Raw genomic sequence first — 115,343 nt, 5'->3', positions numbered from 1 at the left:
ACTGCTCGCGCGTCGCTGAAATGCCGGGCGTATCGAGTGCGGCAATCACTTCGCGCAGCAGATCAGATACTTCGACGACGCGCGGTGTATCCAGTCCCGCCGGCACGGTACTTTCGGTGATGTAGAGCGTGCGCAGGAATGCGTCTTCGACGGCGACCACTTCGTGCGTCACATGCGGGGGCACCCAGATCGCCCGCGACGGCGGCACCATCCACGTCGTGCCGGTCGTCGCGACCCGCAACACGCCGCGCGAGGCGTACGCCACCTGCGCCCACGCGTGCGTGTGGCGCGCAATGCGCCAGCCGGACGGCATCGGCCGCGAGCGCACGCGGATCGGGTGCGTTGCCGTCGGCTGGAATTCGGGCGGAATGTCGGCGAAGTGGACCTGGCTCGATGGGTCTGAGTCGGCGGTCGAATTCATGGTGAAGATCGATCCAATGAACGGAGCTTAAAAAAGTACGGCGCCCACACGCGTCGAACCCCCAACCGAGCCCGCAAGCGCAGACCCGTATGCGCGGAACGCATCGGCATATGAAAATCCAATCCACTATCGCTACGCTGGTGCTGGGTGCGGCCTACAGGCGCAAAACCCACACGCGCGGAACTCAAAACCACCATGGGCTTCTTATTGTAGGTGTTACGTTGGAGTCGTCGTTGCATAATGTCCCGATTGCACGGATCCCGAGGAGCACCCCATGAGCCTGGCAACCGCTGACCTGTGCGACGCGCACGAGGACCAATTGGCGCTCGGCACGTTGCGCGTGCTCGAGCCGGTCTTTCATCTGTTCAGCCGCGCCGAGTGTTTCAGCGGCGAGGCGGTTACGTTGAAGGTGTTTGAAGACAATGCGCTGGTGCGCGCCACGCTCGAAGAGGAGGGCGCGGGCCGCGTGCTGGTGGTCGACGGCGGCGGCAGTCTGCGTTGCGCGCTGGTGGGCGGCAACCTCGCGCAAATTGCGGAGCAGAATGGCTGGGCGGGTATCGTGTTGAACGGCTGTGTGCGCGATACGCTGGAGCTCAATGAAGTCAATGTCGGCGTGGCAGCGTTGGCAACGTGTCCGCGGCGCGGCCAGAAGCTCGGCACGGGCGAACGCGACGTGCCGGTGCAATTGCCGGGCGCGCTGGTGCGGCCCGGCGAATGGATCTATGCGGATATCGACGGCGTGCTGGTGGCGAGCGCACCGCTGAACTGAATCCTCGGCTACATTGAAGCAGGTTGATCCCATACTTAAGGAGAGCAGACAACGATGCAGACCGTCTTTGTATACGGCACGTTGCGGGCCGGTGAAGTGAACGACATCAGCGAGGCCGCTGCGCGCAACGACATCGCCGCGCCGAATAGGCTCGGCACGGCTACGGTCCGCGGCCATCTGTTCGACTTCGGCTTGTATCCGGGCCTGGTGGTCGACGAAGCGGGCGTGGACGTCACAGGCGACGTCTACGAAATCGACGATGAACTGGTTGCGGTGCTCGACGAGATCGAAGCCGTGTATCCCGGCGTCGAAGATCGTTTCCTCGCGCGCGAAGTGATGGTGAAAGTGGACGGTAGCGTCGTGAACTGCCGTTTCTATCCAGTCGCGCCCAATACGGTGAAGGGCCAGCCGGAAATCAAGTCGGGCGATTGGGTCGAGTACCGCGGCACGCGCTGACTGAACACATCCCCAGCGCACCGCAAGCGCATAAAAAAACGGCCCGGCAGGCATGCGCCTGTCGGGCCGTCCGGTCGGTCAGTCTTGCGACCCAGGCCGCTCTTTCATCATGCGTGGCGGGTGAAAGCGAGCCTGGTACGACGTCGTGGGTTGCTGATGCCTGAGGCCGCTCAGATGCCTCAGATTTCCTCGTACAGCGGCAGCGTCAGGAAGTCGGTGAACTGCTCCGACGTCGACATTTCTTCGAAGATTTGTGCGGCGCGATCGTATGGCTTCGTATCGCCGCCCACTGCCTCCTTCACCTTGTCGAGTTCCTGCGCCGACAGTTCGCGCACCAGCTCGGCCGTGACCTTGCGGCCGTCGTCGAGCTTGCCCTTCGGCGAGCGGATCCATTGCCACACTTGCGAGCGCGAGATTTCCGCGGTGGCGGCGTCTTCCATCAGATTATGAATCGGCACGCAGCCATTGCCCGCGAGCCACGCACCCAGGTAGTGGATGCCGACGTTGATGTTGTTGCGCAGTCCGCCTTCGGTGATCGGCGCTTCGGGACGGAAGTCCATCAGGTCGGTGGCCGTGACGAGCACGTCGTCGCGTTGCTTGCCGATCTGATTCGGCTTGTCGCCGAGTACCTTGACGAATTCTTCCATCGCGATCGGCACGAGGCCCGGATGCGCGACCCAGCCCCCGTCGTAACCGTCGCCGGCATCGCGCGCCTTGTCGGAGCGCACGCCGCCCATCGCCTTGTCGTTTGCCGACGGATCGTTCTTGATCGGGATCAGCGCGCTCATGCCGCCGATGGCCGGAGCATTGCGGCGATGACAGGTCTTCAGCAACAGCAGCGCGTAGGCACGCATGAACGGTGACGTCATCGTGATCTGCGAGCGGTCGGCGAGACAGAAATCGCGGTCGCTCTTGAACTTCTTGATCGCGGAGAAGATGTAGTCCCAACGACCGGCGTTCAGGCCCGAGCTATGTTCGCGCAGCTCATACAGGATCTCGTCCATTTCGAAAGCGGCGACGATCGTTTCGATCAACACGGTCGCGCGAATCGTGCCGCGCGGCACGCCGACCGCTTCCTGCGCGGCGACAAAGATGTCGTTCCACAGGCGCGCTTCCAGATGGCTTTCCATCTTCGGCAGATAGAAGTAGGGGCCGGAGCCGCGCGAGACCAGTTCCTTCGCGTTGTGAACCATGAAGAGCGCAAAGTCGAAGATACCGCCGGACACGCGCTTGCCGTCCACCGTCACATGCTTCTCGTCCAGATGCCAGCCGCGCGGACGCACGATCAGCGTGGCGACCTTGTCGTTCAGCCTGTATGTCTTGCCGTTCTGGTCGAGCGAAATCGTCCGGCGCACCGCGTCCTTCAGATTGATGTGGCCGGTAATCTGGTTATCCCAGCTCGGCGCATTCGAATCTTCGAAGTCGGTCATGTACGAATCCGCGCCCGAATTGAGCGCGTTGATGATCATCTTGCGCTCGACCGGACCGGTGATTTCCACGCGGCGGCATTGCAGATCCTGCGGCAGCGGCGCGATCTTCCAGTCGCTTTCACGCACGCTTTTCGTTTCGGCGAGGAAGTCGGGACGCTCGCCGGCATCGAGCCGCTTCGTGCGCTCCACACGAGCCTGCAACAACTGCTGACGGCGCGGTTCGAACGTGCGATGCAGCGCAGCGACGAGTTCGAGCGCTTCGCGGGTGAGAATCGCTTCATAGCCCGGCTTGATTTCAGCCGTGATTTCCATGCCCTGCGGCAGCGACAACGATGACAGCGGATTCGCCATGGTTTCTCCTTGGTCGGTCAGATTGCAAAGATGCAAATGTTGAAATGCGGTTGGGTTACGTCGCGAGTCCAGTGGGTAGCCGTCATGCGCCAGGGCTGTGGCGCGTGCGGCTGCCGCCGGGGTTGCCGTTGCCGCCGGTACTGCCATGGCGGCCGGGCGACGCGAGGGTCTTCAGAAAAACGAGCAGATCGTTCATGCCTCCGCCCGCGCCATGCGGGGTGACGCCCAGTTCTTCGGCTGGTGCGTTTTGCCGGTTAAGCCAGAAAGTGGTGAAACCAAACCAGCTCGCGCCGGCCACGTCCCAACCGTTCGACGACACGAAGACGATTTCGCGCGGCTCTGCGTCGAAGGCTTGCGTGCCGAGCGCGTAGGCGGCGGGCGAGGGTTTGTAGGCGCGCACGCTGTCGACGGACAGAACAGGGTCGAACAGGCCCGTCATGCCGGCGCTCTTCACGGCGATGTCGAGCATTTGCGGATTGCCGTTCGAGAGGATCGCGAGTCCGGGCCGTGAGCCGGGTTTGCTGAGCGCCGACGCATTCGACGCTAAAGGCGCGTCGCGCAACTGGCGCAGCGCCGGCACGGTATCGGGGAAGGCGGACAGGCACGCATATTCGTCCATCAGACGCTTCTCGGCCGCGCGGCCCAGCGTGAGGTGCAGCTTCTTGGTGGCGAAGCGCAAGGCGTCGAGCGTGATGTCCCAAAACGGACGGTAGTGCGCGCCGGCCGGATCCGCGAGCGTGCGCAGTTGCGTGTATTCGATCTGTTTCTGGCGCCACAGCTGCGAGAGCGCATCGCCGTGGCCGGGGAACATCTGCTCAGCGGCAGCGATTACCGAATGCACGTCGAAAAGCGTGCCGTACGCGTCGAAAATCACTGCTTTAGGGGAGAGTGTCGTTGTGGCCGACATTGCCGTGCACTCCTATCAGAGGTCAGGACGGATTGTATTAGTGATGCTCTACGCTAAAAAAGAGGCTAAACATCACTTGATCTTTTACTTTCATACACCTAATCTGACGCGCACCGACCACTTTCCCGCGCAGTTGCGGCTCCGCTACCCCATGGACCGTTTCAAGCAGATCGAGACCTTTGTAACCGTCGCGGCCAAGGGCAGCCTGTCCGCCGCGGCATCGGCCGAAGGTGTCGCGCCCGCGATCATCGGTCGCCGCATCGATGCACTCGAAGAGCGTCTCGGCGTCAAATTGCTGGTACGCACCACGCGCAAGATCACGCTGACCTTCGAAGGCTCGGCGTTTCTCGAAGACTGTCAGCGCGTCATTCACGACATGCAGAACGCCGAGGCCAGCGTGTCGGCGGGCGGCGTGAAAGCGAGTGGGCATTTGCGGCTGTCGGCGCCGGCCGGTTTTGGGCGCCGGCACGTCGCGCCGTTGGTGCCGGCTTTCACCGTGGCGCATCCGGATGTGTCGATCACGCTCGACTTGTCCGACCGGCTGGTCGACCTGGTCAATGAGGGGTTTGACTGCGCCGTGCGCCTGGGCGAGTTGCCGGATTCCTCGCTGGTGTCGCTCAAGCTCGGCGAAAACCGCCGCGTGTGTGTGGCCTCGCCGTCGTACTTGAGCCGGCGCGGCGCGCCGCACACGCTGGCCGATCTCGCGCATCACAACTGCCTCGCGCTCGGTGCGAGCGCCAACCAGCAGCGCGGCTGGATGTTCCAGCAGGGCGACAAGGTCGTGTCGATCAAGGTGTCCGGCACGATGGAATGCTCGGACGGCGCGGTGCTGCACGAGTGGTGCCTCGAAGGTTACGGGCTCGCGTGGCGCTCGTGGTGGGAGGTCGGCACGGACATCGCCGCCGGGCGGCTGGTCAGCGTGCTCGACGAATTCGCGGCGCCGCCAATCGGCATCCACGCGGTTTTTCCACAGCGCCGGCATTTGCCGCTGCGGGTTCGGCTGTTTCTGGACTTTCTCAAGCATACGTACGGTCATCCCGGTTACTGGGGCTGAGGCCGGCTGAGGTCCGGCGATCTCGCGCAATCCTGATGCAGCGTTGCTTAACCTTCACACCGGCTCGCGCACGGGGTTTCCGATATGCGGACAGACCCGCACGACGGCCTTGACCTCACTTCTTGGAACTACAATCGATTGAAGCGGCTTGCATGCCGAGCCTCGTTGGACGCTGACGCCGCGCTCGCGCAGGCGGCGACGGAGGGCATCATGTTCAGGCACATCCTGGTTCCGACCGACGGTTCCGACCTGTCACGCAAAGCGATGGACGGCGCGATCGATCTTGCGCAGGCCGTCGGCGCACGCGTCACCGCCTACGCCTGTCTCCCGCAATATCCGTACTCGCCGTTCTCCGACGTGGTGATTGAGCCGCCGGCCGAATTCCTGCAGCGCAGCGAGCGCGAAGCGCGTGTGCATCTACGAGAAGTGGAACTGGCCGCGCGCCGTGTCGGTGTCGCGTTCGACAGCCGCACCAGTGTGCACCCGGCGCCGTATCTCGGGATCATCGAAGCGGCCGAACAGGGCGGCTGCGACGTGATTTTCATGGCTTCGCATGGGCGCCGCGGCCTCGGCAGCTTGCTGATCGGCAGCGAGACGCAGCGAGTGCTCACGCATACCAAGATTCCGGTGATCGTGTACCGCTGAGGTGCATGCCTGCGATTCTCGTTTCCTGAAGGGCAAAGAAAAACGCGCCGGCGATCAGGCCGGCGCGTCCTATGCTCGCCGCACGCTTCGTTGTGCTGGCTTTTGTCTCCGCTGCGTCCATCTCGTCCAGATTCCAGCCATCGGGGCAGACCGGCGTACTTCAGCCCCGATGAGCTTTGTTCCTCCCTGACGGCGACCCTCTAGCGGGGCCGCTTTTTCGTCTGCCTTGTCGTCCTTGCGCGTCCTTGCGATCAGACCGCAGGGTAGCGGTAGTGACTTAGGCGACCTTCTTGTCGAAGAACTGTTCGTCTTCCGTCGACCCGTGCAGCGCCGTTGTCGAGGCGTCGCGTTCGACCGTTTGCGTCACGGCGTCGAAGTAGCCGGTGCCGACTTCGCGCTGGTGCTTCACGGCGGTGAAGCCCTTTTCGGCCGCGGCGAATTCAGCCTGCTGCATTTCGACGAAGGCGGTCATCTGATTGCGGGCATAACCGTGCGCCAGATTGAACATCGAGTAGTTCAGCGCATGGAAGCCGGCCAGCGTGATGAACTGGAATTTATAGCCCATTGCGCCGAGTTCGCGCTGGAACTTGGCGATGGTTGCGTCGTCCAGGTTCTTCTTCCAGTTGAACGACGGCGAGCAGTTGTACGACAGCAGCTGGTCCGGAAATTCCTTGTGAATCGCGTCGGCGAATTTCTTCGCGAACTCGAGGTCCGGCTTGCCGGTTTCGCACCAGATCATATCGGCGTACGGCGCGTAGGCGAGACCACGCGAGATCGCCTGTTCCAGACCCGGCTTCGTGCGGTAAAAGCCTTCCACCGTGCGTTCGCCCGTCAGGAACGGCTTGTCGTTGTCATCGACGTCCGACGTGATCAGGTCGGCGGCTTCCGCGTCGGTGCGGGCCAGCAGCACGGTCGGCGTGCCGGAGACGTCGGCGGCGAGACGCGCGGCGGTCAGCTTGGCGATGTTTTCGCGGGTCGGCACGAGCACCTTGCCGCCCATGTGGCCGCACTTCTTGACCGACGCGAGCTGGTCTTCGAAGTGGACGCCCGCAGCGCCGGCTTCGATCATGGCCTTCATCAGTTCGAATGCGTTCAGCACGCCGCCGAAACCGGCTTCCGCGTCGGCGACGATCGGTGCGAAGTAGTCGATATAGCCTTCGTCGCCCGGATTCTTGCCTTCCGACCACTGGATCTGGTCAGCGCGTGTCAGCGTATTGTTGATGCGCTTCACGACGAGCGGCACCGAGTTCGCCGGATACAGCGACTGGTCCGGGTACATTTCACCGGCTACGTTCGCGTCGCCCGCCACTTGCCAACCCGACAGGTAGATCGCCTTCAGACCGGCCTTCACCTGTTGCATCGCCTGGTTGCCGGTCAGCGCGCCGAGTGCGTTGACGAACGGCTCGTTGTGGATCGATTCCCACAGCTTTTCCGCGCCGCGCCTGGCCAGTGTGTGCTCGACCGGCACCGAACCGCGCAGACGCACCACGTCTTCGGCGCTGTACGTGCGCTTGATGCCTTTCCAACGCGGATCGGTTTCCCATTGCTGCTGGAGTTGCTTGGCTTGTTGCTCGCGGGACATGGTGTGCTCCTTGGTTGCCTGTAATGGATGGGTAACTCTGTCTTCGTCGAAACGGCTGGCCCTTTTAGGCGTTTTGTTTCGTGAAGTCTTATATAAGAGTCTAGGCAAATCGACGGTCGCACAATAGCGGTCCAGCAGCGTTTTTTGAATATTTATTGTTGTTAAAAATCAATTGTTTATGATGTTCATTCCGCATTAAGAAACGTCTTTTTCCATCTTGCAATAGGGTTTCTTGTGCCGTGCAGCACGATTTTTTACGACGCAAAAAAATTTTCCACATCGTGAAATATCGGGGATGACCAAAGTCCGGACGAAAAAAAACCGATGCCTGAGCACCGGTTTCTTTCGACTGACGAACAGCGCAGGGCTGTCCGGGTCTTTTCAGGCCGCCTTACGTACTGAACGAGCTACGTAAATGCGATTGCCTGATCTGTCTGGTTGTGGCTTAGCTGCCGCGACGCGCCGTACGCGGGCCGTCGCTGCGGCGTGCGCCGTAGCCGCCGTCACGCGAACCGCCGAAGCCTTCGCGCGAACCGGAACCGCTGCCAGCCGACTTGCCGGCCCAGCCGCCGCCATTGCCGCTACCGCTGCCACTGCGCGAACCGCCGCCGTTACCGGCCGGCTTGCCAGCACCGCTGCCGCTGCCGAAGCGACGGCCAGCGCCGCCATTGCCACCGCCCGGACGGCCACGGCCGCCAAAGCCAGGACGGCCACCGCCGCCCGCCGGAGCCGACTTGCGCGGCTCGAAACCTGCCACGACGTTGACCGCCAGCGGGGTGCGCACGAAGCGCTCGATGCGCTTGAGCGCGCCTTGTTCCGCGTGATGCACGAGGCTCACTGCGATACCCGAGCGGCCAGCACGGCCGGTACGGCCGATACGGTGCACGTAGTCTTCAGCGAACTTCGGCAGATCGTAGTTGAACACGTGCGTGACGCCCGGGATGTCGATACCGCGAGCGGCGACGTCTGTTGCGACCAGCACGCGCACACGGCGCTCGCGCAGGGCGCGGATCGTGCGGTTACGCGCGCCTTGCGGCAGATCGCCGTGCAGGGCAGCCGATTCGAAACCGGCGTCGGCCAGACGGCCGGCCAGTTGGTCTGCTTCCATCTTGGTCGCCGTGAACACGATAGCCTGGTCGAGGCCCGAATCGCGCAGCAGATGGTCGAGCAGACGGTCCTTGTGATCGCGGTCGTCGACGTAGTGGACGGTTTGCGCAATGTTGGTGCGTTGTTCGAGGCGTTGAACGATCTCGATCCGCTCCGGATCCTTCAGCAGACGGCCGGTCAGCGAACCGATCTTGCCGTCGAGCGTGGCCGAGAACAGCATGGTTTGACGCGTGGCTGGCGTAGCGGCAACGATCGTTTCGATGTCTTCGATGAAGCCCATGTCCAGCATGCGGTCGGCTTCGTCGAGCACGAGGATCTGCAGTTGCGACAGATCAATACGGCCGCGTTCCAGGTGGTCGATCAAACGGCCCGGCGTAGCAACCAGGATTTCCGGGTTCTTTGCCAGCAGCATCAGCTGTTGACCGTAAGCGACGCCGCCCAGAATGCTGACGGTGCGCAGGCGCTTCAGGTGCTTGCCGTACGTAGCGGCGGCCGTGGTGACCTGCATCGCGAGTTCGCGGGTCGGCGTCAGAACCAGCATGGTCGGACGGGCAACCGGCTGCGGACGGCGCGTGCGGGCGCCATCAGCCGGACGCGGTTCGCGCGGCTGGTTGGCTTGCGTTTTTTGCAGTTGCGAGAAACGTTCGATGGCGGGCAGCATGAACGCGGCGGTCTTGCCCGAACCGGTCGGGCTCGAGACCATCAGATCGCGGCCGGCGATGGCGGCGGGGATCGCGCGTTGCTGAACCGGAGTCGGAGTTTGGTAGCCAGTGGCGGTCAGCGCGGAGACGACATCCGGGGACAGACCGAGCGACGCGAACGACGGGCCGGCCGGCGCTGCGGCTTCTGCGGCGACAGCTTCCGGAGCGGCAGCGAGTGCTGCGGCTTGCGCGGGTGCAACATTGCTGTCAACGAGACCGAGGGCTTGATCGGCGATGGCGTTCAACGGGCTGCTGGGGGTATTGCTCGAAGTCATGAGAATCCTTGAAACACAGGGAATTAAAACGTCGGCGCCAATCGGCATACCCAAGTCGTCGGATTCAGCGAGCAAAGAAGCAGCGAGCAAATCGAAAAACGGGGGCAGCTCGCAACAATAAAGGCGAGCTTTTCGTTAGAAGCTGTATCGGATGCGACATGCCAATATGGCGTGCCGCCAGCCTGGGACATGATCGCCCGTAGGGGGCTAGGCAGGAGGGGACAGGTTCTAAACTGGATTGGAGCTAAACGCTACGAGGCGCTGCGCCGCAAAGGCCGCTAGTGGAGAGCCGGGCAAAGCAGTGAAGCGCAGGCAGGATTGTATAGGCTTTTGTTGCACTGCGCCACTCTTAGGACGTTTCCTGGCGGAAAACTTTCGCTTGGCTTGCCGTTTGGCCGCAGTTTGGCCGCCAATTTCCGCCAGCGGGGCGGGTTCAGGCCGATGCGCCGCTTTTCAGGGACTCGACGAGGTCGATGTATTGCTGCTTGGCGGCGTCTTGCGCGGTGCCTTTGAGCGCGCCCCACGCGTCGTACTTGTATTTGCCGACGATGTCGGTGAAGCCGGGCTTGTCGCCGTGGACGTCGCCGTCGTTGGCCTGCTTGAAGAGGGCGTAGAGGCGCAGAAGGGTGAGGTTGCCTGGACGCTCCGGCAGTTGCTTTGCGTCTTCCTGGGCCTGAACGAATTGCGCGTTGATGTCTGTCATTGTGGTTTTGCCCGCCGGGCGGGTGGGTTTTGGCTGGCCGATGATCATAACAATTGGCGACTGCCCTGAGGCCGAGGGCTTATTCCAAACATTCAGTGCCCAAGGCGGGCATATCCAAAACCGCATCCGCGCGCGCAGTGCCGATTACAATACGGTCCATGACTCAAACTGTGCTTCTTGCCCTCGATACCTCGACCGAATTCTGCTCGGTAGCGCTTTTGTCCGCTGTCCGCGCCGCGGCGGACCAAGGCCGCGTCGAACCTCTAATCTGGGTGCGTCACGAGCAAACCGGCGCGGTCTCCAGCACGCGCCTGCTACCCGCAATTCGCGAACTGTTCGACGAAGCCGGCCTGAAACTGACTGACTGCAACGCCATTGCCTTCGGCTCCGGCCCGGGCTCATTCACCGGCCTTCGCACCGCAACCGGTGTCGCTCAAGGCCTCGCATTCGGCCTGAACCTGCCGGTCGTGCCGGTCAGCACACTGCTGGCCTGCGCGGAAAGCGCCCGGCTGCGCGATCCGTCGGCGACCCGCGTGCTCGCCGCGCTCGACGCCCGCATGGACGAAATCTATTGGGCCGACTACGCCTGGGACGCAGCGCCTGGCGAATGGCGCACGCTTCAACCGGCTTCGCTCGATGCGCCGGAACGACTCGTTTTGCCCGACGTACCCTTCACGCTGGCAGGCAATGCCGCCGCGGTCTTCGGCGCGCGGCTACCCGCCGTCGCTGCCGCGCGAACCGTCGACGGCGAAGCGCTGCCGCATGCCGTGCCGCTCGCGCACGCGGCGCTGCGCGCGTTTCGTGCCGGCCGTACCGTGCGCGCCGACCAGGCCGCGCCGGAATACATCCGCGATAAGGTTGCCCAGACCACGGCGGAGCGCGTCGCCGAAAAAGCGGCCAAAGCCGAGCAAGCTGCCGCCAGGCTGGCGCATGACACGCATCAAGGTGAGGGCGGGCAATGAGCGGCGTGTTGCTGGCGGACCGCTACATGTCGCCGATGACCGAAGGCGATCTGGACGAAGTCGCCGCCATCGAAAAGATCGCCTACGAATTCCCCTGGAGTCGCGGCAATTTCGGCGACTCGCTGCGCAACGGCTATTTCGGCATCTGTCTGCGTCACGTAACAGGCACGCTGATCGGCTATTGCGTGCTGATGCCAGTCGTCGATGAGATGCATCTGCTCAATTTGTGCGTGACCCCCGCCGCGCAAGGCGCCGGCGCCGGGCTCGCGCTGCTGCGCGAAGCGGTGCGCATCACGCGCGCCGAAAAACTCGAAGGCCTGCTGCTCGAAGTGCGGCCGTCGAATCATCGGGCGATCCGGCTCTACGAACGCTTCGGCTTTGCGTCGATCGGCCGGCGCAAAAACTATTATCCGGCGCGGCATCGCAGCCGGGAGGACGCCATCGTGATGCGTTTCTCGTTTGCCACGGAGGGCGCAGATGGCGCTGCATGAGTCGGTATTGGAAGAGTTCGGACTCGCGCCGCTGTGGGTGCGTCGCGGGATGTCGGTGGCGCAGGAGCCCGCTGCTGAAGCCGCCGTCGAGCAGGGCGCTGCTGCGTTGGCGGATCAGGTAGCGCGGCGTGACGATTCGCGTGTGGGGGCGCCCGGGCCGTTGTCGTCCGCGCTCGCACACGAGGGGACGCGACCTGCGATGCGCACAGGCGAAGCTCAACAAGCCGATTCCGCACAAACGCCAGTCGAAGCGCGGCAGCCGTCGCAGCAGTCTCGTGCGCCTGAGCCGCCTGCGTTCGAAGCGCCTCCCGACGACGATTTCGCGTGGTTCGATGATCAGCCTGTCCAATCAGGCGCCGAAGCGCGCCGCGAGGCGCCCGAGCCGTCGTCGATCCAGACGCTCGACTGGGACGCGTTGAGCGCGCGCGTCGCCGCGTGCGAACGCTGCCGTCTGTGCGAGAAACGCACGAACACGGTGTTCGGCGTCGGCGACCGCAACGCCGACTGGATGCTGATCGGCGAAGCCCCGGGCGAGAACGAAGACCGCCTGGGTGAGCCGTTCGTCGGCCAGGCCGGCAAGTTGCTCGACAACATGCTGCGTGCGCTGACGCTCGCGCGCGACACCAATGTCTATATCGCGAACGTGATCAAGTGCCGCCCGCCGGGCAACCGCAATCCCGAGCCGGACGAAGTCGCGCGTTGCGAGCCTTATCTGCAACGCCAGGTCGCGCTGGTCAAGCCGAAGCTGATCGTCGCGCTCGGCCGCTTCGCCGCGCAAAGTCTGCTGAAAACCGACGCGAGCATTTCGTCGCTGCGCGGGCGCGTGCACGAATACGAAGGGGTGCCGGTCATCGTCACCTATCACCCGGCGTATCTGCTGCGCAGCCTGCCCGACAAGGCGAAGGCCTGGGCGGACCTGTGCCTCGCGCGCGACACGTGGCTCGCGGCGGGCGGCGTGCCGTCCAACGCGGCAAAGTGACAAACGCGAGCAGACCGACGGCACGCCTCGCCGCTGCGCCCGGCACATCCTCGGCCGTCCTCGAGAAGCTGCTCGATACATTGCGCGACCCGGCGGTGCGCGATCTCGCGTGGTTGCTGCTAAGCGCCGATCTGTTGCGCGCGCAACCACCGGTGGGCGTGCTCGCCAGTCCCTTTGACACGCCGCAAGAAGCTCAAGCGATCGTCGACTGGCTATTCACGCTCGACGCCGATCCGGCCGAATTGCAGCGCGACCTCGCGGCGACGCGGATCACGCGTCTGGGCCGGTACGCCGAGCGGCTGCTCGCATGGTTTCTGCAACATGGACCCGCGGCGCGGCTGGTCGCGGCCGGCGTGCCACTGCGGCGCGCGGGCGTCACGCTCGGCGAATGCGATTTTCTGGTGCAGACGCAGCGGGGCGCGCGGCTGCATTGGGAGTTGGCGGTGAAGTGCTATCTGCACGCCGGCGAACGACGCGCGCGGTTGGCGGCGCGTTTAGCCGACTACGTCGGCCCGAACCTGAAAGACCGCTTCGATCTGAAGCTGGCGCATCTGCTGAATCATCAACTGCCGTTGAGCGCGCGCGAAGAGTTTGCATCGGTCGGCTATGCCGGGCCGTGGACGCCGCAGATGTTCATCAAAGGCTGGTTGTTTTATCGTGCTGGTGAGAATGCTGGCGAAACGCCGGTCGATCCTGCCGAGCTCGATCCGTCGCACGGACGCGGCTGGTGGGTGACCCGCAGCGATTGGCCGGACTTTGCCGCGGCACATGCGCAGACATGGCGTGTGCTGCCCAGGTTGGAATGGCTCGCACCGAGGCGGCATGAGGCGGATACGCGGGGCGAAGCGGGGGAAACGGAACGAGCAGAGGGCGCGGTGCCCGCTTTCGTCAATGCGCAAGCGCTCGCCGCGCAAATTTCACAACTGCATGGCCCGACGATGGTCGCGGCGTTCGCGGCCGACGGCGCCGGCCATCTGATCGAACGCTCGCGCGGCTTCATCGTGCCGGACGCGTGGCCAGAGGAGGCACAGGCCTACGCGGGGCGGTAGCAGTGACCGCAAAGCGACGGCGTCGGCGCCCTGTATTTCGTGCCTCACCACCACCGATAAAAATGATGCACCGGTCCGACGCCGCTGCCGACATCGAGCCGATCGCTCGCTTGCAAGGCGCCGGTCAGATACAGCTTGGCGTCGGCAACCGCGCTCGCCAGATCGCCGCGTTGCGGAATCAGCGCAGCAATCGCCGACGACAACGTGCAACCCGTGCCATGCGTATTCTTCACTGGCACACGGGGGCCGCCCAGGCGCAGCGTGCCGCTGTCCTGCACGAGCCAGTCCGGACTATCCGTCGAGCTCAGATGGCCGCCCTTCATCAGCACCGCGTGCGCACCGAGCGCACGCAGCGCGTCGCCCTGCGCGACCATGCCGGCTTCGTCGGTTGCGGCTGCCACGCCTAGCAACGCCGCTGCTTCCGGCAGATTCGGTGTCAGCAGATCGGCGAGCGGCAACAACTCCTCACGCACGGCCGCAACCGCATCCGGCAGCAGCAACGCGTGATTGCTCTTCGAAATCATGACGGTGTCGAGCACGATGTGCTTCGGTTTGTGCCGCCGCAGCGCATCGGCGACCGCACGCGCAATCGGCGCATTCGCAAGCATGCCGATCTTCACCGCATCGATGCGGATGTCGTCGAACACCGCATCGAGTTGCGCGGTGATGAAGGCGGGCTCCGGCGTATGAATCGCCGTGACACCGCGTGTGTTCTGCGCGGTGAGCGCCGTGATCACACTCGCGCCATAGGCGCCGAGCGCGGAGAAAGCCTTCAGGTCGGCCTGAATGCCGGCGCCGCCGCCGGAATCGGAACCGGCGATCGTCAGCACATTGGGAATGGGTTGAGTCATGGCAAAGCGAGGAAAGGAGAAAGGCGCGGGCAGTAAGAGACGTGCTCGCCGCAGGTCAGTGCTTGACTTCGCCGATCAGCGCGACCGAATCGAACGCGCGCTGATTCGCCTGGTGGCGCCGCATCACGAACCACATCATCACGCAGACGAAGCTGCCGAACAGCACGATCACGGCCGAGACCGGTACGTCGAGCCACACCAGCACCGCGTACAGGCACAGCATCACGAGTACCGAGAGATTTTCGTTGAAGTTCTGCACGGCGATGGAGTGACCCGCCGACAGCAGTACGTGACCGCGATGCTGGAGCAGCGCATTCATCGGTACGACGAAGAAGCCCGACAGGCTGCCGACGATCATCAGGAAGATATACGCGACGATCAGGTAGCCCGGCACATGTACGCGGCCGAAATACAGACCCCAATGCGCGGGAAACAGATCGCGGGTGTAGAAGGCCATCAGCATCACGGCGATACCCATCATGATGCCGACCGGCAGCACCGAGAGCGACTTCTTCAAGGGCACCCGCGAGGCTGCGAAAATCGCGCCTGCCGCCACGCCGACGGCCACTACCGCCTGCAGGATCGCCGCTTCCGAGAGCGACATGCTGAGCGACACCTCGGCCCACTTCAGTACGATGAATTGCAGCGTCGCGCCGGCGCCCCAAAAAAGCGTGGTGACGGCGAGTGAGATCTGGCCGAGCTTGTCGCGCCACAGCACGAGAAAACAGTCGGCGAAATCGGTGACGAGCTTGATCGGGCCGCGCTCCTGTTTCGGGTAGCGCGCGCCGGTATCGGGAATGCGCAGATTGAAGAGCGCCGCGATCACATAGATCGCCATGATCACCAGCATCGCCGCTTCAGCGGGCGTGTGGACTGTGGGAATGTGGTATCTGAGGATGGGTGCGGCGATATGCGGACTGATCAGGGCGCCGCCGAGTACCGTGCCCAGGATGATCGACCCGACCGTGGTGCCTTCGATCCAGCCGTTCGCGGCGACCAGCCGGTCGGGCGGCAGCAGTTCGGTGAGAATCCCGTATTTGGCGGGCGAGTAGGCCGCCGCGCCGAAACCCACGATGCCGTAGGCCAGCAACGGGTGCGCGCCGACCAGCATCGTAATGCAGCCGACTACCTTGATGGTATTGGTGACGAACATCACGCGCCCTTTCGGACGGGAGTCGGCGAAGGCGCCCACGAAGGCGGCCAGCACGACGTACGACAGCACAAAGAACAGCTTGAGCAGCGGCGTCATCCAGTTCGGAGCGTGAAGATCTTTCAGCAGTGCGATAGCAGCGATCAGAAGCGCATTGTCGGCCAGCGACGAAAAAAACTGCGCGGCCATGATGGTGTAAAAACCTTTTTTCATCTGATGCGATGCTGTCCTCGCTGCGGTCTGTCCGCCCCGGCCGTGTGCAAAGCGTCCGGGCTTATACCGTTCGAAATGGGTTGTGCGCACGGCTTTATATCACGAAAATAGCTGCATTCGGACTAGCAAAATCCTTGATCGCACCGCCCCGTGGGCTGCCGAGCGTTGAATACGCCCTGTAAGCTCCTGATTCGCAAGCGTCTTTACGAAAATTAACCATGCCGCGCCCTCTCTCAGCCACGATTCATACTGCCGCACTCGCCAATAATCTCGCCGTCGCCCGGCGCTATGCACCCAAGTCCAAGATCTGGGCTGTCGTCAAGGCAAACGCCTACGGGCACGGCCTTGCGCGCGTTTTCCCCGGACTGCGCGCAACTGACGGCTTCGGGTTGCTGGATCTTGAAGAAGCCGTGAAGTTGCGTGAATTGGGCTGGGCCGGCCCGATTCTGTTGCTCGAAGGCTTCTTTCGTCCGACCGATATCGACGTGATCGACCGTTACAGCCTGACCACGGCGCTGCACTCGGACGAACAGTTGCGCATGCTCGAAATGGCGCGCCTGTCCAAGCCCGTCAACATCCAGCTAAAAATGAACACCGGCATGAACCGCCTCGGTTACACGGTGGAAAAATTCCGCGCCGCGTGGGAGCGGGCGCGCGCCTGCCAGGGCGTCGGCCAGATCACGCTGATGACCCATTTCTCGGATGCCGACGGCGAACGCGGTATCGAGCATCAGATGGAAGCGTTCGAGCGCGGCGCGCAAGGTATTGCCGGCGCGCGCAGCCTCTCGAATTCGGCGGCGACGCTGTGGCACCCGGCTGCGCACTTCGACTGGGTGCGCCCGGGCATCATCATGTACGGCGCATCGCCCTCGGGCGTGACGGCCGCGATCCAAGGCACCGGCCTGCAACCGGCCATGACGCTCGCCTCCGAACTGATCGCCGTGCAGACCCTCGCCGAAGGTCACACGGTCGGCTACGGTTCCTCGTTCAAGGCGCGTGGACCGATGCGCATCGGCGTGGTCGCGTGCGGTTACGCGGATGGCTATCCGCGGGTCGCGCCGGAGGGCACGCCGGTGATCGTCGACGGCGTGCGGACGCGGATTGTCGGACGGGTGTCGATGGACATGCTGACCGTCGACCTGACGCCGATCCCAACGGCTAACGTCGGCTCGCGCGTCGAGTTGTGGGGGACCGCGCTGCCGATCGACGACGTCGCGCAAGCGTGTGGCACGATCGGCTACGAGTTGATGTGCGCCGTGGCGCCGCGCGTGCCGGTGCGCGCCGTGTAGGCGCGGCGCGGCACGAACGGACTGGGTGATGGCCTCAGGGTGGTCCTGATGACCCCCTCTGTCACCGCGTTAGTGACCACCGCTTGATGGCGTATCAGTGAGCGCCTCGGCGAGCGAATTCATCCAAATAACAGCAACACAGGCAAGGGCGCGTGGCTAAACAGAAGACGCTGTACATCTGCAGTGAATGCGGCGGGCAATCGCCGAAGTGGGCCGGCCAGTGCCCATCATGCAATGCGTGGAACACGCTGGTGGAATCGGTGGCGGAGGCGCCGTCCACGCATCGCTTCCAGTCGCTGGCGAAGAGCGCGCCGGTACGGCGCCTCGCCGATATCGACGCCTCCGACGTGCCGCGCTTTTCAACCGGCGTCAGCGAGTTCGACCGTGTGCTGGGCGGTGGCCTCGTGCCGGGCGGCGTAGTGCTGATCGGCGGCGATCCGGGCATCGGCAAATCGACGCTGTTGCTGCAGTCGCTCGCGGAAATCGCCGCGGACAAACGCGCGCTTTATATCAGCGGCGAAGAATCGGCCGCGCAGATTGCATTGCGCGCGCAGCGGCTTTCATTGCTGGAGCCCGGCTCGAAGGCCAGTGAGTTGCAACTGCTCGCGGAAATCCAGCTCGAAAAAATTCAGGCGACCATTGCCGACCACCGGCCCGACGTAGCGGTGATCGACTCGATCCAGACGGTCTATTCCGACGCGCTGACCTCCGCGCCCGGTTCGGTCGCGCAGGTGCGCGAATGCGCGGCGCAATTGACGCGCATCGCCAAACAGTCGGGCACCACCATCATCATGGTCGGCCACGTCACCAAGGAAGGCGCACTCGCGGGGCCGCGCGTGCTCGAACACATCGTCGATACCGTGCTGTACTTCGAGGGCGACACGCATTCGTCATATCGTTTGGTGCGCGCGATCAAGAACCGCTTCGGCGCGGTCAACGAGCTGGGCGTGTTCGCGATGACCGAACGGGGTTTGCGCGGCGTCGCCAATCCGTCGGCGCTGTTTTTGTCGCAGCACGAGCAGTCGGTGCCGGGATCGTGCGTGCTGGTCACGCAGGAGGGCACGCGGCCGCTGCTGGTCGAAGTGCAGGCGCTGGTGGATGCGGCCAACGCGCCGAACCCGCGGCGGCTTGCCGTGGGTCTGGAGCAGAACCGGCTGGCGATGCTGCTGGCGGTCCTGCACCGGCATGCAGGCATCGCCTGTTTCGACCAGGACGTATTCCTGAACGCGGTGGGCGGCGTGAAAATCACTGAGCCCGCCGCCGACCTGGCCGTGCTGCTCGCGATCCACTCGTCGATGCGCAACAAACCGCTGCCGAAGGGGCTTGTCGTATTCGGCGAAGTGGGCCTCGCCGGCGAAATCCGGCCGTCGCCGCGTGGTCAGGACCGTCTCAAGGAAGCCGCCAAGCTGGGCTTTTCGGTCGCGGTCATTCCGAAGGCCAATGCACCGAAGCAGCCGATTGACGGCTTACAGGTCGTTGCGGTCGAGCGGATCGAACAGGCCATCGACCGGGTGCGCACGCTCGACTAGACAGGGTTTTGGTGCCTGCGGGCGTCCTCCATCACGTAATGCGCGGTAAATATCTCCATATTGGCTGTAACCAACCCGCCGTTCCTTTTTCCTAAGCTGCGAGGGTACTGCATCCCTTCTGATGCCCGAAAAAGGATCGCGCCTTGAAACAGTCATATGAAACCGCGGCCGAGCGGCCGATGCAGGTGCGCGGCTGCCGCGTCTCCGAGCCTATTCGCCAGCCTTGGGGCGGCGCTTGCCGGATTGTCGAGTGGATCGATACGACGGGACGGATTTCGCGCCGGGTAGTGGCCGAAGATGTCACCGCCGCCGAAGTGCGCGCGACAATCAACCGTCACGTGGAAGGCCGCAAGCATTTCCTGTACGACGACGAAAAAACGCCGCGCCAGGTCTTGCCGCGGCAGACGGCGGCGCGGCGTTGAGGTCCGGGGTGGCGGGGGTATTTACGCCGGGCCGTTGAACAGCGGATGCTGCGCGGCTTCCGCCGGGGTCAGCACCGGCGAGACACAACAGTCGAGCGGCTCCAGCAGCAGCACCCATTCCGCCAGCGGACGCTTGCCGATCAGGTCGGCCAGTTCCTGCGTCAACGCTGCGGCGTCAGGGCCGCCGATCGCCTGCCCCAAGCTCCAGTGGCGCGTCGCCCATTCGGGGCGGTCCAGCGCCATGCACAGCGCTTCCCAGAATTTCAGTTCGAGTGCGCCGACCGCGAGCCAGCGGTTATCGAGCGTCCGATACAGGTTGTAGCAGGGCACGCCGCCGTTCAGCAGACCGGCGCCGGCGGTCTGTGCCGCGCCGTCATTCGCCAGCGCGACTTGCGCGACGACGTTGTGCGCGTGCGTGACATGCGTCATCGACACATCGACGAAGCGGCCAACGCCTCCGCGCGACACATGCCATAACGCGGCGAGGATTTGCGTGACCGCGCTCAAGGCGCCGCCCAGCAGGTCGGCGATCTGGAAATTCGGCAGGATTGGCGTGCCGTCGCGGCTTGTCAGTTGATCGAGCACACCTGCGTAGCCGATGTAGTTCAGATCGTGACCGGCATGGTCGACAAACGGACCGCTTGCACCATAGCCGCTGATCGCGCAGTAGACGAGCCTCGGATTGGCCGCGCGCAGTGTTTCGTAGCCGATGCCGAGGCGCTCCATCACGCCGGGCCGAAAACTCTCGATCAGCACATCCGCTTCGGCCGCGAGCGCGCGCAATACGTTGCGTCCCGCTTCCGATTTGAGGTCGAGTCGCGTCTCGCGCTTGCCGCGATTCACCAGCCGGTAAAACGCACCTGGCCGGCCGGCCACGCGGTCGCTGGACGACTGCATCATCGTGCGGGTCGGGTCGCCCGCGCCGGGCGCTTCGATCTTCAGTACATCGGCGCCGAGTTCGGCCAGCCGCAGGGCGGCCATCGGACCGGGCAGCAAGCGCGTCAGGTCCAGCACGCGCAGGCCTTGCAGCGCGGGCGGCGGTGACGCGGACAATGACTCGGATGACTCGGATGACGCTGCAGATGACAAAGCCAACCTCTCGTCGATGGCGGCGCGGACCGGGAACAGTGTGCCGCTAGCCGATTTGTTCGAGTTCCTCGTGAGTCTCGAGCCATTCGGCTTCGAGCGCTTCAAGGCGCGTGTTCACATCTGCCTGACGGCGGATCGCCTCCGTCAGTTTGTTTTTCTGTTCGGGCTCGTAACTGGCCGGATCGACGACGAACGCATCGAGCGTCGCCTTTTCCGTGTTGAGCGCGTCCATTTCCTTTTCGATCTTGCTGATACGGCTTTGCAGCGGCTTTTTCAGGTGCGCGAGCTTCTGGCGCGTTTCCGCCTCGAGACGGCGCTGTTCCTTGCGGTTGACGCCGTTGTCCGCGCTATCCGCGCCGTTCGATACCGTGCCCGCTTTGAGCGCCGCGCGCTGTTCCGCGGCATGTTGCAGCAGCCAGTCCCGGTAATCGTCCAGATCGCCGTCGAATTCCTGCAGGCGGTGCTTCGCGACGAGCATGAATTGATCGGTGGTGGCGCGCAGCAGATGCCGGTCGTGCGACACGAGAATCAGCGTGCCCTCGAACTGCGCGAGCGCCATGGTCAGCGCATGACGCGTTTCGAGATCCAGGTGGTTGGTCGGCTCGTCGAGCAGCAGCAGATTCGGCTTTTGCCAAATGATCAGCGCCAATGCGAGACGGGCCTTTTCGCCACCCGAGAAGGGCGCGATTTTCGAAGTCGCCATCTCGCCGGAGAAGTTGAAGCTGCCGAGGAAGTCGCGCAATTCCTGTTCGCGTGTATCCGGTGCAAGACGTGCGAGATGCTGCAACGGCGTGTCTTCAGAGCGCAGCGTTTCGAGTTGATGCTGCGCGAAGTAGCCGATGCGCAAGCCCTTGCCTTCGCGCACATGGCCGCCGAGCGCTCCGAGCGTGCCGGCGAGCGTCTTGATCAGCGTCGATTTGCCTTGGCCGTTCGCGCCGAGCAGGCCGATACGCTGGCCGTTCTGGATTGATAGCATTACATGCTCGACGATCGGAATCTCGACGCCTTCCTTGCCTTCACTACGATAGCCGCAGCGCACGTTTTCCATCACCATCATCGGATTCGGCGCGGAATCGGGCGTGCGGAATTCGAACGTGAACGGCGACGACGCATGGGCCGGCGCGATCAATTCCATTTTTTCCAGCGCCTTCACGCGGCTCTGCGCCTGGCGCGCCTTGGTGGCCTGCGCCTTGAAGCGGTTGATGTAGCTCTGCAAATGCTCGACGGTGCGCTGCTGTTTCTCATACGCGCTCTGCTGCAACGCGATCTGCTGCGCGCGCAGGATTTCGAACTGCGAGTAGTTGCCGCCGTAACGCTTGATCTGCTGATGCTCCAGATGCAGCGTGACGTTGCAGACCGAATCGAGAAACTCGCGGTCGTGCGAGATCACGATCAGCGTGCCCGGATAACGGTTCAGCCAGTCTTCGAGCCAGACGATCGCGTCGAGGTCCAGGTGGTTGGTCGGTTCGTCGAGCAGCAGCAGGTCGGAACGGCACATCAGCGCCTGCGCGAGATTGAGCCGCATGCGCCAGCCGCCCGAGAAGCTGCTGACCGGCTCGCGGGTCTGGTCGAGCGTGAAGCCGAGACCGAGCAGCAAGGCTTCGGCGCGGGCGGGCGCGGTGTAGCCGTCGGCGTCGGCGAACGCGGCGTGCGCTTCGCCTTCGGCGGCGCCGTCATGCGCGGCCGAAGCTTCGGCGATGCACGCTTCGATCGCGCGCAGCGCGGCGTCGCCGTCTAGCGTGTAGGCGAGGGCGGTTTTGTCCGCTGCGGGCGTTTCCTGCGCGACGTGGGCGATCTGCCAGTTCGGCGGGATGGAGAAATCGCCGCCGTCGGCGTGCAGTTCGCCGAGCAGCACGGCAAACAGCGTCGACTTGCCCGCGCCGTTCGCCCCCACCAGGCCGGCTTTCTCGCCGGGGTTGAGGGTGAACGTGGTGTGTTCGAAGAGCGGCTTGGTGCCGCGCGCGAGGCTGAACTGGTTAAAGCGGATCACGAAGAGGCCGGTCGGAGAAAAACGCTATTTTAGACTGCCGGGGCTGACACCGGGCGCTCAGCCGGGATCGGCCATTCGGCCGACTGTACCCGCGACGCTTTTGGCATAGACTGACGGCTTTCACGGGGGGAGCACATGACATCTATTTATTCGTTTTCGGCACGCACGCTCGGCGGCGAGGATGTGAGTCTCGAGCGTTATCAAGGCAAGGTCTTGCTGATCGTCAATACGGCGAGCGAATGTGGGTTCACGCCGCAGTACGCGGGTCTGCAAAAGGTCTATGACACTTACGCGGCGCGCGGACTCGCGGTGCTCGGCTTTCCGTGCAACCAGTTCGGCAAGCAGGAGCCGGGCGATGCCACGCAGATCGGCAGCTTCTGCGAAAAGAACTACGGCGTGACCTTCCCGATGTTCGACAAGATCGATGTGAACGGTGCCAATGCGCATCCGCTGTTCCGCTACCTGACGGGCGAGGCGCCGGGCTTGCTGGGGCTCGAGGGAATCAAATGGAACTTCACCAAGTTCCTGATTGGCCGCGATGGCAATGTGGTGAAGCGCTATGCGCCGCTGACCAAGCCCGAGGCGATGACCGAGGATATCGAAAAGCTGTTGTAACGCAGCGCGGAGTCGGAATTGAAGGCGAAGCTGCAGCCGCAGTGCTGCGGCCCGGCAGCCGGGCGCTACAGGATCGGCGAGAACAACCGCGCCACGTGCATCAGCACGCGCCGCAGCGCGCTTGCCTGCCTGTACTCGTTGCGGTCGATTTCGAGCGACTCCGCGAAGTCCTTCAACAGCATCGCTTCGACATCTTTGGCGAAGCCGCGGTCCACCGTCAGCACCATGATTTCGAAGTTCAGGCGGAACGAGCGGTTGTCGAGATTGGCGCTGCCGATTGCCGCGGCCACGCTGTCGATCAGCACGACTTTCTGATGCAGAAAGCCCGGCTGGTAGCGGAAGATCCTGATGCCCGCGCGCAGCGAGTCATACGCATACAGTTTCGAGGCGGCGAACACCACGCGGTGATCGCGTCGGCACGGAATCAGAATGCGGACATCCACGCCCCGTAGCACCGCCAGTCGCAGCGCGGAGAACACGGCTTCGTCGGGGATCAGATAAGGTGTGGTGATCCAGATCCGCTCGCGCGCCGCGTTGATCGCTTCGACGAAGAAAAGCGAGCAGGTCTCCTGCTTGTCGGCCGGACCGCTCGGCACGACGAGGCAGTGCATGCCTTCGTCGCCCGGTTGGGAGGGCGGCATATCGAACTCGGGCAACTGCTGGGTCGCCCAGTGCCAGTCTTCGGTGAATACGAACTGGATACTGGCAACCGCCGGCCCGCGCACTTCGATATGCGTATCGCGCCATGGGGATAAAGGGGGCTTGCTACCGAGATATTCGACGCCGACGTTGTGTCCGCCGACAAACGCGCGTTCGCCGTCCACCGAGACGATTTTGCGGTGATTGCGGAAGTTGAGCTGCAAACGGTTGACGAAGCGGCGATTGGTAGCAAACGGATGCGTCTCCACGCCCGCCGCGCGCAACGCCGCCACATAGCGGTGGGGCAGATCGAAGCTGCCGATGCTGTCGTACAGGAAGTAGACGCGCACGCCTTGCTGCGCCTTGGCGATCAGCGCGTCTTTGAGCATTTCACCGAGCGCGTCGTCGCGCACGATGAAGAACTGCACGATCACATAGTTGCGTGCGCCTTCGATCGCCTCGAAGATCGCCTCGAAAGTCGCCGCGCCATTCACCAGCGTGCGTACGGCATTGCCCGGCAGGAACGGCATGCCGCCTAGGCGTGTGAGCGAATGCACGAGCCTGACGCCAAGCGCCTGGGTGGGCAGCCCCCCGGACGAAGCCCGGGTGTCCCATTCCGGAGGATGCGCACGCGTGCGCAGCAACTCGTTTTCGACGCGGCGAGCGTCCGCGTAGCCTTCGAATTTGCTGCGGCCGAGAAACAGGTACGGCACCAGTGTCAGATACGGCATCGCGACCAGCGACACGGCCCACGCAATCGCGCCTTGCGATGTGCGGGTGTTCAGAATCGCGTGGCATGCCGCAATGCCCCCCAGAATGTGAGCGAGGGCGACCAGCGGGCCGATGTGAAGCAGGTCGAATTGCATAAGCGGAAGAAGGGTTGGCAAAGCGCTGCCGCGGCTGCCTCACGGCGCAGCGAACAGCTGACCGCGCCCATCTTACCGAACGTGAGTGCGTTGGGGGGCGTGACTCACGAGGGACACGCGGGGGACACGCGCGGCAAGCAGTGAATGGCTTGCCGCGCCCGCGTCGAGGATGCAGCGATAAAGCGTCAGACCGGCAGATCCGCGGCCTGAATCAGGAACACGTTGTCGTCGCCGGCGCTGGTCGACAACCAGACCAGATCGAGGCCGCCGAATGCTGCTTCGACGTTCGCGCGCTCGTTGCCGATTTCAACCACCAGCACGCCGTCTTCGGTCAGCCAGTTGCGTGCTTCGCTGATGATCCGGCGCACGATATCCATGCCGTCCGCGCCGCCTGCCAAAGCCATGTCCGGCTCGTGCTTGTATTCGGCGGGCAGCTCCTGCATCGAGGTGGCGTTCACATACGGCGGATTGCTGAGGATCACGTCGTAGCGGCGCTCGGCGAGCGGCGCGTACAGATCGCCTTCGAAGAGGGCGACGCGGTCGTCGAGCTTGTAGTCCGTGACGTTGCGCGTCGCGACTTCCAGAGCGGGTGCGGAGAGATCGACCGCGTCGATATCCGCGTTCGGGAACGCATGCGCCGCGAGGATCGCAAGGCAGCCGGAACCGGTGCACAGTTCGAGTACGGCGCTCACCTGTTCGGGATCTTCAACGTACGGTTGCAGACCGTCCTGCAGCAATTCGCCGATGAAGGAGCGCGGCACGATCACGCGTTCGTCCACGTAGAAGTGGAAGCCGTGCATCCACGCTTCCTGCGTGATGTAGGCCGCCGGCACGCGCTGGCTGGCGCGGCGCTCGATCACGTTCAGCACGGCGTCTATTTCTGCCGCGGAGAGACGCGCGTCGAGAAACGGCTCCAGCAGATCGAGCGGCAGATGCAGCGTGTGCAGTATCAGATAGGCGGCTTCGTCGTAAGCATTGGCCGAGCCGTGGCCGAACGAGAGCTCAGCCTGGTTGAAGCGCGACACCGCGAAACGCAGCAGGTCGCGGACGGTGGAAAACGGGAGCGTCATCGCGGAAATTCCTTGGTCAGGCAATCAGTTGTTCGAGCACGCGGCGATACACGTTCTTCAGCGGCTCGATGTGTGCGACTTCGATATGTTCGTCGATCTTGTGGATGCTGGCGTTCAGCGGGCCGAATTCGACCACCTGCTCGCAGATGCGCGCGATGAAGCGGCCGTCCGAGGTGCCTCCGGTGGTCGACAGTTCGGCCGTGATGCCGGTTTCGTCCTTGATCGCCCTGGCCAGCGCGTTCGACAGGTCGCCGCGCGGCGTGAGGAACGGCAGGCCACTTACGGTCCATTGCAGGTCGTATTCGAGCGTGTGCTTGTCGAGGATCGCATGCACGCGTGCTTGCAAACCCTCCACCGTGCTGGCCGTCGAGAAGCGGAAGTTGAACATCACGTCCGCATGGCCCGGAATCACGTTGGTCGCGCCGGTGCCGCTATGGATATTCGACACTTGCCACGTGGTGGGCGGGAAGTATTCGTTGCCCTCGTCCCAGCGTTCGGCGACCAGTTCGGCCAGCGCGGGCGCGAGCAGATGCACCGGATTCTTCGCCAGATGCGGATAGGCGATATGGCCTTGCACGCCCTTGACGATCAGCTTGCCCGACATCGACCCGCGCCGGCCGTTCTTCACCATGTCGCCGAGTTGCTCACTCGAAGTCGGTTCGCCGACGATGCAGTAGTCCATGCGCTCGCCGCGCGCCTGCAGCGCTTCGACGACCTTGACGGTGCCGTCGGTGGCGGGACCTTCTTCGTCGCTCGTGATCAGGAACGCGATCGAGCCGCGATGCGCGGGGTGCGCCGCGACGAATTCCTCGCTTGCCACCACGAAGCCGGCGATCGACGTCTTCATGTCCGCCGCGCCGCGGCCGTACAGCTTGCCGTCGCGATGGGTCGGCTCGAACGGCGCCGAGTGCCATTGTTCGAGCGGGCCGGTCGGCACGACGTCCGTATGGCCGGCGAACGCGAGCAGCTTGCCGCGCGTGCCGTCGACGCCGCGTTTGACGGCCCACAGGTTGGTCACGCCGTGCGATTCGATCGTCTCGTGCTCGAAGCCGATGGCGGACAGGCGCTCGATCAGGAGGCGCTGGCAATGCTGGTCGTCGGGCGTGACGGACGCGCGCGCGATCAGTTGTTCGGTAAGGGCGAGGGTGCCGGACATGGATTCAGTACAAGCCACTGTGAAATGAAAAAATGCCGGCTGGCGGTTGAACACCGCAGCCGGCAACAGCTTTTAAGCAACGCGGCGAGGCCGCGCTTTACGTCTTGTTGCGTCTTGTTGCGGTCGATCTTCGCGCCCGGTCGTCAGGTTCGACCTTCGCGTCCGATCTTGTGCCTCAGATCAGGCAAACAGCGCTGCGTATTCGTCCACGGAAAAACCGAGCGACTTGACCCGCCCGTTGACCACCAGCACCGGCCGCTTGATGACAGACGGCTTGTGGATCATCAACGCGATCGCGCCCGACTGCGTATCCGCGGCCGCTTTCATGTCGTCGGACAAGCCGCGCCACGTGGTGCCGCGACGGTTCAGCAACGCGTCGAGCTTCACGTCTTTCAGCCAGTCCTGAACCAGCGGCTCGGTCACGCCGTGCTTCTTGAAGTCGTGGAACTCGAACTCGACGCCGTGTTCTTCCAGCCACACCCGCGCCTTCTTCACGGTGTCGCAGTTCGGGATGCCGTAGGCGACGGTCTTGGTGCCGCGTGACATTAGTCGCCTCGCAGCAGCTCGTTCAGGCCGACCTTCGCGCGCGTTTTGGCATCGACCTTCTTGACGATCACGGCGCAGTACAGGCTATGCGAGCCGTCCTTGGACGGCAGATTGCCCGCCACCACCACCGAGCCCGCCGGAATGCGGCCGTACGTGACTTCGCCGGTTTCGCGGTCGTAAATCTTGGTGCTCTGGCCGAGGTACACGCCCATCGAGATCACCGAGTTTTCTTCGACGATCACGCCTTCCACCACTTCCGACCGCGCGCCGATGAAGCAGTTGTCTTCGATGATGACCGGATTGGCCTGCAGCGGCTCCAGCACGCCGCCGATGCCCACGCCACCCGACAGGTGGACGTTCTTGCCGATCTGTGCACACGAGCCGACGGTGGCCCACGTGTCGACCATCGTGCCTTCGTCCACATAAGCGCCGATGTTGGTGTACGACGGCATCAGCACGACGTTCTTCGCGATGAACGAACCGCGGCGCGCGATGGCGGGCGGCACCACGCGGAAGCCGCCGGCGGCGAAATCTTCAGCGGTGTAGTTGGCGAACTTCGACGGCACCTTGTCGTAGAACTGCGAGTAACCGCCGGCCGGCATCGGCGCGTTGTCTTCCAGGCGGAACGACAGCAGCACGGCTTTCTTCAGCCATTGATTGACGATCCAGTCGCCGTCCTTCTTTTCAGCGACGCGCAGCGCGCCCTTGTCCAGTTGCTCGATGGCGTGGGCGACGGCTTCGCGCACGTCGGCCGGCGCGGCCTTCGGCGACAGGTCGGCGCGGTTTTCCCAGGCGGTATCAATGATCTGCTGAAGTTGTTGCGACATATGCGTGCTTTTCTGAAGAGTTGAAGTCTGAAGAAGGGAATGCGGTGCGCGGGGGTGCTGAATACGAAAACTCGCGAAAAACTCAACCCGCGAGCGCGCGGCAAAAATCGACGATCCGTTGTGCGCCTTGCGTGCATTCGTCGACATCGGCGACGAGCGCCATGCGCACGAAATTGCGGCCGGGGTTCACGCCGTGCGCAGTGCGCGCGAGGAACGAGCCCGGCAGAACCGTCACATTATAGTCGGCGTAGAGGCGCTGGGCGAACTCGGTGTCCGAGAGGCCCGTGCGCGACACGTCGGCCCACAGGTAGAACGCGGCGTCCGGCAGGCGCACGTCGAGCACCTCGGCGAGCATCGGCGTCACGGTGGAAAACTTCTGCACGTACTTCGCGCGGTTCTCGCGCACGTGCGTTTCGTCATTCCAGGCCGCGATGCTGGCATGCTGGAACACCGTCGACAAGGCCGCGCCGTGGTATGTCCGGTATAGCAGGAAAGCTTTCAGGAGCGCTGCGTCGCCTGCCACGAAGCCCGAGCGCATGCCCGGCACGTTCGAACGCTTGGACAGACTCGACAGCATCACGAGCCGCTCGAAGCCGCGGCCGAGCGTGTGGGCCGCTTCGAGACCGCCCAGCGGCGGATTGGCTTCGTTGAAATAAATCTCCGAGTAGCACTCGTCCGACGCGATCACGAAGCCGTAGCGGTCCGACAGCGCGAACAGCTCGCGCCAGTCGTCGAGCGTGAGTACCGCGCCGGTCGGATTGCCCGGCGAGCACACGTACAGCAGCTGCGTGCGCGCCCAGATGTCGGCCGGCACCGCCGAATAGTCGCAGGCGAAGTTGCGCGCCGGATCGCTATTGACGAAATACGGCTGCGCGCCGGCCAGGATCGCCGCGCCTTCATAGATTTGGTAGAACGGGTTCGGACAGAGTACGATCGCAGGCTCGCCTGCAGCATTCCGTTTTGGGTCGATCACCGTTTGTGCAAGCGCAAAAAGCGCCTCGCGCGAGCCCGACACCGGCAGCACCTGGGTGGCCGCATCGACCGGCGGCAGGTTGTAGCGCCGGGTGATCCACTTTGCAATCGATTCGCGCAACGGCTGCGAGCCGATCGTCGCCGGGTAGGCGGACAAACCGCCGAGCGAGGCGACCACCGCGTCGCGAATCAGCGTGGGCGTGGGATGTTTCGGTTCGCCAATGCCGAAGCTGATGTGCGCGAGGCCGGCCGGCGGTGTGACGTCCTTGAAAAGCGCGCGGAGCTTTTCGAACGGATAGGGCTGAAGGGAATCGAGTAGCGGGTTCACTGGGCGGATCGAGCCTGATCGAAGATGGGCGCAGAGGAATGCTGGGCACACATGCTGACCGTAAAACGCGTGAAACACGCGAAAAGGGCGGCAGCGGCGGCGAGCGGATGATTATAGCGTGGCAGCGCCCGGCGTAAGACGGGGCGCAACCCGCCAGGCAGCGCAGGCAATGCGACGCAGCGGGAACGACGCGAACCGCAGACGGTTCGCGCAAAAAAGAAGCAGGAGCAGCAATGTACGTGGCAGCAATGGCGACATTCGGACGAAGCGGGCGCGAGGACGCCGCCGTCGGCAACCCACCCCGCAACAGCAGCAACTGCCGCGGGAGTCACACATCATGACCAACTGGCTTCGTCATGGCTGGCCGACGCTCGCGATCATGCTGGGCGCCTCGGTGTGGGGCATGATCTGGTATCCGCTGCGCATGCTGGCGGCACTCGGAGTGACCGGCACGGCGGCGAGCGCGCTGACGAGTTGCGCCGGTTGCCTGTTTGTCCTGCTGGTACGCTACCGCTCGCTCAAAACGGTGCGCTGGCACTGGCTGCTGCCGGCCTTGGCGCTGGCGGCCGGCATCACCAATCTCGGCTTCGTGTGGGGTTCGATCCATGGCCAGGTGATGCGCGTGCTGCTGCTGTTCTATCTCACCCCCGCATGGACCGCGCTGTTCGCGCATTTCATCCTGCACGAACGGCTGACCTGGGCGGGCGCGGGCCTCGCCGCGCTGTCGCTGGCCGGTGCGATGACGATGCTGTGGTCGCCGCAACTGGGCATTCCGGTGCCTGGCAACCTTGCCGAATGGGCGGGTCTGGCGGGCGGCATGGGCTTCGCGATGAGCAATGTGCTGATTCTTAAAACGAGCCGGGTACTGCCTGAGATGAAGCCCGAAATGCGCACCGCGACGATCTTCGGCGGCGCGGCGATTTTCAGCGCTTTTGCGTCGCTGTTCGAAGCAATGCCCGCACCGCCCGCCGGCGCGCATCTCGGCACGGCCGCGCTGCTGGTGCTCGGCCTCGGTTTGCTGCTGGCGTCGAATAATATGCTCGTGCAGTATGGGCTCGCGCGCGTGCCGGCCAATCGGGCTTCGATCATCATGCTGTTCGAGATCGTGGTCACGGCCTTGTCCGCCTGGATTTTCGCGGGCGAGTCGCCGGGCCCGCGTGAATGGGCCGGCGGCGTATGCATCGTGCTGGCTTCCGCGCTGTCCAGTTGGGTGCACCGGACCAAGGTCGTACCCCCTGATCCGTCGATTCAGGATGTGGGCCTTGGCGCCGACGATGGCGCAGACCGTCAGGACGGCAAGAACCGCTCACGCGCGATGGTATGATTGCCCCTCATTAGCCGGCGCACGCTTTACCGCGTGCGCTTGGCGCCCGTTTCGAGGGGTTTCGCGGGCCGTTTCGCTGCATCGGCGAACGGCTGGCGCGGTCTTCACGAGCCACCTTTTATTTTCCCTTTTCAAACAGCGAAATCGCCGTGCGTCTGACCTCGATCAAACTCGCTGGCTTCAAGTCATTCGTCGATCCTACGCATTTCCAGGTACCGGGCCAGCTAGTCGGCGTGGTCGGGCCGAATGGGTGCGGCAAGTCCAACATCATCGACGCCGTGCGCTGGGTGCTCGGCGAATCGCGCGCTTCCGAGCTGCGCGGCGAGTCGATGCAGGACGTGATCTTCAATGGCTCGACCGCGCGCAAGCCGGGTAGCCGCGCCAGTGTCGAACTCGTGTTCGACAACGCCGACGGCCGCGCCGCCGGGCAGTGGGGCCAGTATGCCGAAATCGCCGTCAAGCGCGTGCTCACGCGCGACGGCACCTCGAGCTACTACATCAACAACCTGCCGGCGCGCCGCCGCGACATTCAGGACATCTTCCTCGGCACGGGCCTCGGGCCCCGTGCGTACGCGATCATCGGGCAGGGCATGATCGCGCGCCTGATCGAGGCGAAGCCGGAAGAGCTGCGCGTGTTCCTCGAAGAAGCCGCGGGCGTGTCGAAGTACAAGGAACGCCGCCGCGAAACCGAGAACCGTCTGCACGACACCCGCGAGAATCTGATCCGCGTCGAAGACATCGTCCGCGAACTCGGTGCGAACCTCGAGAAGCTCGAGGCACAGGCGATCGTGGCGACCAAGTACAAGGATTTGCAGGCCGACGGCGAAGAGAAGCAGCGTCTGTTGTGGCTGCTGCGCAAGAACGAAGCCGGCGGCGAGCAGGAACGCCAGCAACGCGCGATCGAACAGGCGCAGATCGACCTCGAAGCGCAAACCGCGAAGCTGCGCGAAGTCGAAGCGCAACTCGAAACGCTGCGCGTCGCGCATTACTCCGCCAGCGACGCAATGCAAGGCGCGCAGGGTGCGCTATACGAGGCGAACTCGGAAGTCAGCCGCCTCGAAGCCGAAATCAAGTTCATCGTCGAATCGCGCAATCGCGTACAGGCGCAGATCGCGGCGTTGACCGCGCAGCGCGAGCAGTGGCAGTCGCAAGCCGAAAAGGCGCAAGGCGATCTCGAAGACGCCGAAGAACAACTCGCCGTCGCCGAGGAAAAAGCCGCGCTGGCCGAAGACGAAGCCGCCGCCAGGCATGACGCGATGCCGGCGCTCGAAGCGCGCTGGCGCGATGCGCAGACCGAACTGAACGCCGAGCGCGGCGGTATCGCGCAGACCGAACAGGCACTCAAGCTCGAAGCCGCGCATCAGCGTAATGCCGATCAGCAATTGCAGCAGTTGCAACAGCGTCACGAGCGGCTGAAGTCGGAGGCGGGCGGGCTGGATGCCCCTGACGAAGCGCAGCTCGAAGACCTGCGCATGCAGCTCGCCGAGCACGAAGAAATCCTGCATGACGCTCAGGCACGTCTGACCGATGCTCAGGAAACCCTGCCGCGTCTGGACGGCGAACGCCGTAGCGCACAGGAGCGTGTGCAGTCGGAAAGCGCGCAGATTCACCAGCTCGACGCGCGCCTTGCCGCGCTCAAGCAACTGCAGGAAAACGTCCAGACCGAAGGCAAGATCCAGCCGTGGCTCGAAAAGCACGAGTTGAGCGGCCTGCCGCGTCTGTGGAAGAAGCTGCATGTCGAAGCCGGTTGGGAAGCCGCGCTCGAAGCGGTGCTGCGCGAGCGGCTCGCCGCCCTGGAGGTGTCGAACCTCGATTGGGTCAAGGCGTTTGCCACCGATGCGCCGCCCGCCAAGCTCGCGTTCTACGCCCCGCCGGCAGCCGGACAGCCGGTCGCCCCGCCGGCGGCTTTGCGTCCGCTGCTGTCGCTGGTTCGCATCGACGACGCAGGCATTCGCGCGGTGCTGAACGACTGGCTCGGCCTCGCCTTTGTCGCTGACGACCTGCAACAGGCGCTCGCCATGCGCGCGCAATTGCCGGAAGGCGGCTCGTTCGTCGTCAAGGCCGGCCACGTGGTGACGCGGGTCGGCGTCCAGTTGTATGCCGCCGACTCCGAACAGGCCGGCATGCTGGCCCGCCAGCAGGAAATTGAAAATCTGGGCCGCCAGGTGCGTGCGCAAGCCTTGCTTGCCGATGAGGCGAAGGCCGCCGCAATCCGTGCCGAAGCCGCGCACACGCAAGCCGCGCAAGCTTTGACCGATGTACGTCAACAGTCGGAGCGCGCGACGCAACGCGTGCACGCCTTGCAGATGGACGTGCTCAAGCTCGCACAAGCGCACGAACGCTACACGCAGCGCAGTACGCAAATCCGTGAAGAGCTCGCGGAAATCACCGCACAGATCGAAGAGCAGCGCGCATTGCGCGGCGAATCGGAAGCGAACTTCGAGCGTCACGACGCCGAACTCGCCGAATTGCAGGCGCGTTTCGAAGACCACCAGTTGGCCTTCGAAGCGCTCGACGAAGCACTCACCGCCGCGCGCGCCCAATCGCGCGATCTCGATCGGGCCGCCACCGACGCGCGCTTCGCCGCGCGCAACATGGCGAACCGCATCGACGAATTGAAGCGCAGCATCCAGGTTGCGCATGAGCAGAGCGAGCGCGTCGCCGCGTCGCTGGACGATGCACGCGCCGAGCTCGAAACCATCAACGAGCAAACCGCGCATACCGGCTTGCAGGACGCGCTCGATATTCGCGCGGTCAAGGAAGAAGCGCTGCACGCCGCACGCCTCGAACTGGACGACCTGACCGCCAAGCTGCGTGCCGCCGACGAAACCCGTTTGACCGCCGAGCGTGCGCTGCAGCCGCTGCGTGACCGCATCAACGAATTGCAGTTGAAGGAACAGGCCGCGCGCCTGAACGGCGAGCAGTTCATCGAGCAACTAGCGGCAGCCGGCGTCGATGAAGCGCAATTGCAGGCCAAGCTCACCCCGGACATGAAGCCGTCGTACCTGCAAGGCGAGGTCACGCGGATCAACAACGCGATCACGGCGCTGGGCCCGGTCAACATGGCCGCACTCGACGAACTCAAGGCGGCGAGCGAGCGCAAGTCGTTCCTCGATTCGCAATCGGCCGACCTCAACAACGCGATCGAAACGCTGGAAGACGCGATCCGCAAGATCGACGGCGAAACGCGCACCTTGCTGCAAGGCACCTTCGACGAAGTGAACCGTCATTTCGGCGAACTGTTCCCGCGTCTCTTTGGCGGCGGCCAGGCGAGGCTGATCATGACCGGCGACGAAATTCTCGACGCCGGCGTGCAGGTGATGGCGCAACCGCCGGGCAAGAAGAATTCGACGATTCACCTGTTGTCGGGCGGCGAGAAGGCGCTGACCGCCACCGCGCTGGTGTTCGCGATGTTCCAGCTGAATCCCGCGCCGTTCTGTCTGCTCGACGAAGTGGACGCGCCGCTCGACGACGCCAACACGGAGCGTTTCGCGAACCTGGTGCGCGCGATGTCGGACAAGACCCAGTTCCTGTTCATTTCGCATAACAAGATCGCGATGGAAATGGCGCAGCAGCTGATCGGCGTGACCATGCAGGAGCAGGGCGTGTCGCGGATCGTTGCTGTCGACATGGAATCGGCCGCCGGTTTCGCCCAGAATATTGTTTGAGTTTCGTTTAAGTTGAGCATCGCGGGTGTCCGCGTTCAGCGCAGCGGCCACCGGCCGCGCGACACGTGGGGCGGGCGCATAGCCGCGCAGACAGAAGAATTGCTGATGGAGCATGCATGGACGAGTTGACTCTCGGTTTGATCGGCGCGGGCGCCGTGGTGGTCGGAGGCGTGGTCGTGTACAACGCGTGGCAGGGTGCGAAGGTGCGCCGCAAGATGCCGCGCCCAATGCCGGCCGATACCGCCGAAAGTTTCGCGCGGGACGATCAGGAGGAGCAGAGCCCGTTCATCGAACCGGCCCGGCCGACCACGCGTCGCGAACCGGTAGTGGGTTCAGAGACGGCTACGGAAACGGCGTCGGCGCGGGTCGAGCCGACGTTTGGCGCAACCGCCGCGCCGCTCGATACGCCGGCCGATATTCAGGCCGAGATGACTACGCCGAACGGCTATCCGGAAGCGGAGGGCTTTGGTGAAGCCGAAGGCGGCCAGGCAGCGCCGACCGGCAACACTGAGAAAGCCGACGAACCGGTCGAGCCGATCCTGCCCGCTGCCACGACGATTTCGTCGGCGCCGCCGGCGATCGTCGATCGCCGCATCGACTGCATCGTGCCGGTTCGTCTGAACGGCCCGGTAGCCGGCGAAAAGGTGATTCCGCTCGCGCAGCGTCTGCGGCGCGCCGGGAGCAAGCCGGTGCATATCGAGGGCAAGCTCGAAGGTGGCGCGTGGGAGTTGCTGCAAAACGGCGCGCGCTATGAAGAGCTGCGCGCGGCCGCCCAGCTGGCCAATCGTAGTGGGGCGCTCAACGAATTGGAATTCTCGGAGTTCGTGACCGGCGTGCAGCAGTTTGCCGATGCGCTCGACGCGTCGCCGGAATTCCCCGACATGATCGAAACGGTTGCCATGGCGCGCGAGCTCGACGGCTTCGCCGCGCAGTGCGACGCGCAGTTGTCGATCAACGTGCTTTCCGACGGCGCGCCGTGGTCGGCCAACTATGTGCAGGCAGTCGCGTCGCAAGACGGCTTGCTGCTCTCGCGCGACGGCACGCGTTTCGTCAAACTCGACGCGAAGCAGAGCCCGGTCTTCATGCTGCAATTCGGCGACACCAATTTCCTGCGCGACGACCTGACTTACAAGGGCGGCCAGATGATCACGCTGGTACTCGACGTACCGGTCGCCGATGAAGACATCCTGCCGTTCCGTCTGATGTGCGACTACGCGAAATCGTTGGCTGAGCGTATCGGCGGACGGGTGGTCGACGATGGGCGCCGTCCATTGCCGGAAACCGCGCTCCTCGCCATCGAAAAGCAGTTGATGACGCTCTACGCGAAACTCGAACAGGCGGGCATTCCGGCGGGGTCGCCCGCCACGCGGCGCCTGTTCAGCCAGTAACGATTCTGTTTTTTGAGGTTGTACGCAACGGCTGCACGATGTGCGGCCGTTGCCGTTCTGGACGATGACGAACGTACGAAACCGGCCATTCGGCCGATGTAAAGGGGCACGCTTCCTGCGATAATCCAATGTCCGAATTTCACCGAAGAACCTTCCGAGAGCATGGCCCGAACCCCCGCCTCAAACCCTGCAACCAGCGCGCCGGCAGAGCGGGCCGCATGGCTGCGCGCGGAACTCGAACGCGCCAACTACGCGTACTACGTGCTCGACCAGCCGGACCTGCCGGATGCGGAATACGACACGCTCTTCAAGGCGCTGGAGCAGATCGAGACGGAGCATCCGGACCTGATCGTGCCGGATTCGCCCACCCAGCGTGTGGGCGGCGAGGCGGCGAGCGGTTTCGAGCCGGTCGTGCACGACCAGCCCATGCTGTCGCTGAACAACGGCTTCGCGGATGAAGACATCGTCGCGTTCGACAAACGCGTCGGCGACGCGCTCGGCAAGAATGTGAGCGAGCCGCCGGTGCCGGTCGATTACGCGGCCGAGCTGAAGTTCGACGGCCTCGCCATCTCGCTGCGTTACGTCGACGGTGCATTCGTTCAGGCGTCCACGCGCGGCGACGGTGCCACCGGCGAGAATGTCACCGGGAATGTCCGCACGATCCGCTCCATTCCGCTCAAGCTCAAGGGCAAACGCGTGCCTCACGTGCTCGACGTGCGCGGCGAAGTGCTCATGTTCAAGCGCGACTTTGAACGGCTGAACGAGCGCCAGCGGGCCGCCGGGCAGAAAGAATTCGCTAATCCGCGTAATGCTGCCGCGGGCAGCCTGCGGCAGCTCGATTCGAAGATCACCGCGCAGCGGCCGCTGTCGTTTTTCGCTTATGGAATCGGTGTGCTCGAAGGCATCGAGATGCCGGCCACGCATGGCGAACTGCTCGACTGGTACAAGGAACTCGGCTTGCCTGTGAACGGCGAGCGGGCCGTGGTTCACGGGGCTGAGGGCTTGCTGGGGTTCTTCCATGCGGTCGGCGAGAAGCGTGACAAGCTGCCGTACGACATTGATGGCGTCGTCTACAAGGTTAACCGGCGCGACGAGCAGGACGCACTCGGATTCGTGTCGCGCGCCCCGCGTTTCGCGTTAGCGCACAAATTCCCCGCGCAGGAAGCGCTGACCAGACTCATCGCGATCGACGTGCAGGTCGGCCGCACTGGCGCCATTACGCCGGTCGCGCGGCTGGAGCCGGTGTTCGTCGGCGGCGCGACGGTGACCAACGCGACGCTGCACAACGAAGACGAAGTGCGCCGCAAAGATATTCGCATCGGCGACACGGTGATCGTTCGCCGCGCCGGCGACGTGATTCCGGAAGTGGTGAGTGCGCTGCTCGACCGCCGCCCGGACGACGCCCACGAATTCGTCATGCCCACCCAATGCCCGGTATGCGGCTCCAGCATCGAACGCCTGCCGGACGAGGCGATTGCCCGCTGCACGGGCGGTCTGTTCTGTCCGGCGCAGCGCAAGCAGGCGCTGTGGCACTTCGCGCAGCGGCGCGCGCTGGATATCGACGGGCTCGGCGAAAAAATCATCGACCAACTGGTGGAGCAGAATCTGGTGCGCACGCCGGCCGATCTGTTCAACGTCGGCTTTGCGACGCTTGCCGAACTCGACCGTTTCGCCGAAAAATCGGCGCAGAATCTGCTCGACTCGCTCGAAAAGGCCAAACACACTACGCTGGCGCGCTTTATTTACGCGCTCGGTATCCGGCATGTGGGCGAATCGACGGCGAAAGATCTCGCCAAACATTTCGGCTCGCTGAATCCGATCATGGATGCCTCGGTCGAAGAATTGCTGGAAGTGAACGATGTCGGGCCGGTGGTGGCCGAGTCGATTCATCAGTTTTTTGCGGAAGAGCACAACCGCACGGTGATCGAACAACTGCGCGCGCCGGGCAAGGTCACATGGCCGGAAGGACCGCCTGCACCGAAGGCGCCGCAAGGCATACTGGCCGGCAAGACGGTCGTGTTGACCGGCACCTTGCCGACACTGGCCCGCGAAGAAGCAAAGGAAATGCTCGAAGCGGCCGGCGCCAAAGTGGCCGGTTCAGTGTCGAAGAAAACCGATTACGTGGTGGCCGGCGCCGAAGCCGGCAGCAAGTTGGCGAAGGCGGAGGAACTCGGCATCCCCGTACTCGACGAAGATGGTATGCGTAAGCTCCTGGAGGGGCAGTTATGATCCGCGAAATTCTCAAGATGGGCGATCCGCGCCTTTTGCGTATTGCCGATCCGGTCGATCACTTCGACACGCCCGAGCTTCACGAACTCGTGAAGGACATGTTCGAGACCATGCACGACGCGAACGGCGCGGGGCTCGCCGCGCCGCAGATCGGCGTCAATCTGCAGGTGGTGATCTTCGGGTTCGGGCAGAACGAACGCTATCCGGACGCGCCGCCGGTGCCGGAGACGGTGCTGATCAACCCGGCCATCACGCCGGTATCGCTGGATATGGAAGAGGGCTGGGAAGGCTGTCTGTCGGTGCCGGGCTTGCGAGGCGCCGTGAGCCGGTTTTCGATGATCAAGTATCACGGCTTCGATCAATACGGCAAACCGATCGACCGCGTCGCCGAGGGCTTTCACGCGCGCGTGGTCCAGCACGAGTGCGATCACCTGATCGGCAAGCTGTATCCGATGCGGATCAACGATTTCGCGAAGTTCGGCTTCACGGAAGTTCTGTTCCCGGATATGGATCCGAATATCGACGAATGAAAGCGCCCGATGCGCTGGCGGCAGCCGAATAGTGCGGCCTCTGAGCCGGCGTAAAAAAACCCACGCCGAAGAAGCGTGGTTTTTGTTGGGTGGTGAGCGCCAAGCGGCGGTCAGCGGGATGACCCTAGGCTCCCGGCGTTAAAACGACTCGTCCGCTGACAGATAGCGCCATTGTCCCGGCGGCAGCGCGCCCAGCATCACCTGACCCATCCGCACGCGCTTCAGGCCGATCACTTCAAGGCCCACCAGCTCGCACATCCGGCGGATCTGGCGCTTTTTGCCTTCGCGCAGCACGAAACGCAGTTGCTCGCCGTTTTGCCAGTTGACCTGCGCCGGCTTCAGCGGCACGTCGTCGAGCGAGAGACCGTGACACAGCAACGCGAGGCTTTCCGGCGGGAAGTGGCTTTCGACGTCGGTGGTGTGCTCGCCGTAGGACACGCGCACCAGATACTCCTTGTCGATCTCCGAATGGCCGCCGATCAGCTGCTTGGCGACGCGGCCGTCCTGCGTCAGCACCAGCAAGCCCGTCGAATCGATGTCCAGACGTCCGGCCGGCGCGAGCTGGCGCAGATGCGCGACGGAGAAGCGGATCTCCGAACGATCGCCTTCCCAGCGATTTTCCGGCGTGACCAGTGTGATGGCCGGTTGATAGCCGTCTTCCGCCTGGCCCGATACGAGGCCGACGGGTTTGTGGATCAGCACCGTTACCTGGCTCGCCTGGGCGGCTTCGGCGGCGGGGTCGATCTCGATGCGCTGGTCCGGACGAACCTTGGTGCCAAGCGTGTCGATCCGTTCACCATCCACCAGCACCCAGCCTTTCTCGATCCATTCGTCGGCTTCGCGGCGTGAGCACAGGCCAAGTTCCGACATCAGCTTGGACAGGCGCAGGGTGCCCGGTGCATCTTCGTAATCGCGGCGCGGTGTGCGCGGGGCGGCATCGGCGTCGTGTTTGGCCTTCGTGCCGGGCGCCTGGCCGCGCGGCTTGTCGGCACGCGCAGGGCGATCGTTATCGCCGAAGCGGCGCGCCGCAGCCGGCAGCGCTTTGTCGAAGCTGCGGGCGGGGCGTTCAGCGCGGTCGTTACGTTCGCCGGCATGCGCCGGACGGTCGCCGAATTCGCGTTTGGCCGGAGCCCGTTCGCCACGGTCGTCGCGCGGTGCGCGCGCGGGACGGTCCGTGCGATCGCCGTAACCGCTTTTGACGGGTTTTGCGAAAGTGCGCTCGCCACGCTCGGACGAGCCGCGTTCGCCATCGAAACGGCGCGGCGGGCTGTCGCTGCGCGGTCCTCGCTCGCCGGTACGGCGCTCTTGCGGGGCGCTGCGGTTGCCATGCGGTCCGCCTTCCGAAGGACGGCCTGCATTCGGGCGCGGCCCGCTGAACGAGCGACGTTCGCCGTCCTCACGGCGCGGAGCACGTTCGCTACGGTCAGCACCCCCTTCAAATCGGCGGGGGGCGCGCGCACCATCGTCCCGACGCGGGGCACGGTCGCCGCTACCCTCAAACCGACGCGGCGCGCTTTGGCTGCGTTCATCACCAGCACGGCGCGGAGCGCGTTCGCTCCGATCGGCGCCCCCACCTTCAAATCGGCGGGGTGCGCGCTCGCGGTCATCCCGACGCGGGGTACGATCGCCGCTACCTTCAAACCTGCGGGGCGCGCTTTGGCTGCGTTCATCACCAGCACGGCGCGGCGCGCGTTCGCTACGGTCAGCGCCACCTTCAAACTTGCGGGGTGCGCGCGTACTATCGTCCCGACGCGCGGTTCGGTCGCCGCCACCTTCAAACCGACGCGGTGCGCGCTCGCCGTCGTCCCGGCGCGGAGCACGGTCGCTGCCGCCCTCAAAGCGGCGAGGCGCACCGCCGCCGGCCCCTTCACGCCGCGGCGGGCGATCCGAGGACGGCGCGCGGCGCGCGGCGCCGGCACCACCCGCATCGCGGTCGCGCGAAAACGATCCTTCAGCCCGTGGCGCTCGCGCACCGGTGCCTGCCGGCTTACCTGCCGCCGGCCGTTTGCTACCGCCTGCGCCGGCGCGAGTGCCTTCACGCCGCGCCTCGCTAGAACCGGCGGTCGACGGGGACGGCTTCGGTCCGGCCGGACGCGTCGGCTTACGCGCCGAGGTGCTTCCGGTACGGACAGGGGCGCGTTCGGACGAAGCCGGCCGCGGGTGCTTGGCTGTTAATTTGACTCGCATGAAATCTCACACTGCAATCGCGCGCAGCAGTTCGGTCTCGACCTGAATTTGCAGGCGGTTGTCCGACAGACCGTGTCCATCCAGCAGGAACACGTCTTCGACGCGTTCGCCGAGCGTATTGATCCGCGCCGACGCGACGCCGACCCGGTGCTCGGCCAGCACGCGCGCGATCGAATAAAGGAGGCCTGGCCGGTCATTCGCCGACACGGACAGGATGTAATATTGGCCGCGCTCGTCGGCCCGAAGGTCGACGCGCGGCGTAACAGGGAAGGTCCGCGACAGCCGCGACAAACGGCCTTTCGACGGTCCGGGGAGCAAGGTGCCGTCACCCGTGAGGCGTGCGGTCAGTTCCTGTTCGACCAGATTGGCAATATCGCGATAATGCACGTCTTCTTCGGTATGCGCGACGAGGAAATTATCGAGCGCGTAGCCGTGACGGGTCGTGCTGACGCGCGCATCGAGCACCGACAAGCCGTTGCGGTCGAAATACGCACAAATACCGGCGAACAGATCGGGCTGGTCCTTCACGTACACCAGCACCTGGAGCGCTTCGCCGATCGGCGATGGACGCGCCCGCACGATCGGCGTCCTGGTCTCGACGTGGCGGTACAGCACGCGGGTTTGCCACGCGATATCCGCCGCGTCGTGGCGCAGGAAGTAACCAATGTCCAGTTTGTCCCACAGCGCCTTTTGCGCGCCTTCGGGTACGGTTTCGAGGCGCAGCAGCGCAAGCGCCTCTTCCTGGCGGGATTTCAGTTCCGAATGCGCGTCGGGACGCGCGCCGCCGAGCACCGCCAACGTGGCGCGGTACAGGTCTTCGAGGAGCTTGCCTTTCCAGGTGTTCCAGACTTTCGGACTGGTGCCGCGAATGTCGGCCACCGTCAGCAGATAGAGCGCGGTCAAGCGGCGCTCGTTGCCAACCAGTTCGGCAAACCGCTTGATGACTTCCGGGTCGCTCGTGTCCTGCTTCTGCGCGACCTGGCTCATGGTCAGATGTTGCTGAACCAGCCACACCACCAGTTCGCCGTCCTCGCCCTCGATGCCGTGGTTGCGGCAGAAGCGCCGCGCGTCGGCCATGCCCAGCGTGGAATGATCGCCGCCGCGACCCTTGGCGATGTCGTGAAAGAGCGCCGCCACGTACAGCACCCACGGCCGGTCGAAATTGGCGATCAACTGGCTGCAGAACGGATATTCGTGCGCGTGCTCGGCCACCGCGAAGCGGCGCAGGTTACGCAGCACCATCAGGATATGCTGGTCGACCGTATAGACGTGATACAGATCATGCTGCATCTGGCCGACAATGCGCCGGAAGTTCAGCAGATAGCGCCCGAGCACGCTGGTCTGGTTCATCAGGCGTAGCGCGTGTGTGATGCCGGCCGGCTGCTTCAGAATGTCCATGAAGAGGCGGCGGTTTTCCGGATCGCGCCGCCAATGCTGATCCATCACGTCGCGGGCGTTGTAGATCGCGCGCAGCGTGCGCGCCGACAAGCCTTTCACGCCGGGCGTCTGTTCGTAGAGCAGGAAGGCTTCCAGGATCGCGTTCGGCTCGCGCTCGAACACATCGTCGCTGGCGATCTCCAGCATCCCTTGCTTCTCGACGAAACGGTCCGACAGCACGCGCGTGATGCCGCTCGTGCTAGGGAAGAGTTGCGCCTCGATGTTCTGGATCAGGATCGTGGCGAGCTGGGTGACGGCCTTGGCGGCCCAGTAGTAGCGGCGCATCAGCTGTTCGCTGGCGCGCTTGGTGGCCGTCGGTTCGTAGCCGAAGCTCTCGGCCACTGGCGTTTGCAGATCGAACACCAGAATGTCCTGACGGCGACCCGCGGTTACATGCAGCCGGGCGCGCAGCGCTTTCAGGAAACCTTCGTTGTGGCGCAGTTCGCGCGCTTCACGCTCGGTGATCAGGCCGCGTGCCTCGAGCTCGCGCCAGCTGCTGCCGAAACCGGCCGCCTGGGTGATCCACAGAATCAGTTGCAGATCGCGCAGGCCCCCCGGGCTTTCCTTGATGTTCGGCTCGAGCGCATACGGCGTGTCCTGAAACTTGGCGTGCCGCTGACGCATTTCCAGCACCTTGGCCTGGAAAAATGCAAGCGGGTCGAGCGCTTCGCGGTAGCGCTTGGCGAAGTCGTCGAAGAGCGGGGCGCTGCCCGTAATGCGCCGCGCTTCGAGCAGCGAGGTGCGCACGGTGACGTCGTTGGCGGCTTCTTCGAGACATTGCGACACGCTGCGCACGCTGCTGCCAAGTTCCAGCCCCAAATCCCACGCTAGGCTGATAAAGCGCTCGATACGCGCTTCGAGATGCGCGATGGGCGTAGCGGGGAGCAGCACCAGAATGTCGATATCGGAATGCGGCGCGAGTTCGCCGCGCCCGTAGCCGCCGACGGCCAGCAGCGCCAGTTCGGACGGCAGTTCGCAGGTGTTCCAGGCGGCGCGCAGCGACTCGTCCGTGGCGCGCGCGAGGGCGCCCATCAGTGCGTCGACGTTCGTAGCGGTCTTGAAGCGTTCCAGCAACTGGGCTTTGGCCACTTTGTAGTCCGCCTTGAGCGACGAGGCATGGGATTGGGCGACGGCTGGAACACTACTCATTGGCGGGCGGGCAGGTGAGGGCGGAGTCGGTCAGGCCGTGGCGGCGATGACCGGCGGACGCGCGGGCGTGCCGGCCGAGACGGTCAGCACGTCGTAGCCGGTTTCGGTGACGAGCACAGTGTGCTCCCACTGTGCCGACAAGCTGCGGTCTTTGGTCTTCACGGTCCACTGGTCCGGCATGGTGCGAATGTCGCGGCGCCCGGCATTGATCATCGGCTCGATGGTGAAGATCATGCCGGCCTGCAGTTCGAACCCGGTGCCCGGGCGGCCGTAGTGCAAAATCTGCGGGTCTTCGTGGAACACCGTGCCGATGCCGTGGCCGCAATATTCGCGTACCACGCTGTAGCCCTGGCCTTCGGCATGCTTCTGGATCGCGTAGCCGATGTCGCCGAGATGGGCGCCCGGGCGCACCTGGTCGATGCCGAGCCACATGCATTCGAAGGTGGTCTGCACGAGGCGCCTGGCCATGATCGAACCTTCGCCGACAATGAACATCCGGCTTGTGTCGCCGAAGTAGCCTTCCTTGATCACGGTGATGTCGATATTCAGCGCATCGCCGTTCTTAAGCGTCTTGTCACCCGGAATGCCGTGACAGATCACGTCATTCACAGAGATGCAGGTGGCTTTCGGATACGGCGGGTAGCCGGGGGGCTGATAATTCAGCGGCGCTGGAACGGTGCCCTGTTCCTTGAGCATATATTCGTGACACAGCCGGTCGAGTTCGCCGGTCGTGACGCCGGCCGTGACGAACGGTGTAATGTAGTCGAGCACTTCGCTAGCGAGCTTGCAGGCGACGCGCATCTGCGCGATATCGTGTTCGTTTTTGAGCGTAATAGCCATGAGTCGGGCCTGAAATGCGATTTATTGCGAGATTATCGCACCATATTCCAGCTGCCGCAGGCTTTTGCCTTGGTTTTGCGGTAGCGAACAAGCGCGCAGGTGCAACCGGCCGTGCCAAATGGGAGCTACCGCGCAGGTTGAGTCGGTCGATAGTCACGTGCTATAATCATTGGCTAAGTCGGCCTCTGTCTTATTTTGTTGCTCTTATGGGCAAAATTGGCAAGGAAAACTGCTCGTGGCGATAGTTGCCTGCGCTACGGGTTGAGACGGTACCAAGGCAGCGGTATCAGGGCAGCGGTATCAGGGCAGCGGTATCAGGGCAGCGGTACCCAAGCAGCAGTACCAAGGCAACAGACTCGCAAGCCGGCGCACCCAGGGTGTCCGTCGCGTCCAGCCAAAAACGATGGCGGCGCGGCCGATACGGCAGCCGGCTTAAGACCCAACCCTCGCGGAGATTTTCATGGCAGTTACCATGCGTCAAATGCTGGAAGCCGGTGTCCACTTCGGTCACCAAACGCGCTTCTGGAACCCGAAGATGGCTCCCTTCATTTTCGGTCATCGCAACAAGATTCACATCATCAACCTCGAAAAGACGCTGCCGATGTACAACGACGCGCTGAAGTACGCGCGTCAACTGGCAGCCAATCGCGGCACGATCCTGTTCGTCGGTACCAAGCGTCAATCGCGCGACACGATCGCTGAAGAAGCACAGCGCGCTGGCATGCCTTACGTCAACGCACGCTGGCTCGGCGGCATGCTGACCAACTTCAAGACGCTGAAGGTATCGATCAAGCGCCTGAAGGACATGGAAGCAGCGCTGGAAGCAGGCGAAACGGAACGCATGAGCAAGAAGGAAGCGCTCCTGTTCGAACGCGAAATGGCCAAGCTGCAAAAGTCGATTGGCGGCGTGAAGGACATGGGCGGTATTCCGGACGCGATCTTCGTGGTCGACGTGGGCTACCACAAGATTGCCGTCACCGAAGCTAACAAGCTCGGCGTGCCGGTCATCGCGGTGGTCGACACGAACCACTCGCCGGAAGGCATCGACTACGTGATCCCGGGTAACGACGACGCTTCGAAGGCTGTCGCTCTGTACACGGCTGGCGTGGCTGACGCGATCCTCGAAGGCCGTGCGAACGCGGTCAACGAAGTGGTGCAAGCTGCACGTGGTGGCGACGGCGACGAGTTCGTCGAGGTCAACTCGGAAGCGTAAAGCTGCCCCGTGTCCGGCAAAAAAGGGGGCTTTCTACAGGCCCCCTTTTTTTAAGCCGCGACAATGTAGTGGTGTGCTGTGAGCAGTGCCTGAAACGTTGTCCGTAAAAAATATGCGCAACGTGGAAACGAATTCTTGCCGCCGGTATCGAAGTCCGAGCGGCGTGTGACAGACGGAACTCAAGGAGCAAATGATGGCGGCAATTACCGCAAGCATGGTTGCAGAACTGCGCGCAAAGACTGATGCGCCGATGATGGAATGCAAAAAGGCGCTGACGGAAGCCGACGGCGACATGGCGCGCGCTGAAGAGCTGCTGCGCGTGAAGCTGGGCAACAAGGCCAGCAAGGCAGCGTCGCGCGTGACGGCTGAAGGCGTGGTCGCATCGTTCATCGGCGGCAACGCGGGTTCGCTGGTTGAGTTGAACTGCGAAACCGACTTCGTTTCGAAGAACGACGACTTCCTGGCGTTCTCGAAGACCATCGCTGAACTGGTCGCTACGCAAAACCCGGCTGACGTCGCCGCTCTGTCGGCACTGCCGCTGGACGGCTCGACGGTCGACGCAGTGCGTCTGGCATTGGTCGGCAAGATCGGTGAAAACCTGTCGATCCGCCGTTTCGTGCGTTTCGATACCGCGAACAAGTTGGCTGCGTACCTGCACGGCACGCGCATCGGCGTGCTGGTCGAGTACACCGGCGCGGACGAACAGGTCGGCAAGGACGTGGCAATGCACATCGCCGCCATGAAGCCGGTCTCGCTGTCGTCGGACGACGTGCCGGCCGATCTGATCGCCAAGGAACGCAGCATCGCTGAACAGAAGGCTGCTGAATCGGGCAAGCCGGCTGAAATCGTCGCCAAGATGGTCGACGGCAGCGTGCAGAAGTACCTGAAGGAAGTGTCGCTGCTGAACCAGACGTTCGTTAAGAACGACAAGCAGACGATCGAACAGATGCTGAAGGCTGGCAACGCGAGCGTGCAGAAGTTCGCGCTGTTCGTGGTCGGCGAAGGTATCGAGAAGAAGCAGGACGACTTCGCAGCCGAAGTGGCCGCTCAAGTCGCTGCTGCAAAGCAGCAATAAGCATCGCTTAAGCTTCCGTTAGTACCGTTGGACCCCGCGGCGGAGCAAGACTTTGCCGCGGTCGGCGGCGCCGCAAGGCTGCGCGCGGGTTGACCCTCGCCGCGCCGCCGCCTCTGGCGAACCCTGGGGTTCGTCAATTTGGCGACGCTTGCCCGAATCAGCATTTCACCCCTACATTAGTCCCTTGTTGTTGCCCTGTTCTGCGCGATCTGGATACCCCTATGCCCACTGCCTATAAACGCGTCCTGCTCAAACTCTCCGGTGAAGCTTTGATGGGCGACGATGCCTTCGGCATCAATCGCGCGACCATCGAACGAATGGTGGCGGACGTGGCTGAAGTGGTCCGTCTCGGAACGCAGTTGGCCGTGGTGATCGGTGGTGGCAATATTTTCCGCGGCGTCGCTGGCGGCGCAGCGGGTATGGATCGCGCTACGGCTGACTACATGGGCATGCTGGCCACCATGATGAACGCGCTGGCGCTGCAGGACGCAATGCGCCACGCCGGTATCGAAGCACGCGTGCAGTCCGCGCTGCGCATGGACCAGGTGGTTGAGCCGTACATCCGGCCCCGCGCGATTCGCCAGCTCGAAGAAGGCAAAGTCGTGATTTTCGCGGCCGGCACCGGCAACCCGTTCTTTACGACCGACACCGCCGCTGCACTGCGCGGCTCGGAAATTGGCGCGGAAGTCGTGCTGAAAGCCACCAAGGTGGACGGCGTCTATTCGGCCGACCCCAAGAAAGACCCGAGCGCGACCCGTTACACCACGATCAGCTTCGACGAAGCCATCGGCCGCAATCTGCAGGTGATGGACGCCACGGCGTTCGCGCTGTGCCGCGACCAGAAGCTGCCGATCCGGGTGTTTTCGATCGTCAAGCCGGGCGCGCTCAAGCGCATCGTACAAGGCGAGGACGAGGGCACGCTCGTCCACGTGTAAACTCTCGTTCACATAACGTGGGCTTTAACGCGAGCCCAGGCTGCCGTTTTTTGCGCGCGCGGGCCGGCTCGCACCGTTTTGAAGGTTCGGAGGTTTAAAAATGTCTGTGGCTGATATCAGGAAGGGCGCTGAACAAAAGATGCAGCGTTCCATCGACGCGTTCAAGAACGATCTGTCGAAGATCCGTACGGGCCGTGCGCACACGGGCCTGCTCGATCACATCCAGTGCGACTACTACGGTTCGCCGGTGCCGATTTCGCAAGTCGCGAACCTGACGTTGATCGACGCACGCACGATCGGCGTGCAGCCGTGGGAAAAGAAGATGGTCCAGGTCGTCGAAAAGGCGATCCGTGAGTCGGACCTCGGTCTGAACCCGGCTACGCAAGGCGACGTGATCCGGGTGCCGATGCCCGCGCTGACCGAAGAACGCCGCCGCGAACTGACCAAAGTGGTCAAGAGCGAAGCGGAAACGGCCAAGGTCGCTGTCCGCAACCTGCGCCGCGATGCAAACGAGCAACTGAAAAAACTCGTGAAAGACAAAGAGATTTCGGAAGATGACGAGCGTCGTGCGGGTGACGACGTTCAGAAACTGACGGACAAGTTTGTCACGGAAATCGACAAACTCGTAGTGACCAAGGAAGCCGAGATCATGACGGTCTGAGGCCGTTGGCTCAGCATCTTCAAGATCTCCACTTCTTTTTTTGCAGTCACTGCCCCGACGGCCATGACCTATACCAGCTCAACCGTGCGCGTGCCGGATGTCGCCGCGGTGCCGCGACATATCGCGATCATCATGGACGGCAACGGCCGTTGGGCGACCCAGCGGCGCCTGCCGCGTGTGGCCGGGCATACGCGCGGCGTCGACGCGGTGCGCGCGGCCGTCGAGGCGTGCGCCCGACAGGGCGTCGAATACCTGACGCTCTTTGCCTTCAGCTCGGAAAACTGGCGCCGTCCCAACGACGAAGTCTCGTTCCTGATGCGCCTGTTCGTGACCGCGCTCGAGCGCGAGATCGGCAAGCTGCACGCGAACGGCATCTGTCTGCGGGTGGTCGGCGATCTGTCGAAATTCGATACACGCATCCGCGACCTGATCAAGCGCGCGGAAACCAAAACCGCGCGCAATACCCGTCTCACGCTGACTATCGCCGCCAATTACGGCGGTCGCTGGGACATCATGCAGGCGACCCGCAAGCTCGCCGAGCAATCCGCGCTGGCAGGCAAGGCGGTCGAGGTGAGCGAGGAATCGTTCGCCGAGCACCTGTCGATGGCCTACGCGCCGGAGCCGGACCTCTTTATCCGCACGGGCGGCGAGCGCCGTGTCAGCAACTTCCTGCTGTGGCAACTCGCCTACACCGAGTTTTACTTCACCGACACCTTCTGGCCGGATTTCGATGCGGACGCGCTCGGCCACGCTATCGCTTCCTACGGAGAGCGTGAGCGCCGCTTTGGCCGCACCAGTGCTCAACTCGAGCCGCAATCGCAAAACGTCGATTCGCTTCCATGCTAAAAACCCGTGTCATCACGGCGATCATCCTGCTGGCGGTGTTCCTGCCGGTCACGTTGTTCGCGCCCGTGGGCGCGTTCGGCGCGCTGATTGCCTTCGTCGTCGTGTTCGCTGCGTGGGAATGGGCGCGCCTGCTGAAGCTCGGTGGCGCGGGCCCGGTCGTGTACGCGCTGGTCGCGGCGATAGCGCTGGTCGCGAGCACGCGCCTCGGCACCGGAACCGAAGAGCCCCGGCCGCTCTTTCAAGCGGCCGCTATTTTCTGGGTGGTCGCGGGTCCGTACGTGCTCCTGCGCAAGCCGACGCTCGCGCTCGGCGCGTGGCGCGCTTTTCTATTCCTTGCCGGCATTGTGGTATTCGTCGCGTGCTGGCATGCTCTCGTCGCCGCGCGCATGAAGGGCGTACCGTTCGTACTCTCGTTGCTGCTCCTGGTATGGCTGGCCGATATCGGCGCATACTTCTCCGGAAAAGCTTTCGGAAAACACAAGCTGGCGCCTGCCATCAGCCCAGGTAAGACTTGGGAGGGCGCGGTCGGCGGCTGGCTGGTGGTGGTGATCGTCGCGGCTGCTGCAGTCTTTTTACATTCTTTCGAGCCGACCCTGTATTCTGCGCTGCTGGCGCAACTGGGTGCCGTACGTACGCTGCTCGCACTGACCCTGCTGGTGGCATTCAGCGTGGTGGGCGACCTGTTCGAATCGATGCTGAAACGCCAGGCCGGAGTGAAAGATTCAAGCGGCCTGTTGCCGGGGCACGGTGGCGTGCTCGACCGCATCGATGCATTGTTGCCGGTGCTGCCGCTTGCCATGCTGCTGCTCGGCTAGAGAAAGAGATATGCAAAAACGTCTGACATTGCTCGGTTCCACGGGCTCGATTGGAGACAGCACGCTCGACGTCGTCGCGCGTCATCCCGAACGCTTTTCGGTTTATGCGCTCACGGCACATCGCAACGGCGACAAGCTCGTGGAGCAATGCCTGCGCTTTCAGCCCGACGTTGCGGTGGTCGGCGATGCCGATACGGCTGCGGGCGTTGCGGCGAAGCTGCGGGAGGCCGGTTGCAAGACCGAAGTCACGTATGGGCCGCAAGCGCTCGTCGACGTGTCGCAGAGCGATGGCTGCGATACGGTGGTGGCGGCGATTGTCGGCGCTGCAGGCCTCGCGCCTGGCCTCGCTGCCGCTCGTGCCGGCAAGCGTATTCTGCTCGCCAACAAGGAAGCGCTGGTGATGTCCGGCGCGATCTTCATGGACGCGGTGCGCGACAACGGCGCGGTGCTGCTGCCGGTCGACAGCGAACACAATGCCATTTTCCAATGCCTGCCGCGCGAAGCCGCGTTGCACGGCGGCGTCTCGAAGATCATTCTGACGGCTTCGGGCGGCCCGTTCCGCACCCGCGAACCGGCCACGCTCGTCGACGTCACGCCAGAGGAGGCCTGCAAACATCCGAACTGGGTCATGGGCCGCAAGATTTCGGTCGACTCGGCCACGATGATGAACAAAGGCCTCGAAGTGATCGAGGCGCACTGGCTGTTCAATTTGCCGGGCGAGCGCATCGACGTGCTGATTCACCCGCAAAGCGTGATTCACTCGCTGGTCTCGTACGCCGACGGCTCGGTCCTCGCGCAACTCGGCAATCCCGACATGCGCACGCCGATCGCCCACGCGCTGGCGTTCCCTGATCGTGTCGATTCGGGCGTCGCGCAACTCGATCTCGCGGAGATTGCGTCGCTGTCGTTCGAAAAACCGGATTACACACGCTTCCCGTGCCTTGCGCTTGCCATGAAGGCGCTGGCCGAAGGCGGGCTCGCGAGCGCGGCATTGAATGCCGCGAACGAAATCGCCGTTGAAGCGTTCCTGGCGCGCCAGATCGGTTTCATGACGATTGCTCAGGTGGTCGACGCGGTGCTCAACGCGTTGCCGAACCGCAGCGCGCACGCGCTAGAAGATGTGATCGAAGCGGATGCGGCCGCGCGCCGGGCCGCTGCCGAATTCATCGCACGTTTGCCGGATGGCGCGCGTCGCACGGAACGCGCCGTCCAGTGAGGCGCTTATGAATCTGCTGATTGAGTTGCTTGCCTTCGCGGTCGCGATTGGCGTACTCGTGGTTGTCCACGAGTACGGGCATTACAGCGTGGCGCGCTTGTGCGGCGTCAAGGTGCTGCGTTTTTCGATCGGCTTCGGCAAGCCGTTGTTCCAATGGGTGAGCCCGAAGACGGGCACCGAATGGACGATTGCCGCGCTGCCGCTCGGCGGCTACGTGAAGATGCTCGACGAGCGCGAAACCGGTGGCGCACCCATTCCCGTTGAGGCGTTGCCGCATGCGTTCAACCGGCAGTCGGTGTGGCGCCGTTTCGCGATTGTCGCGGCCGGGCCGGTTGCGAATTTCCTGCTCGCTATCGTGCTGTTCGCCTTGGTGTTCGCCACCGGCGTGACCGAACCCGCGGCTGTGGTCGCTTCGCCTGCACCGAATACGCCTGCGGCGTTGGCCGGTTTCGACGGCGGTGAAACCATCGTTGCGGTGCGTGCCGAGAATGCCGGAGAAGCCGCGCCGGTGCGCTCCTGGTCCGACCTGCGCTGGAAACTGTTGGGTGCGGCGTTCGATCACAAACGCGTCGTGCTGAGTGCGAAAGATGCCCACGGCACGTCGGATTTCCAGCTGGATCTGCGAGGCATCACCGAGAAAGACGTCGACGACGACTTTATGTCGCATCTCGGTTTCGAGCCGGGCGGTGGCAAGCTGACGGTGGCGGGCGTGCAGCCGGATAGCGCGGCGCAAAAGGCCGGCCTCGTGGCGGGCGACCGGCTGCGCACGGTCGACGGCATTCCCACCGACAATGCCACGGCCTTCATCGCTTATGTAAAATCGCACGCCGGCAAGCCTATGACGCTGCAAGTGGAGCGTGGCGGGCAAGCAGAAGGCAAGCGGGAAGACGTTCGCATCGTCCCGCAGTCGCAGCGTGATGAGGCGACGGGGCAGCAGATCGGTCGTATCGGGGCGGAATTGGCCACCCAGGTGCCGTCGATCGACGTGCATTACGGACCAGTCGAAAGCCTGCAGCTGGGCGCGCGCCGTACTTGGGATCTGGCTGTTTATTCGGTGCGTATGTTCGGGCGGATGATTGTCGGCGAGGCTTCGCTGAAGAATCTTTCCGGTCCTGTCACGATCGCCGACTACGCAGGAAAGAGCGCACGTCTAGGTCCTTCTGCGTTCCTGTCGTTCCTGGCCCTTGTCAGTATTAGCCTCGGTGTACTGAACCTGTTACCGATTCCGGTATTGGACGGGGGTCATCTGTTATATTATTTGGTTGAAGCTGTAACCGGCAAAGTTGTCTCTGATCGCTGGCAACTCGTTTTTCAGAGAGCGGGTCTCGCCTGTATCGTCGCGTTGTCGGCGATCGCGCTGTTCAACGATCTGGCTCGTTTAATCCATTTTTAAAGTGTCAGGCGGCGTTCACGATGACGACCGTCTGACCTGATGCAGCTATACACACTGGGGAAGCACGTTGTTTAAACCTCATCGCTTTGTTCCAAAGACCGTTATAGCCGCGGCATTCGCCGCGCATGGGCTGGTTGCTCACGCAACGACACCCTTCGTGGTGCAAGACATCCGGATCGAGGGATTGCAGCGCGTCGAACCCGGTACCGTGTTTGCCTACCTGCCCATCAAGCAAGGCGATACGTTCAGCGACGACAAGGCATCAGAAGCCATTCGCGCGCTGTACGCCACGGGCTTCTTTAACGACGTCAAGATCGCGACCGAAGGCAATGTCGTCATCGTGCAGGTGCTGGAGCGTCCGGCCATCGGCACGATCGACTTTTCCGGCATTCATGAGTTCGAGAAGGACAACCTGACCAAGGCGCTGCGCGCGGTCGGTTTGTCGCAAGGCCGTTACTACGACAAGGCACTCGTCGACAAGGCCGAGCAGGAGCTGAAGCGCCAGTACCTGACGCGCGGTTACTATGCCGCCGAAGTCACTACTACTATCACGCCGATCGACCGCAACCGCGTGTCGGTGCTGTTCTCGGTGGCCGAAGGTCCGAGCGCGAAGATCCGCCAGATCAACTTCATCGGCAACAAGGCGTTCAGCACGGGTACGCTGCGCGACGAAATGCAGCTGTCCACGCCGAACTGGTTCTCGTGGTACACGAAGAACGACCTGTACGCGAAAGACAAGCTCACCGGCGACCTAGAAAACGTCCGCTCGTATTACCTGAATCGCGGCTATCTCGAGTTCAACATCGAGTCGACCCAGGTGTCGATCACGCCGGACAAGAAGGACATGTATCTGACGGTCACGCTGCACGAAGGCGAGCCGTATACGATTAGCAGCATCAAGCTGGCCGGTAACCTGCTCGACCGCGAGCCGGAGCTGGCCAAGCTCATCAAGATCAAACCGGGTGACCGCTTCTCGGCTGAAAAGCTGCAAGCCACCACCAAGGCGATCGTCGACAAGCTGGGCGAATATGGCTATGCGTTCGCGACCGTCAACGCGCAGCCGCAGATCGATCAGGAGCACCACAAGGTCGACCTGACGCTGCAAGTGGACCCGAGCCGCCGCGTGTACGTGCGCCGCATCAACGTGGTCGGCAACACGCGTACCCGCGACGAAGTGGTGCGCCGCGAAATGCGCCAGCTCGAAAGTTCGTGGTTTGATTCAAACCGCCTCGCGCTGTCGAAAGACCGGATCAACCGTCTTGGCTACTTCACTGATGTCGACGTGACCACCGTGCCCGTGGAAGGCACGCCGGACCAGGTCGATGTGGACGTCAAGGTGGCCGAAAAGCCGACCGGTGCGATCACGCTGGGTGCGGGCTTCTCGTCGACCGACAAGGTGGTGCTGTCCGCGGGCGTGTCGCAGGACAACGTGTTCGGCTCAGGTACGAGTCTCGCGGTGAACATTAACACCGCCAAGACATACCGTACCTTGACGGTCACGCAGGTCGACCCGTACTTCACGGTCGACGGCATCAAGCGGATTACCGACGTCTACTACCGCACGTATCAGCCGCTGTACTACTCGACGGATTCGAGCTTCAAGATCGTCACGATCGGCGGCGACCTGAAGTTCGGTATTCCGTTCTCCGAAGTCGACACGGTGTACTTCGGTGCCGGCCTCGAGCAGAACCAGCTGGACATCGACGCGAACACGCCGCAAAGCTATATCGATTATGTGAAGCAGTTCGGCCGTGTGTCGAACAACGTGCCGATCACGGTGGGTTGGTCGCGTGACGCGCGTGACAGTGCACTGGTGCCGAGCCGCGGCTACTTCACGCAGGCGAACGCCGAATACGGCACGCCGATCGGTGGCACGCAGTACTACAAGGCCGACATCAATGCGCAGTACTATTATTCGTTTGCGCGTGGTTTCGTGCTGGGCTTCAACTTCCAGGGTGGTTACGGTAACGGCCTAAGCGGCAAGCCGTACCCGATTTTCAAGAACTACTATGCCGGCGGTATCGGGTCGGTGCGGGGCTACGAGCCGAGCTCGCTGGGTCCGCGCGACGCCAAGACGGGCGACCCGATCGGCGGCTCGAAGCTGCTGGTGGGTAACATCGAATTGACATTCCCGTTGCCGGGTACGGGCTACGACCGCACGCTGCGCGTCTTCACGTTCCTTGACGCTGGTAACGTGTGGGGTACGGAAGGCAATAGTGTCGGCGCGAACGGCCTGCGTTACGGTTATGGTGTCGGTCTCGCGTGGATCTCGCCGATCGGTCCGCTCAAGCTCAGCCTGGGCTTCCCGCTCACGAAGCATACGGGCGACCAGTATCAGAAGTTCCAGTTCCAGATCGGGACGGCATTCTGATCCGGCGACCCGGCGATCCGGCGGCCGGCCCCGGCTACCGACGGCGGGCCCGGCCAAACTACAGTATCGAGAGGATGACTTTGCTAACCGGTATGTTTTCGAAACGTGTGGCGTGCGCGCTAGCGCTGGCAATGACGCTGGGCGTCGGGGTCGCGCATGCGCAGGAAGCCAGGATCGCTGCGGTGAATTCGGACCGCATCCTGCGTGAATCGGCTGCTGCGAAGGCTGCACAGGTCAAGCTCGAGGCCGAGTTCGCCAAGCGCGACAAGGATCTGGCCGACATGGCGGCGAAGCTGAAATCGATGTCCGATTCGCTCGACAAGAACGGCGCATCGATGTCGGCTGCCGACCGCGCGCAGAAACAGCGCGATCTGTCGCAGATGGATACCGACTTTCAGCGCAAGCAACGCGAGTTTCGCGAAGACCTGAACCAGCGCCGCAATGAAGAGCTGGCGGCGGTGCTCGACCGGGCCAACAAGGTGATCAAGCAGATCGCCGAGCAACAGCACTACGATCTGATCGTTCAGGAAGCGGTGTATGTGAGCCCGCGCATCGACATTACCGATCAGGTGCTCAAGGCGTTGGCGGCATCGGGTAACTGAGCGAGCCCGCCGGGCCGCCGGCCGCGAGGTCGTCGACTGGCTCGCAGCACAAGGTCGTGGAATTGAAGCGCTGAAGCGCTAACTCTGGTCGACAGCGTTGCATGGGACCAGAGTAAGCGCTAAAGCGCTAACTCTGGTCGACAGCGTTGCATGGGACCAAAGTAAGCGCTGAAGCGCTAACTCTGGTCGACAGCGTTGCATGGGACCAGAGTAAGCGCTAAAGCGCTAACTCTGGTCGACACACAAGACAGGATAGGCATGGCATTTTCGCTCGAGGACATCGTCCAACGGTTCGGCGGTGAAATAGTCGGAGAGGGTGCGCATCGCGTCAGCAGTCTGGCGCCGCTCGACCAGGCAGGCCCGGACCAGCTGGCGTTCCTCGCCAACCCGAAGTACCTGTCGCAGGTCGAGACGACCCGTGCGGGCGCGGTGTTGATCAACGCCGACGATCTCGCGAAACTCGGCTCCCGCGAGGATCGGAACTTCATCGTCACGCCGAATCCGTACGCTTACTTCGCGCGCGTCGCGCAAACCTTTATCGACATGGCAGCGCCCAAGGCGTTGCCCGGCGTGCACCCGAGCGCGACGATCGATCCGTCGGCCCAGATTGCCGCGAGCGCTGTGATTGGTCCGCACGTCACGGTGGAAGCGAGCGCGGTGATCGGCGAAAACGTGCGGCTGGATGCCAATGTCGTGATCGGCCGTGGCACGCGGATCGGTGCGGGCTCGCATCTGTATCCGAATGTCGCGGTGTACTACGGCTGCAAGCTCGGCGAGCGCGTGATCGTGCACGCAGGCGCGGTGATTGGTTCGGACGGCTTCGGCTTCGCGCCGGATTTCGTGGGCGACGGCGATGCGCGTACCGGCAGCTGGGTGAAGATTCCACAGGTTGGCGGTGTGTCGATCGCGGCAGACGTCGAAATCGGCGCGAATACGACGATCGACCGTGGCGCAATGGCCGACACGATCATCGAAGAGTGCGTGAAGATCGACAATCTCGTGCAGATCGGCCACAACTGCAAGGTCGGCGCCTATACGGTGATTGCCGGTTGCGCGGGCATTGCGGGCAGCACCACGATTGGCCGTCATTGCATGATTGGTGGCGCGGTAGGGATTGCCGGGCACGTTACGCTGGCGGACTACGTGATCGTCACGGCGAAGTCGGGCGTGTCCAAGTCGCTGTTGAAGCCCGGCATGTACACCAGCGCGTTCCCGGCAGTGAACCATGCGGACTGGAACAGGAGTGCGGCCTTGCTGCGCAACATCGACAAACTCCGCGACCGCATCAAGTCGCTTGAAAACGCTGCCGGGGCTGATAAATCAGGCTATGCAGCAAACGATTCAGCAGGCGACAAAGCCTGAGATATCACGGCGGGCCCGCCGGCACCGCGTAAAATAGCGGGCAACGAGCATCAGGAAGCACAGTCGGTTGCCGTGACCGGGTGGCACGGCCGCCGGATCATGGCAAGCGCCGGCAGCGCGCGTTATCAACCCACCTGCACCAGCATCCGCAGTCATCGTCGCGCAGTCAATGCGTGAGCAGAAACGCCATGAGCACCGAAAAAATCAATCTCGACATTCACAAGATTCTCACGCTGCTGCCGCACCGTTATCCGATCCTCCTGGTGGACCGGGTGCTCGAACTCGAGCCGCACAAGAGCATCAAAGCGTTGAAGAACGTGTCGATCAATGAGCCGTATTTTCAGGGTCACTTTCCGACTCGTCCGGTGATGCCCGGCGTGCTGATTCTCGAAGCACTCGCGCAAACGGCGGCCCTGCTGACGTTCTCGGAAGAGCCGAGCGACCCGTCGAACACGCTGTATCTGTTCGTGGGCATCGACAATGCGCGCTTCAAGCGCGTGGTGGAACCGGGTGATCAGCTGATCCTGAACTGCACGTTCGAGCGTCATATGCGCGGCATCTGGAAGTTCAAGGCGCGCGCCGAAGTGGATGGTGTCGTGGCGGCGGAAGCCGATCTGATGTGCGCGGTGCGGCACACGGACAAAGACGCTTAAGTCGGTGCGGGGGCTGTCAGCGGCTTTCCTTAAGCGCTGCAAGCTCCGCCCAGCCCATCCAGACAACGCAACAGAATCAGAAGCGAGGACGCATGAGCAGGATTCATCCCACTGCGATCGTCGAACCGGGCGCGCAACTCGACGAATCCGTCGAAATCGGACCTTATGCTGTGATCGGCGCACATGTGACGATCGGCGCACGGACCACGGTCGGTTCGCATAGCGTGATCGAAGGTCACACCACGATCGGCGAGGACAACCGGATCGGCCACTACGCATCGGTCGGCGGCCGTCCGCAGGACATGAAGTACAAAGACGAGCCGACCCGGCTTGTCATCGGCAATCGCAACACGATCCGTGAATTCACCACGATCCACACCGGCACGGTGCAGGACGCGGGCGTCACCACGCTGGGCGACGACAACTGGATCATGGCGTACGTGCACCTCGGGCACGACTGCCACGTCGGCAACAACGTCATTCTGGCGAGCAATGCGCAGATGGCAGGCCACGTGACGATCGGCGACCACGCTATCGTCGGCGGCATGTCGGGCGTGCATCAGTTCGTGCGCATCGGTGCGCATTCGATGCTGGGCGGTGCTTCGGCGCTGGTGCAGGACATCCCGCCGTTCGTGATCGCCGCCGGCAACAAGGCCGAGCCGCACGGTATCAACGTGGAAGGCTTGCGTCGCCGCGGCTTCTCGCCGGACGCGATCTCGGCGCTACGTTCGGCGTACCGTTTGCTGTACAAGAACGGCCTGTCGCTGGAAGAAGCGAAGGCGCAGCTGCGCGAACTCGCGTCCGCGGGCGGCGATGGCGATGCGCCGGTACAAACGCTGCTCGCGTTCGTCGAAGCGTCGCAACGCGGCATCATCCGCTAGCCGATGGCACTGCAACCGAGTCCGCTGCGCGTCGCAATGGTGGCCGGCGAGCCGTCCGGCGACCTGCTGGCGGCGTCGCTACTCGACGGCCTCGCGAGGCGTCTGCCCGCCGCCACCCAGTACTACGGGATCGGCGGCCCACGCATGATCGCCGCAGGTTTCGACGCGCACTGGCCAATGGAAAAGCTGACGGTGCGCGGCTATGTCGAAGCATTGCGGCACATCCCCGAGATTCTCGGTATCCGCAACGAACTGAAGCGCCAACTGCTGGCTGAGCCACCGTCGGTGTTTATCGGCGTGGATGCGCCCGATTTCAACTTCGGCCTGGAGCATCCGTTGCGCGAAGCGGGCATTCCAACGGTTCACTTCGTCTGCCCGTCCATCTGGGCGTGGCGGGGCGGGCGCATCAAGAAGATCGCCAAAGCGGTCGACCACATGCTGTGCGTGTTCCCGTTTGAAACGGCGCTGCTGGAAAAGGCGGGTATCGCGGCGTCCTACGTGGGCCACCCGCTGGCCGACGAGATTCCGATCGAACCTGACACGCTCGGCGCGCGCCGCACGCTGGGTCTTGCGGAAAGTGGTCCGATCATCGCGGTGTTGCCGGGCAGCCGGCGCTCGGAGATCGATCTGATCGGTCCGACGTTTTTCGCCGCGATGGAGATGATGCAGCACCAGGAGCCCGGCTTGCGTTTCGTGATGCCGGCGGCCACGCCCGCGCTGCGCGACATGCTGCGGCCGCTGGTCGACGCGCACCCTGGGCTCGCGCTGACCATCACCGACGGCCAATCGCAACTCGCGATGACGGCAGCCGACGCGATTCTCGTGAAGAGCGGCACAGTGACGCTGGAAGCCGCGCTGCTGAAAAAGCCGATGGTGATTTCGTACAAGGTGCCGTGGCTGACCGGCCAGATCATGCGTCGTCAAGGCTATCTGCCGTACGTGGGCTTGCCGAACATCCTGGCGGGACGTTTCGTCGTGCCGGAAATTCTGCAGCACTTCGCCACACCGCAGGCGCTCGCCGAAGCCACGCTGAAACAGTTGCGCGACGAGGCCAACCGGCGCACGCTGACGGAAATCTTCACGGAGATGCATCACGTGCTGAAGCAGAACACCGCACAGCGTGCGGCGGAAGTCGTGGCGAGCGTCGTCGAAAAGCGGACGGCACGGCCGTGACCACCGTACGCGTATCTCGCCGCAAGGCCGCGACCGTTGCAGGCGCGGCGGCGCAACAGGTCGGCCTCGACTTCGAGACGCCGGATGACATCGTGTGCGGCGTCGACGAAGCAGGGCGCGGACCGTTGGCTGGCCCGGTGGTCGCTGCCGCCGTGATTTTCGATCCGTCGAAGCCGATGATTCGCGGTCTCGACGATTCCAAAGTACTCACGGCCAAAAAGCGCGACGAACTGTACGACAAGATCGTCGACCGGGCGCTCGCTTATTGCATCGCGTCGGCCACCGTCGAAGAAATCGATACGCTGAACATCCTGCACGCCACCATGCTGGCGATGAAGCGCGCGGTGGAGGGCCTGTCGGTCGTGCCGACGCTCGTGAAAATCGACGGCAATCGCTGTCCGACGCTGAGTATTCGCAGCGAGGCGGTGATCGGCGGCGACGCGCTGGTCAAAAGTATTTCGGCGGCGTCGATTCTCGCCAAGGTCACGCGTGACCGCATGCTGCTCGAATTGCACCAAACTTATCCGGTCTACGGTTTCAATGCGCATGCCGGCTACGGCACGCCGCAGCATCTCGCGGCGCTGCGCGAACATGGACCGTGCGAGCATCATCGGCGCTCGTTTGCGCCGGTGCGTGAAGCGCATCAGCGCTTCGGCACGGGTTTGAACCTGCCGGCGGCCGAGGTGATTGTCGTGCCCGGCACGCTCACCGGCACCATGCTCGACGACGACGCCTTCGGTGAACGCAGCGGCGCGTGAGCGTCATGTGTTGCCCAGCGTCTCGCCAACTTTTTCCTCATTCTCACTGTCTTCGCTGCCTGTGAAAGCCATCACCTCGCGGGACAATCCGCTCTACAAGCGCCTGAAGGCATTGGCCGGCTCGACGCATCAGCAGCGGCGCAGCGGTCACGCGCTGCTCGAAGGCTTCCATCTCGCGAGCGCGTATCTCGACGTCGCCGGGCAGCCGGAAATGTGCATCGTTACCGAGGGCGCGCTGCGTCACGACGAAGCGCAGGCCATCGTGTCGCGGATCGACGAGCAGCGCATCGTCACGCTGCCGGATGCGTTGTTCGGCCAGTTGTCGAACGTCGTGCACGGTGTCGGGATTGTGCTGCTGGTCGAAAAGCTCGCTACGCCGCTGCCGGAGAAAGTCGCGCAAACCTGCCTCGTGCTGGATGGCGTGCAGGACGCCGGCAACGTCGGTTCGATTCTGCGCAGTGCGGCGGCCGCAGGTATTCAGCAGGTGTTTTGCGCACCGGGCACTGCGTATGCGTGGTCGTCGAAGGTATTGCGCTCTGGCATGGGCGCGCATTTCCTGCTGCAAATCCATGAGGATGTCGAAGCGCAGATGCTGGTCGAGCGCCTCGCGGTGCCCGTCGTCATCACGGATTCGCACGGTGCCGAGGCAATCTACGATTGTGATTTGAGCGGACCGCTCGCGTGGGTGTTCGGCAACGAAGGGGCAGGCGTCTCGCAGGCCTGGCGCGATGCGGTTTCGCTGCGGGTGACGATTCCTCAGCCGGGCGGCATGGAATCCTTGAACGTGGCGGCTGCGGCGGCTGTCTGCGTGTTCGAACAGTGCCGCCAGCAGCGTCGCGCATGAGGTAAGTCATGAGAATGGCCTGCGGTCATCCCAGCGCCACGCGCGGATTCAAAACAGGTCGCGCTCAGTAAGCCGGCCGGTCCAGCTTGATCTCCTGCAGGATCGTCGTCGCGATCTCTTCGATCGATTTATGCGTCGACGACAGCCACTTGACCCCTTCGCGCCGCATCATCGCTTCGGCTTCATTGATCTCGTAACGGCAGTTTTCCGGCGCGGCATATTTACTGCCCGGCCGGCGCTCGTTACGGATCTCCGACAGGCGCTGCGGGTCGATCGACAAGCCAAACATCTTTTGCCGATGCGCCAATAGCGGCGTAGGCAGCTTGCCGCGCTCGAAATCTTCCGGAATCAGCGGATAGTTGGCCGCTTTCACACCGTACTGCATCGCCAGATACAGGCTCGTCGGCGTCTTGCCGCTGCGCGACACGCCCACCAGAATCACATCGGCGTCGGCCAGATTTCGATTCGATTGACCGTCGTCGTGCGCGAGCGAGAAGTTGATCGCCTCGATCCGGTTTTTGTATTCCTCGGTATCCGCGTTCTGGTGACCACGGCCCATCGCGTGGCTCGACTTGAGCTCCAACTCCTGTTCGAGCGGTTCGACGAAGGTCTGAAACATGTCCAGCACGAGCGCGTTCGAACCTTTGACGATCTGATTCGAGGCGCTGTCCACCAGTGTCGTGAACACGATCGGACGGCGGCCGTCCTGCTGGATCGCTTCGTTGATCTTTTCGAGCGTCGCATAGGCTTTTTCCGTCGAGTCGACGAAGGGCACGCGAACCAGGCGGAATTTCTGGTCGAACTGGGAGAGGATCGAATGCGCGAAGGTTTCGGCAGTGATCCCCGTACCGTCGGAGACGATGAATACGGTGGGCGGCATCAGTGGGGCTGGGGAACGTGAGCGGGAAAAAGCGCTCGAATGAAACATCGCTGCATTGACGTCGCTGCATGGTGGCTAACCGGCGATTGCAGCGGCGTCATTCAGCGCGCCGTGGGCACCGCAACTGCGCCCGGAAGGCGGCAGGGCCTCGCAAAAGCCCGTCTGCTGGTCCGAGGCGCGATTCGAGGCGCAATTCTCGTCCGACTGTCACATTTTGAGAGTCGGCACGGTAGAATAGCGGCAACTTGTTGGATAAGCAATTGCGAGCGATTGGCGTCTAACTCACCTCGAACGGTCAGTCAACGCCGCGCTTTCAGCCGGTAACTTGCGGCGAATGGATTGGATCGATCGGTAATTTCGTCCAACCGCTTTCTACGTCGTGCATCGGGTGATCTGGCGCTTCTGGCCATTTTGCAGCGATTGCTTCTCCAACAGGTTGTGCAAGACGCGGGATCACGCTTCCAATGAGCGTCTCGCGTTCAAGCCCACTTGCACAGCCGTGAATTTCTTTCACACTTAGGGGCTTGTATGACTAACGCAGTTACCGTCGCAAAGGAAGAGGCGTATGTAGTTCCGTTCGAGCAGTTGCGGATGACCGATGTGGAGATTGTCGGCGGCAAGAACGCGTCGCTCGGTGAGATGATCAGTCAGCTCGCTGAAGCCGGCGTGCGCGTGCCGACTGGCTTCGCCACTACGGCGCTGGCTTTCCGTGACTTTCTGCATCACAACACCCTCACCGAACGCATCGCCAAACGTCTCGAAACGCTCGATGTCGACGACGTAAAGGCGCTCGCCGAAGCAGGCAAAGAGATCCGTCAATGGATCATCGATGCGCCTATGCAGCCGCGCCTCGAAGCGGATATCCGTGCGGGTTTCGACACCCTGCAGAACAGCTCGCCCGAAGAGCTGTCGTTTGCCGTGCGTTCGTCGGCGACGGCGGAAGACTTGCCGGACGCATCGTTCGCGGGTCAGCAGGAAAGCTATCTCAACGTGGTCGGCATCGACGACGTGCTCGATCGCATGAAGCACGTGTTCGCGTCGCTGTATAACGATCGCGCTATTTCCTATCGGGTCCACAAGGGCTTCACCCACGCTGAAGTCGCGTTGTCGGCGGGCGTGCAGCGCATGGTGCGCTCGGACGTCGGCGCGGCAGGCGTGATGTTCACGCTGGACACCGAATCGGGTTTCAAGGACGCCGTTTTCATCACGTCGAGCTATGGCCTGGGCGAAACGGTCGTGCAGGGCGCGGTCAATCCCGACGAGTTCTACGTCTTCAAGACCACGCTCGCACAAGGCAAGTATCCGATCATCCGCCGCTCGATCGGCTCGAAGCTGATCAAGATGGAATTCACCAAGGCGGGCGAAGAAGGCCGGGTGAAGACCGTCGACGTCGCGCACGAGCAGCGCAACCGCTTCTCGATCACCGACGAAGACGTGATCGAACTCGCGAAATACGCCGTCATCATCGAAAAGCACTACGAGCGTCCGATGGACATCGAGTGGGGCAAGGACGGCCGCGACGGCAAGATCTTCATCCTGCAGGCGCGTCCGGAAACGGTGAAGAGCCAGGCTGCGGGCAAGGCCGAGCAGCGCTTCAAGCTGAAGGGCCAATCGAACGTGCTGGCCACCGGCCGTGCAATCGGTCAGAAGATCGGCGCGGGTCCGGTACGCGTGATTCACGATCCGTCGGAAATGGACCGCGTGCAGCCGGGCGACGTGCTGGTCGCCGACATGACCGACCCGAACTGGGAGCCGGTGATGAAGCGCGCGTCGGCAATCGTCACGAACCGTGGCGGCCGTACCTGTCACGCGGCGATCATCGCGCGTGAGCTGGGCGTGCCGGCCGTGGTCGGCTGCGGCGACGCCACCGACGTGCTGAAGGAAGGCGCGCTGGTGACCGTGTCGTGCGCGGAAGGCGACGAAGGCAAGATCTACGACGGTCTGCTCGAAACCGAAATCACCGAAGTGCAGCGCGGCGAACTGCCGCCGATTCCGGTGAAGATCATGATGAATGTCGGCAACCCGCAACTGGCCTTCGACTTCTCGCAGCTGCCGAACGCAGGCGTGGGTCTGGCGCGGTTGGAGTTCATCATCAACAACAACATCGGCGTTCACCCGAAGGCGATTCTCGAGTACCCGAACATCGATCAGGACCTCAAGAAGGCCGTGGAAAGCGTGGCGCGCGGCCATGCATCGCCGCGCGCGTTCTATGTCGACAAACTGACCGAAGGCATCGCTACAATCGCGGCGGCGTTCTATCCGAAGCCCGTAATCGTGCGTCTGTCGGACTTCAAGTCGAACGAGTACAAGAAGCTGATCGGCGGTTCGCGTTACGAGCCGGACGAAGAAAACCCGATGCTGGGCTTCCGTGGCGCATCGCGTTACATCGCTGACGACTTCGCCGAAGCGTTTCAAATGGAATGCATCGCGCTGAAGAAGGTGCGCGAAGAGATGGGCCTCGACAACGTCGAGATCATGGTGCCGTTCGTACGTACGCTGAAGCAGGCGGAGCGCGTGGTCGGGCTGCTGGAGAAGTTCGGCCTGAAGCGCGGCGAGAAGGGTCTGCGTCTGATCATGATGTGCGAAGTGCCGTCTAACGCGATTCTCGCCGAAGAATTCCTGCAATTCTTCGACGGTTTCTCGATCGGTTCGAACGACCTGACGCAGCTCACGCTCGGTCTTGACCGCGACTCCGGCATGGAACTGCTGGCGGTCGATTTCGACGAACGCGACCCGGCCGTCAAGTTCTTGTTGAAGCGCGCGATCGATACGTGTCTGCGGCTGAACAAGTACGTCGGCATCTGTGGCCAGGGCCCGTCGGATCATCCGGACTTCGCGCAATGGCTGACCGATGAGGGTATCGCGTCGATCTCGCTGAACCCGGACTCGATCATCGAGACGTGGCAGCAGCTGGCGAAATCGCTGACGAAGTAAGCGAAGAAAATAAGCGCCGGGCAGATGCCCGATAAGCGGTTTGCATAAAGGGTGTGCGGTACGTCAAAAGCACGTAAAAGCGTACTGCGCCTCCCGATAAATCCACCCGCTTCGTGCTATAAACACCCCGGTAGATCCGGGGTGTTTTGCTTTGTGGAGGTCGACGTGGCGCCAGGTGGATTGTTCTGGTGGATCGGGGCAGGTGTGCTTGTCGTGCTGGAGTTGATCAGCGGCACTTTCTATTTGCTGATGATCGCGTTGGGCTGCGTTGCGGCTGCCATTGCGCAGCTGGCGGGCGTGGCCGCCGACCTGCAGTTCGCGATTGCAGCCGTCGTGGCGCTTGCGGCCGTCCTGTTGCTCAGGCGCTCGCGCTTTGGCCGTAGAACGCGCAAGGAGGCGTCGAAGAACCCGGACGTCAATCTGGACATCGGTCAGACGCTGACCGTGTCGGCGTGGCACGAGCGCCGGGCGCGCGCCAACTATCGCGGGGCAGCATGGGACGTCGAATTGGCGGCTGGCGAGCCCGAAGATGCGCAGCTCTATGAAATCGCCGAGATGCGCGGCAGTTGCCTCGTTGTCGTGGCCAGCCGGCAGTCCAAAGCCAAGACAACCGTGGCCTGAGCGCGCGCCAACGCGTGCATGGAACCACGCACACCTACCTATTCGAACCACGGACCGGAGGGCAGTAATGGATTCAACCATCGTCGGAGCGGTGCTCCTGATTATCGTGATCGTGCTGGCGGCGCAGACGCTGAAGATCGTGCCGCAGCAGCATGCGTGGGTGCTGGAGCGGCTCGGCCGCTATCACCGCACGCTGACGCCGGGCTTGAGCTTTGCGTTTCCGTTCGTCGACCGGATTGCGTATAAGCACATCCTCAAGGAAATCCCGCTCGAAGTGCCGAGCCAGGTGTGTATCACGCGCGACAATACGCAGTTGCAGGTGGATGGTGTGTTGTATTTTCAGGTCACCGATCCGATGAAAGCGTCGTACGGGTCGAGCAATTTCGTATTCGCCATCACGCAGTTGTCGCAGACCACGCTGCGCTCGGTCATCGGCAAGCTCGAGCTCGACAAGACTTTTGAAGAGCGCGACTTCATCAACCACAGCATCGTGTCGTCGCTCGATGAGGCGGCGCAGAACTGGGGCGTGAAGGTGCTGCGCTACGAGATCAAGGATCTGACGCCGCCCAAGGAAATTCTTCACGCGATGCAGGCGCAAATCACCGCCGAGCGCGAGAAGCGCGCGCTGATTGCCGCATCTGAAGGGCGCAAGCAGGAGCAGATCAATATCGCGTCCGGTGGCCGCGAAGCAGCGATCCAGAAGTCCGAAGGCGAGCGGCAAGCGGCGATCAATCAGGCGCAGGGTCAGGCTGCTGCGATTCTGGCGGTGGCTGAGGCCAACTCGCAGGCCATTCAGAAGATCGCTGCGGCCATCCAGTCGAATGGCGGGATGGAAGCGGTGAACCTGAAAGTGGCCGAGCAGTACGTGAACGCATTCGGCAATCTGGCCAAGCAGGGCACCACGCTGATCGTGCCGGGCAACCTGGCGGATATGAGTTCGATGATCGCGTCGGCGCTGACCATTGTGAACAAGGGGAAGGGCTCAGCTGAGGTGCGCTGAGTCGGCGGCAGGGCTGGCTGACACGGTCTGATCCGACCCTCCGGCCGTCCGGGCCTCCGTTACCTGGAACTGCCAAAAAAAATGGCCCGCGACTTGTGCGGGCCATTTTTATTCGGTGACTCTGCCGGTAAACCCGGGCGCGGCAAATCCGCGCGTGGTTTAACGCCGATCAGATCACGACGGCGAGCGCATCAGGCGCGCCTTCTCGCGTTCCCAGTCGCGCTTTTTCTCGGTCTCGCGTTTGTCGTGCTGCTTCTTACCCTTGGCCAGACCGATCTCGCATTTGACGCGGCCGCCCTTGTAATGGAAGTTCAGCGGCACGAGCGTGTAGCCACGCTGCTCGACTTTGCCGATCAGTTTGCTGATTTCCTCGCTGTGCAGCAGCAGCTTGCGCGTGCGCACCGGGTCCGGATTGATGTGGGTCGAGGCTTCGGGCAACGGGCTGATATGCGTGCCGATCAGGAACAGTTCGTTATTCTTGATGACGACGTAACCTTCCTTGATCTGGCCGCGCCCGGCGCGCAGCGCCTTGACCTCCCATCCTTCGAGCACAAGCCCTGCTTCATAGCGTTCTTCGACCGAGTAGTCGTAGAAGGCTTTTCTGTTGTCGATGATGCTCATGAATGGAAAGTGCCCAACTCGTTTAAAATCACGATTTTAGCAAAGCGGGGCAAGGAAAGCCCGCGGCGCTTGCCCACCCTTGCCACGCGCTGTTCAATTTATGGCAGATGTCCAGAAAACCGTGTTGATCCGCCATTCGGCGGAACAGATGTTCGACCTCGTCACCGACGTCGCCGATTACCCCAACTTCCTGCCTTGGTGCGGGGGAGTCGAAATCCGCCGCCAGGACGAAACCGGCATGGAGGCGAAGATCGATATCAACTTCAAGGGCATCAAACAGCATTTCGCCACCCATAACAGCATGGAGCGGCCCACGCGCATCGACATGGAATTCGCGGACGGCCCGTTTCGCAAGTTCACCGGCTTCTGGCGTTTCACGCCATTGCGCGCGGATGCCTGCAAGATCGAATTCGCGCTGCATTACGAATTCACCAACATCATTCTCGAGAAGATCATTGGGCCGGTGTTCAGCCACATCGCCAACACCTTCGTCGAATCGTTCGTGAAGCGCGCCGATCAGCGCTACGGTAAGGCATGAGCGCGCGCTTGTCGATTGAAGTCTGCTACGCGCTCTCCGATGAGCACACGCTGATCGCCGTGGAATTGCCCGAAGGCGCCACGCTGCAGCAGGCGCTCGAGGCAAGCGGCATCTTGCAGCGCTATCCTCAGATCGATCTGGGCACGCGGAAGGTCGGTGTGTTCGGCAAGCTCAAGCCGCTGGATACGGTGCTCGCGGACCATGACCGCGTCGAGATTTACCGGCCGCTTCTGGTGGATCCGAAGCTGTCGCGTCAACGGCGCGTCGAGAAGACCCGCAAGGCGGGCTCGATCGAAGGGCGCCGCTGGCAGAATAAGGATTCGCGCTAGGCGTGTCCGGCGGCCGTGGCGGATGGTGTGCGCGGGCTTACCACCCGGCGGCTGCCCTCATTGCGCAGCGTAGGCCATGCCTCGTCTCAATGCGCCGAAGGCTGCGCCTTTTCCTCAATCGATGTCGCACCGAACGAATCGTCGTCCGCATGCTGGCGCACCGACCAGCACACCCCCGCCACCAGCAGCAGGATCGCAGCCGTTTCCAGCGGACGCGGCAGGCGCTGGTCATAGATGAACGCGTAGAGCAGCGCGAATAGCGTCTCGAACACGATCATCTGGCCGGACAGGGTGAGCGGCAGCCGTTTCGACGCGGCATTCCACAACCCGTTGCCAAGCCACGACGCGCCGACTGCGAGGCCCAGATTCAGCATCCAGAAGGTGTGCCAGCGCGCGTCGCCGAGTGGCCCCTGCAGGCTGCCAGAGGGCATCGCAGCGACCACCAGCCACAACGCCGCGCCGAGCGCGCCCGTCACCACGCCCCACAGCACCGACCACTCGTTGCCGCTGAAATGCGTCTGACGCTGCAAGTAACGGGCGTTTTCGACCGCGAACCAGGTCCAGCAGGCGAGCGCGCCGACGGCGCACGCAAGCCCCACGAGCTTCGTCGCGATGCTGACGGGCGTGCTATCCACGACGGTGAACACGTCGACGTTGATGCAGGCGATGCCTGCCACGACCATCGCCAGCGGCCATGCGAGGCGGGCCAGCGGCACGGCGCCGTGATCGCGCCGGCCGAGCAGCGTCACCGTGACCGGCAGCACGCCGACGATCAGCGAGGCCGGCGCGATGCCGATCATGTGGACGGCTGCGGTCAGCAGCAGGTAATAGAGCAGGTTGCCGGCCAGCGCCAGTTTGACGAGCGCGCCGAGATCCTCGCGGGTCAGACGTTTGATCAGTGAGCGCACCATCGGCAGCGCGGCGACGAGCGAGACGACACCGTACATCGTGTACCGGCCGGCGCTCAGGAGCAGAGGCGAAAAGTCCGGCAGCACGCGCGGCACCAGAAACACCATGCCCCATAAGGCCCCGGCCATTACTCCATATGCCACACCGCGCCGCATCGACTGCCCCTGCAAGAAAACGTGAATGGTGCGGAGAATAGCCGGTTGACGGGCAGGGTGTCTTGTTTGATTCTGCATTCCGCGGGCTTTAACCCGCGTTTTCAGATGCGGTTTGACTAGCGCGCGGTGGATCAGCAGGGGCGTGAGCCAACCCGAATTGGCGCCGCTCGAGTCGCGCGGCGTCGAAATAGGCCCGAACGCGCAAACGAAACCCGATCGAACCCGAGGCGAACGCACAAGCGAAATCGAAGAGCTCGAAGGCACGAAAAAAATCGCCGGAAATTCGCTAAGCTGCTGTTAGTGCAGTGAAAAGCGGGGAGGTATCGCGTATAATTCGCTTTTGCGCCTATAGGATTTGCCATGCGTCTGATCCAAACAGCACTCACGTTCGATGACGTGCTCCTTGTCCCGGCTTTTTCCGATGTTCTGCCGCGCGACACCAGCCTCAAGACCCGGCTGACCCGCAACATCTCCCTGAATATGCCGCTCGTATCCGCCGCCATGGATACCGTCACCGAAGCCCGACTCGCCATTGCGATGGCGCAAATGGGTGGCGTGGGCATCATCCACAAGAATCTCACGCCGGCCGAGCAGGCGCGTGAAGTTGCCAAGGTCAAGCGCTTCGAATCGGGCGTCGTGCGCGATCCGATCACGGTGCCGCCGCAAATGAAGGTGCGCGACGTCATCGCGCTGTCGCGCCAGCATGGCATTTCGGGCTTCCCGGTCGTCGAAGGCGCACAGCTGATCGGTATCGTCACGAACCGCGACTTGCGCTTCGAAGAGCGTCTGGATGAGCCGGTGCGCAACATCATGACGCCGCGCGAGCGCCTCGTCACCGTCAAGGAAGGCACGCCGCTCGCCGAAGCCAAGGCGCTGATGCATAGCCACCGCCTCGAACGCGTGCTGGTCATCAACGACGCATTCGAACTGCGCGGCCTGATGACGGTAAAAGACATCACCAAGCAAACCGAACACCCGGACGCGTGTAAAGACGAACACGGCAAGCTGCGCGCAGGCGCGGCGGTCGGTGTGGGCGAAGACAACGAAGAGCGCGTTGAGTTGCTGGTGCAGGCGGGTGTGGACGTGATCGTCGTCGATACCGCGCACGGTCACAGCAAGGGCGTGCTCGAGCGCGTCAAGTGGGTCAAGCAGAAGTTCCCGCACGTCGAAGTGATCGGCGGCAACATTGCCACCGCTGCGGCGGCCAAGGCGCTCGTCGAATACGGCGCGGACGGCGTGAAGGTCGGTATCGGTCCGGGCTCGATCTGCACGACGCGGATCGTGGCAGGCGTGGGCGTGCCGCAGGTCACCGCGATCTCGAACGTGTCGGAAGCGCTGAAGGGCACCGGCGTGCCGGTTATTGCCGACGGCGGCGTGCGTTTCTCGGGCGACGTCAGCAAGGCGCTGGCCGCCGGCGCGAATTCCGTGATGATGGGCAGCATGCTCGCCGGCACCGAAGAAGCGCCGGGCGACGTGTTCCTGTTCCAGGGCCGCCAGTACAAGTCGTACCGTGGCATGGGCTCGGTCGGCGCGATGAAAGACGGCGCCGCGGACCGCTACTTCCAGGACAACTCCGCGAACATCGACAAGCTCGTGCCGGAAGGTATCGAAGGCCGCGTCGCCTACAAGGGCTCGGTCAATGCGATTCTGTTCCAGCTGATTGGCGGCGTGCGCGCCAGCATGGGCTATTGCGGCTGCCGCACGATCGCGGAGATGAACGACAAGGCCGAGTTCGTGCAGATCACGGGCGCGGGCTTGCGCGAATCGCACGTGCATGACGTGCAGATCACCAAGGAAGCGCCCAACTACCACGTGGACTAAACGCCATGAAGCCATTGCTGCGCGCTGTACTCATTCTCGATGCCTTGTTGTTGCTTGCGTTCGGCCTGCTGTTTCTGCTGACGCCCTGGACTTCGTTGTACAACGCGCTGCTCCTGGTGCAAACCCAGCCGGTCCTGGTCGGTCAGGGGTTTGGTGTGGCGCTGATCGGGCTCGCGTGGCTGGCTTTGCATGCGTCGATCGATGGTTCGCTGACGTCCGCGGTCGCCAAGGTCGTCGGCCATGTGAACTGGCTGACCGGCGTGCTGATGCTGGTCTGGCTGCTTGGGCTGCACACGCCGGCGCTGACCGGCTTCGGGCAGATCGTCGCGGTGCTGACCGGTGTGGTGCTGCTGGTGATCGGCTTGGGCGGTGTGCGCCTGTCGGGCGCTGTGCGGCGGCGTGAAAAGGTGCGGCTGGTTGAAGCCGTTGCCGCCGAGCGCGCTGAAAGGCAGGCTGAGAAAGACGCCGCCAAAAATGCTGCCAATCAACGCGACTCCGGTCGCGTGACGGCGGGGTTTCCGGTCTATCACGCCGAGCCGGTAGTCGAGCCTGTCATGCCGGTCACACGGCCCGTCGGTCCGGTTTCGGCGGCGCCGCTTCATCCCGCGGTCGACGAACCGGGACTGACAGCGTCTGAGCGCGCTGCACGGGCCGAGGCCACGGCCGCGCGCGATGAGGCCCGCAACTCAGCCGCCGATGCGCCTGGCGCACCCCGGCCGCCGTTTCATGGCTAACGCGCCGAGCGCCAGAACACCTGCCGAAGCAACCGGATTTCGTTCGTTCGTGCGCGCCGCCGGTGAGTGCCTGCGGCGCCCGCTGGTCCAGCGCGCTTCACCGTTACGCTTCATGCTCGATTGTCCCCACGTGGACCGCTTTGAATTCAACGCCGCGCTTCGTGCGCGGCATCCCGTATCCGTTCACTTTTGACTCCGTCCGCTGCCATGCATGACAAGATTCTGATCCTAGACTTCGGTTCGCAAGTCACTCAACTGATTGCACGTCGCGTTCGCGAAGCCAACGTGTATTCGGAAATTCATCCGTACGACGTCGATGCGTCGTTCATTCGCGATTTCGCGCCGAAGGGCGTGATCCTCTCCGGCGGCCCGAGTTCGGTCACCGAAACGGATACGCCGCGCGTGCCGCAAGCGGTGTTCGAGCTCGGCGTGCCCGTGCTGGGCATCTGCTACGGCATGCAGGCCATGGCCGAACAGCTCGGCGGCAAGGTCGATATCGGGCATCTGCGTGAGTTCGGCTATGCCGAAGTGCGCGCGCGCAACCATACGAGCCTGCTCGAGGGCATCAGCGACTTCACCACACCGGAAGGTCACGGCATGCTGAAGGTGTGGATGAGCCACGGCGACAAGGTGCTGGAAATGCCGCCGGGCTTCCAGCTGATGGCATCGACGGAATCGTGTCCGATTGCGGCCATGGCCGACGAAAAGCGCCATTTCTACGGCCTGCAATGGCACCCGGAAGTCACGCACACCGTGCAAGGCCGCGCGATGCTCGAACGTTTCGTGCTGCAGATTTGCAAAGCCCAGCCTGACTGGGAAATGGGCCACTACATCGACGAAGCGGTCGCGAAGATTCGCGAGCAGGTCGGCAATGAACACGTGATCCTGGGCTTGTCGGGCGGTGTGGATTCGTCGGTGGCGGCGGCGCTGTTGCATCGTGCGATCGGCGATCAGCTGACCTGCGTGTTCGTGGATCACGGCCTCTTGCGTTTGAATGAAGCCGAACAGGTGATGGCGACGTTCGCCGATCACCTCGGCGTGAAGGTGATTCATGTCGACGCGAGCGAAGTGTTCCTGTCGAAGCTGGCCGGCGTGACCGATCCGGAAGCGAAGCGCAAGATCATCGGCGCGGAATTCGTCGAAGTGTTCCAGACCGAAGCCAACAAGCTGACCGATGCGAAGTGGCTCGCGCAAGGCACGATCTATCCGGACGTGATCGAATCGGCCGGCAAGGGCAAGAAGGCGACGCAAACCATCAAGAGCCACCACAACGTGGGCGGCCTGCCTGAGACGCTGAATCTGAAGCTGCTCGAACCGCTGCGCGAACTGTTCAAGGACGAAGTGCGCGAACTCGGCGTGAAGCTCGGTTTGCCGCCGGCGATGGTGTATCGCCATCCGTTCCCAGGTCCGGGTCTGGGCGTGCGGATTCTCGGCGAAGTGCGCCGCGATTTCGCCGACCTGCTGCGTCGCGCGGACGCGATTTTCATCGAGACGCTGCGTACCTTTATCGACAAGGAAACCGGCAAGTCGTGGTACGACCTGACGAGCCAGGCTTTTGCGGTGTTCCTGCCGGTGAAGAGCGTCGGTGTGATGGGCGACGGCCGGACTTACGAGTACGTCGTAGCGCTGCGCGCTGTACAGACGCTGGACTTCATGACCGCGCATTGGGCGCATCTGCCGCACGAGTTGCTGGGGCACGTGTCGAACCGGATCATCAACGAAGTGCGCGGGATTAACCGGGTTGTATACGACATCTCGGGCAAGCCGCCGGCGACCATCGAGTGGGAGTGATTTAGACTGCTCCCAAGTCGTTCCGGGGAGGTCCGGTTTTTCCTCTTCGGACGGACTGGTCCGATACCGTCAAATAACTCTGACGGTATCGGTTGACGGTATACGTTCGAGGAGTCCCTATGCTCGCAGACATGCAGTTGCGAGCGCTGAAGCCGGCCACGAAAATCTAAAAGTTTCCGATCAGCGGGGGCTATATGCGGCAGTGAAGAGGGAAACTGTCCCAGATTTCCTTTGCGGCCTGCGCGCTGCGTTGCGCGAGGCTGCGCACCTCGTCGGCCACCATCGCGAAGCCACGGCCTTGCTCACCCGCACGCGCGGCTTCCACCGCCGCGTTCAACGCGAGGATGTTGGTCTGGAATGCGATGCCGTCGATGACGCCAAGGATGTCGGAGATCTTCACCGACGCCTGTTCGATCTCGCCCATCGTCGTAATCACGTCGGAGATCACCACGCCGCCGCGCGAAGCGACTTGCGACGCGGACACGGCGGCGTAGTCGGCCTGTTTCGCGGCCGCTGGCCGATTGCGTGACCGTCGAGGTGATTTCTTCCATCGACGCGGGGGTCTGTTGCAGGCTGGCCGCCGCAGACTCCGTGCGACCCGACAGATCGACGTTGCCGGCGGCGATTTCATTCGCGGCCACACGCACCGATTCACTGGTGTCGCAAATCTGGCGCATCACGGACTGAGTTTGTCGATGCCGGTTTCGCGCCGAATGATTATCAGGTGGGGCAAGCTTGCAAGATCGTCGCTTCCAAAGATACCGCTACACCGACCTTTTGGAATGCGATCTTCTCAGATAAATAAGTTATCCTGTCAAAACAAATTTACTCGGTTATTTCCACAATTCGCACCTGTGCTGCGTCGAAGTCAGCGGAGAGGTAGTGCGAATCCATCCAGTCGTAGCCCGCTCTGCCGTGTGCCCAAGCCCAGTTGGTCCGGCTATTGTTTGCCGCCCTTTCGCGACGATCGTCTGTCGCCCGGCTGGCTTCCGTATCGTCCGTCTCCCGCAGGGGCTTGACGTGTCGCTTCTCAGTTCCGTTTCGTCTGTCATTAGTCATTGCTGGATTTCCCGATTAAGAAGCTGAATTCAGCAAAACGCCGCATTGACGTATTGCGTCATGAGAAAACTGCACTCGAGTTACGCAGCACACTGATATGCACCTATCGCTGGCCGTTGCGCTTCGGGAGGAAAGACCTGCCACGAGCCATCGTCGTGCTGGAAGAAGAAAATTGCCAGTAGCCCACGTGAGCCCAATGCCTCGACGCGCACACAGCGTCTGCAGTTCGAGCGAGTACAACCGGCACGAATGACGCGCACGGTTATCGCGGGCGTGGGCGAGAACCATTTCTCGATCAAGGAGCGTAAACATTTCTCATGCGTGTTCATGGCTGGGTCGCGTCCGTTGATGCAAGTGATGCAATCGTCTGGCAGCACCGCACGATAAAGCCTGCCAGACGACGAAGGCGTAACGATGGTGGCGACCTTCACGATGTTCACGACGCTCGCCGGGAACACCGGGAAGGATCGATACTCAACTCCAGGGCAACGAGTACGTTTTCACGTGGGTGAAACTCTTCATCGCTTCCTGCACACCTTCCTTGTAACCCAGTCCCGAGTCCTTGATGCCGCCGAACGGCGTGAGTTCAAGCCGGTAACCGGGTACCTCGCGCACATTGACGCTGCCGACTTCGAGTTCGGCGATGAAACGCGTGATGTAGTCCATACGATTCGTGCATACCGAGGACGACAGTCCGTAGTCGGTCGAATTCGAGATCCGGATCGCATCGTCGATGTCGCGAAATCGGATCACCGGCGACACCGGTCCGAAAGTTTCGTATTTGACGAGCGGCATGTCGGGCGTCACGTGGTCCACGACGGTCGGCGAGTAAAGCGCGCCTTTTCGAATGTTGCCGTACAGCAGTTTCGCGCCGCGGCTCACCGCATCGTTGACCTGCGCTTCGAAGAACTTTGCTGCGGCTTCGTCGATGACGGTACCCATATCGGTGGCCGGATCTGCCGGATCGCCGTAGCGCACCGCGCGGGTCTTTTCCACCAGCAACTCGACAAAGCGGTCGGCTACAGCTTCATGCACCAGCATCCGCTTGACGGCCGTGCAGCGTTGACCAGAATTTTTGTACGAGCCCGACACGGCGAGCGTGCTGGCCTCGTCGAGATCGGCGTCTTCCATCACGATGATCGGATCGTTGCCGCCAAGTTCGAGCACTGCGCGCCGGTAGCCCATTTTCTCGGCGATGTATTTGCCGATTGGTACGCCTCCGGTGAATGTGATCAGATCGACGTGCTCATTGGTGATCAGTTCGTCGGCGATCTCTTTGGGGTCGCCGGTGAGGACCTGGAGCATTTCCTGAGGCAGGCCGGCGGCGTACAGGATGTCGGCGAGCAGATAGGTGGACAGCGGCACCTTTTCCGACGGCTTGACCACGATCCTATTGTTCGTCGCGATAGATGGCACGATCTTGTGCGCGACCTGATTCATCGGGTGGTTAAACGGCGTGATGGCGGAAATCACACCCAGTAGAGGATCACGCTGCGTATAGACACGCCGCTTCTTGCCGTGGGGCGTCAGATCGCAGGAAAACACCTGGCCGTCGTCCTTGAGCGCCTCGTTTGCGCCGAAGATCAGCACGTCGCTGACGCGGCCCGCTTCGTACAGGGAGTCCTTCCGGCACAGACCGGCTTCGGCGGTGATCAGGGCGGAAATCTCTTCGGTGCGCTCCCGCGCAATGTCCGCCGCGCGTCGCAGGATCTGCGAGCGTTCGTAGCGGGTGAGCCTGGCGCGGTAGGCGTGGGCGTATGCGAAGGCGCGCTTGACGTCGGCGAGCGTCGCCTTAGGCACGGTGCCGACCAGTTCGCCGTTATACGGATTCAGAACCTCGATGACCTGTTCGCGTCGGATCTGTTCTCCGCAGATTCGAAGGGCTTCATGACGGACCGGCAAAGATGGCCGCGATTCCACGATGGCATTCATGCTGTCTCCTGATGAGAAAGAAGGTTATTGATGGTTATTGAAGGTGGTTGAGCGCGAGGTCGAGGATGTCGAAGTTGCGCAGACGCTTTCGCTGAGACACGGCTCGCGTCACCGGACGGTTGAAAAGGAGCGGCACAGTCTGTTCGGAGAGGCCGCCGTGCGAGCGCAGCGGGGCATTGAGACCTGACAGGTCATGACGTGATTCGCTGGTGCCGAGTACGACATGGCGCCTGGAGACCACGATGATGTCGCCGAGTCGATCACGCGGCAGCTCGAAGCGCTCGCAGCCCTCCGCGCCAGTTAGCGCCAGCTCGATGCCGCTGCGCTCGCGCAGTTTTGCCAGTACTTGAGCCTGATCGACTGAAGGTGGCAGGTAGATCGTGGCAAACGAGCCCAAGGCTCCGTGGTGTACGACATACGGATCGGTAATCGGCAGGATCACGCGTGCCACACCGGCGCCGAGCCATGCATCCAGTTCGTCTTGCAGATAGATCACATTCGGCTTGCCGGCCGCGTCATGCTTGTCGTTCATGCCGTGGTCCGCCGTAATCGCGACGGTGGCGCCCAACTCGGCCATACGTTGCAAGTAGGGGTCCATCATCTGATAGAACGCGTTGGCCCCGGCGCTGCCCGGCGCGCACTTGTGCTGCACGTAGTCGGTGGTCGACAGGTACATCAGGTCAATGGGACGGGTCTCGAGGAGGCGGACGCCGGCCGCGAATACGAACTCGGACAGGTCGGCGCTGTACACGTCCGGTACCGGCTTGCCGACAAGCTCCACCACACCCGTGATGCCGTTTTCGGCCTGGGTAACCTCATCGGCTTTCTCGGACGAGAAGCAGATACCGTTGAGTTTGTTGCCAAGCAGGCGGCGCAGCTTGTCTTTCGCGGTAACGACCGCGACTTTTGCGCCCGCGTCGGCGAACGCGGCCAGCACGGTCGGTGCACGCAGGTATTTCGGGTCATTCATCAATACTTCGGCGCCGCTTTCGCGGTCGAAGAAATAATTTCCGCTAATGCCGTGCACGGAAGGGGGTACGCCTGTCACGATCGACAGGTTGTTCGGGTTGGTAAAGCTCGGTACGACGCAGTCGCCTTTAAGCGCGGCGCCATTGTCCAGAATCTGGGCCAGAAACGGCGCGACCCCGGCTCGAGCCGCCTCCGTCAAATAGTCGTATTCGCAACCGTCGACGCAGACCACGACAAGCGGCTGGTCCATCCAGCGGTAGCTGCGCCCATTTACATTGATAGTTGGAGTGTTCGTGTTCATGAGGTTTCCCTTTGAGTGATCAGGTGAGGGTTGAGACTGGCATTGTCATGTGCGGGGTTTTCGGGGTGAGTGGTATGCATCCGTTTGCAACTGGCGGTGACATGGGCGACGAGTGCACGACCGGCTGCATCGCCGTCGCCAGCGGCGATCCTGTCGATGATGGATTGATGCTCGGCAAGTGAGACTGGAAGCGTTTCCTGATGCGCGAGCGTCTGGTGGCGAAACAATGTGAGTTCCTTAACCAGACGTCGGTAAATATCGAGCAGCTTGCCGTTGCCTGTGAATAGGGCGAGCTGATCGTGAAATTCAAAATTGAGTGCGGTATAGCGGGCCATTTGCCCGGCGGCGACCGCTTCACCCATCCGGTCCGACAGGTCGTTCAGGCTTTTTAGCTGTGCCAGCGTGATGCAGCGGGCAAGGGTGCGGCCGATCAGTTCTTCGAGCGAGGCGCGCACAGCGAAGATATCGTCTGCCTCGACGACCGAAATTTTCCGCACGAAGACACCGCGATTGCGGGTCAACCTCACCAGTCCGCTTTCTTCCAGAGTGCTCTGCAGCATACCGATGGTTGGGATGCGAGTAGGGGTTTCCACGGGACTCATCGAAAAGTGTTTTTGCATGCTTGACATTAAACTTCGTGAATCGTAGATTGTCAACAACAAGCAAGATGCAAAAAACACTTTACGATCGTGTGACCTACAAGCCCGCTTGATCAAGGGAGTTGCCGCCGGTTGGTCGACAGGGCGCCAACTTCGCCACCGTGCGAAGGAGCCAGATGGGTGTTCTTGCCGGATTGCGATCGTTTCGAGAAAAGACCACGGACCGTGAAGCTGCAGTCACCGTGTCAATAAGAAAGTGCAGCAGTTGTACGGCTAAGACTCTGAAAGAGTCAGAGCACGGCAGCGGAACAGTAATTTCCAGGAGGATGACGATGTCGGATTACCTGCGCATCGAAGGGATTCACAAGCAGTTCGGTTCGACCCCAGTTCTGAAGAATGTCAATTTGACAATTTTCAAAGGGGAAATGGTCTGTTTTCTGGGCCCTTCAGGTTGCGGCAAGACCACGTTGCTGCGGATTATCGCGGGGCTGGAGACGCAAAGCGCGGGCACCATCGCGCAGGCCGGCAAGGACATTTCCATGCTGCCGCCCATGCTGCGCGACTACGGCATCGTGTTTCAGTCGTACGCGTTGTTTCCGAATCTCACGGTCGCCGAGAACGTCGCGTACGGTCTGACTAACCGGAAGGCGCGCAAATCGGTGATCCGCGAGCGTGTGGCCGAACTGCTCACACTCGTCGGTCTGCCCGACAGCGGCCCGAAACATCCCGGTCAACTGTCCGGCGGTCAGCAGCAACGCATTGCTCTCGCGCGGGCGCTGGCTACCTCACCTGGTCTGTTGTTGCTCGACGAGCCTTTGTCCGCGCTCGATGCGCGGGTGCGGGTCCGTCTGCGGCAGGAGATCCGCCAGTTGCAGCAGCGCCTCGGCGTGACGACGATCATGGTGACGCATGATCAGGAGGAAGCGCTCTCGATGGCGGACCGCATCGTGGTGATGAACCAGGGCGTGATCGAGCAGATCGGCACCCCTACAGAGATTTATCGCGAGCCCGCGACGCCGTTCGTTGCGGACTTCGTCGGCAAGGCCAATATTCTGCCGGCCACCGTGAGTGATGACGGCGCGATTCGGGTGGGCGATGTCGGCTTGAACTGCGTGAAGGTGCGCAATTCGCTCAAGAGCGGCTCGCAGGTGTCGCTGTTCCTGCGCCCGGAGGATCTAGTCGTGCGAGGCGCCGACACGAAAGCCGGCAACACGCTGAGCGGCCGCATCGAGAAGCTGGAATTTCTCGGCGCGTTCTGCCGGGTCAGCGTTCAGGTGGACGGCATGACGGGGACCGAAGTGCTGGCCGATCTGTCTTACCGCGATATGACGGAATTCAATTTGCAGGAAGGCTCGCCGCTTAATCTTGCTGTCCTGGGCGACCGCGTGCGGATCTTCGGTGAAGACCAGCGGAGGGTGCAATGAGCACGACACTCACCGAACCAGAAAAGGACGTGATGCTTACCGAAGTGCGGCAACGTACCCACTGGCAGGATCGCATCGGCCATGCGGGCATGCTGTTAATGGCATGTTTTCTTTTGCTGGCCCTGCTTGCGCCGCTCACGATGGTGGTGATGAGATGCGTCGAGGATCGTGATGGGCGGTTCGTGGGCCTTGCCAATTTCACGTCGTATTTCCAGACCTCGGCGCTGTGGACCTCGGTCGGGCATTCGCTGTTGGTTGCGGTGTCGGTGACGGCGATTACGATTCCGCTCGCCTTCACATTCGCTTACGCCTTGACGCGCAGTTGCATGCCGTTCAAGGGGTTCGTGCGCAACATCGCCCTGATTCCACTGCTCGCACCGACGCTTCTGTCGGCGGTGTCGTTTATCTACTGGTTCGGCAATGCAGGTTTGCTGCGACGCTGGATGGCCGGTCACAGCATTTACGGGGCACCGGGGATCATCGCGAGTCTGGTGTACGCGGCAATGCCGCACGTATTGATGATTCTGATTACCGCATTGTCGTTGACGGACGCGCGCCTGTATGAGGCTGCCGACGCGATGGGCACGAGCCGTTTGCGCAAGTTTTTCACGATCACGCTGCCCGGCGCGAAGTATGGTCTGATCAGCGCGACAATGGTCGTGTTCACCATCTGTGTGAACGACTTCGGCGTGCCGATCGTAATTGGCGGCTCATATAGCGTGCTGTCCACCGACGTGTACAAGCTCATCATCGGTCTGCAGGATTTCAACACCAGTGCCGTGGTGAGTATCCTGCTTCTGCTGCCGGCACTCCTCAGCTTCGCTACCGACTTTTTCGTCAGGCGCAAACAGCGTTCGCTGCTTGGCGCGCGCTCGGTGCCGTACGAACCCAAGCGATCGCGTGGGTTCGACATGGCGATGCTCGCGTACTGCAGTGTCGTATGTCTTCTGATGATGGCGATTGTCGGGATTTCGATTTATGGCTCGTTCGTCCGGTTCTGGCCATACAACCTGTCGCTCGGTTTGGGTCATTACCGGATGGGGCTTGTTGGCGCAGGCATCATCGGCGCCTACAAGAACAGCCTGCAAATGGCGGCGTTAGTCGCGACAGCCGGCACCGCGCTGGTGTTTGGCGGTGCCTATCTGGTCGAGAAGACGCGCGGCATGGACTGGCTGCGCCCGGTCATCAATCTGTGCGCGGTTCTGCCGATGGGTGTGCCGGGTCTCGTACTCGGGATTGGTTACATCTTCTTCTTCAATCATCCGGCCAATCCGCTCAATTTGCTCTACGGCTCGCTGCCGCTTCTTGCCATCGTCACGATCATTCACTACTACTCGTCGAGCCATCTGACCGCCATTACCGCGCTCAAGCAGATCGACAACGAGTTCGAGGCGGTATCCGCGTCGTTGAAAGTGCCGTTCTACGTCACGTTTTTTCGCGTCACCGTGCCGGTATGCCTGCCGGCCATTCTGGAAATCAGCCGCTATTTCTTCATTAACGGCATGACGACGATCTCGGCAGTCGCCTTCCTATATTCGCCGGCTACGCAACCGGCGTCGGTGGCGATCCTGAATCTCGATGAGGCCGGACAGATCGGGCCGGCTGCGGCGATGGCAACGCTGATCGTGGTTACCTCGACTCTCGTGTGTGTGCTGTATGCGCTCGTGAATCGCTTCCTGTTGGCGCGCACGCAGCGGTGGCGCCATACGTCGCGTAGCCGCTAACGCACACCGGAACAGCAAACAGGAAATAGCGATGAGACCTTTCTGGCTCGAACAGGCATTGCGTGGCGAAGCGTCTGATGCGCCAGCCTTGCAGGGCGCGGTAACCGCCGACGTTTGCATCGTCGGCGGCGGATTTACCGGTCTTTGGACAGCGCTTCAACTGAAGCGCGCGAATCCTCATCTGGATGTCGTGCTGATCGAAGCGGACATCTGCGGCGCGGGTGCGAGCGGCCGCAATGGCGGCTGCCTGCTGACTTGGGAAACCCGCTTTCTGACACTACGCCAGCTATTCGGCGAAAGTGAAGCACTACGGCTCGTAGAGGCTTCACGCCAGACGGTCGATAAGATCGCAGCCTTTTGCCGCGAGCATCGAATCGACGCGCAGATTCGTGTGGACGGCACGTTGTATACCGCGACGAGTGCCGCCCAGATTGGCAGCGCTGAAGTCGTTAAAGCAGCGCTAGATGAACGCGGTATGGGTTCATTCGTGAGTCTTGAGGTCGAAGAAGTCCGCCGGCGTGCAGGGTCGAAGCGACACCTCGCCGGTGATTTCTCACCTGTCGCCGCGACGGTGCAGCCCGCATTGCTCGTGCGCGGACTGCGGCGGGTCGCATTGGAGATGGGCGTGCGGTTGTATGAGAAGACCGCATTCGAATCATTGAGTTACGTGCCAGGTCCATTGGTGCGCACTGCTTATGGTGAGGTTCGTGCAAAGCGCGTCGTGCTGGCGATCAACGCGTGGATGGCACAAACCTTCCCGCAGTTCGAACGCAATATTGCGCTCGTGTCGAGCGACATGATCATCACCGAACGCGCACCTGACGTTCTGGAGCGAGTGGGATTCACGAACGGTCTGTCGGTGCTCGATTCACGGACCTTCGTCTACTACTACCGCACCACGCCTGATGGCAGGCTGATGCTCGGAAAGGGCGGCAACACCTTTGCATACGGCGGTCGTGTGCTGCCTGTGTTCGATGAACCCTCGCCGTATCGGGCGGCGCTCACGCGCGACCTGAGCGGCTTTTTCCCTGAGTTCACGTCGGTGCCGATCGCGGCAAGCTGGAACGGGCCGTCAGATCGCTCGGCCACCGGGTTGCCGTTCTTTGGTCGGCTCGACGGACGGCATGACGTGTTCTACGGTTTCGGCTATTCAGGTAACGGCGTCGGACCGAGTTATATGGGCGGCGAGATTCTGTCGTCGCTCGTACTCGATCTCGACAATGCATGGACACGTTCACCGCTCGTCCGTGGGCCGCGCGGTGCGTTTCCGCCGGAACCGATTCGCTACGTTGGCTCACTTGTCGTACGCGACGCGATTCGCCGCAAGGAAAGTGCGGAGGACGCTGGCGCCAAACCCTGGTGCGTCGATGTCGCGCTCAGCCGCCTGGCGCAAGCGGCCGGCAAGTCCGACAAGGCATGACATCTATCAGATCTACCAACCGCAAGGAGACAATTGTGAATGCTGAACTGGATCCTGTTCTTCTTACCCCGGGCCCGCTGACAACGTCATTGATCACCAAAAGTGCCATGCTGCGCGATTGGGGATCGTGGGATACGGACTTCAATTCGATCACCCGCAGCCTGCGCGACGATCTGGTGGACATCGTGCACGGGCGCGACACGCATGTTTGCGTGCCGCTGCAGGGAAGCGGCACCTTCTCGGTGGAGGCGGCAATCGGCACGCTGGTTCCGCGCGACGGCAAGGTGCTCGTGCCGCAAAACGGTGCGTACTGCAAGCGCGTTGTGCGGATCTGTGAGTACATGGGCCGGGCCGTTGTCGAACTCCCGATCGAAGAAGGCAAATTGCCGACGGGCGTCATGATCGAAGAGGCACTGCTGCGCGATCCGGCGATCACCCACGTCGCGCAGGTGCATTGCGAGACCGGTACGGGCACCCTCAACCCTCTGCAGGACATTGCGCAGACCTGTGCGCGGCTGGGCAAGGGACTCATCGTCGACGCGATGAGCTCGTTCGGCGCGATCGCGATCGACGTCCGCACGACACCGTTCGATGCGCTCGTGGCCGCTTCGGGGAAATGCCTGGAGGGTGTCCCTGGAATGGGTTTCGTGATCATCAGGCGTGGCGCGCTGGAAAAGTGCCACGGCAATTCGGCCTCGCTGTCGATGGATCTCTACGATCAGTGGGTTTACATGGAAAAAACGTCGCAATGGCGTTTCACGCCGCCGACGTCAGTTGTTGCCGCATTGCGCGCAGCTGTGGATCTGTTCAAGGCCGAGGGCGGTCAGCCCGCGCGCGGCAAACGGTACCAGGCCAATTGCGACGCACTGGTCAACGGGATGCGAGACCTGGGCTTTCGCACGTTTCTGCCTCCCGACGTGCAGGCGCCGATCATTGTGACGTTTCACGCGCCAGAAGATCCCGCTTACGCGTTCCGCACGTTCTACGAAAAAGTCAAGGCCAAGGGCTTCATTCTTTACCCGGGAAAGCTGACTGAAGTCGATACGTTTCGCGTCGGATGCATTGGTGACATCGACCGCGATGTGATGCGCAGCGCAGTAAGGGCGATCGAGGAAACACTGGCGGAAATGGGCGTGAAGCAGATTTCACCCCACGAGATCGTCACGTAAGAGCACGAAGACGGTTGCGTCGCTCGCGCGGCTCACCCGGGTGTTGGTGGCATTTCGTTAGCGTTCTGGCTGGAAAGGCGGACAGGCCACTGTTGTCAGCGGCAACCTCATCCCGCCAGCGTATTTTTACGCCGGCAGCGGTGAGGATCATGTGAAAAATCCTCATACCGGGAGTAAGAAATGTTCAAGCACAAAGTCACCCCTCGGCGCAGCGCGTCCCCTTTGCACGGTGTCCGTACGATCGCGCTAATGACCACCGCCGCGATCGCGCTGCTGGTCGGCAGCACGGCTACGGCGGTAGCCAGGACCACCCTGCTGGTCTATACAGCGCTCGAGGACGAGCAACTCAAGCCGTACGCGGACGCGTTCGAGCAAGCCAACCCGGACATCGAGATCAAATGGGTGCGTGACTCGACTGGCGTGATTACGGCCAAGATCCTTGCCGAAAAGAACAACCCACAGGCTGATGTGATCTGGGGCCTCGCGGCGACCAGCATCGCAAAGTTCGAAAGCGACGGCATGCTGTTGCCGTATGCGCCGAAGAATCTTCCCGCCATGAGCGCCGCGTATCGTGACCCAAAAGCGCCACCGAACTGGTTCGGCATGGACGTTTGGGGCGCGACGATCTGCTTCAACACTGCGGCCGCCGCAGAGCAGCATCTGCCGAAACCACAGAGCTGGCAGGACCTGACGAAGCCGATCTACAAGGGCAAGATCGTGATGGCGGACCCTGCCTCATCGGGGACGGGATATTTCGATGTGACCGCGTGGTTGCAACTGTTCGGCGAGCAGGGCGGGTGGCAATACATGGATGCGCTCGACAAGAACATCGCGCAGTACAACCATTCGGGCTCAGCACCGTGCACGATGGCTGCATCAGGTGAGTACCCGATCGGGATCTCGTTCGAATACCGCGCGGCAACCCTCAAGGCGCAGGGCGCGCCGATCGATCTCGTGTTTCCGAAGGAGGGGTTGGGCTGGGATCTGGAGGCGTTCGCGATCATGAAGAACACGACGAAGCTGGACGCGGCGAAAAAACTTGCCGACTTTGCGTCAAGCCGGGAAGCGAACGTGCTGTACGCGAAGAGCTATGCGATCACAGCGGTGCCAGGAACGGCCAGGCCGATGCCGAATGTCCCGGCCAATTATGCAAGCCTGCTGGTCAAGAACGACTTCACATGGGCGGCAAACAACCGGTCCAAGATCCTTGCACAATGGGCCCAGCGCTATTCGTCGAAGAGTGAGGCCAAGCAGTAACCTGGGAAATCAGCGCGAAGCGAAAAAAAAAGGATTGCAGGTGTTCTATGCCGCGCCACGAGTGGATCCTTGCACAGCGGCGGGCGGCGTTTTAACGTAGTGTTGGGGTTGGCAGACACGTGGCAACGATCACGGTGCGCAACGCGCATGCCAACCCACTCCGCTGCCGTGTGTGAGCGGAAAAAACAGAATATATGGAGGTGGCAAATGTTGATTGGCGTACCGAAGGAAATCAAGAATCACGAGTATCGTGTGGGCCTCACGCCGGCAAGTGTGCGTGAGTTGACCGGGCGTGGCCATCAGGTGGTGGTGCAGACAGCAGCAGGTGCCGCAATCGGTCTTTCCGACGACGCCTACGTCGCTGCCGGCGCGACCATGTCCGACAGCGCGACGGAAATCTTTGCGAAGGCGGACATGATCGTCAAGGTCAAGGAGCCTCAACCCGTTGAGTGCGCGATGCTGCGTCCCGGGCAGATTCTCTATACCTATCTGCACCTCGCCCCGGATCCCGAGCAGACGGCGGCATTGGTCAAGTCGGGCGCCATCTGCATCGCGTATGAAACCATCACGGGTCCGGGTGGCGGGCTGCCTTTGCTGGCGCCCATGAGCGAGGTGGCCGGCCGCATGTCGATCCAGGCCGGCGCGGCGCATCTGGAAAAGTCAAAGGGCGGCATTGGCGTATTGCTCGGCGGCGTTCCGGGCGTGGCGCCAGCTCACGTGGCCATTATTGGTGCGGGCGTCGTCGGCACCAACGCTTTGCAGATGGCCGTCGGAATGGGCGCCAAGGTGACGATTCTCGACACGAATGTGGACCGCTTGCGTCAGCTCGATCTGGTCTTCGGCAATCGTATCTCCACGCTCTACTCGAATGGTCAGAGCATTGAGGAATCGGTTCTGGACGCGGATCTGGTGATTGGCGGCGTGCTCATTCCAGGCGCGGCAGCACCCAAGCTGGTCACGCGCAGCATGATCAAGGCGATGAAAGCGGGCACGGTTGTCGTCGACGTTGCGATCGATCAGGGCGGCTGCTTCGAGACGTCGCATGCGACCACGCATGCGGAACCGACGTACGTGGTTGACGATGTCGTTCACTATTGCGTGGCGAACATGCCAGGGGCGGTGGCGAGAACCTCTGCTTTCGCGTTGAACAACGCCACCATTCGTCACGCGGTCGCACTAGCGGAGAAAGGCTGGAAACGCGCGCTGAGTGAGAACGCACATCTTAAGGCCGGCTTGAATGTCTGCGAAGGTCACGTCACGTACGAAGCAGTCGCGAAAGACCTTGGTTATACGTACGTGCCTGCCGATCACTTGTTGAACTAGCCCGACTGACGGGTGCAATAACCGGTCGCGAAAGCGATGTCAGGGCTGGGTGTTGCGGGTCGACATGACGGCGCCCGCAACGCCTGATTCAGGCTATCGCATTCAAGACGTGCTCGCTTTCTCACCGAGGCGATTCGAAGCGGCGCCATTCCGGCTTCCACGACACGCTGCATAACCGGACCCATCACACGAGTTTTTGATACGGTACTCGCCCGTGTTTGTGGAGATCCGCCTCTGTCCGCAACCCGTGAACACGGAGAACGAATGCGGGCCGACATCATCAGTGTCATCGAGGGCATTGCATTTCAGACCAACATTCTCGCGCTCAATGCCGCCGTTGAGGCGGCTCGTGCCGGCGAGCAGGGACGCGGCTTCGCTCTCGTCGCGGCCGAGGTGCGCGCGCTCGCACAACGCAGCGCGGGCGCCGCGAAGGAGATCAAGGAATTGATCGCCGCGTCGTTGGCCCGGGTTGACACGGGGTCGAGGCTCGTGGATGAGGCGGGCGTCACGATCAAGTCGATAATGCAGGCGGTGCAACAGGTCACGAGCATCATGGATGAAATCGCGGCGGCGTCAGGCGAACAGAGCAGAGATATCGAGCAGGTAACCCAGGCGGTCAGCCAGATGGACCGGACGACGCAACAGAATTCCGCGCTGGTAGAGGAGGCGTCCGCCGCCGCCGGATCGATGGCAGAACAGGCCCGGGCGTTGCGTGAGGCGATTGGCGTCTTCAGGATGGAAACGGTGGCAACGACGAACTCTGAGCGTGTCACATCGGCACGCGTCGCTTTTGAGGAAGTTGCAACTGTTGTTGAGGGCAGCGCCGTAGCTGCCGGATAAACACGCTAGTGGCAGTAGCGGGATTGAGCATGAATGCCGCTGGCAGTGCACCGGAAAAGTAGCCTCGGATAGGCAAGCCCAAAGGTGTGCAGCACAGCACCGGGGGTTACCTGCTGGGGGCGGCACTCACGATGAAATGGACGTTCGACATTCGTCCGGACGATGTTTTCTGGTGCACGGCCGACATTGGCTGGATTACGGGTCACACGTATATCACCTACGGTCCGACTGCGGTGGGCGCGACCCAGATTGTATTCGAAGGCGTTCCGACTTATCCGCATGCGGGCCGCTTCTGGGAGATGATCCAGAGGCACAAGGCGACGATTTTCTACACTGTCCCGACGGCGATCCGCTTGCTGGTCAAAGTGGCCGAAGCGGATATCTCAAGTCATCCGAAGTGTTTCGATCTTTCCAGTCTGCGCATTCTGGGCATCGTCGGGGAGCCGATCAATCCGGAAACCTGGGTCTGGTACCGTGAACATGTGGGAGCAGGCCGCTGCCCGGTCATCGATAAGACCCCCTCGGGCAAGATCATGCAGCGACTGTTGCGCTCGCTGGCTAAGGGCGAAAGCCTGACGCAGGATGTATCGACTCTGGAAAACCCGTCGATTCTCGATCAGTTCGGCACAGCGGCCTGATTCACGATTCACCATCTATCCGTCATCTTTACCCGGTTCAGTCGCTTGGTAGGTGGACGCACCGGTTAAAGGACGCTGCAAATCCGTGTTTGAGATAAAGCGCTGTTCCGTGCGCTGAATGATCTGGCGCCGCGGTGGCCTCCCGCAGCTCTTATTCCGAATGCGGTGCTGAATGGGCTGACCTCAAGTGCAGACGCGACTCGTAAAACTGTGGAGGGTATGAATGTTTGAGTGTAACGACAACGAAAGGACGCAGCGCCGGGAGGTTCGTTGCGATGGCAAGCTCATCCAGGAAATACCGCGCGAACGGATCGATGATCCTGGCGTTGACGAGGTGCGCCCGCGTTGGGGGTGGCGTTGCGGAATCAACCCGGACGATCGAAGCCGCTGACAACGGGAAGAGAAAGTACCGATTGTTCAGGTAATCGGTCTACTCGAAGCAGTAAGCCATGATTTTGTTGACAGTTGACGATTTGGTCTGATAAGGTTAAACATTACTTCTGCTCGGTCTACCATGATTGACGCGCCATCGGTCGGTACAATCCAGTTGCTTAAAAAGCACTCGCTTACAACGCTTGTGCAGGACGAACTCGAACGCCTGATTCTTCGGGGTGAACTCGCCCCGGGAGACAAGCTAAACGAGGCACAACTGGCCACTCGCCTGGGCGTCTCGCGTGGGCCGGTGCGGGAAGCATTTCGCGCGCTCGAACAGGCGGGGCTGCTGCGCACGGAAAAGAATCACGGCGTATCGGTGAAGATGTTGTCCCTCAAGGAAGCAGAGGAGATCTATCAGGTCCGCGCCATGCTTGACGAACACATTGGCCGGTTGCTGGCCAACGGTATTTCAGCCGAGCATCTGAGTGCACTGCGCCAGATTGTCGAGTCAATGAAACGCGCGCAGAACAGTCACGACGGGCAGACTTACGGTCACCTGAACCTGCAGTTTCATGACACGATGGCCGCAGCGGTCGGCAATGAGAAATTGCTTGACACGTACCGGGGCCTCGTCCGGGAACTCAGTCTGTTCCGGCAAACAGCCCTGACGCTTGATGCAGACGCGATCGATCAGTCTGCCCACGAGCATGAAGCGATCATCGAAGCAATTGCCGCCGGTGATTCGAATCTCACCGAGAGCTTGATCCGAAGCCACCTGGATCATGGCCGTGAACGCATACGGCGGTCCCGTCAGGCTCGCCACACGAACGAGCCGAATTCGGTACCAGAGGTGAATTGAGCGGCTTAATTGTGCATCCGCTTGATTTCCCGCTCGCGGTCGGCATAAACCCCGCCGAAACGCCGCCGGCTTCCCGCTTACACCAATACCTATCCGTTTAACGCATACGTTAGATTTGCGTTGAGAAGCGTACGCCGATCGCCACGGTGTAGAACCATGGTCAGAGACCGGCGTTCAGCACGACAGATCACCCCCCCTTCCCGCGAAATAGCTCTTTCAGTGCGCGCAGGAGACGCTTTGTTCAATCGACTACGCGCCGCGTAGTGCCTTTTTCTTGACGTTTTCCGTAGCTCCAATTTCTCAAGATTTGGAGCCTCCGGAAAAACCCGGAGCGGTTCAGTATCGTCGCTGCGGGTAGAGCAAGAACACTCTATGCACGATTCACCGTTGCGCCCGGTCAATTAAGAAAACATATAATTTACAAATTGAGACTTAAGGAATTCTGATCTGATAATCAGAAGCTGCCGTCATGAGCAATATCCGTTTCATTCGTACTTTCATCGCGGTGGCACGCTGCGGTTCGTTTGCTGCCGCGGCCGAGAAAGTCGCGTTGACGCAGGCTGCGGTCAGCATGCAGATGCAGACCCTGGAGGCTGAACTGAAACGCCCGCTGTTCGAGCGGGTCGGACGGACCAACCGGCTTACAAGCATCGGCAAGCAGATCCTGCCGCAGGCGGAGCGTCTGGTTGCGCTCTACGACACGATGCGGCTGACCGGGCTCGGCGAGGAAACTGCCGGCTCGATTTCGATCGGAGCGGTGGACTCGGCGATGGGCGCGCTCGCCGCGGCGGTGACCGAGTTGAAAGTGCAATATCCGAACCTCGATGTGCGGCTTGTTACGGGCAAGGCGTTTGCCCTTGCGCCGCAGGTCGAGACCGGTGAAATCGATGCCGCGGTGATCGTCGAAATGGCGGGCAAGACGCCGGTCAGCCTGAACTGGACGCCGCTCTATTCGGAGCCGATGGTGGCGGTAGGCGCGCGCAGCGTAGCCGCCGGCAGCGCCGCCGAACTACTGAGCGGCCGGCCATTCCTGCGCTTCGAACGCAGTCAGCGAACCGGCGCGCTGATCGAGCGCGCGCTGCGCCACAACCGCCTCGCGGTGACCGAGTTCCTCGAATTGAACTCACTTGAAGTGATCGTCGAACTCGTGCGCCAGAACGCAGGCGTGTCCGTGGTGCCGTTACTCGAATACGGCTCGTGGGCTAGCGACCCGGCGCTGCGCGTGATACCGCTGCACAGCAACACGCCGCCGCGCATCGTCGGGATGCTGGAGCGAAAAATTCACGACCGACACGCAGCGATGACGATAGTCCAGGAGCGTATCCGGGCCCGCTCGGGCGCGCGCAATGGCCCGTGAAGCGTGATTCGCGACGCCCGTTGAACGGCCTCGTGACAGCTGGACCAAACACAAGTTTTCCTTAAATCAGGAAAAAGAAATATCAGCTTTTCATGGGATTTCAGGCCGTTGAAAATGGATTGATTCGTTGGCTGCACATAGTTGCACGCCATTTCATCGCCGGTGGCGAATCATCTGAAAGGAAGGCAGCATGGAAATCATTGCCGAGATTGCGCAATCCCAGGACGAGATCAAGGCGATCCGCCGCGACATTCATGCGCATCCGGAATTGCGCTACGAGGAAGAGCGTACCGCGGATCTCGTGGCGGAAAAGCTTCGCGGCTGGGATATCGAAGTCACGCGCGGGCTGGGCAAGACTGGCGTCGTCGGCGTGCTGCGCAAAGGGTCCGGCAAACGCGCAATCGGATTGCGCGCCGATATGGACGCGCTGCCGATCCCGGAGTTGAACACGTTCGCGCATGCCTCGCGTCATGAAAACAAGATGCATGCGTGTGGCCACGACGGCCACACTGCGATGCTGCTTGGGGCCGCGCAGTACCTGGCAAAACACCGGAATTTCGACGGCACGGTCGTGTTCATCTTCCAGCCGGCGGAGGAGGGGGGCGGCGGCGCGAAGGCGATGATCGAAGATGGGCTGTTCGACCGCTTTCCGGTCGACGCCGTGTTTGCGCTGCACAACTGGCCGGGCATGCCGGCGGGCGAGTTCGGCGCACGTGTCGGCGCAACTCAGGCGTCGAGCAACGAGTTCGAGATCCGGATCAAAGGGGTAGGTTCGCACGCGGCGATTCCGCACGACGGCGTCGATCCGGTGTTCACCGCGATGCAGATCGGCACCGGCCTGCAAAGCATCCTGACACGCAACAAGCGCCCCATTGACGCGGCCGTCCTGTCCATCACGCAGATTCGGGCGGGCCACGCCGTGAACGTGATCCCCGATGAGGCCACGCTTGCCGGCACGGTCCGCACCTTCTCCACCGAGGTTCTCGACCTGGTCGAAACCCGCATGAAAGAGATTGCCGCAGCAACGGCGGCGGCCTATCGCTGCAGCGCCGAAGTCAGCTTCGTGCGCAACTACCCGCCGACCGTCAACACGGAAGAAGAAACCCACTTTGCGCTGGGCGTCATGCAGGAGATCGTCGGCGTGTCACACGTGCAAACCAACGTCGATCCGACGATGGGCGCAGAAGACTTTTCGTACATGCTGCTCGAGCGGCCGGGCTGCTATGCGTATATCGGCAACGGCTCGGGTAAGCATCGCGAGCATGGCCACGGTATCGGACCTTGCATGCTCCACAATAGCAGCTACGACTTCAACGACGACATGCTGCCGCTCGGCGCGACCTACTGGGTTCGGCTAGTCGAGAAGTTCCTTCAGAAAGCCTGAGCCATTCCGCCGTCACTGTGCGTGCGCTTCAACAGGAACATTTCATGGACCCTTCGTCCTGCTTTTCCGCCTCCTATCGCGAAGCCCGCGCGCGTTTTCTGCAGGTCGCGGCCGAGCGACATGCGCGCGTCGACAGCCGCGTGCTGCCTGGCATCGTCGGTCTCGAAGGCGAGCAGCTCGCCATGGACGTGGTGCGCCTCGGACCGGCCCACGCACGGCGCATGCTGATCCTCACCTCCGGCACCCATGGCGTCGAAGGCTTTTGCGGCTCGGCCGTGCAGCAGGTATTGCTCGGTGACAGTACCTTGCATGCGCTTCTTCAGAAGCGCGACGTCGCGATTCTGTTCGTTCACGCGATCAATCCTTATGGTTTTTCCTATCTGAGCCGCACCACGGAGGCCAACGTCGACCTGAACCGCAATTGCGTCGACTTTGCCGCGCCGTTGCCCATGAACCCGGCCTACGACGAGGTTCATGACCTGCTGATTCCCGCAGCGTGGCCGCCGTCGCCGGACAACGAGGCGGCCATCCGGCACTATGTCGAGACACGCGGCGAATGGGCGTACCAGCAAGCCGTGACGACCGGGCAATACACGCATCCGCACGGTATGTTCTTCGGCGGCCACGAACCGTCATGGAGCACCCGAACGCTGCGCCAGTTGCTGGAAGAATATGGCGACGCATGCGAAAGCATCGGCTGGATCGATTTTCACACGGGGCTCGGGCCTCCCGGATTCGGCTCGAAGATCTGCGTAGGCACTGGCGGCCGCGAGGAGTTGGAGCGCGCGCGAGGCTGGTGGGGCGCGGACGTCACGAGTCCGCTCGATGGGACGTCGATCGCGGCGAACGTTGCAGGCCCCGTATCAGAAATCCTGCGGCAGACGTGCCCGCACGCCGCGAAGGCGGCGATCGCCATCGAATACGGCACCGTGCCGCTGACGGACATGCTGCTCATGCTGCGGGCCGACGTCTGGGTCCGTCATCACCCGGACGCACCGGAAGTACTGAAAGCGAGCATCCGCGCGCAGATCCGTGCGGCGTTCCTTGTCGAAGAGGATATATGGAAAGGCTTGATCATTAGCCAAGGTCAGGCAGCCGTGTGGCAGGCGATCGATGGACTGGCGGGAGAAGCGCGATCGGGTCCGGCTTGTGCGGACCCGTTTGAATCCTGAACGATTGAGCAATTGTGGATAGTGGCGCTCGTTGCGCTGCCATGCATGGACGCCCCCGGCGTTGCCGCGTTCCTGGGAAGGTCTCGTAAGTCCCGACAACAAGGGTTTCAGTGGCCGATTTTTACAATCGGGTGGGAATAAGTCGGCCGGTCTCACGGCATGGAAAAGGGCGCTGCGGCGCCTTTTTTTATTGCTGTGTTATTGGTGCGATCTGGGATGGCGGGCGCTGTGGAAATGGATTCCATCAACTCGCGCACCAAGGTCAGCACCGCGTTGATCTCGTCCAACACCTTGTTGCGGGCCGCCTCGTCCTTGAGGACCGCCGTTGCTCGCGCACTACATACCGTACTTCGCGACTTCCGCCAGTACTTCCCGCTTTTGAGTATTTCTACGTTGCTGCAAATACATGTATGAATGTACAGTATTGTGCGTGGCCACGCAGCGAATGTGCGGTGGCGGTGGCGGCGCGCCATGAACCCGTCCGTCGCTGATTAACTTTCCAGGCGCGCGGGCAGCTCGCACGATTGAACGGAGACTGAACCCTATGCCGGCTTTACCCACTCAGGGGCACTATGCCTGAACAACTCTGGTTGCCCGGGCTCGAGGCGCCGCCTGTCCCGACAGACGGACTGTTCTTCGCCGTCTTTCCAGACACGAATACGGCGTCCAGTATCTCGAAACTAGCGCAACAGATCTGCGGGGAGACGCGCTCGAGGAGCAAACCCCTCGGGGCCAACCGTTTGCACGTCACTCTGCTTCACCTCGGGAATTTCGCAGGCGGTTTGCCGCCGGCGCGGGTGGAGGCGGCGATGACCGCTGCCGCGTCGATCAGGATGGAGCCTTTTAGCGTCGAGTTCGACAGTGCGGTCAGTTTTGCGCTGAAGCCGCGGCCGGGGCCATTGGTGTTGGGCGGAGGCGAGGGCGTCGTGGGACTCCACGCGCTTCACGACGCGCTTGGACTGGCATTGCAAACCGCTGGATTCGGGGATCGCGCAGTCTCGCCAAATGCGTCGTACACCCCTCACGTGACGCTGGCTTACGGCATGCCTTGGGTCGCGCCACGTCCTGTCGAAGCCGTCAGTTGGAACGTGCGTGAGTTTGTTCTGGTGCACAGCTTGCTCGGGCGCACCCGGCATGTCGCGCTGGCGCGCTGGCCGTTGGGGGCCGAGTGAAACATGCCGGCTGTTGGCGGCCTTCGTGAAGCAAACGTATCGAAGCGCGTCGGATTAAAACCGCATGCCGGTTGCGCAGCCACCAGCAAAACCGCCGCCGCTTCCGCCCGCACCACCGCAGAATACGCCACAGCCGGACAGCGCGACGGACATCGTAACGGCCGCCAACGTCGCGCGTAGGCCTGATTTGAAAGCACGCTTCCGAAACAGCGCAATAAATGCAGCCAAGCGCGGATAGAAACGTGCGGCGCAAGCGGGAAATGCAGTGTCAAAGCGGTGGTGGGTCATTCCGGTTTGCATAACGTAATTGGCATCGGTGAGTAGAAGCAGTACTTGCCGGCACTTTTGGCGTCTTCCGACGAAAGACTTTCGTAAGTTTTTTTGCCGGTACGAAGCGGTGCGGCCGCTAGCCCTCCACCCTAGCTCACGCCATGCGCCCTTCAAATACGCAAAATCCGAAAACCAGGGGGTTCCGTCGATCAGACAGTCAGAACCGTCGCGCGCTCCCTGATAGAATGCTTGAGCCGCAACGTAGTGGACTGCAGATGAAATTGCTTGATGCGTTAGTCGAACAGCGTATTGCCGCCGCAGCCGCGCGCGGTGAGTTCGATGATTTGCCGGGCGTGGGCGCACCGCTGCCCTTGGAGGACGATGCACTGGTCCCCGAGGAAGTGCGCGTCGCCAACCGGATTTTGAAAAATGCGGGTTTCGTGCCGCCGGCTGTCGAGCAGCTGCGCGCCTTGCGCGACCTGCAAGCGGAGCTGAATGCCGTGAGCGACCGGACCACCCGTTGCCGTCTTCAGGCGCCCATGCTGGCGCTCGATATGGCACTTGAATCGCTGCGCGGCGGCCCGCTGGTCCTGCCGCGCGAATATTGCCGGCGCATTGCCGAGCGGCTTTCGGAACGCGCCGGCAATCTCAATATGGCCGATGCGGGTTCGCAGTGAGCGAGCCGCTTGCCCGCTCCGCCCCGCCCGGTCTGGAGTCTGTCGAATCGGCTGAAGCGGTGACATCGTCGGCTGCCCAAGCCGAATCTGTTGGCGCCGGCGCTGCCGCACCGGCGGTGAGTGATCCCACTCCAACAGCCGCCGCCCTTGCTGCGCTAGTTAACCTCCCCGCGCCGGAAGAATCGCCCGTGCCTCCTGTGTCCGAGCGCGATCGCCGCTTCATGACGCTCGCCCAAGCCGCCGCCGAAGAAGCCCGCGCAGCCGGCGAAGTGCCGGTCGGCGCGGTGCTGGTACGGGACGACGAAGTCATCGCCACCGGGTTCAACCATCCGATCGGGGCGCACGACCCATCGGCGCACGCGGAAATGATCGCATTGCGCGCAGCCGCGCAAGCCGTCGGAAATTACCGTCTGCCGGGCTGCGAACTCTACGTGACACTCGAACCTTGCCTGATGTGCGCCGGCGCGATCATGCACGCACGCGTCGCCCGCGTCGTGTTCGGGGCGCGCGATCCGAAAACCGGAGCGTGCGGCAGCGTCGTCGATGCATTCGCGAATCCGCAGTTGAATCACCACACCAAGGTGACCGGCGGCGTGCTCGAAAGCGAGTGCGGGGTCGCGCTTAAATCGTTTTTTGCCGAGCGGCGACGCGCAAGCCGCGAAGCACGCGCGGCGGCGCGGGGCGAAGCACACGTCGAAGCAAGCAGCGAAGCACATCCCCACGCGCACGTCGAAACACGTAGCGAACCGGGATCGGCTGAGCCGCTCTAAAACAACAACATCCAACAGGTCTTGCCAATGACCGTCCATCGCACTATCGAACTGATCGCGCCGTCCGGATATCCGCACGACTCCGAAGTGCTGCATCGTGCATTGCACCGCTTGCATGCAGAGGGGCATCGCGTCGAGGGTGTGGAGGCGACAAGGCGCCGCTACCAGCGCTTCGCCGGCACCGACGGCGAGCGTGCCGCCGAACTGAATCGGCTGGCCGACCCCTCGCGTGAGTTGCCCGATATCGTGCTGGCCGTGCGCGGCGGCTATGGTGCGGTGCGCATCCTGCACGGACTCGATTATGAAGGGCTGCAACGGCGGCTGACCGATCAACCGGTCGCGTTGGTGGGCCATAGCGATTTCACCGCGATCCAGCTTGCTTTGCTGGCGCGCGCGGGGGTGAAAACCTTTGGCGGCCCGATGTTGATGAGCGACTTCGGCGCGGAAGACTTAAGCGCATTCACCATGCAGCACTTCTGGTCCGCGCTGACCAACCCGACCATGACGGTGACGAGCAATGTGCCCCAGGCGCAAGCTGCCGATGTGACTGGCATGTTGTGGGGCGGCAACCTGGCGGTGCTGACGTCGTTGATCGGCACGCCGTACATGCCTCCGGTGCAGGGCGGCATTCTGTTTCTGGAAGATGTCAACGAGCAGCCATTCCGGCTCGAGCGGATGCTTTATCAGTTGCATCTGTCAGGCATTCTCGCGCAGCAGCAGGCACTTGTGCTCGGCGACTTCTCCGGCGGCAAATCGTACGATTACGACAACGGCTACGACCTGCACGCCGTGATCGAGCAGGTGAGGTCGGTGATCGGAATTCCGGTCATCACCGGTCTGCAATTCGGCCATGTACCCAACATGTTGACGCTGCCGGTCGGCGCGGATGCGCACCTCGTTGCCGGCGCGCACGGGTTCAAATTGACGTTGTCGGGCTATCCGTACCTCGCCTGAAACTCGCAATAGCAGGGAAGCGGGCGTTTGCCCGCTTTCTTTTTGGGTCTACAACGCAACTAACCGTCTGAAATTTTAGGCTAACGCCAGCAGCCAAGTCAGCGAATGGCTTCCCATTTTGTTGACAAAAAAAGCTTTCAATAGACCGGGCTGCCACACCTTAATTAAACTTGTACTGAAGCCACACAGGGCTTGTGCGCCGCACCGACTGATCCACAGCCAATGCCGCTACCTTGATTGTCAAAATTAAAAGCAAAAATTGTTGACAATTTTTATGTCCATCCTATGATGACCAACATACCGAGACGAACATCATGTCCGACACAGATTCCGCAGCCGCGAATAGTTCGAAACCCGAAGCGATCGCCGAGCGCATCCGCGCCGCGATCCTCGAGCATCGTCTCGCGCCCGGTGCCAAGCTGACAGAAGCACAGTTATGCGAAGTATTTGGCGTGAAGCGTGGCCCGATCCGGCAGGCGCTGGCGCAACTTGCGGCCGACCATCTTGTCGACCTCGAGCCGAATCGTGGCGCGTTCGTCGCGAGTCCGTCGCTGCAGGAAGTGCACGACGTGTTTGAAATGCGTCGGATCATTGAGCTGGCCGTGGTGGAACGCATTTGCAACGGTCACGGCACGCGACGGTTAAAGAGCATCGGCAGCATGATCGGCCGCGAACGCAAGGCGTTCGAAACACGTGATTTTCCGGCGTGGATTCGCCTGTCGGGCGAGTTCCACACCGAGTTGGCCGGGCTCACCGGCAACACTGTGCTGTGCGACTGCCTGAACGGACTGGTGGCGCGCTCCACGCTGATTTCTGCCCTGTACGAGTCGCTCGGACGCAGCCCTTGCTCGTTCGAAGACCACGCAGCGATTCTCGCCGCGCTCGACGCCGGCGATGCGAAGGAGGCGGCGGCCCTCATGTCGCGCCATTTGCAAAGCGTCGAGTTGAAGATGCTGGACCGCCCCATACGCGGCGCGGCCGATCTGCATGAAGTGTTCGGTGCACTTAACGGTGCCCCAAAGGACGCAACCAGGGACTCACCGAAGACCAGGTCCGCGCCAGGCTGAGGCAGGCGGCCGGTGCGCGCTCGTTGCCGGTGCGCGCCGCACTGAATGAACTGAACCGAATCAAGCGTTGCAAGGCGGCTCGGCGTGAGCGCTGCCGGCTTGCGCACGCGTGGCCGTCACTGAATGACAGCCTTGGAGTAACAACGCATCGCCGGGAATTCGCGGCTGCCGGCGGTGCGATAACCACAAGTACTTCAAGTACGGAGACCCCCGCGGCACGGCCCAACAGGCGGCTTCAACGTCCATTGTCGTAATCGGACGGAGGAGTGCGGCCGGCATGGCCGATGCAACGTCCTTCGATTCGTTATCGATGGTCCCTATCCCAAGGAGGAATCATGGCTGAGTTCAGTGCAGCGCCCGGCAGTCCCGCAATGTCCACTTACGGAGACGGTGTCGCGGCCAGCGATCCGTCGATCCCGGCAGGCTACAGCGAGAGGCTGTACAACGAAGACCTGGCACCGCTGCGCCACCAAACCTGGGGCGCTTACAACATCTTCGCGTTCTGGATGTCGGACGTGCACAGCGTCGGCGGTTATGTGTTCGCGGGCAGTCTGTTCGCGCTTGGCCTGACGAGTTGGCAGGTGCTGATCGCGCTGCTGGTCGGCATTGTGATTGTCAACGTGCTGTGCAACCTGATCGCGAAGCCTAGCCAGCAGAACGGCGTGCCTTATCCGGTGGCCTGCCGCGCGACGTTCGGTGTGCTCGGCGCGAATATCCCTGCCGTGATTCGCGGTTTGATTGCCGTAGCGTGGTACGGGATTCAGACCTATCTGGCTTCGAGCGCGCTGGTGATCGTGGTGCTGAAGTTCGTGCCGCAACTGTTGCCGTATGCGGACGTACATCAGCATGGTTTCATGGGCCTTTCCACGCTCGGCTGGGCCGGTTTCATGCTGCTGTGGGTCTTGCAGGCGCTGGTGTTCTGGCACGGCATGGAGACCATCAAGAAGTTCATCGATTTCGCCGGTCCGGCAGTCTACGTGGTGATGTTCATCCTCGCGGGCTACATGGTGTATCGCGCGGGATGGCGCAACATCGGCATCAATCTGGGCGGCGTCAAATATCACGGCATGCAAGTGGTGCCGGTGATGATCACGGCGATCTCGCTGGTGGTGTCGTACTTCTCCGGGCCGATGTTGAATTTCGGCGACTTTTCCCGCTACGGCAAGAGTTTTCGCAGCGTGCAGCGCGGCAACTTCTGGGGTTTGCCGGTCAACTTTCTTGCCTTCTCGCTGGTGACGGTGATCACAACCGCGGCCACGCTGCCGGTGTTCGGCGAACTGATCACGGATCCGGTTGAAACAGTGGGCCACATTGACTATCCGACCGCAGTGATTCTCGGTGCGTTGACCTTCACGATCGCAACCATCGGTATCAACATCGTCGCCAACTTCGTCTCGCCGGCCTTCGACTTTTCGAACGTCGCGCCGCGTCTGATCAGTTGGCGCGCGGGCGGCATGCTCGCGGCGGTGGCGTCGATCTTCATCACGCCGTGGAACCTGTTCAACAATCCGGCCGTGATTCACTACACGCTTGATGTGCTCGGTAGTTTCATCGGACCTTTGTATGGTGTCCTGATCGTGGACTACTTTCTCGTCAAGCGTCAAAAGATCGTACTCGATGATCTCTACTCGGTCTCCCCAAGCGGCTCATACTGGTACAGCAATGGTGTCAACTACCGCGCCGTGGCCGCATTGTTGCCGGCTGCGGTGATCGCCGTGATCTGCGTGATGGTGCCGACGCTCGACGGGCTGGCCAATTTCTCGTGGTTCATCGGGGCCGCATTGGGTGCAGTGTTCTACCGTGTGCTCGCTCGCTGAGCCAGTGCTGCAACAGGAGTCGATATGCGCATCAAACTGATCAATCCGAATACGACGCAACGCATGACAGAGGCGATGGGCCGCTGCGCGCGCGAAGTCGCCGCACCCGGCACCGAAGTGATCGCGGTGAATCCGACGATGGGGCCGCCGTCGATCGAAGGCTATTACGACGAAGCGCTCGCGACGCCCGGCTTGCTGGCGGAGGTCATCGCCGGAGAGCGTGAGGGCTGCGATGGTTACGTGATCGCCTGCTTCGGCGACCCTGGTTTGTACGCGGCGCGCGAGCTGGCACGCGGTCCGGTGATCGGCATTGCGGAAGCCGCGATGCACGCGGCAAGCGTGTTGGCGCCGGGGTTTTCGGTGGTGACCACGCTGGCGCGCACGTGCGGCATGGCGTGGCATCTTGCCGAGCGCTACGGCATGAAGCGATTTTGCCGCAACGTGCGCGCCACCGACGTCGCCGTGCTCGATCTCGACAAGCCCGGCTCGGCGGCGCGCCGCATCATCCTCGACGAATGCCGGCGCGCGCTGGAGGAAGATGGATCGGACGCGATCGTGCTCGGTTGCGCCGGGATGGCCGAGTTGTGCGCGGAAATCGAAGATGCATTGGGCGCGCCGGTGATCGAAGGCGTGACGGCGGCGCTCAAATGGACCGAGGCGCTAGTGGCGCTGCGTTTGTCGACGGCCAAGCGGGGCGACTATGCGCGGCCGCTGGCCAAGCACTACGACGGCGCGCTGGAAGCCTTCAGTCCGACCGATGCCGACCCGAATCCCCAACCGCCACGCGATTCGGCCGCAAGCGCGGCGGAAAGCGCAAATTCGAACGGTTTACTGCGGGTAAACACCACCGAACGCCCCGCGGAGCCGGCACGGCACATACATTCAGTCTGACACGCACTATCTGCCCGGGTGTATGGGCGCACCCGGGTGTTTTCGCTACACTGGTCCCACTCGGCGCTGGTGTTCGAACGCTTTTTTGGTGCTGCTTTCTGGCGCCGCCTTTGGGTGCTTTATCCGCCCGCGCCGGCGTGATTAACACGCAAACGCACGCAAAACGCAGTCGCCCCCCACGTGCATGTCACGTGAGTTCCTCGCGAATTTTACGTACCGTCACCACGCATTCGTCAAACCATGCCACTCGACCCGAACTACCCACGCGATCTGATCGGCTACGGCCGCCACCCAGTCCAGGCGAATTGGCCCGGCCGAGCGCGCGTGGCAGTGCAATTCGTTCTGAACTACGAAGAGGGCGGTGAAAACTGCGTGCTGCACGGCGATCCGGGTTCGGAGCAGTTTTTGTCGGAGATCGTTGGCGCAGCGGCGTATCCGGCTCGTCACATGAGCATGGAGTCGATTTACGAATACGGCTCGCGCGCCGGCGTCTGGCGCATTCTGCGCGAATTCGAAAAGCGCGGTTTGCCGCTCACCGTGTTTGGCGTCGGCATGGCGATCGAACGGCATCCCGACCTCGGGCGCGCCTTCGTCGAACTCGGTCATGAGATTGCCTGTCACGGTTATCGCTGGATTCACTACCAGGACGTGTCGCCGGAGAAAGAAGCGGAACACATGCGCCTCGGCATGGAAGCGATCGAGCGCGTCACCGGCGAGCGGCCGCTCGGCTGGTACACCGGCCGCGACAGTCCCAATACGCATCGTCTGGTCGCCGAACACGGCGGCTTTCTGTACGACTCGGATTGCTACGGCGACGATCTGCCGTTCTGGATGGATGTCGAGGTGACGGGCGGCGCAAAGAGCCCGCAACTGATCGTGCCATACACGCTCGACACCAACGATATGCGCTTTGCGAGCCCGCAAGGCTTCAACACCGCGGACCATTTCTTCACGTACCTGCGCGACGCATTCGACGTGCTTTACGAAGAAGGCGACGAAGCGCCGAAGATGCTGTCGATCGGCATGCATTGCCGCCTGCTTGGCCGGCCAGGGCGCTTCCGCGCGCTGCAACGTTTTCTCGACCATATCGAGCAGCACGATCGCGTGTGGGTGACGCGGCGCGTCGATATCGCGCGCCACTGGCGCGAACATCACCCTTACCAACAAAACAACCGCGGGGCAGCGGCATGAAGGCGATGCAATACACTCTGGACCAACTCAACAGCACCTCGACCGACGCGTTCGTCGCAGCGCTGTCGGGCATTTTCGAGCATTCGCCGTGGGTCGCGGAAATCGCCGCGCAGCAACGGCCGTTTGCCAGCATTGACGAGCTCCACAGCAAGATGTCGAAGATCGTCGAAACGGCTGGCGAAGAGAAGCAACTGGCGTTGATCAACGCCCACCCGGAGCTGGCCGGCAAAGCGGCGGTACGCGGCGAGCTGACAGCCGAATCGACGCGTGAGCAGAGCGGCGCGGGCCTCGCCCAATGCACGCAGGAAGAATTCGACAAACTGGTCGCGCTGAACAGCGCTTATCGGGAGAAGTTCGGTTTCCCCTTCATCCTCGCGGTGCGCGGCTATGACCGCCACGGCATCATCGCGAACTTCGAGGCGCGTGTGGACAACAGCCGCGCCGATGAATTGCGCGCCAGCCTCGACCAGATTTACCGCATCGCACGTTTCCGGCTCGACGACCTGATCGACGCTTAACGTTCGCAGTCGATGCTCGCTTGTTTGAGCACGCGTCGCGGACCTCGAACCGAAACGTTTTTTCAGCACTAGCAAACATTAAGGAAGACAAAGATGGCACTCCCGACTCTCGACCCCAACGCACCGGACTTCACGCGCCGTTATGTGAACCTGGCGGACCCGCGTCTGGGCGCGCAGGCGCTCGAGTCCAGCGACGATTTCTTCGCTCCGAAGGAACGTATGCTGAATCCGGAGCCGGCCGTCTTCATTCCCGGCAAGTACGACGACAACGGCAAGTGGATGGACGGCTGGGAAACGCGCCGCAAGCGCGCCAACGGCTATGACTGGTGCGTCGTGAAGCTCGCGCGTCCGGGCGTGATCAAGGGCCTCGATCTGGACACCAGCCACTTCACGGGTAACTTCCCGCCGGCGGCTTCCGTGGAAGCTGCGCGGGTGGTGGATGGCGTGCCGAACCAGTCGACGCAATGGACCGAAATCGTCCCGTCGACCACGCTGCAAGGCAACAGTCACCACTATCACGAAGTCGGCGACGCGAACGCTTACACGCACTTGCGCGTGAACATCTACCCGGACGGCGGCATCGCGCGTTTGCGTGTGTATGGCCAACCGCAGGTCGACTGGGCAGGCGCTAGCCGCACCGAGCAGTTCGATCTGGCGGCGATGGAAAACGGCGCGTATCTGGTCGCGGCGAACAATCAGCACTTCGGCGCTGCCTCGACGATTCTGATGCCGGGCCGCGGCGTGAACATGGGCGACGGCTGGGAAACGCGCCGACGCCGCGAACCGGGCAACGACTGGGCGATCGTCGCGCTGGCACAGCCGGGTGTGATCAAGAAGATCGAAGTCGATACGGCTCACTTCAAGGGTAACTTTCCGGACCGCTGCTCGATCCAGGCTGCCTACGTAACGGGCGGCACGGACAGCTCGCTGATCACGCAAGCCATGTTCTGGCCCGTGCTGCTGGGCGAACAGAAGCTGAAGATGGACAATCAGCACTATTTCGAAAGCGAAATCGCGGCATTGGGTCCGGTGACCCACGTGCGTTTTAACATCATTCCGGACGGCGGTGTGTCGCGTCTGCGTCTGTGGGGTACGCTCGCATAATGAAAACGCTGGCTATCGAACCGTTGACGAAGGAAGCGTTCGCCCCATTCGGCGACGTGGTCGAACTTGAAGGCGCGAAGCAGATCCCGATCAACCTCGGCACGACGATCCGCTATCACGATCTCGCGAAAGTGGACGTCACCGACGAGAACGGTCGCACGCTGGTGAACCTGTTTCGCGGGCAACCGCGTACGCTGCCGTTCGAAGTGAAGATGCTCGAACGCCATCCGCTGGGCAGCCAGGCGTTCGTGCCGTTGAACGACAAGCCCTATCTGGTCGTCGTGGCGCCGGCAGGTGAGCTTGATCCGAAGCAGATTCGCGCGTTCGTGACGAGCGGCTGGCAGGGTGTGAATTATGCGAAGGGCGTTTGGCACCATCCGCTGATCGCGTTGGGCGACGTGAGCGACTTTATCGTCGTCGATCGTGGCGGCGATGGGTTGAACCTGAATGAGCAGGATCTGGCCGAGTCGGTATGGCTTACTGAAGATGCGTTGAGCGCCGTGACGGTTTGAGGCTTGCTGTCTTGGAGTATTGAGCAGGTTGGTGTGCAAAAGCCCACAGTCATCTGTGGGCTTTTGCATATGCGGACCGCGCTAGTGGACGACGATCTCGTATTTCAGCCGCGCTTGCGCAGAAGAGGTGAGCGCCCGATCACTTCGCGTGCACGCTCTGCCGGCTCGGGAGCCGAAAATCCTGCCGCTTCGATTGCCGGTTTGAGTCCTTTGAACTGCAGGCTCTTTTTCGGCGATCGCAAGGACGTCATGCCTTCGTCCCAGGCATGCAGCATCTGCTTCGCGACATTGCGCCACTGCGGTTCGTTGCGCGCCGCTTCGATCAACTCGTGGCCGACGGCGACCGCCGAGTCGCATAACGCGTCGACCATTTGAGCGTATTGGCGCGGCGCGATCCCCATGCGCGTGTTGAAGAATCGCTCGAGGGTCTTGCCGGCCGCCCAGGTCTTGCGCCCGTCGATCGGCAGGCCCGGCGGGTTGGCCGCGAAGCGCGGGTAAGCCTGCGTCGTGACGATGTCGTAGACGGGCGTGAAAGCGACGTCGTCGACCGATGTATAGAACAACGCGATGTTCTTGGTGTGGCAGTCGGCATTGCGAACGACGTAGTTCGTCAGCAGATGCCAGCCCAGCTGTTCGAGTTGCCGCCGCATGGTGTCGCGATCGAGCAAGTACGCTTTTGCGGCATTGAGTAGCTTTTCGCTGGTCGAGTTGTATTTTTCATGCGGCGGCAAACCCAGCAACCCGCACATGTCTTCGACACCGTAGGCGGGCAGTCCGTCCGCGTCGACGTCGAATCGTTCGACGATCAGGGCCCGCCCGTCATCCGACATCTGCGTGCGCGCGACCGGCGCCACGCCGAGCCGTTCGAGCACGCGCATCGAATAGAACTCGTTGAAGCCGAGAAACGGCGTGCTGTCGTCAGAGCCTTTGACAATGTGGCGGCTCGTTCGGATGGTTGGCTTACCGAGCGGCATGGGCGCCGACCGACTGACAGCGGTTTGCGCCTGAGGCGCGATGAACTTTGGCACGGCGCCCGAGATGGCTGCGCGCGCATATTCGCGCACCAGCAGCGCGAAATGTTCAGCCGTGTTGTCGCCGTGCAGGATCTCCTGTACGTCCAGTGCCTGTAGCTCGGTTCCCGGCACGATGCCTTCAGGGGTGACGGTGACGCGGCCTATCCCCATCGCTCCCACCACGGCGAGCAGCGACAGGTCGGTGCCGTCGAGCAACGGACCGAATTGTTCGCGGATCAGATTCAGCAAATAGCCTTCCGGCAGGTTCTGCCGGAAAAATGGATGCAGATCGCGCGGCCAGCGCCAGGCTTCTTCTCGAACCGGCATGGTCAGACTGACGAAGTCGGCCACTGTCGCGTCGCGGTTGTATTTGAGGACGTAATCGTCGCGCTCGCGGAATAGCGTGGCGACGGTTTTGCCCAGCACCTGGACGTCGAGCCTCATGAGTTCGAATCCGGCATGCGTTGCTCAGCCAGGATGTCTTCAAGCGTGCGTCCGTGTCCATGCGCGACGACCTTGAGGTCGTAGCCTGCCGCTTCGAGCAGACGCACAAGCACCGAGACGCTCATGTCGTTTTTGGCGAGCGTTTCCATGCGCGCAACCGTGGTACGAGCAACGCCCGCGCGACGTGCCAGTTCGTCCTGAGACAGGTTGCTTCCGCGCCGTACGGCCTTTAGCATGTCCGAGACGTCAGCAAGGTTAGTCATTTGTAGCCCCAAGGCATCTTTTTTACGGATATTACTCCATATTGTAGCCTATGAGGCACAACGTTTTTAACCTAATTTGTGCCTATAGGGCTACAATTTTACGATTTTTTTAATTTTTGTAGCCCTTGAGGCTCAAAATTAAAATGATGTGAAGATAAAAAACGGGCTTCCCGCTCGCGCGAAAAGCCCGCTTCATGTCGCCCAGGCCGGGCACGACACCCGGCCGCTCATCACTTCACTGCACCGCCTTGAAACCATGCGGCGATCTTCATCCGCTCGTCGTCGGTCATATGGGTGACGTTGCCCAGCGGCATTGCCTTCAACGTTACCGCCTGCTGATAGATCCGCTGTGCGTTCTGCGAGATCTCATCCGGCGTGTCCAGCAGCACGCCAGCCGGCGCGCTGCCCATCATCGTGGGATGGGCGGAGTGGCACGCCACGCAACGCTGTTGCAGCACCGGCGCGATATCGGCCACCTTGACTACCGGCGCATTCGCGGCTTGCGCTTGCTGCACGATCGGCTTCGGCATCGTCCAGAAGAGGGCGGCGAACATCAGCACGATACCGACCAGCGGCAGATACCACAGCACCTGGCCACGGTGACGCATCACGAAGAACTGGCGAATCAGCGCGCCGGCCAGCATGATGATCACGAGCACGGCCCAGTTGTACGGGTGCGTGTACGTCATCGCATAGTGGTTCGACAGCATCGCGAACACCACCGGCAGCGTGAAATAGGTGTTGTGCACCGAGCGTTGCTTGCCGCGTTTGCCGTAAATCGGGTTCGGCGTTTCGCCCTTGAGCATCGCGGCAACCATCTTGCGCTGCCCCGGGATGATCACGAAGAACACGTTCGCCGACATGATCGTCGCCAGCATCGCACCCATGATCAGGTAAGCTGCACGGCCTGCGAAGATATGGCAAGCGAGCCACGCCGCGATCAGCACATAAGCGCCGACGCAGATGCCGAGTACCTTGTCTTTGTTACCGAGGAAACGGCACAGCGAGTCGTAGACGATCCAGCCCGCGGCGAGGAAGCCGAGCGCCGAAGCGACAGCCACCACGGGACCCATGTCGAGCACGTTCTTGTCGATCAGATACGTAGTCGGCGAGAACAGATACAACACGGTGAACAGACCAAAACCTGACAGCCACGTGGTGTACGACGGCCACTTCGACCAATGCAGATCGTCCGGCATTTCCGGCGGCGCGACGGTGTACTTCTGCATGTTGTAAAAGCCGCCGCCGTGCACGTGCCACAGTTCGCCGAACACGCCGCGCCTGCGCTGGTTAGCGTCCTCTGGCGGTTTCAGGCTGTTGTCCAGCGCGACGAAATAGAACGATTCGCCGATCCATGCAATCGCGGCGATGACGTGGAACCAGCGAATCGCCAGATTCAGCCAGTCGGTGATAAAGCCTTCCATGAACTCCTCCACTTCTGATTCGTTGTGCGTGCAACGACACTTGTGTTTTCATCGCGCCTTCAGGGACCCGTCTTACGGGGCGTCGGCATGCATGACGTCACTGCACAGACTGCGGGGTAAAAACGCGGTGCGCTCAGTTCGCACGGCGCTGCTTTTTTTATTGGAACTTCGGATCGAGTCGCACGCGTTCGATTGCGCTTCGCGGGTGTCTCCGCGGATCCGCACAGTGCAATCGGGCGCGCTCGGAAAAACAACGCGACTTCAACCTTGTCCTCCTCCAACGCCTATCGAAAAACGCTCAGCGCGCTTAACTGCCCCGATAGGTGCTGTACGACCACGGCGACACCAGCAGCGGCACGTGATAATGCGCGCCGGCATCGGCCACGCCGAAGCGCAACACGACGCGATCGACGAAACGCGGCTCCGGCACTTTCGTACCGATCGATGCGAAGTAATCGCCGGCGCCGAACACGAGTTCGTATTCGCCCGCGACTAATGCGTCGCCTTCGAGCAACGGCTGGTCGCAGCGGCCGTCGTCATTGGTGGTGGTGGTTTTTAGCGCGCGGCGAATATCGCCGGAGAGCGCGAAGAGTTCGACCTTGATGCCCGCGCCAGGACGGCCGTTCGCGGTGTCGAGCACATGGGTAGTGAGCTTTCCCATTCGCAATTTTCCTTATGTGAATGCGAGGTTTCGGCGGCAGCCCGATCCAGAATACGTTTGCGGCGGATCGAGGCTCCACGTCAGTGGCTACATACCCGTCGGCGAATTGAAGCGAGCGCCGTGGCACCATTGTAAAAAGGTTGTTCCCTTCAGCGCGCGCGAGATAGGAAAGATAATAGCTGGCGCATGACAGACAGGCCATTGAAAGCCGCGGCGAATCGATTCGTTCGACTATTGCAGTGCAATTCGATCGTACCGGTGCCAAAAAAGGCTCACTATATCGGCAGCGTGAACTTGGGTATCTCTTTGGCGCGAGTTGTCAGCATTATTTTGACCGTCGAAGGTTACGTCTGTGCCGCGGCATCGCCGCGCACCCCGAAGACGGCGGAATACGCTGGGTAACCGGGCCAACAGCGTTCGACGGGACGCGGCGGCACGGTTGGCGTGCCGTCACATCGCGTTCGAACGACTTTGCACGGAAGTAATGAAGCGGAGAAACGAATGACGATGGAGCAGGCGGCTAATCAGACGAACAAGCCGAAGAAAACGATGCTGGTGAAGCACGCGGACGTGCTGGTCACGATGGACGGCGCCCGGCGCGAGTTGCGCGACGGCGGCCTGTATATCGAGGACAACCGCATCGTCGCGGTCGGACCGACGGCGGAATTGCCGCAAACGGCCGACGAAGTGCTGGACATGCGTGGACATCTGGTGATTCCGGGCCTCGTGAACACGCACCACCACATGTATCAGAGCCTGACGCGCGCAATTCCGGCCGCGCAGAACGCCGAACTGTTCGGCTGGCTGACCAACCTCTACAAGGTGTGGGCGAACCTCACACCCGAGATGATCGAAGTCTCGACCTTGACGGCGATGGCGGAGCTGTTGCTGTCCGGTTGCACGACCTCGAGCGACCACTTGTATATCTATCCGAACGGCAGCCGCCTCGACGACAGTATCGTCGCGGCAGAGCGGATCGGCATGCGTTTTCATGCGGCCCGCGGCAGCATGAGCGTGGGGCAGAAGGACGGTGGTTTGCCGCCGGATTCGGTGGTCGAGCGCGAAACGGACATCCTGAAGGACACGCAGCGTCTGATCGAGACGTACCACGACGAAGGACGCTACGCGATGTTGCGCGTGGTGGTCGCGCCTTGCTCGCCGTTCTCGGTGAGCCGCGATCTGATGCGCGAATCGGCGGTGATGGCGCGGCATTACGGCGTGTCGCTGCACACGCACCTGGCGGAGAACGTCAACGACATCGCGTATAGCCGCGAGAAGTTCGGCATGACCCCGGCGGAGTATGCAGAAGACCTCGGTTGGGTCGGTCACGATGTATGGCATGCGCACTGCGTGCAACTCGACGAAGCCGGCATCGCGCTGTTTGCGCGTACCGGCACCGGTGTTGCGCATTGTCCGTGTTCGAACATGCGGCTCGCGTCGGGGATTGCGCCGGTCAAGCGGATGCGCCTTGCGGGTGTACCGGTGGGCCTGGGTGTCGACGGTTCGGCGTCGAACGATGGTGCGCAAATGGTCGCGGAAGTGCGTCAGGCGTTGCTGTTGCAGCGGGTCGGCTTCGGTCCGGATGCGATGACCGCGCGTGAAGCGTTGGAGATCGCGACGTTAGGCGGCGCGAAGGTGCTGAATCGCGATGATATTGGCGCATTGGCGCCGGGCATGGCCGCGGACTTCGTGTCCTTCGATCTGCGTCAGCCGCTGTTTGCGGGCGCGTTGCACGATCCGGTCGCGGCACTGGTGTTCTGCGCGCCGTCGCAGGTGAGCCATAGCGTGATCGGCGGCAAGGTGGTGGTGAAAGACGGCCAGTTGGCGACGCTGGAACTCGGACCGGTCATCGAGCAGCACAACCGCTTGGCCAGGACGCTTTACGAAGCGGCCGCGTAACGGGAGCGTGGCGGGCAGTGTGAATCTATCGGCACCCATCAGGACTGGATGCCGATAGAAACGCAAAGCGAAGTTCAAGGCTTATCGATCAACGTCTTGGTCGCCTCGGCGACCAGACTGCGCAGCCAGCGCACTTCGTCGGAGTAATGCACGCGCTCGTGCCACAGCTGGTAGTACTGCATCGGCGGGAAATCGAGCGGTGCGGGCACCACGGTCAGCGGCAGGAATTTGGCGTAGTAGTCGGCAAACAGGCGTGTTGTCGTGAAGATCAGATCGGACTTGATCAAGACGTAGGGCGCCAGATTGAAGTACGGCAACGTGACGACCACGTGACGCTTTAACCGCTCGCGCGCGAGATGCACATCGATCGCGCCGCGTTGGCCCACCGAGTAAGGAGTAGGCGCGAGATGCGGAGCATTCAGGTACTGGTCGAGCGTCAACCCGCCGCGCTTGGCGAACGGATGCGCGTTGCTCATCAGGCAGACGATCTGATCGACGAACAGATTCGACAGATGCAATTGTTCCGGCGGCTCCGGCCAGTTGCCGACCACGGTATCGAGCTTGCCGTCTTCGAGCGCCAGTTCGTAGTCGAACGCCGGCCCGAGCGAGTGAAATTCGAGCGTGGCGTTCGGCGCGGCCTGACGAAAACGTTCCACGACCGTCGGCACGAACAGCACGTTCAGATAGTCCGGGCAGCCGATCCGGTAGCAACGGATCGAGGTAGCCGGATCGAAGTTGTGCTGTTGGAACTTGATGCGTTCGATCTCGCGCAGCGCGTTCTGCACCGGTTCGAGCAGGCGCAGGCCGTACTCGGTCGGCACCATGCCGGATTTGCCGCGCACCAGCAGCGGGTCGCCGGTGATATCGCGCAAACGGCGCAGCGCCGCGCTAATGGCGGGTTGCGATTGATTAAGTTTGACGGCCGCGCGCGTGACGCTGCGTTCCATCAGGAGGGTATGCAAGACGCGTAATAAATACGTATCGATCGCCTCGCGTTGCTGACTCATGACTTCTCCGAAATATATGTTCTGGCTGATCGAGCGGGCGTGGGTGTATATGACTTTTAATATGAACACAAAGCCACGTCAAGAGTGGGATACCCGCAGAGCACGCTGCGGCGGGGGTTTGCGGGGAATTTTGACGGCTCGACTGAGCGGGTCGAATTAGGTATTGTCATCCGGTTGTGGTGACGGATCGCCTGCCTGCAACGGGGCGAGCGAACGCGCGGTAACCGGCAGTCTCTGACGTACTACGGAATCACATGAGCGACTCTTCTTATAGCGACGGCGCCCCCGCGCAGCCGGCAAACAGGCCGGAACAGGCGGCGCCCCGGTTGGTGCTCCAGGGCATCACCAAACAATATCCGGCCGTGCGTGCCAACGACGACGTCACGTTAATCGTCGCGCCGGGTGAAATCCATGCCGTGCTCGGCGAAAACGGCGCCGGCAAAAGCACGCTGATGAAAATCATTTACGGCGCGGTGCGGCCCGATGCCGGCGAGATCCGCTGGGAAGGCGAGCCGGTCGAGATAGCCAGCCCGGCGGCGGCGCGCAAGCTCGGCATCGGCATGGTGTTCCAGCATTTTTCGCTGTTCGAGACGCTCACGGTCGGCGAAAACATCGCGCTCGCGCTCGACGAACCTTTCGACCTGAAGGCGCTTTCCAGACGCATCCGCGAAGTCTCCGCCGACTACGGCCTCGACATCGACCCGCAACGCCACGTGCATAGCTTGACGGTGGGCGAGCGGCAGCGCGTCGAGATCGTGCGCTGCCTGTTGCAGAATCCGCGCCTTCTGATCATGGACGAACCGACTTCGGTGCTTACGCCGCAAGCGGTTCGCAAGCTCTTCGCGACGCTGCGGCGTCTCGCGGCCGAAGGTTGCAGCATTCTCTACATCAGCCACAAGCTCGACGAAATCCAGGAACTATGCGACACCGCGACCGTGATGCGCGGCGGCCGCGTGACGGGTCACGTGACGCCGAAAGAAGAAACCCATGCGTCGCTCGCGCAGTTGATGGTCGGCCATTCGCTGCCCGATTACACGCGGCGTGAACACAATCCGGGTGCCGTGCTGCTCGATGTGAAGCAACTGTCGGTAGAGAGCGACGATCCGTTCGGCACGTCGCTCGATAACGTGTCGTTCGGTGTGCATGCCGGCGAGATCTTCGGCATCGCGGGTGTGTCGGGCAACGGGCAGGCCGAATTGCTGTCGGCGCTCTCAGGTGAGAAACGCGGCACGCGTGCTGACGCGGTCACGATCTGCGGCAAGCAGGCAGGGCGCCTTGGCGCAGGCGGGCGGCGCGCGCTCGGATTCGGCTTCGTGCCGGAAGAACGCCTCGGCCGCGGCGCGGTGCCGGCGATGTCGTTGTCGGAAAACGCGCTGCTCACCGCGCATCGGCAGCAGATGGTGAACGCCGGCTGGATCAAGGCGGGCGCGATGCGCGCATTCGCCCAGCGCTGCATTGAAGCATTCGACGTGCGTTGCGGCGGCTCGGAAGCGCTGGCGCAAAGTCTCTCCGGCGGCAACCTGCAGAAATACATCATGGGCCGCGAGATTCTGCAGGCGCCCAAGGTGCTGGTGGTCGCACAGCCGACCTGGGGCGTCGACGTCGGCGCGGCCTCGTTTATTCGTCAACAGCTGCTGGATCTGTCCGCACGCGGCGTGGCGATTCTGGTGATTTCCGAGGAGCTGGAAGAGCTGTTCGACATCTGCGATCGCATCGCGGTGCTTGCACGCGGCAGACTGTCGCCGGTGCGTGCCACGGGGGCGACCAACGCCGAGGAAATCGGCCGCTGGATGGCGGGTCTGTTCGGCGACCGCGAGGGCACGGCGCCATCGGCGGAACAGACGGCCCGTGCCTGAGCAGATGCCCGATCGGACCGCTGATCGACGTCACGCTGATCGACGTTAAACACCAGAACCACACAAATTACACGCTACCCATGATTCTTCCGTACCGACTCGAAGCACGCACGACGCCCTCGCGCACCATGCAGCTTGCCGTGCCGCTGATCGCCGCGTTGCTCACGCTCGCGATCGGCTTCCTGATCTTCAGCCTGGTCGGCCGTGATCCGCTGGAAGCCATGCACGCGTTTTTCATCGAACCGCTTTCCAGTGCGAACGGCTGGTCCGAACTGCTGCTGAAGGCTTCACCGTTGTGCCTGATCGGCCTCGGCCTCGCGATCGGCTATCGCGCGAATGTCTGGAACATCGGCGCTGAAGGACAGATGCTGCTCGGCGGCATTGCCGCGAGTGGCGTCGCGATCTATTTTGACCAGGCCGCCGGCTGGTGGATTCTGCCGACCATGATGATCGCCGGCGTGCTGGGCGGCATGGCGTGGGCCGCGATTCCCGCGCTGCTGAAAAGCCGCTTCAACACCAACGAGATTCTCGTCAGCCTGATGCTCACGTACGTCGCCACGCAACTGCTGATCTATCTGGTTAGCGGCCCGTGGCGCGATCCGCAAGGCATGAACTTCCCGCTCTCGGAGATGTTCAGCGGCGACGCGCTGTACCCGACCTTTTCCGGCGACTGGCACTGGAAATGGTTGCACGGCACGCGTCTGAACGCGTCGGTATTCATTACACTGATCGCGATTCCGCTCGTGTGGCTGTTCATGCGCAAAAGCTTCGCGGGCTACCGGATGAACGTCGGCGGTCTTGCGCCGCTCGCCGCGCGCTATGCCGGCTTCTCCGACAAGAAAACCATCTGGACGTCACTCCTGATCAGCGGCGGCCTCGCGGGCCTCGCCGGCATGGGCGAGATCGCCGGTCCGATCGGCCAGTTGCAGGCGACGTGGTCGCCGGGCTACGGCTTCACCGCAATCATCGTCGTGTTCGTCGGACGGCTGCATCCGGTCGGCATTGTGCTCGCCAGCCTGCTGATGGCGCTGCTGTACCTCGGCGGCGAAGCGGTGCAGACCTCGATGCAATTGCCGCAGGCGCTCTCCGGCGTGTTCCAGGGGCTGCTGCTGTTCTGCCTGCTGGGTGCCGACCTGTTTGTGAACTACCGCGTGCGCCGCCGAACGCTGGCCGCATAAGTCCACTCATTCGCTGCTGATTTCCCCGCCGGATCTCCATGGATATTCAACAAGCCAGCGCGCTCACCTCGAGCGCCGTCACCGCCGCGATCCCGCTGATGTTCGCGGGCGCAGGCGAACTCGTCGCCGAGAAGTCGGGCGTTCTCAATCTCGGCGTCGAAGGCATGATGCTGATGGGCGCCGTGACCGGCTACGCGGTCACCGCCATTACCGGCAATCCATGGCTCGGCGTGGTCGCCGCGATCGGCGCCGGTCTCGCGATGTCGATGCTGTTCGCGTTCCTCACGCTGACGATGCTCGCCAATCAGGTCGCCACCGGCCTGTCGCTGACGATCTTCGGCATCGGCTTGTCCGCCTATATCGGCAAGCCGTACACGTCGGCGGCCGTGCGCGCCACCATCGGCACGTGGACCATTCCCGGCCTTTCGAAGATCCCGGTGCTCGGTCCCGCATTCTTTAGCCTTACGCCGCTCGACTACCTCGCGTTCCTCATGTTCGCGGTGATCGGGTGGTTCCTGTACCGCACGCGTGCAGGCCTCGTGCTGCGCTCGGTGGGCGAATCGCCGCAAGTGGCGCACTCGGTCGGCTTTCCGGTGGTCGGCGTGCGTTACGGCGCGGTGGCCTTCGGCGGCGGCATGGCAGGGCTCGCAGGCGGCTATTACTCGATCGTCAACCTGCACCTGTGGCAGGAGCAGCTCACCTCGGGCCGCGGCTGGATCGCGCTCGCGCTGGTAGTGTTCGCGACGTGGCGCCCGGGCCGCCTGCTGATCGGTGCATTGTTGTTCGGCGCCGTGACCGGCCTGCAGTTCTATGCCCAGGCGATCGGCGTGCCCGTGCCGACGCAATTCCTCGCGATGCTGCCGTATGTCGCGACGGTCGTCGTGCTCGTGCTGATTTCGCGCAACCCGAACACGATTCGCCTGAATGCACCCGCATCGCTCGGCAAGCCGTTTTTCTCGGCGGGCTGACGCGGCTATGGATCGGAGTATTCGCACGTGACCGACCACACGTTTCAAATCTTTCGACAAACACGACAGGAGAAAACATGAAGAGAAGAAATCTGCTGACTGCTTGCGCATGGGGCGCGGCCTCGCTGGCGCTCGCCGCGCCGCTCGCGCAAACCGCACAGGCCGCCGACGTACCCGGCGTCGCGTTTGTTTACCTCGGCAATCCGGGCGATGCCGGCTGGACCTTCGCGCACGATCAGGGCTCGAAGGAAGCGGAAGCGAAGTTCGGCAACAAGATCAAGATCACCCGCATCGAGAACGTGCCGGAATCGGCCGACTCCGAGCGCGTGTTCCGCGATCTGGCGAACAAGGGCAACAAGATCATCATCGGTTCGAGCTTCGGCTATCAGGACTTCGAACTGAAGGTCGCGAAAGACTTCCCGGACACAGTGTTCCTGCACGCAACCGGCTACAAGAAGGCACCGAACTTCGGCACCTATGACGTGCGCATGTACCAGGGCGCGTACCTGGCCGGCGTCGCCGCAGGCTACGTGACGAAGACCAACACGCTCGGTTTCGTCGCCTCGGT

100 protein-coding genes and 3 pseudogenes (2 of these 103 only partly in view) are annotated in these 115,343 nt (G+C 62.4%); 69 read left to right on the top strand and 34 right to left on the bottom strand.

All coding sequences use genetic code 11. The features are described 5' to 3' along the window. Positions 1–421, bottom strand: partial view of a helix-turn-helix domain-containing protein gene (locus ACAX43_RS08785; RefSeq protein WP_370708007.1) — the start only. Its footprint begins 479 nt before the window's first position; only the first 421 of its 900 coding nucleotides appear in the window; its start codon is at positions 419–421; the stop codon falls past the left edge of the window. A gap of 274 nt (positions 422–695) precedes the next feature. Between ACAX43_RS08785 and rraA the strand changes: the two genes are divergently transcribed. Then, on the top strand, positions 696–1,190 hold the full coding sequence (rraA, locus tag ACAX43_RS08780; protein WP_370708006.1) for a ribonuclease E activity regulator RraA: 495 nt from the start codon (positions 696–698) through the stop codon (positions 1,188–1,190). Between the two features lie 54 nt (positions 1,191–1,244). Next, positions 1,245–1,646: a gamma-glutamylcyclotransferase gene (locus ACAX43_RS08775; RefSeq protein WP_370708005.1), complete on the top strand. Its 402-nt coding sequence runs from the start codon at positions 1,245–1,247 to the stop codon at positions 1,644–1,646. 179 nt (positions 1,647–1,825) lie between these two features. Here ACAX43_RS08775 and aceB read toward each other — a convergent pair whose 3' ends face one another. Together aceB and ACAX43_RS08765 are read right to left on the bottom strand one after the other, a co-directional pair. Next, positions 1,826–3,427 (bottom strand): malate synthase A, encoded by a 1,602-nt coding sequence (aceB, locus tag ACAX43_RS08770; protein ID WP_370708004.1) that lies wholly within the window; start codon positions 3,425–3,427, stop codon positions 1,826–1,828. 82 nt (positions 3,428–3,509) lie between these two features. Further along, entirely contained in the window at positions 3,510–4,334 is an 825-nt protein-coding gene (locus ACAX43_RS08765; protein WP_370708003.1) for a haloacid dehalogenase type II, read from the bottom strand. Positions 4,335–4,485: 151 nt separating this feature from the next. Here ACAX43_RS08765 and ACAX43_RS08760 point away from each other — a divergent pair, with 151 nt between their 5' ends. Beyond that, positions 4,486–5,388 (top strand): LysR family transcriptional regulator, encoded by a 903-nt coding sequence (locus tag ACAX43_RS08760; RefSeq protein WP_370708315.1) that lies wholly within the window; start codon positions 4,486–4,488, stop codon positions 5,386–5,388. A gap of 210 nt (positions 5,389–5,598) precedes the next feature. Further along, positions 5,599–6,033: a universal stress protein gene (locus tag ACAX43_RS08755; RefSeq protein ID WP_370708002.1), complete on the top strand. Its 435-nt coding sequence runs from the start codon at positions 5,599–5,601 to the stop codon at positions 6,031–6,033. A 277-nt stretch (positions 6,034–6,310) separates the two neighbouring features. Here ACAX43_RS08755 and aceA read toward each other — a convergent pair whose 3' ends face one another. The 3 genes from aceA to ACAX43_RS08740 all read right to left on the bottom strand — a co-directional run bounded on the left by aceA (position 6,311) and on the right by ACAX43_RS08740 (position 10,401). Next, positions 6,311–7,615, bottom strand: coding sequence for an isocitrate lyase (gene aceA, locus ACAX43_RS08750; protein ID WP_370708001.1), 1,305 nt, complete (start codon positions 7,613–7,615; stop codon positions 6,311–6,313). Between the two features lie 445 nt (positions 7,616–8,060). After that, on the bottom strand, positions 8,061–9,698 hold the full coding sequence (locus ACAX43_RS08745; protein ID WP_370708000.1) for a DEAD/DEAH box helicase: 1,638 nt from the start codon (positions 9,696–9,698) through the stop codon (positions 8,061–8,063). 433 nt (positions 9,699–10,131) lie between these two features. Beyond that, on the bottom strand, positions 10,132–10,401 hold the full coding sequence (locus ACAX43_RS08740; RefSeq protein WP_370708314.1) for an acyl-CoA-binding protein: 270 nt from the start codon (positions 10,399–10,401) through the stop codon (positions 10,132–10,134). 158 nt (positions 10,402–10,559) lie between these two features. Between ACAX43_RS08740 and tsaB the strand changes: the two genes are divergently transcribed. Genes tsaB through ACAX43_RS08720 form a run of 4 tightly spaced genes read left to right on the top strand, consistent with a single transcriptional unit; the run spans position 10,560 to position 13,882 of the window. Then, entirely contained in the window at positions 10,560–11,363 is an 804-nt protein-coding gene (gene tsaB / locus ACAX43_RS08735; protein WP_370707999.1) for a tRNA (adenosine(37)-N6)-threonylcarbamoyltransferase complex dimerization subunit type 1 TsaB, read from the top strand. After that, on the top strand, positions 11,360–11,854 hold the full coding sequence (rimI, locus tag ACAX43_RS08730) for a ribosomal protein S18-alanine N-acetyltransferase (protein ID WP_064266022.1): 495 nt from the start codon (positions 11,360–11,362) through the stop codon (positions 11,852–11,854). Before tsaB ends, rimI begins: the two co-directional genes overlap by 4 nt. Then, positions 11,841–12,833 carry a uracil-DNA glycosylase gene (locus tag ACAX43_RS08725; protein ID WP_370707998.1) on the top strand — a complete coding sequence of 331 codons (993 nt, stop codon included), beginning with the start codon at positions 11,841–11,843 and terminating at the stop codon, positions 12,831–12,833. Before rimI ends, ACAX43_RS08725 begins: the two co-directional genes overlap by 14 nt. Next, the gene (locus tag ACAX43_RS08720; RefSeq protein WP_370707997.1) at positions 12,830–13,882 is read left to right on the top strand and encodes a DUF1853 family protein; all 1,053 of its coding nucleotides are present in this window, start codon (positions 12,830–12,832) and stop codon (positions 13,880–13,882) included. The genes ACAX43_RS08725 and ACAX43_RS08720 overlap by 4 nt, the downstream gene beginning before the upstream one ends. A 44-nt stretch (positions 13,883–13,926) precedes the next feature. On the opposite strand, the gene thiD is transcribed toward ACAX43_RS08720, so the two are convergent. Both thiD and lplT read right to left on the bottom strand, forming a co-directional pair. Then, a complete protein-coding gene (thiD, locus tag ACAX43_RS08715) occupies positions 13,927–14,733 on the bottom strand; it encodes a bifunctional hydroxymethylpyrimidine kinase/phosphomethylpyrimidine kinase (protein WP_370707996.1) in 807 nt (268 codons plus the stop codon). Between the two features lie 55 nt (positions 14,734–14,788). Next, complete coding sequence (gene lplT, locus ACAX43_RS08710; protein WP_370707995.1) at positions 14,789–16,096, bottom strand: lysophospholipid transporter LplT; 1,308 nt, start codon at positions 16,094–16,096, stop codon at positions 14,789–14,791. A 218-nt stretch (positions 16,097–16,314) separates the two neighbouring features. Between lplT and alr the strand changes: the two genes are divergently transcribed. From alr to ACAX43_RS08695, 3 genes are all read left to right on the top strand, one after another. Further along, a complete protein-coding gene (gene alr / locus ACAX43_RS08705) occupies positions 16,315–17,385 on the top strand; it encodes an alanine racemase (RefSeq protein ID WP_370707994.1) in 1,071 nt (356 codons plus the stop codon). A 152-nt stretch (positions 17,386–17,537) separates the two neighbouring features. After that, on the top strand, positions 17,538–18,914 hold the full coding sequence (radA, locus tag ACAX43_RS08700) for a DNA repair protein RadA (RefSeq protein ID WP_370707993.1): 1,377 nt from the start codon (positions 17,538–17,540) through the stop codon (positions 18,912–18,914). Between the two features lie 143 nt (positions 18,915–19,057). Beyond that, positions 19,058–19,336 (top strand): DUF2866 domain-containing protein, encoded by a 279-nt coding sequence (locus tag ACAX43_RS08695; protein ID WP_370707992.1) that lies wholly within the window; start codon positions 19,058–19,060, stop codon positions 19,334–19,336. Between the two features lie 21 nt (positions 19,337–19,357). Here ACAX43_RS08695 and ACAX43_RS08690 read toward each other — a convergent pair whose 3' ends face one another. Together ACAX43_RS08690 and ACAX43_RS08685 are read right to left on the bottom strand one after the other, a co-directional pair. Further along, positions 19,358–20,365 carry a CaiB/BaiF CoA transferase family protein gene (locus ACAX43_RS08690; RefSeq protein WP_370708313.1) on the bottom strand — a complete coding sequence of 336 codons (1,008 nt, stop codon included), beginning with the start codon at positions 20,363–20,365 and terminating at the stop codon, positions 19,358–19,360. Positions 20,366–20,471: 106 nt separating this feature from the next. After that, entirely contained in the window at positions 20,472–22,415 is a 1,944-nt protein-coding gene (locus tag ACAX43_RS08685) for an ATP-binding cassette domain-containing protein (RefSeq protein WP_370707991.1), read from the bottom strand. Positions 22,416–22,550: 135 nt separating this feature from the next. Here ACAX43_RS08685 and ACAX43_RS08680 point away from each other — a divergent pair, with 135 nt between their 5' ends. Next, entirely contained in the window at positions 22,551–23,030 is a 480-nt protein-coding gene (locus ACAX43_RS08680; RefSeq protein WP_370707990.1) for a glutathione peroxidase, read from the top strand. A 65-nt stretch (positions 23,031–23,095) separates the two neighbouring features. Here ACAX43_RS08680 and cls read toward each other — a convergent pair whose 3' ends face one another. The 6 genes from cls to dapC form a co-directional block, all read right to left on the bottom strand. Then, positions 23,096–24,535, bottom strand: coding sequence for a cardiolipin synthase (gene cls, locus ACAX43_RS08675; RefSeq protein WP_370707989.1), 1,440 nt, complete (start codon positions 24,533–24,535; stop codon positions 23,096–23,098). Between the two features lie 185 nt (positions 24,536–24,720). Then, a complete protein-coding gene (gene prmB, locus ACAX43_RS08670; protein ID WP_370707988.1) occupies positions 24,721–25,605 on the bottom strand; it encodes a 50S ribosomal protein L3 N(5)-glutamine methyltransferase in 885 nt (294 codons plus the stop codon). A gap of 16 nt (positions 25,606–25,621) precedes the next feature. Beyond that, on the bottom strand, positions 25,622–26,761 hold the full coding sequence (gene dapE / locus ACAX43_RS08665) for a succinyl-diaminopimelate desuccinylase (RefSeq protein ID WP_370707987.1): 1,140 nt from the start codon (positions 26,759–26,761) through the stop codon (positions 25,622–25,624). 180 nt (positions 26,762–26,941) lie between these two features. Beyond that, on the bottom strand, positions 26,942–27,307 hold the full coding sequence (locus ACAX43_RS08660; protein WP_370707986.1) for an ArsC family reductase: 366 nt from the start codon (positions 27,305–27,307) through the stop codon (positions 26,942–26,944). Beyond that, positions 27,307–28,134 carry a 2,3,4,5-tetrahydropyridine-2,6-dicarboxylate N-succinyltransferase gene (gene dapD, locus ACAX43_RS08655; protein WP_370707985.1) on the bottom strand — a complete coding sequence of 276 codons (828 nt, stop codon included), beginning with the start codon at positions 28,132–28,134 and terminating at the stop codon, positions 27,307–27,309. Before dapD ends, ACAX43_RS08660 begins: the two co-directional genes overlap by 1 nt. Before the next feature lie 82 nt (positions 28,135–28,216). After that, a complete protein-coding gene (gene dapC / locus ACAX43_RS08650; RefSeq protein WP_370707984.1) occupies positions 28,217–29,434 on the bottom strand; it encodes a succinyldiaminopimelate transaminase in 1,218 nt (405 codons plus the stop codon). A gap of 337 nt (positions 29,435–29,771) precedes the next feature. On the opposite strand from dapC, the gene ACAX43_RS08645 reads away from it, so the two are divergent. The 5 genes from ACAX43_RS08645 to def all read left to right on the top strand — a co-directional run bounded on the left by ACAX43_RS08645 (position 29,772) and on the right by def (position 38,573). After that, the gene (locus tag ACAX43_RS08645) at positions 29,772–30,758 is read left to right on the top strand and encodes a DMT family transporter (RefSeq protein ID WP_370707983.1); all 987 of its coding nucleotides are present in this window, start codon (positions 29,772–29,774) and stop codon (positions 30,756–30,758) included. Between the two features lie 149 nt (positions 30,759–30,907). Then, complete coding sequence (gene smc / locus ACAX43_RS08640) at positions 30,908–34,426, top strand: chromosome segregation protein SMC (RefSeq protein WP_370707982.1); 3,519 nt, start codon at positions 30,908–30,910, stop codon at positions 34,424–34,426. A gap of 116 nt (positions 34,427–34,542) precedes the next feature. Further along, on the top strand, positions 34,543–35,814 hold the full coding sequence (locus ACAX43_RS08635) for a cell division protein ZipA C-terminal FtsZ-binding domain-containing protein (protein ID WP_370707981.1): 1,272 nt from the start codon (positions 34,543–34,545) through the stop codon (positions 35,812–35,814). Positions 35,815–35,976: 162 nt separating this feature from the next. Then, positions 35,977–38,043, top strand: a complete 2,067-nt coding sequence (ligA, locus tag ACAX43_RS08630; protein WP_370707980.1) for an NAD-dependent DNA ligase LigA — start codon at positions 35,977–35,979, stop codon at positions 38,041–38,043. Continuing rightward, positions 38,040–38,573 carry a peptide deformylase gene (def, locus tag ACAX43_RS08625; RefSeq protein WP_370707979.1) on the top strand — a complete coding sequence of 178 codons (534 nt, stop codon included), beginning with the start codon at positions 38,040–38,042 and terminating at the stop codon, positions 38,571–38,573. Before ligA ends, def begins: the two co-directional genes overlap by 4 nt. A gap of 138 nt (positions 38,574–38,711) precedes the next feature. Here the strand turns inward: def and ACAX43_RS08620 are convergent, their stop codons facing one another. From ACAX43_RS08620 to map, 3 genes are read right to left on the bottom strand one after another with little or no spacing between them, the layout of a single operon-like run. Beyond that, positions 38,712–40,760, bottom strand: coding sequence for a pseudouridine synthase (locus ACAX43_RS08620; protein WP_370707978.1), 2,049 nt, complete (start codon positions 40,758–40,760; stop codon positions 38,712–38,714). Positions 40,761–40,766: 6 nt separating this feature from the next. Beyond that, positions 40,767–43,346 (bottom strand): [protein-PII] uridylyltransferase, encoded by a 2,580-nt coding sequence (locus ACAX43_RS08615; RefSeq protein WP_370707977.1) that lies wholly within the window; start codon positions 43,344–43,346, stop codon positions 40,767–40,769. A 30-nt stretch (positions 43,347–43,376) separates the two neighbouring features. Further along, on the bottom strand, positions 43,377–44,186 hold the full coding sequence (gene map / locus ACAX43_RS08610; RefSeq protein ID WP_370707976.1) for a type I methionyl aminopeptidase: 810 nt from the start codon (positions 44,184–44,186) through the stop codon (positions 43,377–43,379). A 460-nt stretch (positions 44,187–44,646) separates the two neighbouring features. Between map and rpsB the strand changes: the two genes are divergently transcribed. From rpsB to ACAX43_RS08530, 16 genes are all read left to right on the top strand, one after another. Next, positions 44,647–45,399 (top strand): 30S ribosomal protein S2, encoded by a 753-nt coding sequence (gene rpsB / locus ACAX43_RS08605; RefSeq protein WP_073427980.1) that lies wholly within the window; start codon positions 44,647–44,649, stop codon positions 45,397–45,399. A 193-nt stretch (positions 45,400–45,592) separates the two neighbouring features. Continuing rightward, positions 45,593–46,474, top strand: a complete 882-nt coding sequence (gene tsf / locus ACAX43_RS08600; RefSeq protein WP_370708312.1) for a translation elongation factor Ts — start codon at positions 45,593–45,595, stop codon at positions 46,472–46,474. A 221-nt stretch (positions 46,475–46,695) separates the two neighbouring features. Next, entirely contained in the window at positions 46,696–47,409 is a 714-nt protein-coding gene (gene pyrH / locus ACAX43_RS08595; RefSeq protein WP_011488865.1) for a UMP kinase, read from the top strand. Between the two features lie 100 nt (positions 47,410–47,509). After that, complete coding sequence (gene frr / locus ACAX43_RS08590) at positions 47,510–48,070, top strand: ribosome recycling factor (protein WP_054035184.1); 561 nt, start codon at positions 47,510–47,512, stop codon at positions 48,068–48,070. A gap of 63 nt (positions 48,071–48,133) precedes the next feature. Beyond that, positions 48,134–48,916 carry a polyprenyl diphosphate synthase gene (uppS, locus tag ACAX43_RS08585; protein WP_370707975.1) on the top strand — a complete coding sequence of 261 codons (783 nt, stop codon included), beginning with the start codon at positions 48,134–48,136 and terminating at the stop codon, positions 48,914–48,916. Further along, on the top strand, positions 48,910–49,731 hold the full coding sequence (locus ACAX43_RS08580; protein WP_370707974.1) for a phosphatidate cytidylyltransferase: 822 nt from the start codon (positions 48,910–48,912) through the stop codon (positions 49,729–49,731). The genes uppS and ACAX43_RS08580 overlap by 7 nt, the downstream gene beginning before the upstream one ends. Positions 49,732–49,741: 10 nt before the next feature. Beyond that, complete coding sequence (locus ACAX43_RS08575) at positions 49,742–50,947, top strand: 1-deoxy-D-xylulose-5-phosphate reductoisomerase (protein WP_370707973.1); 1,206 nt, start codon at positions 49,742–49,744, stop codon at positions 50,945–50,947. 7 nt (positions 50,948–50,954) lie between these two features. Beyond that, the gene (rseP, locus tag ACAX43_RS08570) at positions 50,955–52,340 is read left to right on the top strand and encodes an RIP metalloprotease RseP (protein ID WP_370707972.1); all 1,386 of its coding nucleotides are present in this window, start codon (positions 50,955–50,957) and stop codon (positions 52,338–52,340) included. A gap of 67 nt (positions 52,341–52,407) precedes the next feature. After that, positions 52,408–54,711: an outer membrane protein assembly factor BamA gene (gene bamA, locus ACAX43_RS08565; protein WP_370707971.1), complete on the top strand. Its 2,304-nt coding sequence runs from the start codon at positions 52,408–52,410 to the stop codon at positions 54,709–54,711. A gap of 80 nt (positions 54,712–54,791) precedes the next feature. Further along, positions 54,792–55,313 carry an OmpH family outer membrane protein gene (locus ACAX43_RS08560; protein WP_370708311.1) on the top strand — a complete coding sequence of 174 codons (522 nt, stop codon included), beginning with the start codon at positions 54,792–54,794 and terminating at the stop codon, positions 55,311–55,313. Between the two features lie 258 nt (positions 55,314–55,571). Further along, the gene (lpxD, locus tag ACAX43_RS08555) at positions 55,572–56,675 is read left to right on the top strand and encodes a UDP-3-O-(3-hydroxymyristoyl)glucosamine N-acyltransferase (protein ID WP_370707970.1); all 1,104 of its coding nucleotides are present in this window, start codon (positions 55,572–55,574) and stop codon (positions 56,673–56,675) included. Positions 56,676–56,863: 188 nt separating this feature from the next. Then, the gene (gene fabZ / locus ACAX43_RS08550) at positions 56,864–57,328 is read left to right on the top strand and encodes a 3-hydroxyacyl-ACP dehydratase FabZ (protein WP_006048683.1); all 465 of its coding nucleotides are present in this window, start codon (positions 56,864–56,866) and stop codon (positions 57,326–57,328) included. A gap of 92 nt (positions 57,329–57,420) precedes the next feature. Continuing rightward, a complete protein-coding gene (lpxA, locus tag ACAX43_RS08545; protein ID WP_370707969.1) occupies positions 57,421–58,209 on the top strand; it encodes an acyl-ACP--UDP-N-acetylglucosamine O-acyltransferase in 789 nt (262 codons plus the stop codon). 3 nt (positions 58,210–58,212) lie between these two features. Further along, entirely contained in the window at positions 58,213–59,382 is a 1,170-nt protein-coding gene (lpxB, locus tag ACAX43_RS08540) for a lipid-A-disaccharide synthase (RefSeq protein ID WP_370707968.1), read from the top strand. After that, complete coding sequence (gene rnhB / locus ACAX43_RS08535; RefSeq protein WP_370707967.1) at positions 59,379–60,140, top strand: ribonuclease HII; 762 nt, start codon at positions 59,379–59,381, stop codon at positions 60,138–60,140. Before lpxB ends, rnhB begins: the two co-directional genes overlap by 4 nt. A 61-nt stretch (positions 60,141–60,201) precedes the next feature. Next, the gene (locus ACAX43_RS08530) at positions 60,202–60,984 is read left to right on the top strand and encodes a TrmH family RNA methyltransferase (protein WP_370707966.1); all 783 of its coding nucleotides are present in this window, start codon (positions 60,202–60,204) and stop codon (positions 60,982–60,984) included. Positions 60,985–61,048: 64 nt separating this feature from the next. Here ACAX43_RS08530 and ACAX43_RS08525 read toward each other — a convergent pair whose 3' ends face one another. Continuing rightward, a complete protein-coding gene (locus ACAX43_RS08525) occupies positions 61,049–61,864 on the bottom strand; it encodes a pyruvate, water dikinase regulatory protein (protein WP_054035190.1) in 816 nt (271 codons plus the stop codon). A 528-nt stretch (positions 61,865–62,392) separates the two neighbouring features. Between ACAX43_RS08525 and ppsA the strand changes: the two genes are divergently transcribed. The 3 genes from ppsA (at position 62,393) to ACAX43_RS08510 (ending at position 66,419) form a co-directional block, all read left to right on the top strand. Then, the gene (gene ppsA, locus ACAX43_RS08520) at positions 62,393–64,798 is read left to right on the top strand and encodes a phosphoenolpyruvate synthase (RefSeq protein WP_370707965.1); all 2,406 of its coding nucleotides are present in this window, start codon (positions 62,393–62,395) and stop codon (positions 64,796–64,798) included. Between the two features lie 165 nt (positions 64,799–64,963). Continuing rightward, entirely contained in the window at positions 64,964–65,419 is a 456-nt protein-coding gene (locus tag ACAX43_RS08515) for an NfeD family protein (protein ID WP_370707964.1), read from the top strand. A gap of 67 nt (positions 65,420–65,486) precedes the next feature. Continuing rightward, positions 65,487–66,419, top strand: a complete 933-nt coding sequence (locus ACAX43_RS08510; protein WP_370707963.1) for an SPFH domain-containing protein — start codon at positions 65,487–65,489, stop codon at positions 66,417–66,419. Between the two features lie 174 nt (positions 66,420–66,593). Here the strand turns inward: ACAX43_RS08510 and smpB are convergent, their stop codons facing one another. Beyond that, the gene (gene smpB, locus ACAX43_RS08505) at positions 66,594–67,040 is read right to left on the bottom strand and encodes an SsrA-binding protein SmpB (protein ID WP_042323149.1); all 447 of its coding nucleotides are present in this window, start codon (positions 67,038–67,040) and stop codon (positions 66,594–66,596) included. A 100-nt stretch (positions 67,041–67,140) separates the two neighbouring features. On the opposite strand from smpB, the gene ACAX43_RS08500 reads away from it, so the two are divergent. Next, complete coding sequence (locus tag ACAX43_RS08500) at positions 67,141–67,578, top strand: type II toxin-antitoxin system RatA family toxin (RefSeq protein ID WP_063496516.1); 438 nt, start codon at positions 67,141–67,143, stop codon at positions 67,576–67,578. Beyond that, the gene (locus ACAX43_RS08495; protein WP_370707962.1) at positions 67,575–67,907 is read left to right on the top strand and encodes an RnfH family protein; all 333 of its coding nucleotides are present in this window, start codon (positions 67,575–67,577) and stop codon (positions 67,905–67,907) included. The genes ACAX43_RS08500 and ACAX43_RS08495 overlap by 4 nt, the downstream gene beginning before the upstream one ends. A gap of 86 nt (positions 67,908–67,993) precedes the next feature. Here the strand turns inward: ACAX43_RS08495 and ACAX43_RS08490 are convergent, their stop codons facing one another. Beyond that, the gene (locus ACAX43_RS08490) at positions 67,994–68,971 is read right to left on the bottom strand and encodes a DMT family transporter (protein ID WP_370707961.1); all 978 of its coding nucleotides are present in this window, start codon (positions 68,969–68,971) and stop codon (positions 67,994–67,996) included. Positions 68,972–69,331: 360 nt separating this feature from the next. On the opposite strand from ACAX43_RS08490, the gene guaB reads away from it, so the two are divergent. From guaB to guaA, 3 genes are all read left to right on the top strand, one after another. Continuing rightward, on the top strand, positions 69,332–70,792 hold the full coding sequence (gene guaB, locus ACAX43_RS08485) for an IMP dehydrogenase (RefSeq protein ID WP_370707960.1): 1,461 nt from the start codon (positions 69,332–69,334) through the stop codon (positions 70,790–70,792). 5 nt (positions 70,793–70,797) lie between these two features. Continuing rightward, positions 70,798–71,526, top strand: a complete 729-nt coding sequence (locus tag ACAX43_RS08480; RefSeq protein ID WP_370707959.1) for a hypothetical protein — start codon at positions 70,798–70,800, stop codon at positions 71,524–71,526. Positions 71,527–71,733: 207 nt separating this feature from the next. Further along, complete coding sequence (gene guaA / locus ACAX43_RS08475; RefSeq protein WP_370707958.1) at positions 71,734–73,317, top strand: glutamine-hydrolyzing GMP synthase; 1,584 nt, start codon at positions 71,734–71,736, stop codon at positions 73,315–73,317. A gap of 223 nt (positions 73,318–73,540) precedes the next feature. Here guaA and ACAX43_RS08470 read toward each other — a convergent pair. From ACAX43_RS08470 to ACAX43_RS08450, 5 genes and pseudogenes are all read right to left on the bottom strand, one after another. Further along, a pseudogene (locus ACAX43_RS08470) lies at positions 73,541–73,997 on the bottom strand (methyl-accepting chemotaxis protein); the annotation flags it as partial. Between the two features lie 459 nt (positions 73,998–74,456). Further along, positions 74,457–74,816: a hypothetical protein gene (locus tag ACAX43_RS08465; RefSeq protein WP_370707957.1), complete on the bottom strand. Its 360-nt coding sequence runs from the start codon at positions 74,814–74,816 to the stop codon at positions 74,457–74,459. A gap of 34 nt (positions 74,817–74,850) precedes the next feature. Then, positions 74,851–76,308 (bottom strand): phosphonoacetaldehyde dehydrogenase, encoded by a 1,458-nt coding sequence (gene phnY / locus ACAX43_RS08460; RefSeq protein WP_370707956.1) that lies wholly within the window; start codon positions 76,306–76,308, stop codon positions 74,851–74,853. Between the two features lie 34 nt (positions 76,309–76,342). Then, a complete protein-coding gene (gene phnA, locus ACAX43_RS08455) occupies positions 76,343–77,578 on the bottom strand; it encodes a phosphonoacetate hydrolase (RefSeq protein ID WP_370707955.1) in 1,236 nt (411 codons plus the stop codon). Then, positions 77,575–78,171 (bottom strand): FCD domain-containing protein, encoded by a 597-nt coding sequence (locus tag ACAX43_RS08450; protein WP_370707954.1) that lies wholly within the window; start codon positions 78,169–78,171, stop codon positions 77,575–77,577. The genes phnA and ACAX43_RS08450 overlap by 4 nt, the downstream gene beginning before the upstream one ends. Before the next feature lie 338 nt (positions 78,172–78,509). On the opposite strand from ACAX43_RS08450, the gene ACAX43_RS08445 reads away from it, so the two are divergent. The 12 genes and pseudogenes from ACAX43_RS08445 (at position 78,510) to ACAX43_RS08390 (ending at position 93,119) form a co-directional block, all read left to right on the top strand. Continuing rightward, positions 78,510–79,601, top strand: a complete 1,092-nt coding sequence (locus tag ACAX43_RS08445; protein WP_370707953.1) for a putative 2-aminoethylphosphonate ABC transporter ATP-binding protein — start codon at positions 78,510–78,512, stop codon at positions 79,599–79,601. Then, complete coding sequence (locus ACAX43_RS08440) at positions 79,598–81,325, top strand: putative 2-aminoethylphosphonate ABC transporter permease subunit (protein ID WP_370707952.1); 1,728 nt, start codon at positions 79,598–79,600, stop codon at positions 81,323–81,325. The genes ACAX43_RS08445 and ACAX43_RS08440 overlap by 4 nt, the downstream gene beginning before the upstream one ends. Positions 81,326–81,356: 31 nt before the next feature. Continuing rightward, positions 81,357–82,745, top strand: a complete 1,389-nt coding sequence (locus ACAX43_RS08435; protein WP_370707951.1) for an FAD-dependent oxidoreductase — start codon at positions 81,357–81,359, stop codon at positions 82,743–82,745. After that, positions 82,742–83,914 (top strand): 2-aminoethylphosphonate--pyruvate transaminase, encoded by a 1,173-nt coding sequence (locus ACAX43_RS08430; protein WP_370707950.1) that lies wholly within the window; start codon positions 82,742–82,744, stop codon positions 83,912–83,914. The genes ACAX43_RS08435 and ACAX43_RS08430 overlap by 4 nt, the downstream gene beginning before the upstream one ends. Positions 83,915–84,163: 249 nt before the next feature. After that, entirely contained in the window at positions 84,164–85,171 is a 1,008-nt protein-coding gene (locus tag ACAX43_RS08425; protein ID WP_370708310.1) for a putative 2-aminoethylphosphonate ABC transporter substrate-binding protein, read from the top strand. Between the two features lie 207 nt (positions 85,172–85,378). Continuing rightward, positions 85,379–86,494, top strand: coding sequence for an alanine dehydrogenase (gene ald / locus ACAX43_RS08420; protein ID WP_370707949.1), 1,116 nt, complete (start codon positions 85,379–85,381; stop codon positions 86,492–86,494). A 276-nt stretch (positions 86,495–86,770) separates the two neighbouring features. After that, positions 86,771–87,334, top strand: a pseudogene (locus ACAX43_RS08415) (methyl-accepting chemotaxis protein); the annotation flags it as partial. Between the two features lie 71 nt (positions 87,335–87,405). After that, positions 87,406–87,847: pseudogene (locus ACAX43_RS08410) on the top strand (AMP-binding protein); the annotation flags it as partial. A gap of 642 nt (positions 87,848–88,489) precedes the next feature. Continuing rightward, positions 88,490–89,206 carry a phosphonate utilization associated transcriptional regulator gene (locus ACAX43_RS08405; protein WP_370708309.1) on the top strand — a complete coding sequence of 239 codons (717 nt, stop codon included), beginning with the start codon at positions 88,490–88,492 and terminating at the stop codon, positions 89,204–89,206. A gap of 469 nt (positions 89,207–89,675) precedes the next feature. Next, positions 89,676–90,563, top strand: a complete 888-nt coding sequence (locus tag ACAX43_RS08400) for a LysR substrate-binding domain-containing protein (protein WP_370707948.1) — start codon at positions 89,676–89,678, stop codon at positions 90,561–90,563. 190 nt (positions 90,564–90,753) lie between these two features. Next, positions 90,754–91,947, top strand: coding sequence for a M20 aminoacylase family protein (locus ACAX43_RS08395; protein ID WP_370707947.1), 1,194 nt, complete (start codon positions 90,754–90,756; stop codon positions 91,945–91,947). A 44-nt stretch (positions 91,948–91,991) separates the two neighbouring features. Continuing rightward, positions 91,992–93,119 carry a M14 family metallopeptidase gene (locus ACAX43_RS08390; protein WP_370707946.1) on the top strand — a complete coding sequence of 376 codons (1,128 nt, stop codon included), beginning with the start codon at positions 91,992–91,994 and terminating at the stop codon, positions 93,117–93,119. A 152-nt stretch (positions 93,120–93,271) separates the two neighbouring features. Here ACAX43_RS08390 and ACAX43_RS08385 read toward each other — a convergent pair whose 3' ends face one another. Then, positions 93,272–93,406 carry a hypothetical protein gene (locus ACAX43_RS08385; RefSeq protein WP_370707945.1) on the bottom strand — a complete coding sequence of 45 codons (135 nt, stop codon included), beginning with the start codon at positions 93,404–93,406 and terminating at the stop codon, positions 93,272–93,274. 285 nt (positions 93,407–93,691) lie between these two features. On the opposite strand from ACAX43_RS08385, the gene ACAX43_RS08380 reads away from it, so the two are divergent. Further along, complete coding sequence (locus tag ACAX43_RS08380; RefSeq protein ID WP_370707944.1) at positions 93,692–94,291, top strand: 2'-5' RNA ligase family protein; 600 nt, start codon at positions 93,692–93,694, stop codon at positions 94,289–94,291. A 54-nt stretch (positions 94,292–94,345) separates the two neighbouring features. On the opposite strand, the gene ACAX43_RS08375 is transcribed toward ACAX43_RS08380, so the two are convergent. Beyond that, complete coding sequence (locus ACAX43_RS08375) at positions 94,346–94,579, bottom strand: hypothetical protein (RefSeq protein WP_370707943.1); 234 nt, start codon at positions 94,577–94,579, stop codon at positions 94,346–94,348. Between the two features lie 257 nt (positions 94,580–94,836). Between ACAX43_RS08375 and ACAX43_RS08370 the strand changes: the two genes are divergently transcribed. From ACAX43_RS08370 to ACAX43_RS08325, 10 genes are all read left to right on the top strand, one after another. Continuing rightward, complete coding sequence (locus ACAX43_RS08370; RefSeq protein WP_370707942.1) at positions 94,837–95,238, top strand: DUF1992 domain-containing protein; 402 nt, start codon at positions 94,837–94,839, stop codon at positions 95,236–95,238. After that, entirely contained in the window at positions 95,235–96,008 is a 774-nt protein-coding gene (gene tadA / locus ACAX43_RS08365) for a tRNA adenosine(34) deaminase TadA (protein WP_370707941.1), read from the top strand. The genes ACAX43_RS08370 and tadA overlap by 4 nt, the downstream gene beginning before the upstream one ends. A 27-nt stretch (positions 96,009–96,035) precedes the next feature. Next, the gene (ldcA, locus tag ACAX43_RS08360) at positions 96,036–96,962 is read left to right on the top strand and encodes a muramoyltetrapeptide carboxypeptidase (protein WP_370707940.1); all 927 of its coding nucleotides are present in this window, start codon (positions 96,036–96,038) and stop codon (positions 96,960–96,962) included. Between the two features lie 314 nt (positions 96,963–97,276). Then, complete coding sequence (locus ACAX43_RS08355; protein ID WP_370707939.1) at positions 97,277–98,029, top strand: GntR family transcriptional regulator; 753 nt, start codon at positions 97,277–97,279, stop codon at positions 98,027–98,029. Positions 98,030–98,364: 335 nt separating this feature from the next. Continuing rightward, on the top strand, positions 98,365–99,846 hold the full coding sequence (locus ACAX43_RS08350; RefSeq protein ID WP_370707938.1) for an NCS1 family nucleobase:cation symporter-1: 1,482 nt from the start codon (positions 98,365–98,367) through the stop codon (positions 99,844–99,846). 24 nt (positions 99,847–99,870) lie between these two features. After that, positions 99,871–100,737 carry an aspartate/glutamate racemase family protein gene (locus ACAX43_RS08345; RefSeq protein WP_370707937.1) on the top strand — a complete coding sequence of 289 codons (867 nt, stop codon included), beginning with the start codon at positions 99,871–99,873 and terminating at the stop codon, positions 100,735–100,737. 240 nt (positions 100,738–100,977) lie between these two features. Then, on the top strand, positions 100,978–101,928 hold the full coding sequence (gene puuE, locus ACAX43_RS08340; protein ID WP_370707936.1) for an allantoinase PuuE: 951 nt from the start codon (positions 100,978–100,980) through the stop codon (positions 101,926–101,928). After that, complete coding sequence (gene uraD / locus ACAX43_RS08335) at positions 101,925–102,446, top strand: 2-oxo-4-hydroxy-4-carboxy-5-ureidoimidazoline decarboxylase (protein WP_370707935.1); 522 nt, start codon at positions 101,925–101,927, stop codon at positions 102,444–102,446. The genes puuE and uraD overlap by 4 nt, the downstream gene beginning before the upstream one ends. Positions 102,447–102,539: 93 nt before the next feature. Next, a complete protein-coding gene (gene alc, locus ACAX43_RS08330; RefSeq protein WP_370707934.1) occupies positions 102,540–103,550 on the top strand; it encodes an allantoicase in 1,011 nt (336 codons plus the stop codon). After that, positions 103,550–104,062 carry an ureidoglycolate lyase gene (locus ACAX43_RS08325; protein WP_370707933.1) on the top strand — a complete coding sequence of 171 codons (513 nt, stop codon included), beginning with the start codon at positions 103,550–103,552 and terminating at the stop codon, positions 104,060–104,062. The genes alc and ACAX43_RS08325 overlap by 1 nt, the downstream gene beginning before the upstream one ends. 104 nt (positions 104,063–104,166) lie before the next feature. On the opposite strand, the gene ACAX43_RS08320 is transcribed toward ACAX43_RS08325, so the two are convergent. The 4 genes from ACAX43_RS08320 to uraH all read right to left on the bottom strand — a co-directional run bounded on the left by ACAX43_RS08320 (position 104,167) and on the right by uraH (position 107,867). After that, positions 104,167–105,519 (bottom strand): type II toxin-antitoxin system HipA family toxin, encoded by a 1,353-nt coding sequence (locus tag ACAX43_RS08320; RefSeq protein ID WP_370707932.1) that lies wholly within the window; start codon positions 105,517–105,519, stop codon positions 104,167–104,169. Continuing rightward, entirely contained in the window at positions 105,516–105,782 is a 267-nt protein-coding gene (locus tag ACAX43_RS08315) for a helix-turn-helix domain-containing protein (RefSeq protein WP_370707931.1), read from the bottom strand. Before ACAX43_RS08315 ends, ACAX43_RS08320 begins: the two co-directional genes overlap by 4 nt. Before the next feature lie 230 nt (positions 105,783–106,012). Beyond that, positions 106,013–107,206, bottom strand: coding sequence for a urate hydroxylase PuuD (locus ACAX43_RS08310; RefSeq protein ID WP_370707930.1), 1,194 nt, complete (start codon positions 107,204–107,206; stop codon positions 106,013–106,015). A 307-nt stretch (positions 107,207–107,513) separates the two neighbouring features. Continuing rightward, entirely contained in the window at positions 107,514–107,867 is a 354-nt protein-coding gene (uraH, locus tag ACAX43_RS08305; RefSeq protein WP_370707929.1) for a hydroxyisourate hydrolase, read from the bottom strand. A gap of 501 nt (positions 107,868–108,368) precedes the next feature. On the opposite strand from uraH, the gene ACAX43_RS08300 reads away from it, so the two are divergent. Further along, positions 108,369–109,766, top strand: a complete 1,398-nt coding sequence (locus tag ACAX43_RS08300) for an 8-oxoguanine deaminase (protein WP_370707928.1) — start codon at positions 108,369–108,371, stop codon at positions 109,764–109,766. A 74-nt stretch (positions 109,767–109,840) separates the two neighbouring features. On the opposite strand, the gene ACAX43_RS08295 is transcribed toward ACAX43_RS08300, so the two are convergent. Next, positions 109,841–110,773 carry a LysR substrate-binding domain-containing protein gene (locus ACAX43_RS08295; RefSeq protein ID WP_172176057.1) on the bottom strand — a complete coding sequence of 311 codons (933 nt, stop codon included), beginning with the start codon at positions 110,771–110,773 and terminating at the stop codon, positions 109,841–109,843. A 254-nt stretch (positions 110,774–111,027) separates the two neighbouring features. Here ACAX43_RS08295 and ACAX43_RS08290 point away from each other — a divergent pair, with 254 nt between their 5' ends. The 4 genes from ACAX43_RS08290 to ACAX43_RS08275 all read left to right on the top strand — a co-directional run. After that, entirely contained in the window at positions 111,028–112,629 is a 1,602-nt protein-coding gene (locus ACAX43_RS08290) for an ABC transporter ATP-binding protein (protein WP_370707927.1), read from the top strand. A gap of 80 nt (positions 112,630–112,709) precedes the next feature. Continuing rightward, complete coding sequence (locus ACAX43_RS08285) at positions 112,710–113,807, top strand: ABC transporter permease (protein ID WP_370707926.1); 1,098 nt, start codon at positions 112,710–112,712, stop codon at positions 113,805–113,807. Between the two features lie 38 nt (positions 113,808–113,845). Further along, positions 113,846–114,775, top strand: coding sequence for an ABC transporter permease (locus ACAX43_RS08280; protein ID WP_370707925.1), 930 nt, complete (start codon positions 113,846–113,848; stop codon positions 114,773–114,775). Between the two features lie 77 nt (positions 114,776–114,852). Next, positions 114,853–115,343 carry the 5' portion of a BMP family ABC transporter substrate-binding protein gene (locus tag ACAX43_RS08275; RefSeq protein WP_370707924.1) on the top strand. It continues 604 nt past the right edge of the window, so the window shows 491 of its 1,095 coding nt (coding positions 1–491); the start codon lies at positions 114,853–114,855; the stop codon falls past the right edge of the window.

The sequence above is a fragment of the Paraburkholderia sp. IW21 genome (assembly GCF_041321145.1).
Taxonomy (GTDB): Bacteria; Pseudomonadota; Gammaproteobacteria; order Burkholderiales; family Burkholderiaceae; genus Paraburkholderia.
Note: the sequence above shows the minus strand (reverse complement) of the source record. Positions and strands in the feature narration are given on the sequence as shown.

Bases quoted from the DNA above. Each gene is read 5' to 3' on its own strand.
- rraA (WP_370708006.1), top strand. From the start codon at position 696: ATGAGCCTGGCAACCGCTGACCTGTGCGACGCGCACGAGGACCAATTG.
- ACAX43_RS08775 (WP_370708005.1), top strand. From the start codon at position 1,245: ATGCAGACCGTCTTTGTATACGGCACGTTGCGGGCCGGTGAAGTGAAC.
- aceB (WP_370708004.1), bottom strand. From the start codon at position 3,427: ATGGCGAATCCGCTGTCATCGTTGTCGCTGCCGCAGGGCATGGAAATC.
- ACAX43_RS08765 (WP_370708003.1), bottom strand. From the start codon at position 4,334: ATGTCGGCCACAACGACACTCTCCCCTAAAGCAGTGATTTTCGACGCG.
- ACAX43_RS08760 (WP_370708315.1), top strand. From the start codon at position 4,486: ATGGACCGTTTCAAGCAGATCGAGACCTTTGTAACCGTCGCGGCCAAG.
- ACAX43_RS08755 (WP_370708002.1), top strand. From the start codon at position 5,599: ATGTTCAGGCACATCCTGGTTCCGACCGACGGTTCCGACCTGTCACGC.
- aceA (WP_370708001.1), bottom strand. From the start codon at position 7,615: ATGTCCCGCGAGCAACAAGCCAAGCAACTCCAGCAGCAATGGGAAACC.
- ACAX43_RS08745 (WP_370708000.1), bottom strand. From the start codon at position 9,698: ATGACTTCGAGCAATACCCCCAGCAGCCCGTTGAACGCCATCGCCGAT.
- ACAX43_RS08740 (WP_370708314.1), bottom strand. From the start codon at position 10,401: ATGACAGACATCAACGCGCAATTCGTTCAGGCCCAGGAAGACGCAAAG.
- tsaB (WP_370707999.1), top strand. From the start codon at position 10,560: ATGACTCAAACTGTGCTTCTTGCCCTCGATACCTCGACCGAATTCTGC.
- rimI (WP_064266022.1), top strand. From the start codon at position 11,360: ATGAGCGGCGTGTTGCTGGCGGACCGCTACATGTCGCCGATGACCGAA.
- ACAX43_RS08725 (WP_370707998.1), top strand. From the start codon at position 11,841: ATGGCGCTGCATGAGTCGGTATTGGAAGAGTTCGGACTCGCGCCGCTG.
- thiD (WP_370707996.1), bottom strand. From the start codon at position 14,733: ATGACTCAACCCATTCCCAATGTGCTGACGATCGCCGGTTCCGATTCC.
- lplT (WP_370707995.1), bottom strand. From the start codon at position 16,096: ATGAAAAAAGGTTTTTACACCATCATGGCCGCGCAGTTTTTTTCGTCG.
- alr (WP_370707994.1), top strand. From the start codon at position 16,315: ATGCCGCGCCCTCTCTCAGCCACGATTCATACTGCCGCACTCGCCAAT.
- ACAX43_RS08680 (WP_370707990.1), top strand. From the start codon at position 22,551: ATGACATCTATTTATTCGTTTTCGGCACGCACGCTCGGCGGCGAGGAT.
- cls (WP_370707989.1), bottom strand. From the start codon at position 24,535: ATGCAATTCGACCTGCTTCACATCGGCCCGCTGGTCGCCCTCGCTCAC.
- prmB (WP_370707988.1), bottom strand. From the start codon at position 25,605: ATGACGCTCCCGTTTTCCACCGTCCGCGACCTGCTGCGTTTCGCGGTG.
- dapE (WP_370707987.1), bottom strand. From the start codon at position 26,761: ATGTCCGGCACCCTCGCCCTTACCGAACAACTGATCGCGCGCGCGTCC.
- ACAX43_RS08660 (WP_370707986.1), bottom strand. From the start codon at position 27,307: ATGTCACGCGGCACCAAGACCGTCGCCTACGGCATCCCGAACTGCGAC.
- dapD (WP_370707985.1), bottom strand. From the start codon at position 28,134: ATGTCGCAACAACTTCAGCAGATCATTGATACCGCCTGGGAAAACCGC.
- ACAX43_RS08645 (WP_370707983.1), top strand. From the start codon at position 29,772: ATGACCAACTGGCTTCGTCATGGCTGGCCGACGCTCGCGATCATGCTG.
- ACAX43_RS08635 (WP_370707981.1), top strand. From the start codon at position 34,543: ATGGACGAGTTGACTCTCGGTTTGATCGGCGCGGGCGCCGTGGTGGTC.
- ligA (WP_370707980.1), top strand. From the start codon at position 35,977: ATGGCCCGAACCCCCGCCTCAAACCCTGCAACCAGCGCGCCGGCAGAG.
- def (WP_370707979.1), top strand. From the start codon at position 38,040: ATGATCCGCGAAATTCTCAAGATGGGCGATCCGCGCCTTTTGCGTATT.
- ACAX43_RS08620 (WP_370707978.1), bottom strand. From the start codon at position 40,760: ATGCGAGTCAAATTAACAGCCAAGCACCCGCGGCCGGCTTCGTCCGAA.
- ACAX43_RS08615 (WP_370707977.1), bottom strand. From the start codon at position 43,346: ATGAGTAGTGTTCCAGCCGTCGCCCAATCCCATGCCTCGTCGCTCAAG.
- map (WP_370707976.1), bottom strand. From the start codon at position 44,186: ATGGCTATTACGCTCAAAAACGAACACGATATCGCGCAGATGCGCGTC.
- rpsB (WP_073427980.1), top strand. From the start codon at position 44,647: ATGGCAGTTACCATGCGTCAAATGCTGGAAGCCGGTGTCCACTTCGGT.
- tsf (WP_370708312.1), top strand. From the start codon at position 45,593: ATGGCGGCAATTACCGCAAGCATGGTTGCAGAACTGCGCGCAAAGACT.
- pyrH (WP_011488865.1), top strand. From the start codon at position 46,696: ATGCCCACTGCCTATAAACGCGTCCTGCTCAAACTCTCCGGTGAAGCT.
- frr (WP_054035184.1), top strand. From the start codon at position 47,510: ATGTCTGTGGCTGATATCAGGAAGGGCGCTGAACAAAAGATGCAGCGT.
- uppS (WP_370707975.1), top strand. From the start codon at position 48,134: ATGACCTATACCAGCTCAACCGTGCGCGTGCCGGATGTCGCCGCGGTG.
- ACAX43_RS08580 (WP_370707974.1), top strand. From the start codon at position 48,910: ATGCTAAAAACCCGTGTCATCACGGCGATCATCCTGCTGGCGGTGTTC.
- ACAX43_RS08575 (WP_370707973.1), top strand. From the start codon at position 49,742: ATGCAAAAACGTCTGACATTGCTCGGTTCCACGGGCTCGATTGGAGAC.
- rseP (WP_370707972.1), top strand. From the start codon at position 50,955: ATGAATCTGCTGATTGAGTTGCTTGCCTTCGCGGTCGCGATTGGCGTA.
- lpxD (WP_370707970.1), top strand. From the start codon at position 55,572: ATGGCATTTTCGCTCGAGGACATCGTCCAACGGTTCGGCGGTGAAATA.
- fabZ (WP_006048683.1), top strand. From the start codon at position 56,864: ATGAGCACCGAAAAAATCAATCTCGACATTCACAAGATTCTCACGCTG.
- lpxA (WP_370707969.1), top strand. From the start codon at position 57,421: ATGAGCAGGATTCATCCCACTGCGATCGTCGAACCGGGCGCGCAACTC.
- lpxB (WP_370707968.1), top strand. From the start codon at position 58,213: ATGGCACTGCAACCGAGTCCGCTGCGCGTCGCAATGGTGGCCGGCGAG.
- ACAX43_RS08525 (WP_054035190.1), bottom strand. From the start codon at position 61,864: ATGCCGCCCACCGTATTCATCGTCTCCGACGGTACGGGGATCACTGCC.
- ppsA (WP_370707965.1), top strand. From the start codon at position 62,393: ATGACTAACGCAGTTACCGTCGCAAAGGAAGAGGCGTATGTAGTTCCG.
- ACAX43_RS08510 (WP_370707963.1), top strand. From the start codon at position 65,487: ATGGATTCAACCATCGTCGGAGCGGTGCTCCTGATTATCGTGATCGTG.
- smpB (WP_042323149.1), bottom strand. From the start codon at position 67,040: ATGAGCATCATCGACAACAGAAAAGCCTTCTACGACTACTCGGTCGAA.
- ACAX43_RS08500 (WP_063496516.1), top strand. From the start codon at position 67,141: ATGGCAGATGTCCAGAAAACCGTGTTGATCCGCCATTCGGCGGAACAG.
- ACAX43_RS08495 (WP_370707962.1), top strand. From the start codon at position 67,575: ATGAGCGCGCGCTTGTCGATTGAAGTCTGCTACGCGCTCTCCGATGAG.
- ACAX43_RS08490 (WP_370707961.1), bottom strand. From the start codon at position 68,971: ATGCGGCGCGGTGTGGCATATGGAGTAATGGCCGGGGCCTTATGGGGC.
- guaB (WP_370707960.1), top strand. From the start codon at position 69,332: ATGCGTCTGATCCAAACAGCACTCACGTTCGATGACGTGCTCCTTGTC.
- ACAX43_RS08480 (WP_370707959.1), top strand. From the start codon at position 70,798: ATGAAGCCATTGCTGCGCGCTGTACTCATTCTCGATGCCTTGTTGTTG.
- guaA (WP_370707958.1), top strand. From the start codon at position 71,734: ATGCATGACAAGATTCTGATCCTAGACTTCGGTTCGCAAGTCACTCAA.
- phnY (WP_370707956.1), bottom strand. From the start codon at position 76,308: ATGAATGCCATCGTGGAATCGCGGCCATCTTTGCCGGTCCGTCATGAA.
- phnA (WP_370707955.1), bottom strand. From the start codon at position 77,578: ATGAACACGAACACTCCAACTATCAATGTAAATGGGCGCAGCTACCGC.
- ACAX43_RS08445 (WP_370707953.1), top strand. From the start codon at position 78,510: ATGTCGGATTACCTGCGCATCGAAGGGATTCACAAGCAGTTCGGTTCG.
- ACAX43_RS08440 (WP_370707952.1), top strand. From the start codon at position 79,598: ATGAGCACGACACTCACCGAACCAGAAAAGGACGTGATGCTTACCGAA.
- ACAX43_RS08435 (WP_370707951.1), top strand. From the start codon at position 81,357: ATGAGACCTTTCTGGCTCGAACAGGCATTGCGTGGCGAAGCGTCTGAT.
- ACAX43_RS08430 (WP_370707950.1), top strand. From the start codon at position 82,742: ATGACATCTATCAGATCTACCAACCGCAAGGAGACAATTGTGAATGCT.
- ACAX43_RS08425 (WP_370708310.1), top strand. From the start codon at position 84,164: ATGACCACCGCCGCGATCGCGCTGCTGGTCGGCAGCACGGCTACGGCG.
- ald (WP_370707949.1), top strand. From the start codon at position 85,379: ATGTTGATTGGCGTACCGAAGGAAATCAAGAATCACGAGTATCGTGTG.
- ACAX43_RS08400 (WP_370707948.1), top strand. From the start codon at position 89,676: ATGAGCAATATCCGTTTCATTCGTACTTTCATCGCGGTGGCACGCTGC.
- ACAX43_RS08395 (WP_370707947.1), top strand. From the start codon at position 90,754: ATGGAAATCATTGCCGAGATTGCGCAATCCCAGGACGAGATCAAGGCG.
- ACAX43_RS08390 (WP_370707946.1), top strand. From the start codon at position 91,992: ATGGACCCTTCGTCCTGCTTTTCCGCCTCCTATCGCGAAGCCCGCGCG.
- ACAX43_RS08380 (WP_370707944.1), top strand. From the start codon at position 93,692: ATGCCTGAACAACTCTGGTTGCCCGGGCTCGAGGCGCCGCCTGTCCCG.
- ACAX43_RS08375 (WP_370707943.1), bottom strand. From the start codon at position 94,579: ATGACCCACCACCGCTTTGACACTGCATTTCCCGCTTGCGCCGCACGT.
- ACAX43_RS08370 (WP_370707942.1), top strand. From the start codon at position 94,837: ATGAAATTGCTTGATGCGTTAGTCGAACAGCGTATTGCCGCCGCAGCC.
- ldcA (WP_370707940.1), top strand. From the start codon at position 96,036: ATGACCGTCCATCGCACTATCGAACTGATCGCGCCGTCCGGATATCCG.
- ACAX43_RS08355 (WP_370707939.1), top strand. From the start codon at position 97,277: ATGTCCGACACAGATTCCGCAGCCGCGAATAGTTCGAAACCCGAAGCG.
- ACAX43_RS08350 (WP_370707938.1), top strand. From the start codon at position 98,365: ATGGCTGAGTTCAGTGCAGCGCCCGGCAGTCCCGCAATGTCCACTTAC.
- ACAX43_RS08345 (WP_370707937.1), top strand. From the start codon at position 99,871: ATGCGCATCAAACTGATCAATCCGAATACGACGCAACGCATGACAGAG.
- puuE (WP_370707936.1), top strand. From the start codon at position 100,978: ATGCCACTCGACCCGAACTACCCACGCGATCTGATCGGCTACGGCCGC.
- uraD (WP_370707935.1), top strand. From the start codon at position 101,925: ATGAAGGCGATGCAATACACTCTGGACCAACTCAACAGCACCTCGACC.
- alc (WP_370707934.1), top strand. From the start codon at position 102,540: ATGGCACTCCCGACTCTCGACCCCAACGCACCGGACTTCACGCGCCGT.
- ACAX43_RS08325 (WP_370707933.1), top strand. From the start codon at position 103,550: ATGAAAACGCTGGCTATCGAACCGTTGACGAAGGAAGCGTTCGCCCCA.
- ACAX43_RS08320 (WP_370707932.1), bottom strand. From the start codon at position 105,519: ATGAGGCTCGACGTCCAGGTGCTGGGCAAAACCGTCGCCACGCTATTC.
- ACAX43_RS08315 (WP_370707931.1), bottom strand. From the start codon at position 105,782: ATGACTAACCTTGCTGACGTCTCGGACATGCTAAAGGCCGTACGGCGC.
- ACAX43_RS08310 (WP_370707930.1), bottom strand. From the start codon at position 107,206: ATGGAAGGCTTTATCACCGACTGGCTGAATCTGGCGATTCGCTGGTTC.
- uraH (WP_370707929.1), bottom strand. From the start codon at position 107,867: ATGGGAAAGCTCACTACCCATGTGCTCGACACCGCGAACGGCCGTCCT.
- ACAX43_RS08300 (WP_370707928.1), top strand. From the start codon at position 108,369: ATGACGATGGAGCAGGCGGCTAATCAGACGAACAAGCCGAAGAAAACG.
- ACAX43_RS08295 (WP_172176057.1), bottom strand. From the start codon at position 110,773: ATGAGTCAGCAACGCGAGGCGATCGATACGTATTTATTACGCGTCTTG.
- ACAX43_RS08290 (WP_370707927.1), top strand. From the start codon at position 111,028: ATGAGCGACTCTTCTTATAGCGACGGCGCCCCCGCGCAGCCGGCAAAC.
- ACAX43_RS08285 (WP_370707926.1), top strand. From the start codon at position 112,710: ATGATTCTTCCGTACCGACTCGAAGCACGCACGACGCCCTCGCGCACC.
- ACAX43_RS08280 (WP_370707925.1), top strand. From the start codon at position 113,846: ATGGATATTCAACAAGCCAGCGCGCTCACCTCGAGCGCCGTCACCGCC.